Genomic DNA, 115,343 nt, shown 5'->3' with positions numbered 1-115,343 from the left:
TTGACCATCTGCTCGTCGCTGAGCGCGTCCAGGGTGAGCAGTTCGCGCAGCCGGGCGAGCCGCAGCGGGGCGAAGCCCGCGGGCTGGATGGAGGCCAGGTCGTGGCCGCTGCCCTTGACGTAGAGGACCTCGGTCTCGGCGCCGGTGACGTCCCGCACGGTGGTCTTCACCGACGTGTTGCCGCCCCCGTGCAGCACGAGGGTGGGCTCACCGCCGATGAGCCGTGAGCCGTAGGCGCACTCCTGGAGCGGGCTGGTACCGGACTCCGCGTCGTTCCATCGATTCCGCATGGGCCGCTGCCTTCATACTCGTCTGACCTGACCAATAATTTGTCAGACAACATAGAGGGGGGAGCTTCCCAGGTCAACTGTCCCCACCCGGCACACGGTGGACAGATCGGGGCAGGAAGGCCAGGTGTGGGGCCCGTGCGCCTCAGGGCCGCACCAGGAGCTGGAACGCGAAGGAGTAGCGCGAGGCCCGGTAGACGTGGCTGCCGTACTCCACGGCCCGTCCCCGGTCGTCGAAGGTCACCCGTTCCATGGTGAGCAGCGGCGCGCCGACCGCCTCGCCGAGCAGTTCCGCCTCCGCCGCGGTGGCCGCCCTGGCGCCCACCGACTGCCGGGCGCTGTGCAGGGTGATCCCGGCCGCGCGCATCAACCGGTAGAGGCCGGTGGCCTCGAGCGCGTCGGCGGGCAGGTCGAGCAGCCCGACGGGCAGGTGGTTGACCATCCGGGCGATCGGCTCGGCGTGGGCGGACCGCAGCCGCACCACGGTCACCACCTCGGCCTGCGGGGCGACGCCGAGTGCGGCGGCGACCGCGGCGGGAGCGGTTCCGGTGGCGCTGGACAGCACCCGGGTGGCCGGCTGTTGGCCGGCGGCGAGCAGGTCGTCGTAGAGACTGGTCAGCTCCAGAGGGCGCTTGACCTGGCTGTGCACCACCTGTGTGCCCACTCCGCGCCTGCGCACCAGCAGTCCCTTGTCCACCAGGGACCCGATGGCCTGGCGCACCGTCGGTCGGGACAGCCCGAGCCGCGCGGCCAGCTCGATCTCGTTGCCCAACAGGCTCCCCGGCTCGAGCCTGCCGGTCTCGATGGCCTGCTCGAGCTGGAGCGCGAGCTGGAAGTAGAGCGGAACCGGACTGGTGCGATCGACGGACAGCGCCAGGTGTACCGGAGTCGTGGACACAGAGGGAGCCTATCGAGATGAAGAAATGACCGGAAGCCAAAGGTCATAATGTCAGGACAAACACTTGACGTCGTCGCCGGTGACGGGAGAGCTTGGGAACGCGGGGCGCAGGGCGCTGCGCCGCGACCGAGTTGGCCTCGGGCTTCCTGCCCTGCCCGTCCACGGCGCACGCTCGGCCGGGGACGGGCAGGCGCGACGGCGGCCCCCGGACACGAAAGTACGGGACTTCCATGCGCATCGGACTGCTCGGCGCGGGACGGATCGGCGCCTTCCACGCGGCGGCGTTGACCGGGACCCCTGGAGTGAGCGAGTTGTTGGTCGCCGACGTCGACCACGGCCGGGCGGCGGGGGTGGCCGCCGAGGCCGGCGCCCGCGCGCTGGACGGGGTGGACGCGGTGTTCCGGGCCGGAGTGGACGCCGTGGTGATCGCCACGGCCACCGCCTCCCACCCCGAACTGATCGTCCGCGCGGCCCGGGCCGGGCTGCCGGTGTACTGCGAGAAACCGGTGTCGGTGGACCTCGCCGGCACCGTCGCCGCACTGCGCGAGGTGGAGGCCGCCGGCACGGTGCTCCAGATGGGCTTCCAACGCCGGTTCGACGCCGGGTACCTGGCGGCCAGGGACGCCGTGCGCTCCGGCCGGCTCGGACGGCTGCACACCATCCGGGCGGTGACCTCGGACGCCGCGCCGCCACCCGCCTCCTACGTCCCGCTCTCCGGCGGCCTCTACCGGGACTGCCTGGTCCACGACTTCGACGTCATCCGCTGGTTGACCGGACGCGAGGTGACCGAGGTGTACGCCATGGGCACGGCCGGCGGCGAGGACTTCTTCCGGGCGTCGGGCGACGTGGACACCGCGGCGGCGGTGCTCACCCTGGACGACGGCACCCTGGCCACCACCACCGCCACCCGGTACCACGGCGCGGGCTACGACGTGCGGATGGAACTCGCCGGGTCCGCCGACCAGATCGCCGTCGGCGTCGGCACCCGCACCCCGCTCACCTCGGTGGAGCCGGACGCCGGGCCACCGGGACGGCAGCCGTGGGCCGGCTTCCTCGACCGGTTCGACGCCGCGTACCGGGCCGAGTTGGCCACCTTCGTCCGGGTCGTCGCCGGCGAGGCCGAGAACCCCTGCCCCGGGGTGGAGGCGCTGCGCGCGCTACAGGTGGCCGAGGCCTGCGAACTGTCCCGGCGCGAACGCCGCCCCGTGGCGCTCAGCGAGATCGAGGACCACACCCGCCTCGCCGGGACGGCGGTACCGGCGTGACCGGGTGCGGCGGGATCGAGAGCGCCGGGCCCGGACTGATCCACCGGATCGCCGCGGCCCCCATCTCCTGGGGGGTGTGCGAGGTGCCCGGGTGGGGCCACCAACTCCCCGCGAAGCGGGTGCTGGCGGAGATGGCGGCGCTCGGGGTGCGCGCCACCGAGTTCGGCCCCGACGGGTTCCTGCCCGACGACCCGGAACGGCGCTCAGCGGTCCTCGCCGAGCACGGTCTGACCGCGGTGGGCGGCTTCGTGCCCCTGGTACTGCACCGACCGGACCACGACCCGCTGCCGGAGGTCCGCTCCGCCCTGGCCCGCTCCGTCGCCGCCGCGGCCGGCACCCTGGTGCTGGCCGCCGCCACCGGCGAGCACGGATACGACGACCGGCCGGCGTTGGACCCGGAGGGCTGGGACACCCTGCTGCGCAACCTCGACCTGGCGGCAGCCGCGGCGGCGGACGCCGGCGTCACCGCCGTGCTGCACCCGCACGTCGGCACCATGGTCCAGGCCCCCCTCGAGGTCGGCCGGGTGCTCGACGGCAGCGGCATCGGGCTCTGCCTGGACACCGGGCACCTGCTGGTCGGCGGCGGCGACCCGGTGGAGCTGGCCCGACGCGCCCCGGAGCGCGTCGCCCACGTGCACCTCAAGGACGTGGACGCCGCCACCGCCGGCGAGGTCAGGGACGGGCGCGTGGGGTACGCCGACGCGGTGGCCGCCGGGATGTACCTGCCGCTCGGCCGGGGGGCGGTGGACGTGCGGGCCGTCGTCACCGCCCTCGAGGACCACGGCTACCGGGGCTGGTACGTGCTCGAGCAGGACACCGTGCTGCGCACCGAGCCGGCCCCGGGCGCCGGGCCGGTCGCGGAGGTCCGGGCCTCGCTCGAGCACCTGGAGCTGATCGGGCGCGAACGGGCGGGGAGGGCCCGGTGAGCCCCCCGCACGACGTGGTCACCCTCGGCCGGGTGGGCGTGGACCTGTACCCGTTGCAGAGCGGGGTGGGGCTGGCCCAGGTGAGCACCTTCGCCAAGTACCTGGGCGGCACCGCCACCAACGTCGCGGTGGCCGCCGCCCGGTACGGCCGGCACACCGCCGTCCTCACCGGGGTCGGCGCCGATCCGTTCGGCGACTACGTCCGGGAGGCGCTGCGGGGGTTCGGGGTGGACGACGCCCTGGTGGTCACCGTGCCGGACCACCAGACGCCGGTGGTGTTCTGCGAGATCTTCCCCCCGGACCGCTTCCCCCTCTACTTCTACCGTCGGCCCAAGGCACCCGACCAGTGCCTGACCGGCGACCACCTGGACCGGACGGCGGTGTCCGGGGCGCGCATCCTGTGGATCACCGGCAGCGCGCTCGCGGTGGAGCCCACCCGCTCCACGCTGCTCACCGCCTGCGCGGTGCGGCCCGGCCGGGACGTCGTCTTCGACCTGGACTTCCGGCCGGTCTTCTGGTCCGACCCCGCCGAGGCGGGCCCCTGGTACGCCCGGGCGCTGGAGCACGCGACGGTGGCCGTGGGCAACGTGGACGAGGTCGAGGTGGCGGTGGGCACCCGGGACCCGGACCGGGCCGCGGACCTGCTGCTGGCCCGGGGGGTGCGGCTGGCCGTGGTCAAGCTCGGCCCGGACGGGGTGCTGGCCAGGACCGCCGACGCCGAGGTGCGGCTGCGCCCGGTGCCGGTGCGGGTGGTGAACGGGCTCGGCGCGGGCGACGCGTTCGGCGGCGCGCTCTGCCACGGGCTGCTCGCCGGCTGGCCACTGCGCCGGGTACTGGAGGTGGCCAACGCCGCCGGGGCACTGGTCGCCGGACGGCACGCCTGCGCCGACGACATGCCGACGCTGGCCGAGGTGGACGACCTGCTGGCCCGGCACGCCGCGGCGGACGATCCGCGGTGCCCGCTGCCGGTGCCGACCGCGGAGGGTGGACATGGCTGACCCGGCGCCCCTGGGCCCCACGCCCGTCACCCGCGCACCGGTGACCGCACCGCCGGTCCCGCGACCGGCCGGGCGAAGAACCCCGGCGGCCGGGTACGCCGACGCCGTGCGCGACCGGGTCTCCGAGCTGACCCGGCTGCGCGCCACCGACCCCGACGCCGTCCGGCGGGCGCTGCGGGACCGGCGGCGGTTCGCCCCCGCGGGGTTCGCCGAACCGCTGTTCGTGCTGGCCGCCGACCACCCGGCCCGCGGCGCGGTGGCCGCCAACGGCGACCCGGTGGCCATGGGCGACCGGCACGAGCTGCTCGCGCGCTGCCTCGTCGCCCTGTCCCGGCCGGGGGTGAACGGCTTCCTGGGCACCGCCGACCTCGTGGAGGACCTGGCCCTGCTCGGCGCGCTGGAGGGCAAGCTGGTGCTGGGCTCGATGAACCGGGGAGGGCTGCCCGGCGCGTCGTTCGAGCTCGACGACCGGTTCACCGGCTACGACGCCGAGGGGATCGCCGCCGGCGGCCTGGACGGCGGGAAGATGCTGCTGCGGGTGGACCCCACGGACCACGGCACCAGCAGGACCCTCGCCGGCTGCGCCAGGGCCGTGGACGAACTGGCCGAACGCCGGCTGCTCGCCCTGGTGGAACCGTTCACCTCGCGGCGGCACGCCGGCAGGGCGCGCAACGTGCTCACCGCGGACGCGCAGATCCTGGCCAACGGCATAGCCCAGGGCCTGGGCCGCACCTCCGCCCACACCTGGCTCAAGGTCCCGGTGGTGGACGACATGGAGCGGATGATGGCCTCCACCACCCTGCCCACCCTGCTGCTCGGCGGCGACGGCAGCCAGGACCCGGAGGCGATGTACGCGTCCTGGCGGAACGCGTTGCGGATCGAGCAGGTCCGCGGCCTGACCGTGGGGAGGACCATGTTGTTCCCGGCGGACGGGGACGTGGCGACCGCCGTGGACACCGCGGTCGGACTGCTGCACCCCTGAGACCGCCGGCACCGACCCCCGGGCCCCGTGGGGCACGCCGCCACGGGTGACGACCCGCGGGCCCCCGGGCCCGCGCGCAGAAGGGAGACCCGCACGTTGACGACACGGCACCTGCCGGCCGCCACCACCGGCGGCGAGGACGGCTACGCCCTGGCCGTGGACCCCGACACGGCCGGCTGGGACTACTGCTCGCTGCGGGTGCTCGAACTGCCCCGCGACGGCACCCACACCTTCTCCACCGGCTCCAGCGAATGGATCGTGCTCCCGCTGTCCGGCGGCTGCGTGGTGCGGGTGGACCACGAGACCTTCGAACTGGAGGGGCGCAGCGGGGTGTTCGACGCGGTCAGCGACTTCGTGTACGCCCCGAGGGACGCCCTGGTCACCGTCGCCTGCTCCGCACCGGGACGGTTCGCCCTGGCCGGGGCCCGCTGCGAGCGCAGACTGCCCGCGCGGTACGGGCCGGCGGGCGGTGTCCCGGTGGAGCTGCGCGGCGCCGGCAGCGCCAGCCGGCAGGTCAACAACTTCGCCGCGGCCGACGTCTTCGAAGCCGACCGGCTGATCGCGGTGGAGGTGCTCACCCCCGGCGGCAACTGGTCGTCCTACCCCCCGCACAAGCACGACGAGACGCGACCGGACGAGTCCCGGCTCGAGGAGATCTACTACTACGAATTCGCCGGTGGCCCGTCCGCCATCGGGTACCAGCGGGTCTCCGCCTCCTCGCCCGGCCGGGGCGGGGACCTCCTCGCCGAGGTGCGCAGCGGCGACTGCGTGCTGATCCCGCACGGATGGCACGGCCCGAGCATGGCGGTGCCTGGCTACGACATGTACTACCTCAACGTGATGGCGGGTCCCGACCCCACCCGGGCCTGGCGCATCCGCGACGACCCGGACCACGCCTGGATCCGCGACACCTGGCCCGACCAGCGGATCGACCCCCGGCTCCCGCTGTACCGCGCGCCCGAAGGGACGTGAACGCCGTGTCCACCGTCCGTCTGACCGTCGCCCAGGCACTGGTCCGCTTCCTCGCCCACCAGCACACCGAACGCGATGGGGTCCGCCGCCGGCTGATCGCCGGCACCTGGGCCATCTTCGGCCACGGCAACGTCGCCGGGGTGGGCCAGGCGCTGCTCCAGGAAGCCGACATGCCGTTCCACCAGGGCCGCAACGAGCAGGCCATGGTGCACGCCTGCGTCGGCTACGCCCGGATGCACAACCGCCTGTCCACCATGGCGTGCACCACCTCCATCGGCCCGGGCGCCACCAACCTGGTCACCGGGGCCGCGCTGGCCACCGTCAACCGCGTCCCGGTGCTGCTGCTGCCCGGTGACGTGTTCGCCACCCGCCGGGCCGACCCGGTGCTCCAGCAGCTCGAGGTGCCGCACGCGTACGACGTCTCGGTGAACGACGCGCTGCGCCCGGTCTCCCGCTACTTCGACCGGATCTGGCGCCCGGAGATGCTGGTGCCGTCGCTGCTCCAGGCGATGCGGGTGCTCACCGACCCGGCGGAGACCGGCGCGGTGACGCTGGCGCTGCCCCAGGACGTGCAGGCCGAGGCGGCCGACTGGCCGCGGGAGCTGTTCGAGCCCAGGGTGTGGCGGGTCCGCCGCCCGGTGCCGGACGCGGAGGACGTGGCACGCGCCGCCGACCTGGTGCGCTCGGCCAGGCGTCCGCTGGTGGTCTCCGGGGGCGGCACCATCTACAGCGAGGCCACGGCGGCGCTGGCCGCGTTCGCGGAGGCGTCGGGGGTTCCCGTGGCCGAGACCCAGGCCGGCAGGGGTTCGCTGCGGCACGACCACCCGCAGGCGCTGGGCGCCGTGGGACACACCGGCACGGCGGCGGCCAACGCCGCGGCGCGGGACGCCGACCTGGTGATCGGCGTGGGCACCCGCTACTCGGACTTCACCACCGCCTCGCACAGCCTCTTCGCCGACCCCGGGGTGCGCTTCGTCAACCTGAACGTCGCCGCGTTCGACGCCCACAAGATGGCCGGGGCCGCCCTGGTCGGCGACGCCAGGGCCGGTCTCGAGGCACTGGCCGCGGCGCTGCGGGGGCACCGTGCCGACCCGGAGTGGACCCGCGCCGGCACGGTGGCAGCGGACCGCTGGCGGGAGGTCACCCGGCGGGCGTTCGCCGCCTCGGGAACCGGCCGGCCGAGCCAGACACAGGTGCTGGGGGCGCTCGACGCGGTGCTCCACGACCGGGACGTGGTGGTGAACGCGGCCGGGTCGCTCCCCGGCGACCTGCACAAGCTGTGGCGGCCCAGGGACCCCAAGCAGTACCACGTGGAGTACGGCTTCTCCTGCATGGGTTACGAGATCCCCGGCGGGATCGGGGTGAAGCTCGCCGCCCCGGACCGGGAGGTCTTCGTGCTGGTGGGCGACGGCAGCTACCTGATGCTGCCGACCGAGGTGGTGACGGCGGTCCAGGAGGGCGTCAAGATCAACCTGGTGATCGTGCAGAACCACGGCTACGCCTCGATCGGCGGCCTGTCCGAGTCGGTGGGCGCGGAGCGGTTCGGCACCGCGTACCGGTTCCCGGGGGCCGACGGCCGCCTCACCGGGGAGCCGCTGCCGGTGGACCTGGCCGCCAACGCGGCCAGCCTGGGCCTCCAGGTGTTCCGGGCGGGCACCGCGGCCGAACTGCGGCAGGCCCTGCTCCGTTCCCGGGAGGCGACGCGGCCGACCGCCGTCCACGTGGAGACCGACCCGGACGTCCCAGGGCCGCCCGCCGAGGCGTGGTGGGACGTGCCGGTGGCCGAGGTGTCCACCCGGGAGTCCACCCGATCAGCGCATGCGGCCTACGTCACGGCCAGGACCGCCCAACGGCACCACTTGCGCACTCCGTGACCGCCGTGCGCGAGCCCCGGGAGAAGATCCCGCTGGGATCGAACTCGCGTCTCCGTCGAGTCACGAGTTCGGTAGTTCCGCGACCGTCGTCGGATGGTTACGCTCTGCTTCGCACTCAAGTACGGGAAACGCAGCAGCCATGCGGGACCAACCGGAGTGAACAGGGACTCTCCGGTCCCGCCCGGCCGGTGGCCACGGGACAGGGTGCCCCGGTGCCCACGGCGGACGACCGCCGCGGGCATTGGTGACAGGGCAGTGGGGCCGAACTTACGCTGGGCCCGTCGCACCTCATCGGGAGGGGGCGCCGCGTGGACGTGCTGTACCAGAGCGGCTTGTTGAGGGTCGCTCGAACCTATGAACCTTCGGGTCTGCGCGTGGTGGGGGACGTGGACGCGTTCACCGTCCCCGTCCTGCACAGCGCGTTGCGCACGCTCCTCCACGACGGGGGTGACATCCATCTGGAGCTGTCGGAACTGCAGTTCATGGACGTGGCCGGCCTGGAACTCGTGGTCTCCACGGCGCGGGACCTGACGGACGGCAGGCGGCTCTACCTGCATGCCCTGTCACCGCACCTGCGGAAGGTGATGGAGCTGGTCGGCTGGGACCGCACCCCTGGCTTGGGATTCGTCGAGGAGTGAGTGGGGTGGCGCTACCGACAGCGGCGTTCGAGCACCGGGCCCTGCGGTACACCAGTGCCGCCGGGTTCCTCGGCGGCACCGTGCCGTACCTGCGCGAGGGCCTGCGCGAGGGCGACTGCCTGCTGGTGGTGACCACCCCGCAGAACCGGGACCTGCTGTGCGGCGCGCTCGGCGGCGACGCCGCGGCGGTGGAGTTCGCCGACGCCGAGACCTGGTACGACTCGCCGGCCCGCACCCTGGCCGCGTACCACCGGTACGTCGGCGACCGCACCTGCCCGCCGCGCCGGGTGCGGGTGGTCGGGGAGCCGCTGTGGCCCGGGCGCTCCTCCGTCCAGCTCTGCGAGTGGACCCGGTACGAGTCGCTGGTCAACGTGGCGCTGGCGGACACCGGAGCGCGACTGCTCTGTCCCTACAACGCCGTTGACCTGGACCCCTGGGTGCTGGACGCCGCCGCGCGCACCCACCCCGAGATGGCCCTGGACGCGGGAGACCCCACCGACAGCGAGAGGTACACCGACCCCGAGACGTTCACCGCCCAGTGCGACGCCCGGCCGCTGAGCCCGGCCCCGCCGCACGCCAGGGAGCTGGACTTCGGCCACGGCGACCTCGCGATGGTGCGGGCCTTCGCGGAGGTCTGCGCCCGGCACGCCGCCCTCGGCCCGGCCCGCGGCCTGGACCTGGTCTTCGCCACCAACGAGGTGGCGACCAACGCCCTCAGCCACGGCGGCGGCCGGGGCAAGCTCCTGAGCTGGCGAACCGACGACACGCTCGTGCTCCAGGTCACCGACGAGGGGAGCGGCGCCCGCGGCGCCCCGTTCCCCGGCCACCTGCCCGCCGACCCGACCACCCGCAGCGGCCACGGCCTGTGGGCGGTGCGACAACTCTGCGACCTGCTTCAGGTCCGCCTCCGGCCGGATGGGAGCACGGTACGGCTGACGTACTGCCTCTAGTGCTCTGGCCGGGAACGTTCGCCGGGTCGGAGTGTGCGGTCGCGGTTGGTGCCGGAACGTCCCGGGCGATCAGTCACTCCGAAATCCGCTGGACGCCTTCCGGGAACCTCACGATCATTGCGCGGTGACCGATGAAGCCGATCGCCCAGGACCGTTCCCCGGCAGCGCGAAGCGCGTGCGCTTCGTCGAGCTGTCCGGCGGGGTGATGTCCGCTCTGCTCGACGGAGACCTGCCCGCGGCCAGCAGGACCGCCGGGGTGGCGCTGACCGAGTACTTCGTGAGCGACCAGGCGCGGTGGCTGTGGAGGTTCCGCCTCGGTCAGATGGCCGCGGCTCCCGACCACGCCCGGTGGATGGCGCGGCAGGCGGTCGTCGGGGACGAGGGTCTCGTCGTGGGACACGCGGGGTTCCACGGACCCCCGGACGAGGCGGGCATGGTGGAGATCGGCTACTCGGTCGCTCCCGAGTTCCGCCGGCAGGGGTATGCGCGGGCCACGCTGACCGAGTTGCTGCGCCGGGCCGCCGCCGAGCCGGCGGTCACCACCGTGCGGGCGACGATCAGTCCCGACAACGCGGCGTCCCTGGCCACGATCTCCGGCTTCGGCTTCGTGGAGGTCGGGGAACAGTGGGACGAAGAGGACGGTCTGGAACTCGTCTTCGAAGTCCCCGCCGGCCAGGGCCCGCTCACCTGACGGCATGACCCGTGGCAACACCGCCCCGCGGCCCGGTGGTTGAGGTCCCGGGCACGGGTCAACCCGCCGCGGCGAGGGGACGACCCCCCAGCGGATGCCTTCCTCGCCGCGGATACGGGCGCGTTCCTTGACTGCGGTGGCCGGAGTTCACCAGGGCAACCTGACAACAAGCACGGACTCCCCTACCACGCCGGTTGGCCATCGTGCAGATATGTCGGTGTTCGTCTCTCAAGGGACTGGACCGCGGCGTCGAGCCGGTTCCGGAGCCGTTCCTCCAGCAGCTCCCGCGCCTCGTTCAAGGGGACGAACACCGCCTCCGACAGCTCGTCGTCCCGGGGCCGCATCTCCCGCGTCTGACGTGCGTCGAGGGTCCCTGCGTCGAAGATGAAGGCTATGTGGTCGTCCCACGGCCCATGCGGAGGAACCCAGTCGACCACCAAGAGGCCTCGCAGGGTGATGTCCAGTCCCAGCTCCTCGCCCAGCTCCCGGGTCACCGCTGCCTCAGGTGCCTCGTTCGCTTCGGCCATTCCCCCCGGGAGGTCCCAGCCCGGTTTGTACGTGGGGTTCACCAGGAGCACGCGTCCAGCCCCGTCACGCAGCAGCACGTCGGCCGCGACACGTTTGCGTGCCTGCGTGGCGTTCCCTTCGGCGAGATAGGCATTCCAGGCCTCCGGGTCGGCGGGCGTCGGCCTCATGGGGAGGTGCCTCCCTTGGGGGTGATGATGTCGGCCAGCAGCAGCATTCTCGCCCGACGCGCAGTCCGTGGTGCCCGCGCGTATCGGCCGCGTGCCCACGTGGCAGCCGAATGCCGGCCCCGCCGCCGTGGGCGTCCACCGGGCCGGGCCCGCGGGGGCTCAGTGCGGTGCGGTGAGCGTGGCCCAGCGTTCGGTGAGGGTGCGCTGGCCGGTGCTGGTGAGGGTGCCGTGGAGCCTCAGCCGGGCCAGGCCCCCGTCCGGGAGCACCTCGAGGCGCACCAGGGTGCACGGGCGGGCCGGCAGGTCACGGAACCGGTGCTGGGTGTCGGGCCGCAGCGCGGTGCGGCCGAGCAGTTCGAACCACGAGTCGGGGTCGGCGGGGTCGGCGCTGGTGGTGGTGTCGCAGCCGTGCAGCGCGGCCCAGCCGGGGGCGTTGCCCCGGAAGTGCGCGGTGTCCAGCTCCACGGCCCGGACGACGCCGTGGCCGGCGGTGCGGAAGCGCACCCAGTCGTGGCCCCGGTCGCGCCGGCGGCGGTTCTCCCACCCGTCGTCCATACCGGTGGCCCGACCGGGCAGCAGCAGGTTGCCCGGCGGGGAGTAGAAGAGGTCGGACGCGGCCTCCACCGTGCCGCCGTGCTCCAGGGCGAGCAGGTCGAACGTGCCCAGGGCGGCCAACCACCGCGGGTCGGGCACCACTTCCCCGTGCACCCGCAGCCGGGCTACGCCCCCGTCCGGGTACTGCCGCAGCCGCAGGTGTGTGGTCAGGCGCGGGGCCGACACCGGGAAGCCGTTGGCGGCGTGCCCGGCCACCCGGCTGCGGGGCACCAGCTCGGTCCACCGCGTGTCCGCGGCGAGCAGGTCCTCGGGGCCCGGCGTCCCGGTGAGCGCGGTGCCCTCCACGCTGACCTCCCGGGGGTGGTTCCCGCGGAAGTGCGCGGTGTCCACGACGACGCCGTGCACCACCCCGGGGGCGCCGAGCCGGACCAGTGCCCAGTCGTGTGCGTCGTCGTCCGGGTGCGGGTGCTCGGCGTCCCGTCCCCGGCGGCGCCGGGTCTCCCAGCCGTCCATCACCTTCCCCTTGGGACCGAACGCCGCCGGGTCGAACCGTGCGGGGCCCACGGAGAGCAGGTTCTCCCGCTCGGCGAAGAACTCGTCGCTCGCCGCGAGGACGCCACCGCCGAGTCGGCGGTCCGCCAGGTCGGTGTGCGCGGTGAACGGGAAGTGGCCCGCCCGGTAGTCGGCGTAGGGGTCACCGCCGGTGTAGGGCCGCGCGTGGTGGGCGTCGTCGTCGGTACCGGTCTGCTGGTTCATGCCGCACCTCGCTCGATGAGCTGTCCCACGGGTTGGCTGAAGGTCCCCCGGTCGTGGACGAGTTGGCCGCGCAGCCAGGTGGAGCGCACCACGCCGCGCAGGGTGCGACCGGCGTAGGGGGTGACCGGGTTGCGGTGGTGCAGCGCCGCCGGGTCCACGGTGAACTCCTCGTCCGGGGCGAGCGCCACCAGGTCGGCGTCCCGGCCGGGGGCGATGGCGCCCTTGCGGTGCAGCCCGGCGAGGCGGGCGGGGGCCGCGCTCATCCACCGGACCACGTCGCCGAGGCCGTGTCCCCGCCGGGCCGCCTCGGTCCACACCGCGGGCAGCCCGAGCTGCACCGAGGCCACCCCGCCCCACGCCGCGGCGAAGTCGCCACTGTCCTGGCACTTCAACTCGGGGGTGCACGGCGAGTGGTCGGAGACCACGCAGTCGATGGTGCCCGCGGCCAGGCCGCGCCACAGCGCGTCCTGGTTGTCCCGGTGGCGGATCGGCGGGCAGCACTTGAACGCGGTGGCCCCGTCCGGCACCTCCTCCGCGGCCAGGGTCAGGTAGTGCGGGCAGGTCTCCGCGGTGATGCGGACCCCGTCGGCCCGGGCGGAGGCGAGCCGCGGCAGCGCCCCGGCCGAGGACAGGTGCAGGACGTGGACCCGGGCGCCGGTGCGCCTGGCCAGCTCCACGAGTCCGGCCACCGCGGTGTTCTCCGCGGCCCCGGGGCGGGAGCGGAGGAAGTCGGCGTAGACCGGACCGGCCCTGCGGGGCGCCGACGCGATCGCGTCGGGGTCCTCGGCGTGCACCACCAGCAGGGCGCCCAGCCGGGCGAGTTCGCGCGCCGCCGTGTCCAGTTCCCCGGGGGTGAGCGGGGGGAACTCGTCCACTCCGGAGTGGAGCAGGAAGCACTTGAAGCCGAACACCCCGTCCCGGTGCAGGGGGCCGAACTCGACCGCGTTCCCCGGGACCGCCCCTCCCCAGAACCCGACGTCCACGTGGACCTGACCGCGGGCGGCGGCCCGCTTCGCGGTCAGGGCGGGGACGTCGATGGTGGGCGGGACGCTGTTCAGCGGCATGTCCACCAGCGTGGTGACGCCGCCCGCGGCGGCGGCCCGGGTGGCGGTCGCGAACCCCTCCCAGGCGGTGCGTCCCGGCTCGTTGACGTGCACGTGGGTGTCCACCAGGCCGGGCAGCAGCGCGTCGTCGCCGAGGTCCACCACCGCGGCCGGGTCGGGGACCTCGGCGGAGTGGGCGAGCACCGCCGCGATCCGGCCGTCGCTGACGACCACCGTCGCGGGGCGCTCGCCTTCCGGGGTGACGGTCCGGGTGGACCGGAGTACGAGATCGACGGGCACCCGTGCCTCCCTCCAGGGCCCTGGGGGAACCCAGGGCCAATGCCTGACGGCAGGCTGTCCTTCTTTCGCTTGACGAAAACCCCGTTTCGTCCGAAGGGTAAGCTGCGGGGACCAGCCAAGCGGCCCGGAAAGGACCATCTCGTGCCGTCTGTCAGCCCCAGCAGTCCCTCCGACGGCCGTTCCTCCTCGGGTGGGGTGCAGTCCCTGGAGCGCGCGTTCGGCCTGCTGGAGCAGATGGCGGACGCCGGGGGCGAGGTGGGGCTCAGCGAGCTCTCGGCCAGCACCGGGCTGCCGTTGCCCACCATCCACCGGCTGGTGCGGACCCTGGTCGCCTGCGGCTACGTGCGCCAGCAGGCCAACCGCCGTTACGCGCTCGGTCCGCGGCTGATCCGGCTCGGGGAGAGCGCAAGCAGGCTGCTCGGTGCCTGGGCGCGGCCGTGCCTGGTGGAGTTGGTGGAGAAGACCGGGGAGACCGCGAACATGGCGCTGCTCGACGGGGACGACGTGGTGTACGTCGCCCAGGTGCCCTCGCACCACTCGGTGCGGATGTTCACCGAGGTCGGCCGGCGGGTGCTGCCGCACGCCACCGGGGTGGGCAAGGCGCTGCTCGCCGGCCTGCCGGACCAGGACGTGCGGGCGCTGCTCTCGCGCACCGGGATGCCGGCGGCGACCGGGCACACCATCACCGACCCGGAGGTCTTCCTCGGGGAGCTGCGTCAGGTGCGGGAGCGTGGTTTCGCGATGGACGACAACGAGCAGGAGCTGGGGGTGCGCTGCCTGGCCGTGCGCATCCCGGACTCCCCCACCGCCGCGGCGATCTCCATTTCGGGACCGGCCGGCCGGGTCAGCGAGGCCGCCACGGAGCGGATCGTCCCGGTGCTCCGGGAGGCGGCCCGCCGGCTGTCCCGGGAGCTCACCGCCGCCGGCGCGACCGTGGGCTGATCCGTTCCCCAACGTCCGGACCGGATACGGCCGTTGCCGTGGGACGACGGGCACCCGGGTGCTATAGGGTCGGCGCCGGACCGAGGAGGCGGGACCGACGCGAGCGATGAAGAAGACCCTGATCCTGGCCGTGTGCACCGCCCTGCTGGGGGTCACCGCGTGCAGTTCGGACCCGCCGGCCCGCAAGGAGCACGACCGCCGCGCGCAGGAGAGGTCCGAGTCCGCACGGCCGTCCCGCACCTCTGCCCCCTCGAACAGCGCCAGTTCCGGTCTGCCGCCGGAGAGCCGCTTCCCGGTGCCGGCCGGCTTCGACAACGCCCGCGGCTGGACCGAGGCGGTCACCGAGCCCGACTCGAAGTCCCACGGCTCCTGGGCGGTGGCACCGGCCAGCGGACTGTTCGTCCAGGTCATGAACAACGAGGGCAGGGTGCACGCGCGGCGGTTGGACGGCGGTGAGGAGGCGTGGACCTTCACCACGCCGACCGCCCTGGAGGACGTGCGGACCGACGTCCTGGTGACCGCCGACGGCGAGGGCGGCGAGCTGGCGGTGATCATCCGGGAGGGCACCACTCCGACGAACGCCGTCTCCAGGGCACGTCCCCTGGTGACCGTGGACACGGTGCCGATGACAGCCACCGGGAAGGCCACCGCGCAACGGCACTTCGAGTTCGAGGACAGCGAGGTCGGTGCGGTCACCGACGGGCTGCTGGTGACCGCCAGGTCCGGTGGGAAGCTGGTCGCGGTGGACCCGGCGACCGGTGCGGAACGGGAGGTTCCCGCCACCAGCGAGGAGGAGCTGACCACCTGCCGCACGGACGACATGCCGCCGAGCGCGGTCTGCTCGGCCCACGCCACCCCGGAGTTCACCACCCGCGCCGGGGTCGTCTCGCTGTACTCCCAGCAGAGCTACTGCGACTACCGCAGGAGGGGGCCGGACTTCGTCCCCTGCGTCGACGGCTTCACCGTGGGCACGGCCTGGAACAGCACCGAGGTGGCGCCCCGGGGCGCGGCGGACGCCACTCCGCTGGCCGTGGTCGATGACTACCTGGTCGTGGACTGGACCATGTTCCCCGGGGCGGAGAGCGACGAGGAGGCCAAGCGGGACGTCGTCGCCGTGCACGACCTGAAGGACGGCCGGTTGGTCACCTCGGTGGACTGCGACCTGACCTCCATCGAGTTCGGCACCTCCTCCGTGCGGCCGCTGTCCGCACAGGCACTCACCCAGCTCTCCCCCAACGGTCGTTTCCTGGTCTCCGGTCAGGTCGGGTTCGACCTGGACGAGCGGAAGGGCAGGTGCTTCACCGGCACCCACACCAACAAGGCCGTCACCCTCACCGCGGTGGACGACGACGGGCGGGCGTTCGGGGTGACCTACGAGAACGACCAGGGGATCACCTACGGCACCTTCCCCCACGACTTCGGGTCGAAGGAGGCACCGGTGTCGGCCTTCGCGGTCGAGACCTCGCTGACCTCCGGCAAGGCCCCCGAGGGGTTGGACGAGGACACCGCGCTTCCGGTGTTCGTCTCGTCCGAGGCGGGGTTGTTCCTGCGTTCCGGCGCCCTGGGGGCGTACCCGACGCGCTGACCCGGGCCGGGGCGACCCGGGGCACGGGCAGCCGGCCGGGTCAGCCGGCGCACCGGGCACGGCAGTGGTGTAGTGGTCCCGTGAGGGACGAACGACCGGGGCGACCCCGGGAGGACCGGCCGGAGCGAACCGGGCCCAGAGCGCCGGACCCCGGCGTCGTCGCGCCGGAGCGAACCGGGCCGGTGGCCGGGCTGGTGCTCGCCGCGGGCGGTGGGCGGCGCCTGGGCGGCAGGCCCAAGGCGCTGCTCGGTTTCCGGGGGCGGTCGCTGGTGGAGCACGCGGTGGAGGCGCTGCACGCCGGCGGGTGCGCCCGGGTCCACGTGGTGGTGGGGGCCGCCGCCGAGGAGGTGGGGGCCCGCGCCCGGCTCCTGGAGTGCGCGGTGGTACCGAACCCCGACTGGGAGACGGGGATGGGCTCCTCGCTGCGGGTGGGCCTGGCCTCGCTGGAGGGCACCGGGGCGACGGCTGTGCTGGTGTCCCTGGTCGACCAGCCGGGGATCGGGGCGCCGGCGGTGGCGAGGCTGCTCGCCGCGCACCGGGCCGGGGCCGAGCTGGCCGCCGCCGCCTACCGCGGCCGGCGGGGTCACCCCGTGCTGATCGCCGCGGGTCACTGGGCGGATGTCGCCGCGGGTGCGCGCGGCGACCGGGGTGCCCGGGAGTTCCTGCGTTCCCACCAGGACCGGCTCACGCTGGTGGAGTGCGCGGACGTCGCGACGCCCAACGACATCGACACCCCCGGTGACCTGCTGTTGTTGGAGTCCCCCAGTTGGGGCGGTGGCGGGGACGACGGGTCCGTTCCCAGGTGAGCCGTACCGGCTGAGGCGGTTTCAGGTGGTCCGACGGCGCGCCGGTTCCGCGCCGCGCCGCCCTCCTTGTCCTTCCACAATGCAGAAACTACTATCCGATCACTAGTCGGCGCCTGGCCGGGTCCGGCGCCCGCGGAAGGAGTGACCGCCCATGCCCGCAACCGCGCCGCCCCCACAGGCCGTCGTGGACGCCCCCGGCCCCGTGGAGCGCGCGGAGGAGGTGCTCACCCCGGAGGCACTGGCCTTCGTCGCCGCGCTGCACCAGCAGTTCGTCGCCCGCCGCGACGAACTGCTGCGCCGCCGCCGGGAGCGCCGCGCCCAGATCGCCAGGACCGGCACCCTCGACTTCCTGCCCGAGACCGCACCGGTCCGCGCCGGCGACTGGCGGGTGGCGCCCACCCCGCCCGCGCTCAACGACCGCCGTGTGGAGATCACCGGCCCCACCGACCGCAAGATGACGATCAACGCCCTCAACTCCGGGGCCCGGGTCTGGCTCGCGGACTTCGAGGACGCCTCCGCACCCACCTGGGAGAACGTCGTCCTGGGGCAGCTCAACCTGATGGACGCCTTCGCCCGGCGGATCGACTTCACCGCCCCCGGGGGCAAGAGCTACGCCCTGCGCCCTGACGAGGAGCTGGCCACCGTGGTGGTGCGGCCCCGTGGCTGGCACCTGGACGAGCGGCACCTGACGGTCGAGGGCCGGGCGGTGCCGGGAGCACTGGTCGACTTCGGTCTCTACTTCTTCCACAACGCCAAGCGGCTCCTCGACCGGGGTCTTGGCCCCTACTTCTACCTGGCGAAGACCGAGAGCCACCTCGAGGCCCGGCTCTGGAACGACGTCTTCTGCTTCGCCCAGGACGCGTTGGGCGTCCCCCAGGGCTCGGTCCGCGCCACGGTGCTGATCGAGACGATCACCGCGGCGTTCGAGATGGACGAGATCCTGTACGAACTGCGGGAGCACGCGGCCGGGCTGAACGCGGGACGGTGGGACTACCTGTTCTCCATCGTGAAGAACTTCCGGGACGCCGGCGAGGCGTTCGTGCTGCCCGACCGCAACGCGGTGACGATGACCGCGCCGTTCATGCGTGCCTACACCGAGCTGCTGGTGCGTACCTGCCACCGGCGGGGTGCGCACGCCATCGGGGGCATGGCCGCGTTCATCCCGTCCCGTCGTGACCCGGAGGCCAACGCCCGGGCGTTCGAGAAGGTCAGGGCGGACAAGGACCGGGAGGCCGCGGACGGCTTCGACGGCTCCTGGGTGGCCCACCCGGACCTGGTGCCGGTCGCCCGGGCCTCGTTCGACGCGGTCCTCGGTGACCGGCCGCACCAGAAGGAGCGGCTGCGCGAGGAGGTGCGGGTGACCGCGGCGCAGTTGCTCGACGTGGCGTCGGCCGGCGCCAAGCCCACCGCGGACGGTCTGCGCAACGCCGTGCAGGTCGGCATCCGTTACATCGAGGCGTGGCTGCGCGGCCTGGGCGCGGTGGCCATCTTCAACCTGATGGAGGACGCCGCCACCGCGGAGATCTCCCGCTCGCAGATCTGGCAGTGGGTGCACAACGCGGTGGTGCTGGACACCGGGGAGATGGTGGACGCCGAGGCGGTCCGCACGGTGGCCGCGCAGGAGCTGGAGGCCCTGCGCGCCGAGCTCGGCGAGTCGGCGTTCGCCGCGGGTCGCTGGCAGCAGGCCCACGACCTGCTGCTGAAGGTGGCGCTCGACGACGAGTACGTGGACTTCCTCACCCTGCCCGCGTACGAACTGCTCGGGTAGGTGCGTCCCGAGCACCCCCGGGCGCTGCTGGAGACACCGCGGCTGTACCTGCGCCGCTTCAGGACCGAGGACGTCCCGACGTTGGCGTCCTACCGTTCGGACCCGGAGGTCGCGCGCTACCAGAGCTGGACCGTGCCGGTGTCCGCGGAGGCCGCCGCGTCGCTCGTCCGCCGTTTCACCGCGGGCGACCCCGAGCGTCCCGGGTGGTTCCAGTACGCGGTCCAGCACAGGGCCGAGGGGTGTCTGATCGGCGACGTGGGGGTGAACCTCCACGAGAACCGGATGCAGGCGGACCTCGGCTTCACCTTCGCCACCCGGTGGCAGGGCCGGGGACACGCCACCGAGGCGGTGTGCGCGGTCCTGCGGGAGCTGTTCGAGCGACGGGGCCTGCGCCGCGTCTCCGCCGAGTGCGACGCGCGCAACACCAGGTCGGCCCGGCTCCTCCAGCGGGTGGGCTTCCAGCGGGAGGGGCTGCGCCGCCAACACACGTGGATCAAGGGCGAGTGGACCGACGACCTCCTCTACGGCCTGCTCGTCGATGACTGGGGACGCCGGGGGGCCGGGCGCGACTCCCCCGGGGCAGCGGGTGCGACGCAGGACGCACCTCGGAGGTAGCCGGCCACTCACACCCGAAGTCATCCGATCAATCGCTCATCGAAGGACACAGGACCCCTCGGCATATCGGGGCATTCGCTACATAAACCTGCGCCTTCTTCTCCAGGTGGTATGAGCACTTCTTGTCATCTCACCGTACTGGTCCATAGAGTCGGCGGACATGACCGACTTCCAAGGGCTCAAGGCCATCGTCACTGGCGGCGCATCCGGCATCGGGGAGGCCACGGCTCGGCTGCTGGCCGCACGCGGAGCGGACGTCGCGGTGCTTGACCTGGCCCCCGACACCGTGGCCCCGCCGCTGCGCCCGTACCGCGCCGACGTCTCCGACGACGCCTCGGTCCGTGCGGCGACGGCCCGGGCGGTGGACGAACTCGGCGGCCTGGACGTGCTGGTGAACAACGCGGGGATCGGTGCGGCCGGCACCGTGGAGGACAACGACGACGACCAGTGGCACCGGCTGTGGGACGTGAACGTCGTCGGCATGGTGCGCACCACCAGGGCCGCCCTGCCGCACCTGCGGAACTCGCCACACGCCGCGATCGTCAACACCTGCTCCATCGCCGCCACCGCGGGACTGCCCCAGCGGGCGCTGTACTCCGCCACCAAGGGCGCCGTGCTCTCGCTCACCCTGGCGATGGCCGCCGACCACGTCCGCGAGGGCATCCGGGTCAACTGCGTCAACCCCGGTACCGCGGACACCCCCTGGGTAGGCCGTCTGTTGGACGCCGCGGAGGATCCCGGCGAGGAGCGCGCCGCCCTCAACGCCCGCCAGCCTATGGGCCGGCTGGTCACCGCGGACGAGGTCGCCGCCGCCATCGCCTACCTGGCCAGCCCGGCAGCGGCCTCGGTCACCGGGACCGCGCTCGCGGTGGACGGGGGCATGCAGGGCCTGCGGCTGCGCCCGGCCACCACGTGACCGCCGCGGGTCGAGGAAGAGGGAGGTACGACACGTGAGAGTCGCCCTGCACACCCAGGTCCGAGCCGATCGGATCAAGGACTACGAGGCCGCCCACCGCCGGGTCCCCGCGGAGCTGACCGCGGCCATCCGGGCCGCCGGGGCCACCTCGTGGACGATCTGGCGCAGCGGGACCCACCTGTTCCACGTCATCGAGTGCGAGGACTACGCCCGGCTGCTGGCGGAGCTGTCCGAGTTGCCGGCCAACATCGCCTGGCAGGCCCGGATGTCCGACCTGCTCGAGGTGGTCCACGACTACTCGGCGCAGGGGGCGGACGCGTCGCTGCCGGTGGTGTGGGAACTGTGATCATCGACGCCCACCACCACGTGTGGGACCTGTCCGTGCGGGACCAGGACTGGATCCGCGGCACGCGGATGGCGCCGATCCGCCGGACGTTCGGCCTCGACGACCTGCGCGAGCAGGCCGCCGGAGCGGGACTGGACGGCACGGTGCTGGTCCAGACGATCCCGGTCCCCGAGGAGACCCCGGAGTTCCTGGCCCTGGCCCACGACGACGACCTGGTTGCCGGGGTGGTGGGCTGGACGGACCTCACCGCGCCCGGCGTCGAGGACGAGCTGCGGCGCCTGCGGGAACTCCCCGGCGGGGACCGGCTGGTGGGGATCCGCCACCCCGTGCAGGCCGAGGCGGACCCGCGGTGGTTGCTCCGGGCGGAGGTGCTGCGCGGGTTGACGGCGGTGGCCCGGGCCGGTCTCGTCTACGACGCGCTGGTCACGGCGGACCAGCTCCCGATGGTGATCGAGGCGGCCAGGGCCGTCCCCGAGCTCACGTTCGTCCTCGACCACCTGGGGAAGCCGCCGATCGCCGACGGCGCCCGACAGCCGTGGGCGGACCGGATCAGGGCGCTGGCCGCGCTGCCCAACACGGTGGGCAAGCTCTCCGGCGTGGTCACCGAGGCGGACTGGGCCGACTGGACCGTCGCCGACCTGCGCCCGTTCGCCGACACCGCGCTCGACGCGTTCGGCCCGCACCGGTTGATGTTCGGCTCCGACTGGCCGGTCTGTCTGCTCGCCGCCCCCTACCCGCGGGTGCTCGGCGCGGCGCGGGAGCTGACCGACGGGCTGACCGCGGGGGAACGCGCGGCGGTGTTCGGTGGGACCGCGGTCCGCGTCTACGGCCTGCGCGCCTGACCGACACGCCGCCGAAACCCGTCACGTACCGTGGTCGTTCTGGCACGCTACGGGCGTGTGACGGACATCGACGGCATCACCATCACCACCTGCGCCGAGCGGCCCGAGCTGATCCCCAGGGTCTACGAGATCAACGACGAGTGGCCGGCGTTCATGCTCCACGACCCGGTGGGCAACGCCCTGTTCCACCGGGTCATCGAGGAGTTCCCGTGGTACTGCGTGGTGGCGACCGCCGCGGGCCGGGTCGTCGCCCGGGGGCGCAGCGCGCCGTTCGACGCGGGGCGTCCCGGCCGCACCGAGACCCCGGACCAGGGCTGGGACCGGGTACTGGTGTGGGCGTTCGCCGACCACCGGCGGGGCCGCCCCGCGACCGCGGTCAGCGCCCTGGACATCACCGTCGACGCCGGCCACCTCGGTCGGGGGCTCTCCCGCCGGATGCTCGTGGCCCTGGCGGCCGCGGCGGGCCGACAGGGCCACGACGTGCTGGTGGCCCCGACCCGCCCCACCGCCAAGCACCAGCAGCCTCGGCTGTCCACGGCCGAGTACGTCCTCCAGCGGCGCGACGACGGGCTCCCGACCGACCCGTGGCTGCGGGTGCACGTCAGGGCCGGTGGCACCATCGAGGGGGTCGCCCCGGCGTCGAGGACGATCAGCGGTTCCCTGGAGGACTGGCGGCGGTGGACCGGTCTGCCCTTCGACCGCGACGGCGACGTGGAGGTGCCGGGCGCCCTGGCGCCCGTGCACTGTGACACCACGCACGACCACGCCGTCTACGTGGAACCCAACGTCTGGGTCCGGCACCGGCTGCGCCCGCACCTGTGACGCCCCCGCCGGGGCGGACGGCGCCACCCGTCGGGCGGGCACCGGCGGTGCGCACGGCTCAGGGGAGTTGGCCCGTGCGCCGGGCGGTGACCACCGCCTCCAGGCGGGTGTGCGCGCCGAGCTTGCGCATCGCCGAACGCAGGTAGCTCTTGACCGTCTCGGTGCGCAGCCCGAGTTGCTCCGCGGTGTCCGCGTTGGTGCGGCCCCTGGCCACCATCGCCAGGACGTCGATCTCCCGCGGGGAGAGCCCGGGGGTGGTCGGCCCCGCGGGCCGCTCCCCGGCGGGGGCCGCCGCGGCGGCCAACCTGGCGCTGGCGTCGTGGAGCCGGGCGCGCAGCGTCTCGTCGCCCACCCGGACCGCCAGCGCCCGCAGCTCCGCGTGCACCTGGCGGACCTCCTCCCAGGCGGGGTCGGTGCCCGGAGCACCCAGGTGGGACAGCATGCGCTGGGCCTCCTCCCGGGCGACCAGGCGCTGCTCGAGCTCCCTGGCGGCGGAGACCACCGCGGTCAGGGTGCGGTCACCGAGCACCTGTGGCTGCCGCAGCCCCCCGTACAGGACGGCCCGGACCGTGCGCCGGACGATGACCGGCACCGCGACCAGGGCCCGCATCCCCTCGGCGGCCACCGCGCCGTCGTACTCGTGGCTGATCGTCCGGGCTGAGGGGTAGTCCGCGACCGAGACGGGACGGGCCAGCGCCGCGGCCTTCCCGCCCAGGCCGTTGCCGGCGGCCACCGCGAGACCGCGCAGCGAGTTGCCGACGTTCCCGGTGAGCTCGCTGATCCGGACGTGGTCCTGCGCGGTGAAGAAGCCCCCGAAGGCGACCGGTAGCCCGCTGACCCGGCGCAGGGTCAACAGGGCGGACCGGATGTCCCCCGTCTCATCGCCCACTCGGCCTCCTCCTCCCCTCGTTCGGGGGTAGTGGGAGTCGGATCAGTCACCCACGATTGAACTCATCCACAGGTGAGAATCTATCGGCGCGACCACCAGGAGGAAACATGGCCGACGCGACGGGAGTGGGTGCCTTCCGTGAGGCCCGCGACCTCCTGCTGACCCACCGCTGCGACCACGCCACGGCCTACCGCGAGTTCACCTGGCCGGAGCTGGGCGAGTTCAACTGGGCCCTGGACTGGTTCGACGGGCTGGCCCGGGACAACCACCGCACCGCGCTGTGCATCGCCCAGGAGGACGGCTCCCAGGAGAGCTACGGTTTCGCCGCCCTCTCGGAGCGCTCCGCGCAGGTGGCCAACTGGCTCGCCGCCCAGGGGGTGGGCCCGGGGGACCCGGTGGTGGTGATGCTCGGCAACCAGGTCGAGCTGTGGGAGACCATGCTGGCGGCGATGAAGCTGCGGGCCGTGGTCATCCCGGCGACCACCCTGCTGGGCCCCGCCGACCTCGCGGACCGGATCGAACGCGGCCGGGCCCGCCACGTGATCGCCACCTCGCAGGTCGCCCCCCAACTGACCGGGGCCACCGGGGGGTGCACCCGGGTCGCGGTCGGTGAGCCGGTGCCGGGGTGGCTGGACTACCGGGCGAGCCACGACAGCTCCACCACCTTCGAGCCGACCGGTCCCACCTGGTCCGGGGACCCGCTGCTGCGGTACTTCACCTCGGGCACGACCGCCCAGCCCAAGCTGGTGGAGCACACCCACGCCTCGTACCCGGTCGGGCACCTGTCCACCATGTTCTGGATCGGTCTCGAGCCGGGCGACGTCCACCTGAACATCTCCTCCCCGGGCTGGGCGAAGCACGCCTACAGCTCCCTGTTCGCCCCGTGGAACGCCGAGGCGACGGTCTTCGTGGTCAACTACGCCCGGTTCGACGCCGAACGGCTCCTGGAACACATGGAACGGGGCGGCGTCACCAGCATCTGCGCCCCGCCCACGGTGTGGCGGATGATGATCCAGGCCGATCTGGGGCGCCTCGCCACCCCTCCGAAGAAGGCGGTGGCCGCCGGGGAGCCGCTCAACCCGGAGGTGATCGAGCAGGTCAGGCGGGCCTGGGGGGTGACGGTCCGGGACGGCTACGGCCAGACCGAGACCACCCTGCAGGTCGCCAACCCGCCCGGAAGGCCGTTCACCCCCGGCACCATGGGGGTGCCCTGCCCCGGCTACCGGGTGGTCCTGCTCGACCCGGTCACCGGGGAGCCCGCCGACGAGGGTGAGATCTGCCTGGACCTGGCCCACCGGCCGATGGGGCTGATGACCGGCTACCACGGGGACCCGGAGCGCAACGCCGAGGCGATGGCCGGCGGCTATTACCACACCGGCGACATCGCCTCGCGCGGCGAGGACGGCGCCCTGACCTACATCGGGCGCGCCGACGACGTGTTCAAGGCGTCCGACTACAAGATCTCCCCGTTCGAGCTGGAGAGCGTGCTGCTGACCCACCCGGCGGTGGCCGAGGCGGCCGTGGTCCCCTCCCCCGACCCGCTGCGGCTCGCGGTGCCCAAGGCGTTCGTCGCGCTCGCCGAGGGATGGGAGCCCACCGCCGAGACGGCGCGCGCCGTGTTCGCCCACTCCCGTCAGCACCTGGCGCCCTACCAGCGCATCCGCCGCCTGGAGTTCCAGGAGCTGCCGAAGACGATATCCGGCAAGATCAGGCGCGCCGAGCTGCGCGCCAGGGAGGCGGACCGGCCCGACACGCCCGCCACCGAGTACCGGGAGGACGGCCGATGAGGACCCTCTCCGCGGACCCCGCCTACGCCTTCGGTGGGTGTGACGTCGCCCTGACCACCGAGACGGTGGGCCAGCGCCTGCGGCGCACGGTGGAGGCATTACCGTCCCGTGAGGCGCTGGTCGAGTGCGCCACCGGCCGCCGCTGGACCTACGCGGAGTTCGACCGGGCAGTCACCGAGGTGGCGCGCGGGCTGCTGGCCACCGGGATCGCCAGGGGGGACCGGATCGGTGTGTGGGCGCCCAACTGCGCCGAGTGGACGCTGACCCAGCACGCCGCCGCCCGGGTCGGGGCCGTCCTGGTCAACGTGGACCCGCTGCACGGGGTCGCGGAGTTGCGCCAGGTGCTCAACAGGACCGGGGTGCGGCTCCTGGTCACCCACCTGCCGCTGGACGGCCGGGACCACCCGGCGGCGGTCGAGCGGGTCCGCGCCGACTGCCCGGGGCTGCGCGACGTGGTGTGCGTCGGCGCGCCGTCCTGGCAGCGGTTCCTGGCCGCCGGCACCGGCGTGGCCGCGCGGGACCTCGCCGACCGCGAGGCGGCGCTGTCCTGTCACGACCCGGTGGCCATCCAGCACACCTCGGGCACCACCGGGTTCCCCAAGGCGGCGGTGCTGTCCCACCACAGCGTCCTGAACAGCGCCCACGTCGTCGGGACGCTGCTCGGGTACACCGACCGGGACCGGATCTGCCTGCCGGTGCCGCTGCACCACTGCCTCGGGATGGTGCTGGGCAGTCTCGCCGCCACCAGCCACGGCGCGTGCCTGGTGCTGCCCGGCCCGCGGTTCGACGCGGACACGACGCTGCGGGCGGTCGCCCGGGAGCGGGCCACCTCGCTGTACGGGGTGCCCTCGATGTTCGTCGCCGAGCTGGACGCGCTCGACACCGCGGCGCACGACCTGTCCTCGCTGCGCACCTGCGTGGTGGGCGGTGCCGTCTGTCCCGACGAGGTGGTCGACCGGGTGGTCACCGAGATGCGGGTGCCGCAGGTGTCGGTCTGCTACGGAACGACCGAGACGTCGCTGGTGTCGGTGGGCCTCCCGGGCCGCACCCGGCGTGGCACCGGCTCGGTGGGGAAGGTGCTGCCGCACCTGGAGGTCAAGGTGGTGGACCCGGCCACCGGGGTCACCGCCTCCCGCGGGGAGGTCGGTGAGCTGTGCGTCCGCGGCCACTCGGTGATGCTCGGGTACTGGGGGGAGCCGGAGCGCACCGCCGAGGTGGTGGACGAGGCGGGCTGGCTGCACACCGGGGACCTCGCGGTGCTGGGCGGAGACGGCCTGCTCACCGTCGTCGGCCGGATGGGCGACGTCATCGTCCGGGGCGGGCGGCGGGTGTACCCGCGGGAGGTCGAGGAGTTGCTGTTCGGTCACCCCAAGATCGCTGATGTGAAGGTGGTCGGCGTCCCGGACCGCAAGTACGGGCAGGAGGTGCTGGCCTGTGTGGTACTGCGGGACGACCGCGGCACCCTGACCGCCGAGGAACTGGGCGCCTTCTGCGAGCAGCGGGGCGCCGGCGAGGCGGTGCCGCGCTACGTGCGGATCGTGGACGCCTTCCCGATGACGTCCAGCGGGAAGGTCCGCACGGTGGATCTACGCGCGTGGGCCAGCCGGGAACTCGGTTTGCTCGGCTGAACCGCGGCGCCGCGCGGCACCGGCGCCCCTCACGGGGTGGTCGGGGCACCCGCGCGGATCAGGTGCTCCGCGGCCTCGTTGACCGGTTGCGGGGTGCCCGTGAGGTCGAGGACGAACAGCGGGATGGAGAGTTGCTCGGCGCGGATCCTGGCGTCCCTGGAGTACCCGGCGAGCGCGAAGAAGGCGCCGGCGACGTCCTCGTTGAGACTGTTCAGCCAGAGGCATTCGATGTCCCGCAGCGCCGCCGGCCTGATGTCGCCGTCCACCTGGGCGACGATGCCCTTGCCCCGCACGTCGATGCCGCTGCGGGTCCGGTCCTCGTTCGGCCGCACCTCGGCGAACCCCAGCCACTTCAGGTACTGCACGGCGGCGGTGATCGTGTCGGCCGCGGTGCGGATGGTCACCGGGTGGAACGGCGGGCGCAGCGCGGGCAGGGGCGCGGCGGCGGGGCGGCGCGGCCCGGCAGGTCCCGGCGCCGGCCGCCGGCCACGACTCGAGGTGTCCACGGGAAGCCGGACCGTCGCCCCGCAGGCGCAGCCGAACTCGGGCTGGGGCCACTGGTCGGCACGTCCGCAGGTCGGGCAGCGCATCGTCACCCACGAGTCCTCCCAGGTCCGGTGCCGCACCTGGACCGGTATCCCGCCGCGCAGCAGCGGCACCGTGAGCGGCGCCCCACAGGCACAGGGGAACGTGGCGGGCGTGAACGAGTGCTCGCGGCGGCAGGCCGGGCAGCGCACCGGAACGCTCTCTGCCATGGCTGGACTCCTGGGTGTCGCTCGGCTTCGGCGGTGTGGCCCCCATGCTCCCTGACCACGGGGTTGAAGGGAACGGGGTCGGTCAACCTGTGCCGTCGGCACCACCCACATCTGCCATGGGTCCGCCCCCCCGGTTCCCGGGGCGGTGCCGGGCGCCGGGTGGCGCTCGCCCCGGCTGCGGACCCGGAGCGGCGGGCTCCGACGGGTACACGCTCGAGCGCGCGTGGAGGTGACGTTTCATCAGCGGGCGAACGGGTTACGTTGACGGCAGCGAAGCATCGTGATCGGGACTGGACCGGGCCGTTCGACCTCGACGCCCGGCCCCGGGCGGCTTCCTCGACGACTTGCCCCGGGGCTGAGGAGGTGCGGGTGTCCGGCGGTACCACCGCCTGGCTGAACGACGCCGGCGACGACAGGGCGGCCGGGCTGCTGCGCGAGGTGTGCGCCAGCCGGGCCTGGGCGCGAGCCGTGCTGACCGCGCGTCCCTACCCGGACCTCGCGGCGCTGCTCGCCGCGTCCGACCTGGCCACGGCGGAGCTGGTGGGCGCGGACCTGGACGAGGCGTTCGCCGGCCACCCCCCGATCGGTCGGCCCCGGCCCGGGGACCCGGTGTCCGCGGCGGAGCAAGGGGGGGTCGCCGACGCCCAGCGCGCCGAGTTCCTCCGGCTCAACGAGGAGTACCGGCAACGCTTCGGCCACGTGTTCCTGATCTGCGCCACCGGCCGCGGCGGCGAGGAGATGCTCGCCGCCCTCCGGGAGCGCCTCGGCAACCCCGCGGAGCGGGAACGGGAGATCGCCCGCGCCGAACTCGGCAGGATCAACCGGCTCCGGCTCGTCCGGCTCGCCGCACGGCAGGAAGCCGCACAGCAGGAAGGTGCCCGATGACCCCGCAGCGCGACACCACGGTCTCCACCCACGTGCTGGACACCAGCGCCGGCCACCCCGCGGCCGGGATCACCGTGGAACTGTCCGTCCGGTCCGGCGACGAGGCGTGGTCCTGGTACGCGACCTCCGCCACCGACCAGGACGGCAGGTGCGCGGACTTCCCCGCGGTGAGCCCCGACGCCCGTCTCGCCAGGCTGCGCTTCGCGGTGGCGCCCTACCTCGCCCAGACCCGGGGGCGGAGCTTCTTCCCCCAAGTGACCGTGGAGTTCGCCCTGGCCACCGGGGAACACCACCACGTTCCGCTGCTGCTCAACCCGTTCGGCTACTCCACCTACCGAGGGAGCTGATCCATGGCCACCGTTCTGGGGCCCGCCGGTCACGGCAAGGCGGAGACCCGCGTCGTCCGCGTCACCAGGGACGGCGCCACCCACCACCTGAAGGACCTCAACGTCTCGATCGCGCTGGCCGGGGACCTGGAGCAGACGTACCTCACCGGGGACAACACCGGGGTCCTGCCCACCGACACGATGAAGAACACCGTGTACGCGTTCGCCAAGGAACACGGCATACCCTCGGCCGAGGCGTTCGCGCTGCGCCTCGCCCGCCACTTCGTGACCAGCCAGCCCTCGGTGCGGCGGGCCAGCGTGCGGGTCGAGGAGTACGCCTGGGAGCGGATCACCGCGGACTCGCGCAGCGCCGCCCGGGGGGGCGCGGGGCACTCGTTCGTCCGCCAGGGCCGGCAGGTGCGGGTCTGCCGGGTGACCGACGACGGACAGCGGTACCAGGTGCTGTCCGGACTCTCCGGGCTGACCGTGCTGAACTCCACCGACTCGGAGTTCCGCGGCTACCCCAGGGACCGGTACACGACCTTGGCCGAGGCGTCGGACCGGGTGCTGGCCACCGAGGTCAACGCCCTGTGGAGGTACGGCTGGACCGGGGAGGGGGACGGGCCCGAGCCGGCCTGGGACGCCGTGCACGCCCGGGCCACGCAGGACCTCCTGGAGGCGTTCGCGGAGACCTACAGCCACTCCCTCCAGCAGACGCTGTACCGGATGGGGGCCCAGGTGATCGAGAACAACCCGTCCGTGGACGAGGTGCGGCTCTCGCTGCCCAACAAACACCACTTCCTGGTGGACCTCGAGCCGTTCGGGCTCAAGAACGACAACGAGGTCTACTTCGCCGCGGACCGGCCGTACGGCCTGATAGAGGGCACCGTGCTGCGGGAGGGCGCCGAGGCGGGGATACCCGAGGAGTAGGCCCCTGGCGGCAGCCCGGCCCCCGACCCGTCGCACGTCCCAGCCCCTGTGAGAGAGCGGAGACCGGCCATGGCCGCGCCCGAGCGGATCGTCATAGAGAACTGCGCCGTCGCCACCGTCGACGCCGACGACACCGAGTACGCCAGCGGCCACGTGGTGGTCGCCGGCAACCGGATCGAGTCGGTCGGCCCCGGTCCCGCGCCGGCCGTGGACGGGGCGGCGCAGCGGGTGGACGGCTCCGGGCACCTGGCCACCCCCGGCCTCGTCAACACCCACCACCACAACTACCAGTGGCTCACCCGCGGACTCGCCCAGGACGCCGACCTCCTGGAGTGGCTGGTGGCCCTGTACCCGGTCTGGGCGCGGATAGACGAGCCCATGGTGCACACCGCGGCACAGGCCTCCCTGGCGATGATGGTCCGCGGTGGGGTGACCACCGCCGCCGACCACCACTACGTGTTCCCCGAGGGCTCGGGCGACCTGTTCGGCGCGCAGGTGCGGGCCGCCGCGGAGCTCGGGGTGCGGTTCCACCCCGCCCGCGGCTCGATGGACCTCGGCGCCTCCTCGGGCGGGCTGCCGCCGGACTTCGCGGTGGAGTCCACCGAGCAGGCGCTGCGCGCCACCGAGGCGGCCATCGACGCGCACCACGACCCGTCCCCGGACTCGATGGTGCGGGTGGCCGTGGCTCCCTGCTCACCGTTCTCCGTCTCCTCCGAACTGTTGCGCGAAGCAGCGGCGCTTGCCCGGCGCAGGGGCGTTCGCCTGCACACCCACGGCTCGGAGCACGAGCAGGACGGCGAGTTCTGCAGGCGGCTGTTCGGCGTGGGGCTGACCGAGCACTTCGAGGACACCGGATGGCTCGGTGACGACGTGTGGATGGCGCACTGCGTCCACATGAGCGACGCGGACATCGCGGCCTTCGCCCGGACGGGTACCGGGGTGGCGCACTGCCCGTCCTCCAACGCCCGGCTGGGCGCGGGTACGGCCCGGGTGCCGGCGATGCTGGCCGCCGGCGTCCCGGTCGGCCTCGGGGTGGACGGCACCGCGTCCAACGAGGCCGGGGAGCTCCACACCGAGTTGCGCACCGCGTTGCTGGTGCACCGGTTGGCCGGGGGCGCCAGGGCGATGTCGGCCCGGCAGGCACTGCGGCTCGGCACCATCGGCGGGGCCCGGGTGCTGGGCCGGCAGGAGGAACTCGGCTCCCTGGAGCCGGGGAAGCTCGCGGACCTGGCGCTGTGGCGGCTGGACGGCCTGGGGCACTCCACCATCGACGACCCGGTAGCCGCTCTGGTGTTCGGGGCCCCGGCCCCGTTGACGCTGGTGTTGGTCAACGGACGTCCTGTGGTGCGGGACGGGCGGCTGACCACGGTGGACGAGGAGACGGTGGCCGGGCGGGCCCGGCGGGAGGCGACACGGCTGGCCGAGCTGGCCGGCTGAGCGACCACGGACGCGGCCGGGGGCGCCGGACGGTACCGAACGGGCCGCTCGCGGCGGAGCCGCGCCCACTGGCCCGGCCGTGGGACCGCCCCCGCGGGAGGCGGACACCCCCTGGACAGTCGAGGCATTTTCCCGTTATCGCCCGATTGCTCCGCTTATCACTTGATTTCTTGCGCGAAGAGGCGAGAATGAAGTGTCTGGAGCACAGGGGCGGCGACTGGAGGGAGCGGCCCCATGGTGCGGTATCCGGTGGTGAGGGTCAGTCCGGACGGCACCACGGTGGTGGAGCTGTCCGGGGAGATCGACCTGTCCACGGCGCCCGAGGCGACCCGCTCCCTGGACGCGGCGACCCAGGGGCCGCGCCCCCGGGTGGTGGTGGACCTCAGGGGGGTCACGTTCATGGACTGCCGCGGGGTGACCGCCCTGGTCCGGGCGAGGGTCCGGGCCCTGGAGTCGGACGGCCAGCTCGGCCTGGTGATCACCAGTCCCTTCCTGCTGCGCATCCTGCGGCTGGTGGACCTGCTGGACTCGTTCTCGATCTACCCGGACGTGGCCACCGCCCTGGCCTCGATGGAGCCGGTGCCGTCGCGGTCGGCACGTTGACCGCGACGGCACCCGGCACCGGCGACCGCGCTGGGAGCGCCGCCGAAGGACCGCCTCAGGTACCCGTCAGGTGTTCCGGCCGGACCGGCACCCGACGCAGGGCCAGACCTGTCGCCGCCCGGATCGCGGCGACCACCGCGGGGGTGGAGGAGAGCGTCGGGGCCTCACCGATCCCGCGCAACCCGTACGGGGCGTGCTCGTCGGCCAGCTCCAGGACGTCCACCGGCATGGTGGGCGTGTCCAGGATGGTGGGGATCAGGTAGTCGGTGAACGACGGGTTCCGCACCCGGGCGCCGTCCGCGACGACGATCTCCTCCATCACCGCGAGCCCCAGTCCCTGCACACTCCCCCCGTGGATCTGGCCCACCACCGCCTGCGGGTTCATGGCCCGGCCCACGTCCTGCGCCGCGGCCAGCTCGACGACCTTGACCAGGCCCAGTTCGGCGTCCACCTCGACCACCGCCCGGTGCGCGCAGAACGAGTACTGCACGTGTCCGAAGCCCTGACCGTTCTCGGGGTCCAACGGTTCGGTGGGGCGGTGTCGGAACTCCCGCTCGAGATCGATCACGTCGTCGCCCAACACCTGGGCCAGGTCGGCGAGGACCTCACCCCCAGCGGTGACGACCGCCCCGTCGCGCAGCCACAGCCCGTCGCCCCGCCACCCCGGGTGGGTGTCGCCGAGCCGCTCCCGGCCGAGCCGCAGCACCTCCTCGCGCACCAGCAGGCAGGTGTTCCGCACCGCGCCGCCGGTCATGTACGTCTGGCGGGACGCCGAGGTGGAGCCGGCCGAGCCCACCCGGGTGTCCGCGGGGTGGAGCACCACCTTGGCGACACCGAGCTCGGTCCTGGCGATCTGCGCCTGCACGGTGACCCCGCCCTGGCCCACCTCGGCCATCGCGGTGTGCACCAGCACCACGGGCTCGCCGTTCACCACCTCCAGCCGCACCCGGGCGGTGGAGTAGTCGTCGTACCCCTCGGAGAAGCCGACGTTCTTGATCCCCACCGCGTAGCCGACGCCGCGGACCACCCCCTCGCCCCGGGTGGTGTTGGACAGTCCCCCGGGCAGCGCCCGCAGGTCGAAGCCGGTGCCGGTCCCCACCGCCGTCTCCCACTGCCGGGGTGGCGGCAACGGCCGGTCGCGGACCAGGCGCAGCAGTTCGGCGACCGGGGCCGGCGCGTCCACCGGCTGCCCGGTGGGCATGGTCGCGCCCTGGGACATGGCGTTGAGCTGCCGCAGGCTGACCGGGTCCATGCCCAGCTCCGCGGCGAGCCGGTCCATCTGGGACTCGTAGGCGAAGCACGCCTGGACGGCCCCGAACCCGCGCATCGCGCCGCAGGGCGGGTTGTTGGTGTAGAGCGCCAGTGCCTCGATGTCCACGGTGTCGCAGACGTACGGTCCGAGGCCGAGCGAGGCCGCGTTGCCGACCACGGCCGGGGAGGACGACGCGTAGGCCCCTCCGTCCAGCACGATCCGGCCCCGGACGTACACCAACCGGCCGTCCCTGGTCGCCCCGTGCTCGTACCGCAGCCGCGCCGGGTGCCGGTGGACGTGGCCCACGAACGACTCGTCCCTGCTGTACACCATCTTCACCGGCCGCCCGGTGCGCAGCGCCAGCAGGCAGGCGTGGGCCTGCATGGACAGGTCCTCGCGGGCGCCGAAGGCACCGCCCACCCCGGACAGGGTCAGCCGCACGAGTTCCCTGGGCAGCCCGAGCACCGGCGCGAGTTGCTCGCGGTCCACGTGCAGCCACTGGGTGGCGACGTAGAGGTCCACCCCGCCGTCCTCGGCGGGCACGGCCAGTCCGGACTCCGGGCCCAGCGGCGCCTGGTCCTGCATGCCGAGTTCGTACTCGCCGGTGACCACCACCTCGGCCCGGGCCTTGGCGGCGGCCAGGTCGCCCCGCCGCACCGGCTGGTGGTGCACCACGTTGGGGTGCGGAACCCGGTCCGCGTAGTGGTCGCTCCGGTTCGGGTGCAGCACCGGCGCCCCGGGGGCGGTGGCCGTGGACTCGTCGGTCACCAGCGGCAGTTCCGCGTACTCGACCCTGATCCTGGCCGCGGCCCGCCGGGCGGTCTCCGGGTGGTCGGCGGCGACCAGCGCCACCGGCTCGCCGTGGTACCGCACCACGTCCCCGGCGAGCACCGGCTGGTCGGGGATCTCCAGTCCGTAGTGCGTGGCCGCGGGCAGGTCGGCGTGGGTCAGCACCGCGTGCACCCCGGGGACGGACAGGGCCTCGGTGGTGTCCACGGAGACGATCTCGGCGTGCGCGTGTGGGCTCCGCAGGGTGTGGCCCCACAGCATGTCCCTGGCCCACAGGTCGGAGGCGTAGGCGAACTCGCCGGTCACCTTGAGGACGCCGTCCGGGCGCGAGGCGCTCTCGCCGACGCCGCCGTGGCCCCGCTGGGCCAGGTCAGTGGGGGTGCGCAGGATGTCCACGGGTCACTCCCCCGGTTCCGGCTCGGACCGGGGCGCGGGCGGGGCTTCGGGCCCCGGGGCCGTCGGGGCCGCCCCGGCGGCGGACCGGGCCGCGGCCAGCCGGACCGCGTCCAGGATCTTCTCGTAGCCGGTGCACCGACACAGGTTCCCGGAGAGGGCCTCCCTGATGTCCGCGTCCGACGGGGACGGCTGCCGCTCCAGCAGGGCGTCCGCCGTGACCAGCAGTCCCGGGGTGCAGAAACCGCACTGGACGGCGCCCGCGTCGACGAACGCCTGCTGGATCGGGGCCAGCCCGCCCGGGGGACCGGCCCCGTCGGCGAGCCCCTCCACCGTGCGCACCTCGCGGCCCTGCGCCTGGCCGGCGGCCACCAGGCAGGCGCACACCACCTCGCCGTCGAGGCGCACCGTGCAGGAGCCGCACTCGCCCTGCTCGCAGGCGTTCTTGGAGCCGGGCAGACCGAGCCGTTCGCGCAGCACGAACAGCAGGCTCTCGCCCTCCCACACGTCGTCGGCCTCGTGCCGGCGTCCGTTGACGGTGAAGCTCACGCGCATGCCCGTCCCCACTCCTTACCCCGGTACTCGTCCCAGACCCAGTCCAGGGTCCTGCGGGCCAGCACGGCCAGCGCGTGCCGCCGGTACCCCGCGGTGCCCCGCACGTCGTCGATGGGGTTCGCCGCGGCCACGACCAGGTCGGCGAACTTCCCCGCGACCGCGGGCGGCACCACCCCGCCGCTGTCCCACAGCCCGGCCTCGTCCAGGGCCTGTTCCAGGAAGCGCTCCGCGGCGCCGGCCCGCACGGGGGTGGGCGCCACGGAACCCAGGCCGGTGCCGACCGTCCGGGTGGCGGGGTGCAGCGCGAGACCGAACGCGCACACGGCGATGACCATGGCGTTGCGGGTGCCGACCTTGGAGAACTGCTGCGGCCCGTCGGCCCGTTTGATGTGCACGCAGCGGATGAGTTCGTCCGGCGCGAGGGCGTTGCGCTTGACGCCGGTGTAGAACTCCTCCACCGGGATGCGGCGGGTGCCGCGCACCGAGGCCACCTCGACCTCGGCGCCCGCGGCCAGCAGCGGCGGGTGGGAGTCCCCGGCCGGTGAGGCCGCGCCGAGGTTGCCGCCCACACCGCCCCGGTTGCGGATCTGCGGGGACCCCACGGTGTGGGCGGCCAGGGCGAGGCCCGGCAGTTCGGTGGGGAGCTCGTCGATGATCCGGGAGTACGGGACGGCGGCGCCCAGCCGCACCGTGTCCGCGCCGACCTCCCACTCCCGCAGTTCGACGATCCGGTTGAGGTCGATCAGGGCATCCGGACGGCGCAGGCCGAAGTTGATCTCGACCATGACGTCGGTGCCTCCGGCGATGGGCACGGCCGACGGGTGCGCCGCCTTGGCGGCGAGCGCTTCCGTCCAGTCCGCGGGACGCAGGAACTCCATGGCCGCCCTCCCGGTGCGGTGGTCGGTGACTGGGGGCCGCCGTGGCCGCCGGGCGGTCTTCCGCCGGTGGCCGCCGCGGTCGGGTGGGGACTGTGTTTCCTGGGGGGTGCTGCCAGTACACAGGGCCGGGGCCGTTCGGGTGCAGTCACCGAAGCCATGAAGCGCCCACGGAACCCGACGCGTCTCCTTGTAGGTTCCTCCCAATCCACCGGGACGGAAAGCTGGCGGTACCGAACGGACCCAGGTGGGCGCGCGGGATGGCACCGTCTACGGGCGACGGGTCAACCGCGCCGGTCCGAACCCGGCCGACCCGGCGCGGGGGCCACGGACGCCGGTGGACGACGGTGACCGCGGACAGCACCAACGGGCACCCCTGGCGGGGCCGGGACGGGGAGACGATGCGGCTGCGGGCACTGCTGGACACCGACCTCCTGGGTCTGCGCCTGCTGGCCGGCGAGACGGAACTGGACCGCACGGTCCGCGGGGTGATGACCACTGACCTGCGCGACCCCTCCCGTTACCTCAGCGGTGGCGAACTGGTCCTCACGGGCCTGGCCTGGCGTCAGGAGCCGGAGGACTCCGAACGGTTCGTCCGCATCCTGGTCGCCGCGGGGGTGGCCGGTCTCGCCGCCGGCGAGGCCGAGCAGGCCGGCATCCCCGGGGACCTGGTGCGCGCCTGCGACCAGCACCGGCTCCCGCTGTTCGCCGTGGACGAGAAGGTGGCGTTCGCGGTCATCACCGAGCACGTGGCCCGGCGCATCTCCGCGGAGCGCGCCGGAGACCTCGCCGGGGTGGTGGTGCGGCACCGCCGGCTGGTCTCCTCCGGCGCCGAGGACGGAGGGCTCGACGCCGTCCTCGGGCTGCTCCGCACCGACCTGGACCTGCACGTGCACGTGCTGTCCCCGATCGGTCGCAGGATCGCCGGGGTGCGGCCCGCGCTGCCCGACCAGGTCGCCACCCAACTCGCCGGCGAGTTGCTCTCCGCCCGGCGGCGGGGCCGGCCGGTGCCGCACCGCGCACGGGCGGACGGGAAGGGGTACTCGTTGTTCCCGGTCACCGGCGACCGCGGGGGGCAGGAGCACGGGGACCCGCGGCGGGCCCCCGTGCTCTCCGACTGGCTGCTCGCGGTGGCCGCGGACAGCGCCGACTGGCCCAGGGAGCGCCTGGACCTGGTGCACGAGGTGGCACGTCTGGTCGCGGCGGAAAGGGACCGGCGCGAGGCGTCCCGCACCGTGCGCCGCCGCCTCGCCCAGCAGGTCCTCGGTCTGGTGCGGGACGGGGCCGCCCCCACCGACATCGCCGCCCGGCTGCGGGTGGCCGCCCCGGTGCTGCTGCCCGGCGTGGCGGCGGTGCCGCACTGGCAGGTGGTGGTGGCCGCCGTCGAGTGGCGCGGCGTCCCGCCGGGTTCGGCCGGGGCCCTGGCCCAACCGCTACTCGAGGAGGCGCTCGCCGAACCCGGTCGACGCGGCCAGGACCTCGCCGAGCGCATCGCGGTGGCCCATGACGCGGTGGAGGCCGTCGCCCTGATCCCGTTGCCGTCGGCGCCGACGCCCCAGGTGCCGCCGTCCTCCACCCCGGTCCGGGGGAACCACGGGGCGGCCCCGGTCCCGGGGGGCGGGGCCGGGTTGCGCGCCGCCGACCTGCTGGCGGCGCTGGAGGCCCCCCTCACCCGCGGGCTGGCCGACGAGGGCCGGTTGACCCTGGGGGTCAGCGCAGTGGTGCACTCCGCGGAGGGGCTGCGGGGGGCGCTCGAGGAGGCGAGGCACGCCCGGCGGGTGGCCGCGGCCCGTCCGGGGGCGGTCTGCGCGGCGGGCCACGAGGAGCTGGCGTCCCACGTGCTGTTGCTGCCGTTCGTGCCGGACGACGTGCGACGGGCGTTCACCGCACGCCTGCTGGAGCCGCTCGCCTCCTACGACCGCCGGCACCGGTCGGGTCTGGTGCCCACCCTGGAGGCGTACCTGGCGTGCGACGGGTCCTGGACCCGCTGCGCCGACCGGCTGCACGTGCACGTCAACACCCTGCGCTACCGGATTGGCCGGATCGAGCAGCTCACTGGCCGGGATCTGTCCCGTCTCGAGGATCGGCTGGATTTCTACCTGGCGCTGCGGATGCGCTGAACGTAAGTCGCCGGCGCCCTGGGACCGGCGCCCTCCCCCGAACCGGTGGTCCGAATGCGCCGCGGCCACCCCCCGACGACGCGAACACGTGACCCATGTCATATTTGATCAGCTACGGGGTCGGCACCCTCTTGGCTTCGGGCCGGGAGCGTGCTGCACTTCGCACATTGCGGACAACACCGGCGTTGCTCGTACCGGGAGGGGCTGGCTGTGGGGGAGACCGCCGAGGCGGACGTATGGCGGCTGAGGTCGCGTGGGTGCTGGGCCGAGGCCGCCCGGCTGCTGAAGGACTCGATGGACGGCGCGCCGGAGCCGCGTGTCGCCCTGCAACGCACCGCGCTGCTCGTGGAGCAGTGCATGTTCACCTCGGCGGGGTGGAGCGAGGCGGAGGACGCCCTGCGACTCGCGGAGGCGGTGGCCCGCACCGACGCCGAGCGGGGGGAAGCCGCCTGTGAACGCGGCTACCTGGCCTACGCGTCCACCGTCCTCGGGGTCCGCGACCGGGCGGACGAGGCGCGGGCCGCGTTGGGCCGCAGCGCCGCCCTGCTGGAGCCGGACTCCCCGGGCCGCCCGCTGCTGGACTTCCGCCGCGGACTGATGGCCGAACACCTGGCCCGCAACGCCCCGGCCGCCCGCGCCGCCTACCGCCGTGCCCACGCCGGCGCCACCGCCCGCGGCGACGCGCTGCTGACCTCGTTCACCTGGCGTCACCTCGCCGGCCTCGCCCTCCAGGACGGCAACCTGGACGAGGCCCGCCACGGCTTCACCGAGTCCCTGCGGCTGCGGGAGTCCCTCGGGTACCTGGTGGGTGTGGCCCCGGCGCTGAGCGCCCTCGCCGACGCCCATCCGGAACCGGACGCCTCCCGCCTCAGGGCCGAGGCCAGTCGCCTGGTCCAGCTCCTCGGTGGAATCCCCGTCTGGCTCTCCGCCCAACTCGCGGCCTGAACCAGCCCGCCCGGCGGCCTGTCACCACGCCGGGGGCACCGCGCCCGCGAAGTGCTCCCGGACCAGCGCCTCCACGGTCTGGAGCTCCCCGGCGACCAACGCCTCGAGCAGCACCGCGTGTTCCGTCGCGTCGGCCACCAGGTCGGCGGCGCGGTCCGGGAGGCGGGAACGCCGGTGCAGGTCCGAGGCGACAGCGACCAGTTGGCCGTTGCCGGACAGGGCCAGCAGCGCGCCGTGGAAGCGGCGGTCGGCGTCGGCGTAGGCGGCCCGGTCCCCGGACGCCGCCGCCTCCACCGTGGCGTCGGCGAGGGGGCGCAGACCGGCCCACCGCTCGGGAGGGACGCTGCGGGCGAGGCGCAGCACCACCGGCACCTCGAGCAGCGCCCGCACCTCCGCCAGCTCGGCCAGCTCCCGGTCGCTGCGCCCCACCACGAGGAACCCCCGGTTGGGCACGGTCCGCACCGCGCCCTCGCGGGCGAGCTCGCCCATCGCCTCGCGCACCGGGGTCGCCGACACCCCGAACCCCACGGCCAGCGCGCGGGCGGAGTACACCCGCCCCGCCTCCAGTTCCCCGCAGGCCAGCGCGTCCCGCAGGGCGCTCAGCACCTGTCCCCGCACCGAGTGGCGACGCGGTCGCCCTGGCCGTTCCGCCGAGTCCACCCCGGTCTCCTTCCAGCCGTCCCCCGTTGCCGCCCCAGAATGTCACCAGCGTCCGGGAAGGCGCGTTCAACGGTGATCCGTTAAGGTAAGCCTTACCTGTTCACTCGAACACCGTACGGCCTTCAGCGGGTGATCGAACGATGCCATTCGTGGACTGCTACGCCCGACTCAGTTCGGCGTTCCCCGGGCTGCGCGTCCATCAGGGTCCGCCGCGCTCCGGGGGCGGCTGGACGCCGTCCACCGCGCTCGCCGAGGACGCGGGGGCGCTCGACGCCCTGATCGCGCTGGAGGCCGCCGACGGGGAACGGCTCTACGGGACGCCCCTGCGGCCGGACGTGGCGGCGAGCTTCGCGCTGCACCGCTACGCCTGGCCGGCCTGCCTGTTGATGTCGGTGCCCTGGTTCCTGGACCGGCGCGTGCCGCGGCTGCCCCCGGAGCGGGTCTCGGTGAACCGGAGCGAGCACCGGATGACCGTGGAGATCAGGGAGTTCTCCTGCCTGCCCGGCGACCCGGCCGCCCGACTGCCCGGGGCCAGGGTCGTTCCCGACGAGGAGGCCCTGCGCGGGGCCCTCCGGGCAGCGGTGGCCGAGCACCTGGAGCCGTTGTTGGCCGCTTTTCGGCCACGGATGCGCCGCGGCCCACGAGCGTTGTGGGGGATGGCGACCGACGAGCTGATCGAGAGCCTGTGGTATCTCGGCCATCTTTTCAACGAGGAGGATCGCGCCGCGGCAGCGTTGGCCGCGCTGCTCCCCGGACGCACCCCCCCGTTCGTCGGGAACGCCGACCTACAGCCGGCACCCACGCCCTCCGGGGCCTACCCCCAGCACGCCCGCACCCGTCTGAGCTGCTGCTTGTACTACACGCTGCGGCCCGAAGAGGTCTGCGCGACCTGCCCGAGGAGCTGCGAGAGCCAGCGTTCCGAACGGTTGGTCGCGAGCTGACGCGACGCCACCGACGCCCGCGCCACCACCCCGGACCACCCCGCTGCCCACCTGTCCGGAAACCCCGTCCGGCCGTTCGAGCGACGGCGAACACGCGGTCGACCACGCCGAGAACGGCGGCGTCCCGTTCCCGTCCCCTAGCTCGAAACGCTCTATGCCCAGTCTCTTGTCCGCCAAGATGGTGCGCGCCCGACGCCCTCAAGGAATGCGAGGCTGGAACCTCTCATGACCATCTCGGACGCACCGCTGGCCTGGGGCCTCACCGGATGCACCACGCTGGCGTTCGCCGCCTTACTCGCGGTCTTCCTGCGCAGTCGGCGCCGCAACGCCGATGAGGAGGCTCCCGCCGACTCCTGGGAGAGAAGCGAGGAGCGCCGCCGGCGCAAGGAAACGGTGTACGGCATCGCGTCCTACGTCCTGCTGTTCTGCTGCGCCGCGGTCGCCGCCGCGCTCTCCTTCCACGGCCTGGTCGGCTTCGGCCGGCAGAACCTCAAGCTCTCCGGGGGCTGGGAGTACCTGGTGCCGTTCGGCCTCGACGGGGCGGCGATGTTCTGCTCCGTGCTGGCGGTGCGCGAGGCCAGCCACGGTGACGCTGCACTGGGTTCGAGGATGCTGGTGTGGCTCTTCGCCGGGGCCGCTGCCTGGTTCAACTGGGTGCACGCCCCCCGCGGGGTGGACCACGCGGGCGCCCCGCACTTCTTCGCCGGGATGTCCCTCTCCGCGGCCATCCTGTTCGACCGCGCGCTGAAGCAGACCCGCCGTGCCGCGCTGCGCGAACAGGGCCTGGTGCCGCGCCCCCTCCCCCAGATCAGGATCGTCCGCTGGCTGCGCGCGCCCCGGGAGACGTTCCGCGCCTGGTCCCTGATGCTGCTGGAGAACGTCCGCAGCCTGGACGAGGCGGTGGAGGAGGTCCGCGAGGACAAACGCCGCAAGGAACAGGAACAGCTCCGGCGCCGCGCCGCGGACAAGGCAGAGCGCGCCAGAATCCGGGCGTTCAACCGTCAGCACCGCCGCTGGCCGCCCCGGCCCGGAGGACGTCAGCTCCCGGCCGTCGCCGGCCCGGAGGCGGCGCTGGCGACCTCGGCTGGCGGCGCCCCGGTCCCGGCGCTCCCCGAGCCCGCCCACGCCACGACCGCGGAGCCGTCGCCCGGCAGCCACCGCGCCCTGCGCCCCGTCCAGCAGAAGGACCCGTCCCCCTCGGGCGAGCACTCCATCGACCTGACGGCAGAGGACGACACGCTGACCCTCCCCCGCCTGGACTCCCTGGAACGCAAACTCAAGGACCTCGAGCAGCAGTTCGGGTGATACCGCCGGCATGAGGGCGGGTGTCGGCAGTCGCCGGCACCCGCCCTCAGCCTGTTGGGAAGGGCACGGCTCAGGACCCCAACGGCCCGCGCGGCCGGCCCCTGTGCGCCCGGCGCGCCAGTCGGCGCAGCAGACGCACGCGGCGGCCCCAGCGCGCCGGATGCGCCACCGCGCCGGTGCAGGCCAGTTCCGCCCGGTCCAGGCCGTCCTCGAGGCACGCGTCGTGCAGCGGGCGCCAGACCAGGGGCCAGGTGAGGCGGGCGGGTCCACGGGCGTCCATTGCCAGGGTGTGGCGCAGCAACGTGTGGTCCGGGTCCACGGGCAGGACGGTGAACTCGTGGAAGCCGTGGAAGCCACGCGGACCGCTGAAGGTGAACCGCACCCACCTCGAGGGGACGTGGGCGGCGACCGTGTAACGCACCGGCCCGTGGCCCCCGACGGCCCCGGGCGCCAGGGGGCGGTCGAACTCCATCGCCGGCCACCGGTGGTGCGGCCACAGCACGTCCGCGTCGGAGGACAGCGTGTCGATCAGTGCCCCCACCGCGTCCTCCCCCGCGGACAGGACGCGGTCGTGCACGTTGTAGACGGCCACGTTGACCCCTCCCAGCTTCTTTCTAGAGACCACTCTCTATTTGTTGTGGAGAGTACCCTCCAGCCCATGGCCCGGCCACCCCGTTTCGACACCGCGCGGCTGCTCGACGCCGCCGTGTGCCTGGCCGCGGCCCACGGCCCCGCCGGGGTGACCATGTCCGCGGTCGCCAAGACCGTCGGGGCCCCGAGCGGTTCGGTCTACCACCGCTTCCCCGGAAGGAACGCGCTGCTCGCCGAGGTGTGGCTGCGGACCGTGGAACGGTTCCAGGACGGCTACCTGGGGGCCCTGGACTCCGCCGCCAACCCGGTGCGGGCGGGGTGCGCCGCGGCGCGCCACGTCGTCGGCTGGAGCCGCGCGCACCCGCAGGAGGCGGCCCTCCTCCTGCACGGCGCCGACGAGTTCGGGCGCGCCGACTGGTCCGCGGAGCACGTCCACCGCGCCCAGCGCGGGAACGAGCGCGTCCGCGCCGCGGTGACCTCCCTCGCCACGGGCCTGGGCGCCGAAGGCCCCCGGGCCACCGAGCGGATCGCCCTCGCCCTGGTGGACCTCCCCCTGTCGCTGGTCCGTCGCCACCTGCGCGCCGGCACACCGCTGCCGGCCCACGCCGAGGACCTCGCCGAGGAGTGCACCGCCGCGCTGTTGGGCGCACCGCCCGCGGGGAGCACCCCACCCCCGGGCGTTCCGACCACTGGCTGAGGGGAACCACGACCGGGACACCCCCCGAGCCGCGTTTTGCCCGCCGGGGCGGGTTGTGCGAGTCTCTTGACCTCGTCCTCCGGAAAGGACCGGTCGTGACGCTCGGCATGGTGCTCGGCGATTCCCCCTCCTGCGCTTCGACGCGGGAGCGGTAGCCCTGCCCACCCCGACGCTCGTGCCCGTGCCGTAGTGGCACGGGTGCCCGCCTGCTCCTCGTCGAACTGCTCCTCCTGTGCCCCCGCACGTTCGACCACCAGGAGCACGTGGTGTCCACGATCCACTGGACCGAGAGCAACGCCCCCCGTTCCGCCCGCTGGCACTCCGAGAACGCGACTCCCCCTCCCCACCGGGTCATCAGTGCCGATGACCGTGTGAAGGCCGACACCGCCTACCGCCAGGCCTGCGAAGGCACGGCCCTGCTGTGGCGGGGCGACTTCCACCACGCACGCCAACTCCTGCGGGCCATGGGCCGCCGCATCGACCGGAAGCCTCCTGGGCGGGGTGACGGGCCGGCAGGTTCCTTCCACCTGCACCGCCGGGCCCGCAGTCACCGGGCCCGCGTACTGGGCAGGCTCCTGGTGCTGCTGGAGGCCGACCACTCCCTGGCCCTGCGCAGGACCCCCGACGTACGTGCCGCGTGCACCGAGGCGTACGGTCCACCGTCCACACCCATGGCGGTGTCCCTCACGGAGTTGCTGGGCGTGCTCGGAGCGCACCAGTGGCGCAGGAAGGGCGTGTGGGTACCGGCCCTCGGTGCCCACATCCACCCGCACTACGGCGTGTTCTCCCCGGTCAGGGGCGAGTACGTCGACCTCGTCGCGCAGGCACCGCTCCCCGCTCCGGCAGGTCGTCGCGCCGCTCGCCGAACCGTTGCTTTCGATGTCGGCACGGGGACCGGGGTGCTCGCGGCCGTCCTGGCCCGCCGGGGACTCGACCACGTCGTGGCCACCGACATCAGCCCGCGTGCCCTGGCCTGCGCACACGAGAACATGCGCCGGTTGCGGCTCACCGGGCGCGCCGAGGTGGTCGGCCCCGCCCTCTTCCCCGACGGGCGCGCGGACCTCGTCGTCTGCAACCCGCCCTGGGTTCCCGCCCGGCCCTGCTCCGAGGTGGAGCGGGGCGTCTACGACCCGGGTGGCGCCATGCTCCACGGCTTCCTGCACGGGCTCGCCGGCCACCTCGAACCGGGAGGTGAGGGCTGGCTCGTCCTGTCGGACCTGGCCGAGCACCTCGGGCTCAGGACGCGTCGCGAGCTCCTGGCCGTGATCGAGTCAGCGGGCCTGCGGGTGGTGGGCAGGACCGACACCACGCCGCGGCACCCGCGCGCCAAGGACCCCTCTGCTCCCCTCCACGCCGCCCGCGCCGCGGAGGTCACGTCGCTCTGGCGCCTGACCGGCGCCTGACCGTTCCGACCCGGGGCCGGCAGCCCCGGGTCCGGCACCTCGAGCCGCTCCGCCCGGGTGCACCGGCGGCTCGGCGGCCCATCAGCCGGCCCCCGGTCAGCTCTCCCAGACGACGCAGGCGGTGCGGTCGTCGGCGAAGCCCTTGACCCGGATCTGCACGTCGCCGAGGAAGCCGGCGAGGCCGGGGGGTGGGTGGGGCGCCGCCCAGCGCTCGGCGAGGGCGGCGGCCAGGGCCGGCTCGCCGCGCAACGGGGCGGCCATGCCCTCCGAGCAGAGCATCAGCGCGTCGCCCGGCCGGGCCACCGAGGCGCGGAAGCGGAAGGCCGGCGGGGCGACCTCACCAGCCGCGCCCGGCTCCGGGGGCACCTCCCCGGCGGTGCCCGGCACGACCCGGGCACCGGGGGCCAGCGGCTCGAGGTCCTGCCACTGGTCCTCCCGGAGCCGGAACAGGCCGCCGGGCCCCACCCCGAAAAAAACCCGGACGTTGCAGTGCGGATCTGCGGGGAGCAGGAGGCAGCGCAGCGACGCCGGGGAGCCGTCCGGATCCTGCCCCGCCTCCTGGGCGTGCAGGCGGAGCTGGCCGAGGCAGCGGTCGGTGAGGCGGTGCAGCCCGGACTTCAGGGCGCCGCGCCTGGCCGACCGGATGTCCAGGGCCAGGCGTTCGCTGTGCCGGCCCACGGCGGAGGCGATCCACCGACACGCCTCCCGGGCCGCGCGGTGCGAGCCCTCCGCGGACCGGGAACCGGAGGCGACGGCGAGCAGCACCAGCGCGTCGTCCGCCTCGCCGAACCTGGCAGCGAGCACCGCGTCGCGGCGGGGCTCGCCCCGGTAGCGGGCGGAGTCACCGCGGACCGAGGCGATCCGCACGGTGAGCCGGCCGTACCGGGCGCCGTCCAGGACGGTGTCCGGGGTCAGGGACTCCAGGTCCTCGGGGTCGGCGGTGGGCCAGGCCGTGGGCTCCGGGTCGTAGGTGGGCGGGCGGTCACCGACGTGGGAGGGCGGTTCCCCGGCGGGGTGGACGGCCGGCGCCAGCGGCTCGGGCGGGGCGACCGGGCCGAGCCGGAAGGACGACGACAGCCGGGGGTCCCTGGGCTGCGGCACCGCCGGCGCGGGGGTTGCCACGGCGGCGGGCTCGACGACGTGGGGTTCCGCGGCGGGAGGTTCCGGCGCGGGAGGCTGCTCGACCGGCGGCTGCGCCGGCGGCGGGGCCGGATCGTGGGCCCCCTGGCCCGCGGGGTGCGGGTCCCCGGGCGCGGGCGCCGGGGGCTGGGGCGCCGGGGGCTGGGGCCTGTGGACCGGGGTCGGCTCGGGGGTCGGCTCGGGCGCCGGGCCGACCGTGGGGGCCGGGCCGAACGCTCCCCCGGCAGCGGGGGGTGCCTGCTGTGCCGGCGCGCCCGTGCCCTCGGCGGAGGGGACGCGGGCGGTAGCCGGTCCTTCCGCCGTCTCCCGGCGAGGCGGACTGATCATCGTGTGGACGCCGTCGAAGCGGTCGTCCACGGTGTCGGCGCCGTCCGCTGGCGCGGTGTCGCCGGTCGGCGCGCCGTAGAGCTGCTGCCACCACTCGTCCTCGTCTCGGTGGCCCGGTTCCCCCTGCGTGCTCATGGCCCCATTGTCCACATCCGCACGGCATCCGAGGGCGGTGAACGCGAAAACCCACCCGCCCCGGAACTCCGTGACATCGGGCACCCTGGAATGCGCGACCTCGTTGAGGGGGAGGGGTGCGCACTCGAGGCATTCACCCACGGACGAGGGCGGGAGAGGGTACCGATGAGGGCTGACCCCTGGTCGATCCCCCGTGTCCGCTGGCTACCATCTGTCGCGATGACCGCTACCCGACCCCACCGCCGCACCGCCGACCCCCGTCACCGGGTGGTCGTGTTCGGCTTCGCGCTCGCCGCGCTGCTGGCGACGCTGGCGGTGTGCTCGGGGACCAGCGCGGTGGCTCCTCCCACCCCGGCGGCCCGCCCGTGGCTGCTGTCCGGAACGAGCACCGCGGCACCCCCGGTGTCCGCGGACCCGCAGCGCTCCGCCCGTCCGGTCACCCCGGTCACCGGGCAACGGGCCACCGGGCACGGGGGCAGGGACGGGGCCGGCGCGGCGCCGGAGGCGGAGGCGGGCCGGGCGTACGGGCCCGCCCTGGTGTGCTCCCCGTTCGAACGCGGCGCCGGACACGGCAGTGGCTGCAGCGGCCCCACCGAGCACCTCGCGGACGCGACGCTGCCCGGCCCCCCGCCCCAGCCGGCGCCGGCCTCTCCCCCACGGCTCCCGCTGGCCCCGGCCGGCGCGGCGCCGGGCCCGGACGGACCCCTGTCCGACGCCGATCTCGCTCCCGATCTGCATCTGCTCCAGGTGATGCGGACCTAGCCGATCGCGCGGGCGGCCCCGCCCGCCCGCGCAGCATCCGCCCCCCACCCCTCTCCGTACCGCCGCGCCGACCCGCGGCGGGGACAAGGACGTACCCATGGGTTCCGCCAAGAAGCAGGGCAACAGCGCCGCCCGCAGGGCCCGAGCTGAGGAGATGCGCCGCGCCGAGCAGGCCCGCGAGCGCCGCAACCGAATAGTCGCCATCGTCGCCAGTGTCGTCGTCGTCGGGGGCATGGTGGGCGGAGGCTGGGCGATCATCGCCTCCGCATCGGGCGACGACGACCCGCAGTCCTCACCGACATCCACGGCCAAGCCGAAGGTCCAGGTCACGGGGGAGAAGACCTGGGGCGGCCTGGCCCGGGACCACGTCAAGGACAGCGTGGACTACCCGATGAAGCCGCCGGTCGGTGGGAAGCACGACGCACGGTGGCAGAACTGCGACGCCATCGTCTACGACAAGCCGCTGCGCAACGAGAACGCGGTGCACGGCCTGGAGCACGGCGCGGTGTGGATCACCTACAACGACAAGGCGGCGGACGCCGACGTCAAGGCGCTCAGCTCCAAGGTGGAGAAGACGCCGTACACCTACATGAGCCCCTACCCGGACCAGCCCGGCCCGATCATGCTGACCGCCTGGGGGCACCAGCTCACCGTGGAGAACTCCAAGGACAAGCGGATACAGCAGTTCCTCGACACCTACGTGCAGGGTGAGCAGACCCCGGAGCCCGGCGCGGCCTGCACCGGTGGGAAGCCGACCCCGTGAGCGGGGGGACAGCGGCACGGAACGACGAGGACCGGGACGACGTGACGACGCCCCGGCGACGGGTGTGGTGGCCCGCCGTGGCCGGCGCCGTGCTGGCGCTGTGCCTGGCGGTCGGGGCGGTGCTCGTCTACTCCAGCGACGAGGCCGGGGCCGCGCCGGGGAGCAGTTCGGTGGAGGCCGGGTTCTGCCGTGACATGGCGGTCCACCACCAGCAGGCGGTGGAGATGTCCTTCATCGTCCGGGACCGCACGGACGACGAGGACGTGCGCGCGCTCGCCTACGACATCGCCAACACCCAGGCCAACCAGCGCGGCATGATGCTGGGCTGGCTGGACATGTGGGGCCTGCGGCCCTCCTCCGGGAACGCCCCGATGGCGTGGATGGCCGGTGAGCACGACGGGGCACACGCCGGGTACGAGCCGCACGACGGCTCGTTGATGCCGGGGATGGCCACCAACACCGAACTGGACCGGCTCCGCGCGGCGAAGGGCCGGGCCGCCGAGGTGTTGTACCTGCAACTGATGATCAAGCACCACCAGGGCGGGGTCAGCATGGCCCAGGGCGCGGTGGACCTCTCCGACAACAAGCAGATCGACCGGTTGGCGGGCACCATGGTCAACGGGCAGAAGACCGAGATCGACCTGATGAACGGCATGCTGCGGGAGCGGGGCTCCGACCCGGTGACGTGAGGGCCCGGCCCGGTCCGGTCGGCCGGACCGGGCCGGCCCTCAGTGCGGGGCGACGCCTTCCAGGGCGAGCAGCCGGCGCTTGTTGTCCAGCCCGCCGGCGTACCCGGTGAGGCCCCCGTCGGAGCCGATCACCCGGTGACAGGGCCTGATCACCAACAGGGGGTTCGCACCCACCGCACCGCCGACGGCCCGGACCGACTCGGGGGCGCCGGCCGCCGCGGCGAGCTGGCGGTAGGTGAGGGTCTCGCCGTAGGGGATGCGGTCCAGGGCCCGCCACACCTGTTCCCGGAACGGGGTGCCCCTCGGCGCCAGCGGCAGGTCGAACCGCGTGGCCTCCCCCGCGAAGTACGCGTCGAGCTGCCTGCGTGCCTCGGTGAACGGGGCGGCGTCCCGGTTCCACAGTGGCTGGGCGACGTCCCCGCCGCGTTGCCCGGGCATGGTCAGGGAGGTCAGCGCGAACCCGTCGGCGGTCTCCCGGCCGACCAGCAGCAGCTCCCCCAGTGGACTGGGCATCGTGGTGCAGTAGACCGTCGGGTACGTCAACGTCCCTCTCCGCTCGTGACCGTGGTGGGGGATGGTGCTCCGGCAGACGGTGTGGTGGGCCGCTGGGCCGCGCACGCCCACAGGTGGTGCAGGGCGTAGGAGCGCCAGGGCCGCCAGGCGCGGCTGGCCAGCTCCGCCGAGCGGGGGTCGCCGGGCCGGCCGGTCCGCAGCAGCCCGTGCCGGACACCTGCGTCGGTGGGCAGGAACACGTCCGGGTCACTCAGCGCCCGCATCCTGATGTAACCGACCGTCCACGGCCCGATCCCGGGGAGCCCCAGCAGGGCCCGCGCGGCCTCGTCCCGGTCCGCCCCGGGGTCCAGGCGCACCGTGCCGTCGGCGAGGGCGGTGGCCAGGCCGCGCAGGGCCCGCCGCCTGGAGTGCGGCATCGGCAGCACGTCCAGGTCGGAAGCCGCCAGCGTCGCCGCGTCCGGGAAGAGGTGGGTGAGGCCGCCGTCCGGCTCGGGGAGGCGTTCGCCCAGTTCCCGGGTCAGCCGGGCCGTGATGGTGCGGGCCGCGGCCACCGTTATCTGCTGGCCGAGCACCGCGCGCACCGCCTGTTCGTGCGGGTCGGGCGATCCGGGGGACCTCAGTCCGGGCCGGGCCGCCACCAGCGCGCCGAGCACCGGGTCGGAGCCGAGGCGTTCCGCGACGGCCTGGGGATCGGCGTCCAGGTCGAACAGTGCCCTCAGCCGCCGCACCGCCGTGGTCAGGTCACGCAGGCCCGCCAGGCGCAGCCGGCACTCCAGCCAGTGCCCGGAGGTCGCGCGCCGGGCCTCGTCCACCTCGACGACCGCGGGACCGCGGTCAAGCCGCAGGGTGCGCCGGTAGGTGCGACCGCCGGGCGGGCCGACGACCTCCTCCACGCCGGGGATCGCCCGCGCGGCCAGGAAGTCGAAGATCCCGGCGACGTCGTAGGGGCCGCGGTGGGCCAGCCGCAGCGGGACGAGCCCGGCGGAGGCGTTCCCCGGCCCGGCCATGTCCCCGGCCCGACGGCCGGCGTTGCGCAGTTCGCTCGGGGTGTAGCCGTAGACCTCCCGGATGGTGTCGTTGAACTGCCGCACGCTGGCGAAGCCCGCCGCGAACGCCGTCTCGGTCACCGGCAGCTTCGTCGTCTGGAGCAGCACCCGCGCGGTGTGGGCGCGCTGGGCACGGGCGAGCGCGACGGGGCCCGCGCCGAGCTCCGCGGTGAGCTGGCGGTGGACCTGGCGGGCGCTGTACCCGAGCCGCTGGGCGAGGCCGCTGACGCCCTCGCGGTCCACCACGCCGTCCCCGATCAGGCGCATGGCCCGGCCCACGAGGTCGGCGCGGGCGTTCCACTCGGGGGAGCCGGGAACCGAGTCCGGCCGGCAGCGGCGGCAGGCCCGGAACCCGGCGGCCTGGGCGGCGGCGGAGGAGGAGTAGAAGCGGACGTTGGGTCGCTTGGGGGTAACGGCGGGACAGCTCGGCCGGCAGTAGATGCCGGTGGTGGAGACACCGAGGAAGAAGACGCCGTCGAACCGCGCGTCCCTGCTGCGTAGTGCCTGGTAGGCGGTCTCTTCATCGATCACGTTGCCAAGTCTGCGGCACTGCCGGGGCTGTCTACTAGCGGATTTCGGACCATGTCACCGCAAGCCGTCTGGGCGGGATGTGGAGAGATTGGTCACCCGAGGTGTGGACGCGGTGGGTAACGGGCAGATCCCGCACGTACACCAGCGGTGACCACGAGGAGCGTGACAGCGGGGAACAGGCACCACGGGCACCAGGTACGGGCGTCCGCCGGGCACCCGCACCGGACAGCACACCGTGCGCACAAGGAGGACAGGGCATGGCCGCCACGATCATCGTCGGAATCGTCATCGTCGCGCTCGGCGCCGGAACCGTCGTCTACTCGTTCTGGCACGAGGGCAGTCCGCTGCATCCGCCGCGGCGCCGCACGCACTCCCCGGAGGAGCCGGCCCGGGGGATGAACCAGCACGCGGGGTGACCCCTGGGCGTTCGGCGGGCCGGGGCCTGGTCGGCCCCGGCGGGCCGCCGCCCACGGATCGGGACGGCGGCCGGCCGGTTCGTGCGGCCGGTGGTCAGCGGCGCCGGGTGACCCCGGAGTCGCGCACCGACTTCTGGATCACCTTCCGCTGCCGTTGGCGCTCGGCGCGCAGCCGGGCGTCGCTGCGGGAGGCGATCCACTCGTTCTCCCTGAGCAGCTTGCGGTAGCTGTCCAGGCGGCGCTGGGGCAGGTCCCCGGTCGCCACCGCGTCGAGCACCGCGCAGCCCGGCTCGGCGGTGTGCGCGCAGTCCTGGAAGCGGCAGTCCCGCGCGAGTTCCTCGATCTCGGCGAAGACCTGGTGGAGCCCGGACTCGGCGTCCCACAGGCCGACGCCGCGCAGCCCGGGCGTGTCGATGAGGACCCCGCCGAACGGCAGGGGCAGCAGGTCCCGGGTGACCGTGGTGTGCCGGCCCTTGCCGTCCACGGCCCGGGTGTGGTTGACCTCCTGGACGTCCGTGCCGAGCAGCGTGTTGGCGAGGGTGGACTTGCCCGCGCCGGAGGAGCCGATGAGCACGGTGGTGCCCCCGCTCACCAACGCGGTCAGCACGTCGATGCCCTCCCCGGTGGTGGCGCTGACCGTCACCACCTGCACCCCGGGTGCCGCCGCCGCGGCGTCCGCGTGCAGGAACGAGGCGTCGGCCGCCAGGTCCGCCTTGGTGAGCACGACCAGGGGCTGGGCGCCGCTCTCCCAGGCCAGGGCGAGGAACCGCTCGAGCCGGCCCAGGTCCAGGTCGACGGCGAGCGAGACGGCGACCACCACGTGGTCGACGTTGGCGGCGAGCACCTGCCCCTCGGACCGCTTGGACGACGTGGACCGGACCATGGCGGTCCGCCGGGGCAGCACCGCGGTCACGGCGAGCGCGTCCGGGTCGAGCGCCACCCAGTCCCCGGTGCACGCCCACTCCATGGGGTCGGACACCCGCACCCGGGAGATGTCGGCGTGCGACGGGACGACGCGGCCGTCCGACGAGGTGGTCACCACGTCGCAGCGCCCGCGGTCCACCCGGACGATCCGTGCGGGCACCAGCCCGGCGTCGGCGTGCGGGGCGAAGTCCGCCGCCCAGACGTCGTCCCATCCGTAGCCGGACAGCGGGTCTGACCAGACCCCCGGCGCGGGTGGTGACACGGGGGAACCGGCTGCGGGGAGTTCCGAGGCAGAAAAACCAGACAAGACAGTGAGAACCCTTCGGGAACAGCCGCCGGGTCCGCCGAGAGGGGCGGTGCTCAGCCGACGGCCGTGAGGTGAACGAGAACGGGTCGAGGTGTGCGGGCAGCGCACAGCGCAGGGACAGCCATCGTCTCTTCACCCCCTGGTGCTCCCGGTCCTGTGCCCGAAGGCCGCCATGGCGAACCGCCGTGGCGGGCTCACCCTACGGGGAGCCCGACCGGCGTGCCACTGTTTTTTCCGCACTCGGCGCGGGGCGGGCGCCGGTGCGGCCCGCTCACCGGGGCAGTGCCCCGCTCGCCCGCGGTGGGGCACCGGCGGGTTCCGCCGGCGACGGGGCCGGGGGCTCGGGTGAGGGCACGGACGGTGGTCCGGTCGTGGTTCCGCGGTGGCGTGCCCGCCGGGCGCGCCACGTCAGGGCCACGGCCGTGAGGCCGAGCGCGATCCAGGTCAGGGGGCTGGTCCAGACCCCGGTGCCGAGCTGTTGTCCCAGGACGAAGACGCCCATGACCACGACGAACCAGCCGAACGCCTTGCGGAGTGCGTCCTGGGGGATGCGCCCGGCGAAGCGGCTGCCGACGAGGCTGCCGACGACGGCCACCGCGGTGACGGCCAGCGCGAGGTTCCAGTCGATCTGGACCCCGGCGAGGTGGCCGGCGAGCCCGGAGAACGACTTCATGGCGATGACCAGGAGCGAGGTGCCGACGGCGACGCTCATGGGCAGCCCGCCGAGCAGGGCGAGCGCGGGGACGACGAGGAACCCTCCGCCGGAGCCGACCAGACCGGTGACCGCGCCGACGGCCAGACCCTCGACCACGATGTGCTTGGCGGGCAGCTCGCGGTGCGTGTCCACGGCGGTCTCGGTCCTGCGGGGCCCGCGGAGCATGGCCGCCGCGGTGGCGAGCATCATCAGCGCGAACGCGACGAGCAGCACGGTGCCGGGCAGGTACTCGGCCAGCCGTCCGCCGCCGTAGGCACCGACCATGCTGACGGCGCCGAACAGCAGGCCGGTGCGCCAGCGCACCCGTCCCGCGCGGGCGTGCGGGAGGAGGCCGACGGCGCTGGTGACGCCGACGACGAACAGGGAGGTGGCGATGGCCTCCTTGGTGTCCTGCCCCGCGAGGTAGACGAGGATCGGCACGGTCAGGATGGAGCCACCGCCACCGAGGATGCCCAGGCTGACGCCGATGAGCAGGGACGCCGCGAGGACGAGCGTGATCACGACCGGTCCCGCAGGGAGGCGACGACGGCGCGGATGTCGGTGCGCGGGCCGCGGTTGTAGGGCAGCTTCGACAGCAGGACGCCCATGGTGCAGGTGTTCTTCACGGCCGCGTACGTCAGGCCCGCGCCGATCGCGGTCCCGACCAGGTGGAGGCCGGGGACGAACAGTCCGGCGAGTCCCGTGGTGAGCACGATGGAACCGGCCACCAGGCGGACCTGGCGTTCCATGTCCCAGCGGGCCACGCCCCGGTTGACGGGGGCACCGGCCGACTCCCAGGCCGTCATCCCGCCGTCCAGGACCCGCAGGTTGGGCAGGCCCGCCTCGGCGAGTGCCTGCTCGGCCTGGGCGGCGCGGGCGCCGGAGCGACACACCAGGACGACCTCCTCGTCGAGGTGGTTCAGCAGCTCGGCGCGGTGCTCCCGCAGGGTGGCCAGCGGAACGTTGTAGGCGCCGGGGATGTGGACGGTGCGGAACTCGGCGGGGGTGCGCACGTCCAGCAGGCGGGGTCCGCGCCCGTGCTCGATCAGCTCCCGCAGGGCGGCGGGGGTGAGGGCGGCGGCGCGGGAGGCGTCGGTGGTCATGGGAACTCCTTGGGGTTCGTGTGGTGCCGCGGAGGTGCGGGCGGGGGGTGCGGGGACGGGCCGGCCTCCCGGCGGCCACGCCGGCTCGGGCGCGGGCCGCCGGTCCGGGGCGCGGCGGGTGGTCAGGCGTTGGCCGGGGCGTTGTGCAGCGCCCAGGCGGCGTATCCGCCCAGGACGTCGGAGACGTCACTGAAGCCGTGGTGGCGCAGCAGGCTCGCGGCGATCGAGGAGCGGTGGCCGCCCGCGCAGTGCAGGACCAGCGGCCGGTCCACGGGAATCTCGTCGAGGCGGCGGGGCAGTTCGCCGAGCGCGAGGTGCAGGGCTCCCTCGATGGAGCCGTTGGCGGCGCGCTCGCCGCAGTTGCGCACGTCGATGACGACCGGGGGCCGCTCGCTGTCCAGCGCGGCGCGTAGCTGGGCCGCGGTCAGGCGGCTGGCGGGGGTGACCCCGTCCCCCATGGCCGCCAGGGCGTCCTCGGGGCCGCGCAGGTAGCCGGCCACCTGGTCGAAGCCGATGCGGGCCAGTCGGGTGACGATCTCCTCCTCGCGGTTCTGCGGCGCGACGACCAGCAGCTCCGTGCCGGGGGCGAGGACCGTGCCGGCCTGTTCCGCGAACCGGCCGTCGGCGGGCACGTTGATGGACCCGCGCAGGTGACCGGTGCCGAACTCCTGGGGGCTGCGGGCATCGAGCACCACCGCACCGGCTGCGCGGCGGGCGGTGAACTCCTCCGCGGTGAGCGGCCGGGGCGCCGCGGCCGGGTCGTAGAGCTCCCGCTGCCGGCGGTTGAGGTCGGCGTCGTAGGAGAAGTAGCCGGGCGCCGCGGACTGGCCCGCGGTGACGATGGCGACGAACTGGTCCTCGCTCATGGGCGCGCAGGCGTAGTTGGTGGCGCGCTGTTCGCCGATGGTGGACTGCTTCTCGGTGGAGAGGTTCTTTCCGCAGGCGGAGCCGGCGCCGTGGGCCGGGAAGACCCGCACCTCGTCGGGGAGCGCCATCAGTTTGTTCTGGACGCTGTCGTGGAGCATGGCGCCGAGTTCCTCGGCGGTCACGCCGACCGAGGCCAGCAGGTCGGGGCGGCCGACGTCCCCGATGAAGAGGGCGTCGCCGGTCAGGACCCCGTACGGGACGGTGTCGTCGGCGTGCTCGTGGACCAGCACGCTGATCGACTCCGGGGTGTGGCCGGGGGTCTCCATGATCTGGAGCGTGACGTCCCCGAGAGCGATGCGCTCGCCGTCGCTGAGCTTGCGGATGGGGTACTCGGTCTCGGCGCGCCGGCCGTAGCCGATCCAGGCGCCGGTGCGGGCCGCCATCTCCAGGTGTCCGGCGACGAAGTCGGCGTGGAAGTGGGTGTTGATGACCCCGACGACGGTGAGGCCGCGCGATTCGGCGTCGGCCAGGTACTCGGACACGTCCCGGCGGGGATCGACGACCACAGCCCGGCCTGTGGTCTCGTCGGCGATCATGTACGACGCCTGGGAGAGGCAGTCGAGGTAGTACTGGGCGAAGAACACGGAAACCTCCGTAGCGGATGGGGGACACCTCGGAGGGACGTACTCCGGGGGTGTTCGGGAAGGTCGCGGGGGCCCGGCCCAGGACACGGGCGTCCGGACACGGGCGTCCAGGCGCGGGGGTCCGGGTGCGGGGGTCAGGCGGGTCCGGGCGCGGCTCCCGCAGCGAGGGGACGGCCCGTGCGGGCCCAGCCCCGGGTGCCTCCGGCGACGGAGTACGCCCGCGCCCCGATGGCGGCGAGCTGGTCGGCGGCCCGTCGGCTGCGGTTGCCGCTCGCGCAGATCACGTACACCGGGCGCCCCTCGGGCAGGGCGGGCGCGGCGGTGGCCAGCCCGGACAGCGGGGCGAGGAGCGCGCCGGGCACGTGCCCCGCCCGGTACTCGTCCGGCTCCCGCACGTCCAGGACGTAGGCCCCGTCGGCCCAGGCCGCGGCGAAGGACTCCAGGTCCACTTCGAGGGTCATGCCATTCACCTCCAGATACCCCCCTAGGTATTACACGATCGACGGTAGGGCGGAGGTGTCGCCCGTGTCAAATACCCCACTGGGTATCCCCGAGATCCGGTGCCGGGAGATGGAAACCCGCTGGTCAGCGGACGGAGCCAGGGTGCGGGCCGGACGGCATCACGGCGGTGAGGCCACCGCGCGGGGACCACGGCGTGGGCCCCGGGAACCCCCGGAGTGACCGCACCGTTCCGGACGTCCGGGAGGGAACAACGGCACCCGCCCCCGCGCTCATATACCCACGGGGGTATTAGCGAACTTCTCGTGGAGGTGGTGACGATGGCCTCGGGGGCGGTGGCGGTGGCGCGTGGCGCTCGCGCTGGGACAGTGGGGGTCGGGGGCGAGGGCACCCTGCCGCGGGCGGGCGCCTCGCCGGACGCCACCCCGCGGGAGCCGGGCGTCGGGGTCCGCGGGGTGGAGATGGACGAGGTCCGCCGTGAGCTGGACGGGCGCACGGCATGAGCCGCGAGCAGTCGGCCGGCGGGACCCGCCCCCACCCACGCCCCACCGTGGGACCCGGGGCGGACGGGCAGCGGCCCAGCGGCTCCGGATCAGGGGCCGGCGCCGGGGTGCGGCTGGGGTTGCGGGCCAACCTGGCGCAGTTCACGCTGCTGGTCGCGGTCAACGCCCTGGTCGGCGGCCTGCTCGGCCAGGAGCGCACCGTGCTCCCGCTGCTGGCGGGCGAGGTGTTCGGGCTTTCCGCCCACACCGCGGCGCTGACGTTCATCGTGGCGTTCGGCGCCGCGAAAGCCGTCACCAACGTGTTCGCCGGCGCCTGGGCGGACCGGTTCGGACGCAGACCCGTGCTGATCGCGGGGTGGCTGGTCGCGCTGCCGGTGCCCGCGATGCTCGCCTGGGGGCCGTCCTGGGGCTGGATCGTCGCCGCCAACGTCCTGCTCGGCGTCAACCAGGGCCTGGCCTGGTCCACCACCGTGATCATGAAGATCGACCTCGCCGGGCCCGCTCGCCGGGGCCTGGCGATGGGACTGAACGAGGCCGCCGGCTACCTCGCCGTGGCCGTCAGCGCCATGGCGACGGGCGCCCTCGCCGACGCCTACGGACTGCGGCCCGCGCCCTTCCTGCTCGGCGCCGCCTACACGGCGCTGGCGCTGGGCCTGTCCACCGTCGCGGTCCGCGAGACCCACGGCCACGCCAGGGCCGAGGCCGCCCGCCACCCGGCACCCGCCGGCACCGGCCCGAGGGCCTGTCTGATAAATCCCGCCTGGTTCGTGACGCCTGGCACGCACGCTCGCTGCGTTGTCGGGATCGTCCACGTACGCCCAGTACGAGGACGACCCTCCGCCTTGCGATCGCACGCACCAGACGCCGCGACCCCCGCCCTCCGGGCGGACGGCGCTACTTATCAGACAGCCCCTAGCGCCGGTGCGCTGAGCACCCGACAGGTCGTCCACCGGGTCAGCCTCGGTGACCCCACGCTGTCGGCGGCGAGCTGGGCGGGCCTGGTGAACAACCTCAACGACGCCCTGGCCTGGGGGGTCTTCCCCCTCCTGTTCGCCGCCCACGGACTGGGCGTCGCGGAGATCAGCGGCCTGGCCGCGCTCTACCCGGCCGTCTGGGGCGCCGGCCAGATGCTCACCGGCTGGTGGTCCGACCACGTGGGCCGCAAACACCTGATCACCGCGGGCATGTTCGTCCAGGCCGCGGCCATCGCCCTCGTCGCCGCCACGACCGCCTTCCCCGCCTGGGCCCTCGCACAGGTCCTCCTCGGGCTCGGCACCGCCCTGGTCTACCCCACCCTCATCGCGGCGATCGGCGACGTCGCCCACCCCGCCTGGCGCGCCCGCGCCGTGGGGGTCTACCGGCTCTGGCGCGACGGCGGCTTCGCCGTCGGTGCCCTGGCCGCCGGGGCCCTGGCCGACGCGTGGGGGCTCACGACGGCGATCTGGGCCGTCGCCGCGCTGACCGCGGCGGCCGGCGTCCTCGTGGCGGTGCGCATGGAGGAGACCCGCGTCCCGGAGACGGCGGGGCCGGGAGGGCGCCGCGGCCGACGAACACGGCGTCACCCGCGCCGGTGAGCCGGCGTGCCCCGCCGGCGGGCGCCGGTCGCGGTGTCCCGCTCCGGCCAGCGGTTCAGGAATCGTTTCCCTCGTTCTTCCGACCGCCCTTGCCGCGCAGGTGCGCCCTCAGGTCGTCCGGGGGCAGGAAGGCCGCCCAGCGCTCCGGGTACTCCCCCGGTATCTCGTCCGAGTCGAACTCCAGCTCCTCGCCCGCCTCCGCAGCGGCGCGGCGGGCCGCGGCGCGGGCCACCATCTCGGCAGCGGCCCGCTCGGCGGCCCGGGCGTTCTCCTCACGCGCCGCAGCGGTCGCCAGCGACGGCCAGACGCGGTCCACGGAGGCGTTGACCGCCGCGCCCACCAGGATGGCGAACGCGGAGACGCCGATCCACAGCAGCACGGCCACCGGCGCCGCCAGAGAGCCGTACAACGAGGGGCCGTCCACGGTGTGGGTGAGGTAGACGCGGAGCAGGAAACTCACCAGCACCCAGGTCAGCAACGCCACCAGGGCTCCGGGGATGTCCTCCTTCCACGGCGTTCGCACCGGGACCGAGACGTGGTAGAGCGTCGTCAGGAAGACCACCGAGAGCACCAGGGCGATCGGCCAGTAGAGCAGGGTGACCGCTCCCGCGCCGAACGGCAGCACCTTGGCGACAGCGTCCGGCCCCACCACCATCAGCGGCATCACCACCGCACCGACCACCAGGGCCACCACGTAGAGGCCGAATGACAGCAACCTGGTCCGGACGATTCCCCGGCGCCCTTCGAGCCCGTACATGATGGTGATGGTGTCCACGAACACATTCAGCGCCCGTGAGCCCGACCACAGAGCAATGACGAACCCGAGGGAGATCAGATCGGGCCGTCCTCCACCAAACGCGCTTTTGAGCAGTGGTCGCACCAGCTCGTTGACCCCCTGCTGGGAAAGCACCCGGGCCGACGCGTCAAGAATGTTGCGACGGATGTTGTCAATGGTGTCGATACCGATCAGAGTGTCCAGGTAGCCGAGCGCCCCGACCAGGCTGAGCAGCAGCGGCGGCAGGGACAGCAGGGTGAAGAACGCCGCTTCCGCGGCGAGGCCGGTGACCCGGTACTCCATACAGGCGCGAACGGTGTCCTTGAGCAACAACCACAGAATAAGACGCATCGGCAGTTCGCGTGACGCAATCCTCACCCGTCGAAATCGGCCAGGTGGCCGATTTCTCCGGGCTCGGTGCTTCGGCGACCGAGTCCTGGGTGTTTCACCTGCGGCTTGCACCTCTTTACCGTATCTGGCATGACGCACTCCACTCACACCGTGACCAACCAGGTCCCACCGCTGGTCGGCTATGACGTCTTCGCCAGCGACCGGGCGCTGGCCGAGGGCGTGCTGCGGCACGCCGCCGCGGAGCGCCACCAGGAGATGCAACGCGAACTCGGCGAGCTGGGCCGGGCAGCCGGCTCCGCCCGGGTCCGGGAATGGGCGGACCAGGCCAACCGCCACGAGCCGGTGCTGCGCACCCATGACCGCTACGGCAACCGGATAGACGAGGTGGAGTTCCACCCCGCCTGGCACCACCTGCTCGGTCACGCCAAGACCCGGGGTCTGACCGGGGACGCCTGGAGTCGACCGGACGGCCACCTGTGGCGTGCGGCCGCCTTCCACGTGTGGACGCAGGCGGAGGCCGGGCACGGCTGTCCGGTGTCGATGACGCACTCCGCCGTGCCCGCTCTACGCGCGGAGCCCGAGGTGGCCGCCGAGTGGGAACCCCGACTGACGGCGCGGGCGTACGACCCGGAGCTGCGGGCCCCCGCGGACAAGGCGGGCTGCCTGGCCGGGATGGGGATGACCGAGAAGCAGGGCGGCTCGGACGTGCGGGCCAACACCACCCGGGCCGAGCCGCTGGCCGCGCCGGGCGAGTACCTGCTGACCGGGCACAAGTGGTTCTGCTCGGCCCCGATGTCCGACGTGTTCCTGGTGCTGGCCCAGGCCCCCGGGCGGGACGCCGACAGGCCCGGTCCGACCTGCTTCCTGGTGCCCCGGGTACTGCCGGACGGCACCCGGAACGTGTTCCGGCTCCAGCGGCTCAAGGACAAGCTGGGCAACCGCTCCAACGCCTCGGCCGAGGTCGAGTTCGACGGCACCTGGGCGCGGCGGGTCGGCCCGGAGGGCCGCGGCGTGGCGACGATCATCGAAATGGTCACGGCGACCCGCCTGGACTGCGTCACCGGGTCGGCCGCGGGCATGCGGGCCGCGGTCGTGGAGGCGGTCCACCACGCGGCGCACCGCAGCGCCTTCGGCGGGCTGCTCGTGGACAAGCCGCTGATGCGCAACGTCCTGGCCGACCTCGCGGTGGAGTCGGAGGCGGCGACCACCGTGGCGCTGCGGCTGGCGGCGGCGTTCGACGCGACCGGCGAGCAGGAGCGGCACTTCCTGCGCCTCGGGGTCGCGGTGAGCAAGTACTACGTGACCAAGCGGTGCGCGACGCTGGTCGCCGAGGCGTTGGAGTGCCTCGGCGGGAACGGCTACGTCGAGGAGTCGGGGCTTCCGCGGCTGTTCCGCGAGGCGCCGGTCAACTCCATCTGGGAGGGCTCGGGCAACGTCAACGCCCTCGACGTGCTCCGGGCGATCCGGCGGGAACCCGAATCGCTCGACGCGTTCCTCACCGAGGTCGGCACCGCCCAGGGCGCCGACCACCGTCTTGACGCCGCGCTGAAGGGGCTGTTGGGCGAGCTGGCCGACCTCGACGGCGTCGAGGGCCGCGCCCGGCGACTGGTGGAGCGGATGGCGCTGGTGCTCCAGGGGTCGTTGCTGGTGCGCTTCGCCCCGCCCGCGGTGGCCGACGCGTTCTGCGCCTCCCGACTCGGCGGTGACTGGGGGGCGACCTTCGGCACCCTGCCCCCGGGCCTGGACACCCGGTCCATCGTGGACCGGGCCCGGCCGGTGGCCTAGCGACCCGGTACGGCTCGCCCCGACGGGCGCCCGGTGCCGGGCGCCCGTCGCACCATCCGACCGGGACGGCCGCGGCGCGGGCGGGGTGGCGTTCGACGTCGGCCACGTCGCCGTCCAGGGGGCAGAGGGTCGTTCGTGCGCGACCCGGTGAGCCGTCCCGGGAGTCTGCTCGCGGCCACGGGGGGCGGGGGTTGGTCACGTGCTCTGCCTGCGGCTCGAGGGGACGCGTTGGCCGCCGGGGTCAGGCGGCGGTGTGGTGGGCCAGCAGGTGGTGCGGGTCACGCTCGACATCGTCGGGCTCCACGTCGGTGTGGATGACGGCGGCGGACAGCTTGGGGATGGCATGCAGGAGCGCGTGCTCGGCCTCGACCGCGATGCGGTGTCCGGCCCGGACGTTGAGATGGCCGTCGACGACTATGTCCGCCTCGGCGCGCAGGCGGTGGCCGATCCAGCGCAGCCGCAGCCCGCCGATCTCCCGGACGCCGGGCACCTGGCGCAGCGCGGTCTCGGCCGTGTCAACGAGGGCGGGATCGACGGCGTCCATCACACGGCGGAAGACCTCCCGGGCCGCGTCACGCAGGACCAGCAGGATCGCCGCGGTGATCAGCAGCCCGACGACGGGGTCGGCGAGCTGCCAGCCCAGTGCGGCGCCGCCGGCGCTGAGGAGGACGGCCAGCGAGGTGTACCCGTCGGTGCGGGCGTGCAGGCCGTCGGCGACCAGCGCGGCCGACCCGATCTGGCGGCCGATGCGGATGCGGTAGCGGGCCACCCACTCGTTCCCGACGAACCCGACCACGGCCGCGGCCGCCACCACCCACAGGTGCCGCATCTCGCGGGGGTCGACCAGCCGGTCGATCGCGATCCAGGCCGAGAAGACGGCGGAGGCGGCGATGGTCGCCACGATGACGATGCCCGCCAGGTCCTCGGCGCGGCCGTATCCGTAGGTGAAGCGGCGGGTCGCGGCACGGCGGCCCAGCACGAAGGCGATGCCCAGCGGCACGGCGGTCAGCGCGTCGGAGGCGTTGTGCACCGTGTCGCCCAGCAGCGCGACCGAACCGGAGAACACAACGATCACCGCCTGCGCGATGGCGGTGAAGCCGAGGACGGCCAGGGAGACCCACAGCGCACGCATGCCCCGCGCCGAGGACTCCAGCGCCGCGTCCAGCTTGTCGGCCGACGCGTGGGAGTGCGGCACCAGCAGGTGCCGGACCCGGTGCCGCAGCCGGGCCAGCCGCCCGCCGCTGTGCCCGTGCGGGTGGCCGTGCGGGTGGTTCCCGTCCTGGGGGCGGGGATGGGTGTGGTGGCCGTGGTCGTGGCTCACGTGTTCCTCCTCGTGCGCATGCGAGGGCAGGGCGAAGCCGCCCCGCGGTGGACATCGGAGCGGCACGCCCTCATTATGTGCGTATGGATGCACGCATGCACCTATCAACTGCACACGATGCGCACCCGCGCAACCCGGGCGAGGAACAGTTCTCCCTCGCCGCGGAGATCCTCGCCCTCCTCGGCGACCGCACCCGCCTCACCCTGTTGCACGCCCTCGCGCAGCAGGAGGCCGACGTGACCACCCTGACCGAGGCGTGTGGCGCCCAGCGGCCCGCCGTCAGCCAGCATCTGGCACGGCTGCGCCTGAGTGGCCTGGTCCACACCCGCAAGGAAGGACGCCGCGTCATCTACACCCTGTCCGACGGGCACCTCCGCCGCGTCGTGGACGAGGCCCTCAGCCTGGCCGACCATCACCTCACCCACAGGCCCGCGCACGACTGACCCCGGCACTGCCGTCCGGTGGCGGGGCGCGCAGCCGGTCACCCTCCCCCGTACAGGTCTCAACATACGAGCACTAATCGTCCACATGACGGATACCAGTGGACTGCCCGGAGATCGGCGTGCGACTCTTTCCGACATGCCCAGCGCCGGTACTGACCTGGTTGGTCGACTCCACGTCGACCTCGGCCGCATGTCCAGCGCCATCTGTCCGGTGAACTGAGCCCTTCCCACGGCACCGTCCCTCGCCCTCCGCAGCGCCGCGGACGGGCGGACGCCCCGTCGGGCCACCGCGTTCCCCTCACTCCGACCGCCCGTGCGGTCTCCCTGGCCGTGCCCTTCCGCGGGCACCGTACACCCCTGCCTACCTGCCTGTTCGCTGACAAGGATCACCATGGCCGCCAGCACGCAACCCCCTAGTGACGCCACCTCACCCGAGCCGGCCACGGCGCGCCGTGCGGCCGTCCCGGCGACGGCACCGGCGGCGCGGCGTGCCGGCGGCGCCCCGGAGGGCACCGCGGTCGCGGGCGGCAGGACGGGGCGGCACCGCGGCGAGGGCCAGTGGGCGATGGGCCACTTCACCCCGCTGAACGCCAACGAGCAGACCAAGAAGGACGACGACGGTCTCAACGTGCGGACACGCATTGAGACGGTGTACGCGCAGCGGGGCTTCGACTCCATCGACCCGGCCGACCTGCGCGGGCGCATGCGCTGGTGGGGGCTGTACACCCAGCGACGGCCCGGCATCGACGGCGGCAGGACTGCCGTCCTGGAACCGCACGAACTCGACGACGAGTACTTCATGCTCCGCGTCCGGATCGACGGCGGACGGCTGACGGTGTCCCAGTTGCGCACCATCGGTGAGGTCTCGGAGGAGTTCGCCCGGGGCACCGCGGACATCACCGACCGCCAGAACATCCAGCTCCACTGGATACGGATCGAGGACGTGCCGGAGATCTGGCGCCGTCTCGAAGGGGTGGGTCTGTCCACCACGGAGGCGTGCGGGGACACCCCGAGGGTCATCGTCGGCTCCCCCGTGGCCGGCATCGCCGAGGACGAGATCATCGACGGGACCCCGGCCATCGAGGAGATCCACGACCGGTACATCGGCAGCAGGGAGTTCTCCAACCTGCCGCGCAAGTTCAAGACCGCGATCTCCGGCTCCCCGCAGCTCGACGTGGTGCACGAGATCAACGACGTCGCGTTCGTGGGGGTGCGCCACCCCGAACTCGGCCCCGGGTTCGACCTGTGGGTCGGCGGCGGCCTGTCCACCAACCCCAGGCTCGGTGTCCGACTGGGCGCCTGGGTTCCGCTCGCCGAGGTGCCCGAGGTGTGGGCCGGGGTGGTCGGCATCTTCCGCGACTACGGCTACCGCCGGCTGCGGAACAGGGCCCGGCTGAAGTTCCTGGTCGCCGACTGGGGCCCGGAACGCTTCCGCCAGGTCCTCCAGGACGAGTACCTGGGACGGCGGTTGGCCGACGGCCCCGCCCCCGAGCAGCCCGCCGGGCAGTGGCGGGACCACGTCGGGGTCCACCGGCAGCGGGACGGGCGCTACTACGTCGGCTTCGCCCCCCGGGTCGGCCGGATGGACGGGGCCACCCTCACCAAGGTGGCGGAGCTGGCCGCCGGTCACGGCTCGGGGCGGCTGCGGACCACCGTCGAACAGAAGATGATCGTGTTGGACGTCGCGGGCGACCGGGTGGCGTCCCTGGTCAACGGACTGGAGGCGCTGGGTCTTCGGGTCAACCCGTCGCCGTTCAGGCGGGGGACCATGGCCTGCACCGGGATCGAGTTCTGCAAGCTCGCCATCGTGGAGACCAAGGCCCGCGGTGAACTGCTCATCGAGGAGCTGGAGCGTCGGCTGCCCGACTACGACCAGCCGATCAGCGTCAACATCAACGGCTGCCCGAACGCCTGCGCCCGCATCCAGGTCGCGGACATCGGCCTCAAGGGACAGTTGGTCACCGACGACCAGGGACGCCAGGTGGAGGGTTACCAGGTCCACCTCGGCGGGGCCCTGGGACTGGAGCCGGGCCTCGGCCGCAAGGTGCGCGGCCTGAAGGTCACCGCCGACGAACTCCCCGACTACGTCGAGAGGTTGCTCCTGCGCTACCGGGCCGAGCGCCAGGGGGACGAGCGGTTCGCCCAGTGGGCGGCCCGCGCCGACCAGGAGGCCCTGCGGTGACCGACCAGCGGATGACGCCGTTCCACTGCCCCTACTGCGGCGAGGAGGACCTGCGCCCGTCCGGGAGCGGCCCCGGCACCTGGGACTGCGCGTCCTGCGCCCGCGCGTTCCGACTGTCGTTCCTCGGCCTCCTCGCCCCGGGTCGCCCGGGCGGGCCCGACGTCAGGACCACCGCCCACCGGACGTCCACCGGCGCGGACCACCGACCGATCGGAGAGGGGGACCCCGGTGAGCACCGCTGAGCGCACCCCGGAGGAGCTCAGGGAGCTGGCGCTGCGGGCCGGCCGTGAGCTGGAGGAGGCGCCCGCGCTCGAGGTCCTGCGCTGGGCGGCCGAGGAGTTCGGCAGCCGGTTCTGCGTGACGTCCTCGATGGAGGACGCGGTGGTGACCCACCTCGCGTCCCGGGTCCTGCCCGGCGTGGACGTGGTGTTCCTGGACACCGGCTACCACTTCCCGGAGACCATCGGCACCCGGGACGCGGTGGCCGCGGTCCACGACGTCAACGTGATCACCCTGACCCCGCGGCTCACCGTCGCCGAGCAGGACGCCGAGTACGGCCCCCGGCTGCACGACCGCGACCCGGAACGGTGCTGCGCCCTGCGCAAGGTGGAGCCGCTGCGCGAGGGCCTCGCCGGCTACCACGCCTGGGCGACCGGGCTGCGCCGGGACGAGGCGCCGACCCGGGCGAACACCCCCGTCGTGGGCTGGGACGCCCGCCGGGGCAAGGTGAAGGTCTCCCCGATCGCCCGGTGGACCCAGGACGACGTGGACGCCTACGTCGCCGAGCACGCGGTGCTCACCAACCCGCTGCTGACCGACGGCTACCGCTCGGTGGGCTGCGCGCCGTGCACCCGTCGGGTGGTGGACGGGGAGGACGCCCGGGCCGGTCGTTGGGCCGGCCTGGCCAAGACCGAATGCGGACTGCACACATGACGAGCGAACAGCGGACCGGGGAGCGGGCAGCGCACCCGGCGGACGTGCGGCAGCGGGGCGCCACGGTGTGGCTCACCGGCCTGCCGAGCGCGGGCAAGACCACCATCGCCGAGGCGCTGGCGTCCCAACTGCGGGCGGACGGCCACCGGGTGGAGGTGCTCGACGGGGACGAGGTGCGCGCCTTCCTCTCCGCCGGGCTCGGCTTCTCCCGCGAGGACCGGCACCTCAACGTGCGGCGGATCGGCTTCGTCGCCGAACTGCTGGCCTCACACGGGGTGAAGGTGCTCGCCCCGGTGATCGCCCCGTACGCGGACAGCCGGCGGTCGGTGCGCGAGCACCACCGGGGCACCGGCACCCCGTTCCTCGAGGTGCACGTGGCCACGCCGGTGGACGTCTGCGCGGACCGGGACGTCAAGGGCCTGTACGCCAGGCAGCGGGCCGGCCAGCTCTCCGGGCTCACCGGGGTGGACGACCCGTACGAGGTCCCGGCCGACCCGGACCTGCGGGTCGAGGCGCACCGGCAGACGGTCCAGGAGTCGGTGGCCGCGCTGCGGGAGCTGCTCGACCAACGGGGGCTGGCATGAACGGCGCCCGGCCGCGGCGCCCCCGGCGCGGCGGAGGACAGACGAACGGCACTTCGCACCGGAAACCGGAGGGCGCAGCATGACGACCGCCGCGACCGCGACCACGCGCGGACAGCAGGAACCGCACACCCTCAGCCACCTGGACACCCTGGAGTCCGAAGCGGTGCACATCTTCCGCGAGGTGGCCGGCGAGTTCGAGCGCCCGGTGCTGCTGTTCTCCGGTGGCAAGGACTCGATCACCATGCTGCACCTGGCGCTGAAGGCGTTCTGGCCGGCCCCGGTCCCGTTCGCCCTGCTGCACGTGGACACCGGGCACAACTTCCCCGAGGTCATCGCCTACCGGGACCGGGTGGTCGCGGAACACGGGCTGCGTCTGGTGGTGGCCAGCGTCCAGCGGTACATCGACGAGGGCAGGTTGCGGGAGCGCCCGGACGGCACCCGCAACCCGTTGCAGACCGTCCCGCTGCTCGACGCCATCGAGCGGGGCGGCTTCGACGCGGTGTTCGGCGGTGGCCGCCGGGACGAGGAGAAGGCGCGCGCCAAGGAGCGGGTGTTCTCGCTGCGGGACGAGTTCGGGGCCTGGGACCCCCGCCGGCAGCGTCCCGAGCTGTGGCAGCTCTACAACGGCAGGTACGCGCCCGGGGAGCACGTGCGGGTGTTCCCGCTGTCGAACTGGACCGAGCTGGACGTGTGGCAGTACGTGCTGCGGGAGCGGATCGCGCTTCCGGAGATCTACTTCGCGCACCGGCGGGAGGTGTTCCGGCGCGCCGGGATGTGGTTGGCGCCCGGCGACTGGGGCGGCCCGGGGGACGGCGAGGCGGTGGAACCGCGCACGGTGCGCTACCGCACCGTCGGTGACATGTCCTGCACCGGCGCGGTGGAGTCCGACGCCACCACCGTCGAGCAGGTGATCAGCGAGATCACGGCGAGCCGGCTCACCGAGCGCGGCGCGACCAGGGCCGACGACCGGCTGTCCGAGGCCGCCATGGAGGACCGCAAGCGCGAGGGGTACTTCTAGCATGAGCACGATCACCGAGGAGACCCGGGTGGCCAACGCCCCGCTGCTGCGCCTCGCCACCGCCGGTTCCGTGGACGACGGCAAGTCCACCCTGGTGGGCCGGCTGCTGCACGACTCCAAGTCGATCCTGGCCGACCAGTTGGAGGCGGTGGAACACGCCTCGCGCAGCCGCGGTGCGACGGCGCCCGACCTCGCGCTGCTCACCGACGGGCTGCGGGCGGAACGCGAACAGGGCATCACCATCGACGTGGCGTACCGGTACTTCGCCACCCCCCGCCGCCGGTTCATCCTGGCCGACACCCCCGGGCACGTGCAGTACACCCGGAACATGGTCACCGGGGCGTCCACCGCGGAGCTGGCCGTGGTCCTGGTGGACGCCCGCAACGGGGTGGTGGAGCAGACCCGTCGCCACGCCGCGGTCGCCGCCCTGCTGCGGGTCCCCCACCTGGTGCTCGCGGTGAACAAGATGGACCTGGTGGACCACGCGGAGCCGGTCTTCGCGGCCATCGCCGAGGAGTTCACCCGTTACGCGGCGTCGCTCGGCGTCCCCGAGGTCACCGCGGTGCCGATCTCCGCGCTGGCCGGGGACAACGTGGTGGCTCCCTCGGCGCGGATGGACTGGTACGGCGGCCCCACGCTGCTCGAGCACCTGGAGACCGTGCCGGTGGGGTCCGACCCCGGGGCCGAGGCCGCCCGCTTCCCGGTGCAGTACGTGATCCGTCCGCGCAGCGCGGAGCACCCCGACTACCGCGGCTACGCCGGTCAGATCGCCGCGGGCGTGCTGCGGGTCGGCGAGCCGGTCACCGTGCTGCCGTCCGGGCTCACCTCGACCATCGCCGGGATCGACCTGCTGGGCCGGCCGGTGGACGTCGCCTGGGCGCCGCAGTCGGTGACCGTCCGGCTCGCGGACGACCTCGACGTCGCCCGTGGGGACACCATCGCCCCGAGCGGGTCGGCCCCGAGGGCCGTCCGGGACGTCGAGGGCATGGTCTGCCACCTGAACGAGCGGGAACTGCGGACCGGTGACCGGGTGCTGGTCAAGCACACCACCCGGACGGTGCGGGCCGTGGTCAAGGACATCCCGTACCGGCTCGACGTGGACACCCTGACCCGCCAGGAACTGCCGGGGGCGCTGCGGGTCAACGACATCGGCCGGGTGGTGCTGCGCACCGCGGAGCCGCTGGCCCTGGACGCCTACGCGGAGTCCCGGCGCACCGGCTCCTTCCTGCTGGTCGATCCGGCCGACGGCACCACGCTGACCGCGGGGCTCGCCGGGGAGGCGTTCGCCGGGGGGAACCCGCGGTGACAACTGGGGCGGGCACCACGGTGACCGGTGCCTTCGACACGTTCGACCGGCAGGGCGGCTGGGTCAGCAGCGGACGGTTGGTCAGCGGACAGGGCGGGGTGGCGCGATGTGCGCGCTGACTCCGTTCCAGGGCCCCACGGCCCGGTTCCGCCGCTCCCCCGTCCTGCCCTGCGCGCCCTGAACGGCGCGTGCCCCACCGAGAGGAAAACCCGTGGCCCCCGTCCGTCCCACCCGTTCCAGAACCACCCGCCCGCGCCGTGCGCTGGCCCTCGTCCTGTTCCTCCCGCTGGTCGCCGCCCTCGGGGCCTGCGGCTACGGTTCCCGAGCCGACGACGGGGACGGGGAGCCGGCGCCCGTGGCGGCCGGCGCCGAGCCGCTCAGCACGGACCAGGTGCGCCTGGGGTACTTCGCCAACGTCACCCACGCCACCCCCCTGGTGGGCCTGGAGAAGGGCCTGATCGCCAAGGAACTGGGCGGCACGAGGATCAAACGGCAGGTGTTCAACGCGGGGCCCGCCGCGATCGAGGCGCTCAACGCCGGGTCGATCGACATGAGCTGGATCGGTCCCTCGCCGTCGATCAACGGCTATGTCCGTTCCCACGGCGAGAACCTGCGGATCGTCGCCGGGGCCACCTCGGGAGGCGCCTCCCTGGTGGTCAACCCCGACCGGGTCAGGGACCGCAACGACCTGGAGGGCAAGCGGATCGCCACCCCGCAGCTCGGCAACACCCAGGACGTGGCGCTGCTGAACTACCTGTCCGGGCACGGGTACCGGGTGGACGCCCAGACCGGGGCCGGCGACGTCAAGGTCATCCGTCAGGACAACAAGGAGATCCCCAACTCCTTCCGGCGCGGCGACCTGGACGGGGCCTGGGTACCCGAACCGACCGCCGCCAAGCTCGTCTCGTCCGGGGGGAAGGTGCTCCTGGACGAGCGGGAGCTGTGGCCGGGCGGCAGGTTCGTCACGACCAACCTCATCGTCTCCCAGTCCTTCCTGGAGGAACACCCGGACGTGGTGGAGGCCGTGCTGCGCGGCTCGGTGCGCACCAACGCCTGGATCAACCAGCACCCCGACCAGGCCAAGGCGACCCTCAACTCCGCGCTGGGCGAGCAGACCGGCAAGCCCCTGCCCGACGAGGTGCTCGACCAGGCCTTCGCACAGGTGGAGATCCTGGACGACCCGCTCGCCGGCACCCTGCGCGACCAGGCGGAACACGCCGTCGAAGCGGGCCTGTTGGACGAGGCCGACCTGTCCGGGATCTATGACCTCACCCTGCTCAACACGGTCCTGCGCGAAGAGGGCCGCGCCACGGTGGACGACGCCGGTCTCGGCGTCGGCTGACGAAGCGTTGGCGGGACCGCTCCACCCGGGGCGGTCCCGCCGTCCCAGAACAAGGAGGTGACCCATGGCGGCATCCACGCTCACCGAGGTCGGTCCGGGTGCGGTGACCGAGGCCGTCGGAGCCCCGGCCGTCCGCCTCGGCCAGGTGTCCAAGAGCTTCGGCCGCCCGGGCGCGGCACAGACGGTGTTGGACGGCATCAGCCTCGACGTGGCCCCCGGGGAGTTCGTCTGCCTGCTGGGCGCGTCCGGGTGCGGCAAGTCCACCCTGCTGAACCTGGTGGCCGGCCTGGACCGGCCGTCGTCGGGGACCATCGAGGTGCCGGGCGGGCGCCCCGCCCTGATGTTCCAGGAGCACGCGCTGTTCCCGTGGCTGACGGCGGGCCGGAACGTGGAGTTGGCGCTGCGGCTGCGCGGGGTGCCGCGGGCCGAGCGCCGGGAGCGGGCCGAACGCCTGCTGGACCTGGTCCGGCTCCGCGGCGCCCACGGCAAGCGGGTGCATGAGCTGTCCGGGGGGATGCGGCAGCGGGTGGCACTGGCCCGGGCGCTGGCCCAGGCCAGCCCGGTGCTGCTGATGGACGAGCCGTTCGCCGCGTTGGACGCGATCACCCGGGACGTGCTGCACGAGGAGCTGACCCACCTGTGGTCCGAGACCCGGCTCAGCGTGCTGTTCGTGACGCACAACGTGCGGGAGGCGGTGCGGCTCGCCCAGCGGGTGGTGCTGCTCTCCTCCAGGCCCGGCCGGATCGCGCGTGAGTGGACCATCGACCTGCCGCAGCCGCGGCGGATCGAGGACCCCGGCGTGTCCGACCTGTCCGTCGAGATCACCGAACACCTGCGGGAGGAGATCCGCCGACATGGCCAGAACTGAGGCCGACGCCGGGACCGCCGGGCCCCCCGGGGGCGGTCCCGACGCCGGGTCCGCCCGTCCGCGCGGCGGCCAGGACCGCTCCGAGCACCCCGACCTGGCCGGGCTCGAGGCGGGGCTCGACGCGTTGGAGACCCGCGCGCCGGTGCGGGCGTCGCTCGGTGGCGTCCTGCTGAACAAGGTGCTGCCGCCGGTGGTCGCGGTGGTGCTGGTGGTCGGCGCCTGGCAGATCGCCGCCGCCGCCGACGTCAAGCCGGACTACATGCTGCCCGGACCACTGGACGTCTGGGACTCCCTGGCGGACCTGTGGTACGAGGGCACCCTGTTCGAGGTGATCTGGCACAGCGTCAGCCGAGGGGCCCTGGGCTTCGCCGCCTCCCTGGCGATCGGGACTCCGCTGGGACTGTTGGTCGCCCGGGTCAGGGCGGTGCGGGCAGCGATCGGCCCGGTGCTGTCGGGGCTCCAGTCACTGCCCTCGGTGGCCTGGGTGCCGGCCGCGATCATCTGGTTCGGGCTCAACGACTCCACCATCTACGCGGTGGTGCTGCTCGGCGCGGTTCCGTCGATCGCCAACGGGCTGATCGCCGGGGTGGACCAGGTGCCGCCGCTGTTCCTGCGGGCAGGTCGAACCCTGGGGGCCACCGGGCTGCGCGGGATCAGGTACGTCCTGCTGCCCGCGGCGCTCCCCGGCTACCTCGCCGGGCTCAAACAGGGCTGGGCGTTCTCCTGGCGGTCGCTGATGGCGGCGGAGTTGATCGCCAGCTCCCCCGACCTGGGCATCGGGCTCGGCCAGTTGCTGGAGAACGCGCGCACCAACTCCGACATGTCCGGGGTGCTCGCCGCGATCTGGCTCATCCTGATCGTGGGCATCGGCATCGAGTTGCTGGTCTTCGCCCCGCTGGAACGCCGGGTGCTGCGCAGCCGTGGACTCCTCGCCGGAACGAGTTAGGTTTTGGTCATGAACCTGGTCACTGCACCGGGTCCGCCCCCGGGGGCGGCCCCACCGCCGCTCCTGGCCGTCGCGCACGGCAGCCGTGACGCCCGGCACGGCGCCACGGTGCGGGCCCTGGTGGCGCGGGCCGCCGCGCTCCGGCCGGGGCTGCGGGTGGAGACCAGCTTCCTGGACCGGCCCGGGGGGCAGGCGACCCCCTGGTCCGGGCCGCCGGTGGCACAGATGGTGGAGCGGCTCGCGGTGCGGGGACACCACACGGTGGTGGTCGTGCCGTTGCTGCTGAACCGCGCCTTCCACGCCAGTTCCGACATCCCCGCGGTGCTCGCCGAGGCCACCGCCCACCACCCCGGGCTGACGATCGTGCAGGGGCCGGTGCTCGGCCCCTCACCGCTGCTCGTCGCGGCGTTGGAACGCCGCCTCGGGCAGGCGGGGGTGGACGTCGGGGACCCGCACACCGGGGTGGTGCTGGCCTCGGTGGGCTCAACGGACCCGGAGGCGAACGCGGTGACCGCCAAGGTCGCGCGGGAGTGGCGGCGCACGGGTTGGTGCGCCGTGGTCACCGCGTTCGCCTCCGCCCCCGGCCCCACCACCGCCGAGGCGGTGCGGCGGCTGCGCGCGGACGGGGTGCGGCGGGTGGCCGTCGCCCCCTACGTGCTGGCGCCCGGGTTGCTCCCCGACCGCATCCGTCGGGGAGCGCGGGAGGCGGGTGCGGACGCGGTCGCCGACGTCCTCGGCGACGCGCCCGAGGTGGCCCGCCTCCTGCTGCACCGCTACGACCAGGCCGCCGGCTCCCCCGGCACCGCCCACCCGCCGCTGACCGCCTGATCCCGGCCCCCCGGTGGCGACCGGACCGTCAGACGCCGATGTCCCGACCGTCCCGGCGCCACACCGCGACCACCGCGGGGCGGACCAGCCCGCCGGGCCCGTCAGGCCAGGCCGACGCGGGGTTCTCCACACTGGCCCCGTCCACCTCGCCCGGGTGCTGGACCGCGACCAGCACCCGCCGGTCCTGCACCACCGGGCCGCAGGTCTCCGCGCCCACCGGAACGGTGAGGAACTGCCGGACCCGACCCCGCTCCCGTCCCTGGACGGCCACGCCGAACAGGCCGTCGTGGCTCCCGAGGGCGTTGCCGTCGGTGGAGATCCACAGGTTCCCGTGCGGGTCGAAGGTGACGTTGTCCGGGCAGGAGATCGGGCTGACCTGGTCCTTGGGGAAGCCGGCGAAGTAGGTCGCGGGGTCCTCCGGGTCACCGCAGACCAGCAGCAGCGTCCAGGTGAACCGGGTGGCGGCCGGGTCGTCGCCCCGCTCGGTCAGTTCCAGGACGTGACCGTGCTTGTTGGCGTTGCGCGGGTTGGCCTCGTCCGCGCCGGCCTTGCCGGCCTTGCCGCGGTCGGTGTTGTTGGTGAGCGCCACGTAGACCCGGCCGGTGCGCGGGCTGGGCTCCACGTCCTCGGGGCGGTCCATCTTGGTGGCGCCGACCCTGTCCGCGGCCAGTCGGGTGAACACGTAGACCTCGTCGGCGGTCATCCCCGGCACCAGTGAGCGGTCACCGCTGGCCAGCGGAATCCACTCGCCCCAGCCGTCGAACTCGCCGTCGTCCGGCAGCGTTCCCGTGCCGTCGATCTCGGCGGCGGGGCTGTCCCCGGTGAACCGGGCGACGTACAGGGTGCCGTGGTCGAGCAGGGTCATGTTGTGCTCGCGGGCGGCCCGGCTGTCACCGCGCCTGACCCGCCGGTCGGAGACGAACTTGTACAGGTAGTCGAAGCGTTCGTCGTCCCCCATGTAGATCACGGGACGGCCGTCGGCGGTGAGCCGGGGCTGCGCCGCCTCGTGCTTGAAGCGCCCCAGGGCGGTGCGCTTGCGCGGGGTGGACTCCGGGTCGTAGGGGTCGAGTTCGACGATGTAGCCGAAGCGGTGCGACTCGTTCGGCTCCCTGGTGACGTCGAAGCGCTGGTCGAACTGCTCCCACTTGCGGGTGCTCGCGGCGCCGGACATGCCGTAGCGGGCGAGCCTGGCCTTGGCCTGCGGGTCGGTGACCGCGCCGGCGTTGGCGAAGTACTGGTTGAAGTTCTCCTCCGCGGACAGCACCGTGCCCCACGGAGTCGTGCCGCCGGCGCAGTTGTTGAGGGTCCCGAGCACCCGGGTGCCGGTGGGGTCGGCCGACGTGCGGAGCAGCGGGCTGCCCGCCGCCGGGCCGGTGACCTCGAACGGGGTGGTGGCGGTGATCCGCCGGTTCAACGGGTGGCGGCGCACCGGGGTCAGGCGGCCGACCCGGCGGTCCTCGTCCACGACGACCACGCTCAGGCCGTGCGCGGCCCAGGCGATCTCCACCTGTTCCCGGGTCGGCCGTGCCGGGTCGTACCCGGCGAACATCAGGTTCTCGTCGGTGTACTCGTGGTTGGCCACCAGCACCTGGCGGTGCGGCTCACCGGGCAGGTCGAGAAGGGCCAGGAAGTCGTTGTTGTAACCGAACTGCATGGCCTGGGCCCGGGCGGTCTGCCGGTTCTGGTCGAACTCCGGAGCTCCCCGCAGGATCGGTTCACCCCAGCGGATGACGACGTTCTGGTCGTACCCCTGGGGCACCGTCACCCGGTCCGCCGTGTTCGGGGCGACCGGGGTGAAGCGCAGGCCGCGCGCGGGGCGCCCGTCGAGCCCCGGGGCACCGCCCGGAACGTCGGACCCACCGGGCCCCGCCGCGGCGGAGGAGACGCCGAACGCCCCCGTGGCCCCGACCGCACCGACCACCGCACCGGCGCGCAGCACGGTGCGCCGGGAGAGCGCGGAGGCGATGACGGCGCCGAGCTCGGGGTTGTCCGTGGGGTTGGGAACGTCGTGGAAACAGGCGTCACCACAGCGGTAGCGGCAGGTCAGCGCGGAGCGCCCGCCAGGGTGGGAGCTCAACAGCGGGAGCGGCTTGCGCAACGGTCCTCCAGGGTGCGGCGCGCCGGCGTTGCGGCGCGGTCGGGGTGGTCCACGCCCGGACACTAGGTCGGTCCACCAGCGCCCCGGCGACCTGCGAGTGAACGCCGAGTGAAACCCGGGCAGCCCTCGAGGGTGGTGGTGTCCCGCAGCGCGGGGGCTGCCTTCGGCGCCGGGACGGTGACGAGCGGAGGGGGCGAACGGCGGGGCGGACCGGTCAGCCGACGTCGGGCAGCCCCGGCTGGTCGGCCGTCCCGAGGATCGCGGGCAGTTCGTCGAACCAGGCCAGCACGGCCTGTTCGTAGCGGATGCCGAAGGCCAGGGTCGCCCGCTGATAGGGGTCGAGCTCGGCGCCGCGCACCGAATCCTGGTACTGGTGCTCCGCCAGTCTCCGTTCGTGGTGCACCCGGTGGGCGGCGAGGTGGTCCAGCAGGGTCTCCCGCTCCAGGAACCGGCCGAAGGAGAGGGTGAGTAGCAGCGGGTAGCGCATCTGCTCCACCCCGGGCGGCTGGGCCACCCACTCCACGAAGGCCGACCGGCCGGCCCCGGTCAGGCGGTAGGGCCGCCGGGAACGGGCTCCGGTGGGGCCGACCACCACCAGGCCCTGCTCGGCGAGCGAGCCGAGTTCCCGGTAGACCTGGCTCCGGGTCAGGCTCCAGAAGCCTCCGAAGACCCGGCGGGCCGTCTCGGTGAGTTCGTATCCGCTGGCCTCTCCCGCGTGCAGGAGGCCCAACAGCGATGCCGCCGTGGGGTTGAGGTCGGGCACGGTGCGTTCCTCTTGGTGATCCACTGCGTGGGACGACATACGGCACCCGCCGGGACAACCGTGACGACTTCCGGCGCGCTCAGGTGCTTACCGTGTCACAACTGTCGCACCGCGTGCACGCGAACGTCGCAGCCGGTCCACCGATCGACCAGAAAACGACAGGCGTCCGAGTGGGCCCACGGGGCGGTGGGCGCTCCGCGGGGGCGCCAGTTGGCCGGCGGACGCCCTTGTCAGCGCGCCGCGGTCTTCTGATACTTCCCTCAGCGTCGGACCGCCCAACCGGCGGTGCCCGCCTGCGGCAACGCGCGATCCGTGGTGTCGCCGCGCCAGGTCTCTCCAACCCGAGGGAGCACACGCGATGGCCTTCGCATCCCGAGCGCGGCGAACCCCCACCCGGCGACCGCCGACACCCGGCAGCGGTTGACCACCGGGCGGGGACATCGGCCAGCCGCGACGCCCCCGCCCGCCCCAGGCACGTCTGTTTCCCGCCGTTTCGCAGGTCGGGGCCTTGACGCCGGGTGCCGCGCCGCCCCGACGTCGCCCCGCCTCCCGCGGACCTCCCTGGAGGTCGCGACCCCGTTCCCCGCCCCGCGCGGCGGCCACCACGGCATGCCCGCGGGGCGGGACCACGCCCCACCCGACGCCGGACACCCCTGCGCCGGACACCCCGACGCCGGACACCCCTGCGCCGCCCGCGGCCCCCGGTCCTCGATCCCCCGGCGGACCACGCCACGGCCCGTGGGAGCGTCCGTCCGTTGCTCCGCAGGCCCAGCAACCGCACCGGATCGGCCAACCGATCGTTCGGTTTAGGACGTGTCGTACGACCGGGTTTCACCCGTCTCCATGGTTGGCATGTATATGGCAGTTGGCATGTACACGGCACTCCCTGCCACCTGCCTCGGCAGGGTCCGACCGAAAGGATCGTCCGTTGAAGAAGTGGCTCGCTCCGTGGAAGAAACTGGTCGCCGTGGCGGCCGTGGCCCTCGCGGCACTGAGCTTCCAGTTCCCCACGGCTCAGGCGTCCGAGCCTGACATCGGCCCGACCGTCGTCGGCGGAACCCGCGCCGCCCAGGGCGAGTTCCCCTTCATGGTCCGGCTCTCCATGGGCTGCGGAGGCGCGCTGTACTCCAACAACCTGGTGCTGACCGCCGCCCACTGCGTCGGGTCCACCGGCGCCAACACCAGCATCACCGCGACCGTGGGTGCGGTGGACCTCCAGGACCCCGCCCGGGTCCAGATCAAGTCCAACTACGTCTACCGGGCCCCGGGGTACAACGGTTCCGGCAAGGACTGGGCGCTGATCCGGCTGCAGACGCCGGTGACCAACCTGGCCAAGCTGCCGATCGCCACCTCCACCGCGTACAACAACGGCACCTTCACCATCGCCGGTTGGGGCGCCACCTACGAGGGCGGCCCGCAGTCCCGGTACCTGCTGAAGGCCAGCGTCCCGTTCGTCAGCGATGATGTGTGCGGGAACGCCTACGGCAGCGACCTGATCGCGGGCGAGGAGATCTGCGCCGGCTACACCCAGGGTGGCACCGACACCTGCCAGGGCGACTCCGGTGGCCCGATGTTCCGTCGTGACGCCAACGGCGCCTGGATCCAGGTCGGCATCACGAGCTGGGGCTACGGCTGCGCACGCGCCGGCTACCCCGGCGTCTACACCGAGGTGAGCACCTTCGCCGCGGACATCAAGGCCGCCGCCGCCTCCCTCGGCGGCTGACCCACGGGTCCGGCCCGTTGCGGCACCACCACGCAGTCCGGCCCGGGGCGAGCCGCCCCGGGCCGGACCACGTGTGCACGTCGGCGGTCAGCCGGCGGTCCGGCCCGAGGGTCCGGCCACGGCGGAGGACGACGGCTCCGTCGGGGCGGGTGCCTCGTCCACCGGCCCGAAGGCGGCCATGGTCCGGGTGAAGTCCCGGGTGGAGAGCAACAGCTTGTAGATGATCATCAGCTCGAAGAGGAAGAGCAGGGCCGCCGCGGTGATGGTGACCGGAGCGATCGCGTTCACCGCGGGACCGATGATGAACACGGCCATCTGGAACTCGATGCCGCTCACCAGGTGGGTCCTGATCCGCCGGCGCACCAGCGCGTTCCGGAACCGCACGTACCAGGGGAAGCGGCTCTTGAAGCCCTGGCTGAGGTCCACCACCTGCGGGCTGTCCGTCCGCTGCCCCGGGATGCCGGCGGTGCCCTGCCCGCCCTCGGCCGGGGCGGCCGGCGTGCCGCCGGCGGGCGCCGCGGGGGACGACCGCCGCAGGGCGTCGGCGGCCTCGCCGGTGGTCTCCCGGTCCGCGTCGGGGTTCTCCCGGAGCAGGTCCTCCATGAAGGCGAGCTGCCGCCCGGTGTGCTGGGTGGCCCGCCCCCCGCTGGCCTCGGCCCGCGCCTTGATCTCCTCGCGCATGGACTGCCGGACCTTGAAGGTCTGCAACGCGTCCACGTAGCGCAGCATGTCGAGGAAGACCACGACCAGGGCCAGCCAGATGTAGTACACCTCGCCGGTCCGCTCGTACTGCCCGCCCATCAGGGCGATGGCGCAGGTCAGCACGCGTATCCGGTCGAAGACGTAGTCCAGCCAGGAGCCGAAGATGGAGCCCCGGCCGGTGAGCCGGGCCAGCTTCCCGTCCATGCAGTCGAGGGTGAAGCTGATGTGGAACAGCACTGCTCCGGCCAGCAGCCAGATCCAGTCGCCCTGGGCGAAGCAGGCCGCGGCGCCGCCCCCCACGAACAGCGCGGCCCAGGTGATCTGGTTCGGGGAGATCCGGGTCCACATCGCCGTCCACCGCACCAGTGGCGTGGCGACGGGGTCCACCAGCAGTACGGTCCACCAGGCGTCGCGATGCTTCTCGGTGCGCCTGCGCACTTCCGCTAGGGGTGGTATATCCAAGAGGTCAGCCAACTTCCAGGATCGACAATCAGCGCAAGAGCGGCGATGACCCCCGCTCCGAAAGGAGCGGCGTTCATCAGAAAACAAGAACCTCGCTATACAACCTTCAGTCGGGGTTCTGAGTCAAAAGAGTGACGTCCACGCGGTGGCGGGCGCCCCGGGAGACGCCGCTGAGCGGATCTGGCCATGTCAAGTTAGTCTGCCCTCATGAACGACCTGTCCTTGACCGAGGGGACGGCCCGCGAGGTGCTCGGCGCCGCCGGGTTCGACGGCGCCCGGGCCCGTCTGCTGGCGCTGGGCGAGAACGCGGTGTTCGCGCTCCGCGAGGGCCCGGTGGTCAAGGTGGGTCGCGGCCAGGAGCTGTTCGCCCGCGCCGAGCACGAGCTGCGGGTGGCACGCTGGCTCGCCGAACAGCAGGTGCCCGCGGTGCGGCCGGTCAGGGACCAGCCGTCACTGGTCCTCGGCCACCCGGTGACGGTGTGGGAACCCCTCCCCCCACCCCAGCGCCCCACCGAGCCCGCCGACCTCGCCCTGCTGCTGCGCCGGGTGCACGCACTGCCCGAGGCACCGTTCCCGCTGCCGGGCCGGGACCTGCTCGGCGGGGTCGAGCGCTGGCTGGGCCGGGCCGGGGAGCACATCGACCCGGCGGACGCGGCGTTCCTGCGGATGCGCCGGGACGAATACGCGCTGGCGGCCCTCGAGGTCAAGCCGGTGCTGGCCACGGGACCGATCCACGGCGACGCCCTGCCCCGCAACGCACTGGTGGGCCCGGACGGGCCGGTGCTCGTCGATCTGGAGACGTTCTCCCACGACCTCAGGGAACACGACCTGGTGGTGATGGCGCTGGCCCGGGACCGCTACGGGCTGCCGGAGGAGGAGTACCGCTCCTTCGCCCTGGCCTACGGCTGGGACGTGACCGAGTGGGACGGCGCACTGGTGCTGCGCGGCGCCCGGGAGACGGCCGCCGCGGCCTGGGTCGCCCAGCACGTGCCTGGCAACCCCCGCGCCCTCGCGGAGTTCCGACGCCGGGTGGCCTCCCTGCGCGAGGGCGACCACACCGTCCGCTGGCGCCCCTTCTGAACGACCGGGCCGCCGACGCCCCCGCTCAGGCCGAGTCGGCCATGGGCTGCGGCTCGCGCAGCGGCCACCGCCCGTCCACCACCGCCAGCGGGTCGCGGCCCCGCCGCAGCCAGCGCTGGAAGTCCGCGGCCCAGTCCGCGTGCCAGCCGATCTGGGTGCGGTGCAGCGCCCACGGCTGTTGGGCGGCGACCTCGGGATGCCGGGTGGCTATCGCCACGGCCACCCGGACGGCCGCCAACGCGTCAGCGCTCGCCTCGTGGGCGCCGTCCAGCTCGACGCCGTAGAACGCGCAGGCGGCCTCCAGGGTGCGCTTGCCCTTGCGGTAGCGGTCCACCGCCCGGTCCACCGTCAGCGGGTCCACCACCGGGCCCACCTCGCCACCGACGCGCTCGCCCAGCGACGGCAGGCCGTGTCGGCGCAGCTCAGCGGCGAGCAGGCTCAGGTCGAACACCGCGTTGAACGCCACCACCGGCGTGCCCGCCGCCCAGTGTCCCGCGAGCGCGGCGGCGATCTCCTCCACGGCCACCGCGGCCGGCTGCCCCTTGGCCCTGGCCCACTCGGTGGTGATGCCGTGGATGGTGGTGGTCTCCGCGGGGATCGGAACCCCCGGGTCGATCAGCCAGTGCTGCGCCCCGGCCAGCTCACCGCCCCGCACCTCGGTCAGCGCCGCGGTGACGATCCGGGCGGACTCCGGGTCCGTCCCCGTGGTCTCCAGGTCGAACCCGATCAGCAGCTCCTCGTGCCACCCCATGGTTGGTCCCTTCCCCTCTGCCTCCCCGTTGGACCTCATCGTCCCAGGCGCCACTGACACCCCGGGCGTGGTGACGGCCGTCCCGCGCACCGTCCGCACCGTCCGAACCGTCCCAACCGTCCGCGGCGGTCCCCGCAAACGATGACGCTACGTCAGGACACTGCCCGGGAGTCGGCCCAGACCCCCTCGAACTCCTCGCGGTAGATCTCGAAGAGGCCGTGCTCCCCGGCCAACTCGCCGTGCGCCAACTCACGGCCGCCGTTGCGGAGCACCAGCACCGGGGACTCCATGCCACGGCTCCTGCGCAGGTAGGACTGGACGATGGCCAGGCCTTCCGGGCTGTCGCCGTCCACCAGGTAGGCGGTGAACCGGGGGGTCTCGTCGAAGACCCGGATCTCGAAGCCGGCGGTGTCCCGCAGCCGGGACCTGACCCGGCGCATGTGCATGATGTTCATCTCCACCGAGCGGCTCAGCTCGCCCCGGCCCAGGCCCAGTTCCCGCTCCCTGCGACGCACCGCGCTGCTCGCCGGGTTGAGGAAGAGGAGCCGCACCCGACAGCCCGACTCGGCGAGGCGGACCAAGCGGCGGCCGGAGTAGTTCTGGGTGAGCAGGTTGAGGCCGATCCCGATCGCGTCCAGCCGGTGCGCACCGCGGAACAGGTCCTCCACGGGGACCTGGCGCTGCAACCGGACCCGGTCCGGGTGGACCCCGACGACGTCGGCGTAGCGGTCGCCGACCAGCTCCTCCACCACGTCCACCGGCAGCCGGGTGTCCACGGCCCCGTGGGCGTTGGCGCCGAGCAGGTCGAGCAGTCGCCGGGCGGCCCGTTCCGCCTGGGCCAGCACGGTCTCCGACAGCGCCCGGTTGCGGGAGACCACGTGGCGGGCCACCTCGAGCTCGTCCAGGGCGAGTTCGAGGTCGCGGCGGTCGGCGAGGAACGGGTCGAAGCACGGCCAGTGCTGGACCACGAGCTCGCGCAACTGGGGCAGTGTCAGGAATATGAGCAGGTCGTCGTCCGCGGGATCGAGGAGGTACCCCTTGCGCCGACTGACCTCGCGTACGGCGGCGGCGCGCTGCACCCACTCGTGGCCCGCGGGACCGGCAGCGGCGACCACCCACTCCTCGCCGTGCACCGGCTCGTACACCGGTCGCAGCACCGCGTCGACCACGGCCCGGAGCCGTTGCTCGACGAGGTTGAGCCACACGTAGGCGCGACCCGCACGGCGGGCACGGCGGCGCACCTCCTCCCAGTCCGCGGCTGCCCAGTCCAGTTCGGTGCCTATCTCCGAGGGACGGGGAGCTGACACGGTGCTGAGCACTCCCTCATCACGACCCTGGTTTCCCTGGTGGCCGCCGTCGGAGGAGGGGAGGACCAGTCCCGAGGAGGTCACTACCGGCACCGCCTTCCCACGGCCTCAGTCCAAGGCCGTCGCGACCGTCTGCCGTCCGGCAGCGATCAAGGGTACTGCCCCCGGGGGGGCGTGCGCAGCCCGATGTCGGGGTGGACTCTGCGGATGGCGCGCCGGTGTCGGGCGAGGCGTCCCGCAGGTGTGCAAACGGGCGAAGATCTTCCGAAAACCGACCAGGGCCGCCCGTTCTGGGCGAGGATGCGCCTGGACGTCCGTCGGGGACCGACTCCCCGTCGGGAACGGCACACGGGAGCCGCCCCCCTGGTGGCGCGCGGGGCGGGCCCCACCCGCCGCCAGGACCGGGCACTCGGGCATCGACACAGGGAGGTGGGCCGCCGCCATGCAGGTCTGGCCGGGACGCGCGTATCCGCTCGGCGCCACCTACGACGGCGCGGGCACCAACTTCGCGGTCTTCTCAGAGGTGGCCGAGCGGATCGAGCTGTGCCTGCTCCACGAGGACGGGTCGGAGACCGCGGTGGAGCTGCGGGAGACCGACGCCTTCGTCCGACACGCCTACCTGCCCGGGGTGATGCCGGGACAGCGGTACGGCTTCCGGGTGCACGGCCCCTACGAGCCCCGTGCCGGGCACCGCTGCAACTCGGCCAAGCTGCTCCTCGATCCCTACGCCAAGGCGATGAGCGGCACCATCGACTGGAACGAGGCGGTGTACGGCTACCACTTCGGCCACCCGGACTCGCGGAACAACCTCGACTCGGCGCCGCACACCATGTCCTCGGTGGTGGTGAACCCCTACTTCGACTGGGGCAACGACCGGCCGCCGCAGCACGGTTACCACGACACCGTGATCTACGAGGCGCACGTCAGGGGCCTCACCATGCTCCATCCCGGGCTGCCCGAGGAGATCAGGGGCACCTACGCGGCCCTGGCCCACCCCGCGGTGATCGACCACCTGACCGGCCTCGGCGTGACCACGCTGGAACTCATGCCCGTGCACCAGTTCGTCCACGACCACCGCCTGGCGGACGCCGGGCTCGCCAACTACTGGGGCTACAACACGATCGGCTACTTCGCCCCCCACGGGGCCTACGCCTCGCTCGGTGACCGGGGCCAGCAGGTGCAGGAGTTCAAGGCGGCGGTGCGGGCACTGCACGAGGCGGGGATGGAGGTGTTGCTGGACGTCGTCTACAACCACACCGCGGAGGGGAACCACCTGGGTCCCACCCTGTCGTTCCGCGGCCTGGACAACGCGTCGTACTACCGGCTCGCCGCCGACCGCCGGTACTACGAGGACACCACCGGCACCGGGAACTCCCTGCTGATGCGCAGCCCGCACGTGCTGCAACTGATCATGGACTCGCTGCGCTACTGGGTCACCGAGATGCACGTGGACGGCTTCCGGTTCGACCTGGCGGCGACCCTGGCCCGGCAGTTCCACGAGGTGGACCGGCTGTCCTCGTTCTTCGACCTCGTGCAACAGGACCCGGTGGTGAGCCAGGTCAAGCTGATCGCCGAACCGTGGGACGTCGGCGAGGGCGGCTACCAGGTCGGCAACTTCCCGCCGCTGTGGACGGAGTGGAACGGCAAGTACCGGGACACCGTGCGTGACCTGTGGCGCGGCGAGCCGGCCAAGCTGGCCGAGTTCGGCTCGCGGCTGACCGGCTCGTCCGACCTCTACCAGAGCGACGGCCGCCGCCCCCTCGCCTCGATCAACTTCGTCACCTGCCATGACGGCTTCACCCTGCACGACCTGGTGTCCTACGACCACAAGCACAACGAGGACAACGGCGAGGACAACCGGGACGGGGAGAACCACAACCGCTCGTGGAACTGCGGGGCGGAGGGGCCCACCGACGACGCGGGCGTGTTGGCGCTGCGCGCCCGCCAGATCCGCAACCTCCTGGCCACCCTGATGCTCTCCCAGGGGGTGCCCATGCTGTCCCACGGCGACGAGTTCGCCCGCACCCAACGGGGCAACAACAACGCCTACTGCCAGGACAACCCGCTGTCCTGGGTGCACTGGCCGGACCCGGGCGAGTCCTCGCTGGCCACGCGGACCCACGCGTTCACCCGCGCCATGGTGCGGCTGCGGCGGGAGCACCCGGTGCTGCGCCGACGCCGCTTCTTCGACGGCCGGCCCGCCACCGGCGCCCACGACGAACTGTCGGACATCGCATGGTTCACCCCGGACGGGGTGGAGATGACCCGGCAGGACTGGCAGGCGGCTCAGGCCAGGTCCCTGACCGTGTTCCTGAACGGGAACGCGATCTCGGAGCCCGACGCCCGGGGACAACGGGTCACCGACGACTCGTTCCTGCTGATGTTCAACGCCGGCGGTGAGCCGTTGGACTTCCTGGTGCCCGACGACCACGGCCGCCGGTGGCAGGTGGTGGTGGACACCGCCCTGGAGGACGGCCCGTCGGTGGGGCCGGGGCGCGAGGTGCGCGCGGGCGAACGGCTGACGGTGACCGGCCGGTCCCTCGTGGTGCTGCAACGCCCCCAGTGAGCCCGGGACCACCGGAAGGGCCGCGAACGGTCACAGAGTGCACGAGTGACGTGACGGAGCGCCACCAACCGGGTAGGTATGCCGGCATGACGACTCAGCCGCCCCTGCCCGGCTCGACCTATCGTCTCCCGTTGCAGCCGGACTTCCCGTTCGCCGCGGCCGAGGCCGCCGTCCCCCACCTGGCCTCGCTCGGCATCTCCCACCTGCACCTGCCGCCCGTCCTGCAGGCAGCTCCCGGCTCCCCCCACGGCCGCGACGTGGTGGACCACACCAGGATCAGTGTCGAGCTCGGCGGTGAGCGGGGCTTACGGTCGTTGGCCGGGACCGCCGCCGCCCACGGCATGGGCCTGGTCGTCGAGGTGGTCCCCCACCACATGGCGGTTCCGGCGCCCGAACACCTCAACCGGCCCCTGTGGTCGGTGCTGCGCGAGGGCCCGTCCTCCCCCTACGCCCACTGGTTCGACATCGACTGGGCGGCGCAGCGGAACCGCGTCCTGCTGCCGTTCCTCCGGGACCGGCTCGGCGCGGAGGTGGACCGCATCGAACGGGCCACCTGGGATGGGGAAACGATCCTGCGCTATCACGACCACGCCTTCCCCCTCCGTGCCGGCACCGAGGAACTGCCCCTGCCCGCCCTGGTGGAGCAGCAGTGGTACCGGCTCGCCTGGTGGCGGGTCGGCCGCACCGAGCTCAACTACCGCCGGTTCCTCACCAGCAGCGGAACGATCGGCCTGCGCACGGAGGACCCCGAGGTGTTCCGGGCCACCCACGGCCTCCTGCTGGGGCTGGTGCGCGAGGGGGTGATCAGCGGTCTCCACGTCACCCACGCGGACGGCCTCGCCGACCCCCGGGGCTACCTGCGCCGGCTCACCGAGGCCACCGCCCGACACCGGCAGCGGGCGACCACGACCACCGGGACGGGCAGTCCGGTCGGCGCCGGGGAACCCGCAGGCAGGGGACCCACGGCGCCCCACCCGGTGTGGACGGTGGTGGAGAAGGTGCTCACCGGCACCGAACGGCTGCCCGCCGACTGGTGCTGCGCCGGAACCACCGGCCGTGAGGCGCTGCACCGGGTGGATGGGCTGTTCCTCTGCCCGGTGGGCCTCGCCGAGCTCACCACCGTCTACCGGGAGTTCACCGCGACGGACCCCGGCGAGCCGCACACGAGCTGGACCAGCACCGCCCGGCGCGCCACCCGCGAGGTCCTCGCCTCCGAGCTGGCCGCGGAGGTGGACCGGCTCACCCGGCTCGCGTACCGGATCTGCGCGCAGGACCTGGCGCTGCGCGACCACGGCGCCGGCTCCCTTCACACCGCGGTCACCGAGCTGCTCGCCTCGTTCCCCACCCACCGGCCCTACGTGGTGCCCGGCGAACCCGCCCCGCCAGGAGCGGTGCGGGCCCTGGACCGGGCGAGCGAGAACGCCGGCTACGCGTTCGTGGTGGCCGAGGAGGCCGCGGCGGTGGACGTGGTACGCGGACTGGCGCTGGGCTCGCTGGGGCGCAGCCCGGCCAAGGACGAGTTCGTCGGCCGGTTCGCCCAGGTGTGCGCGGCGGTACGGGCCACGGCGGTGGAGGGCGTCGCCCACCACCGTTGGTTCCCGCTGCTGTCCAGGGGCGAGGCCGGCGGTGATCCCGCGGGGCCGGGCACCGACCCGCAGGAGTTCCACGCGTTCTGCTCCCACCTGCAACGGGACTGGCCGGGCACCGGCACCGTGCTGTCCGGCCACGACACCCGGCGCAGCGCCGACGTGCGGGCCAGGGCGGCGGTGCTCTCCGAGGTGCCCCGGGCGTGGCGGAGCTGGCTGGAGCTCGCCTCCGCCAGCCACGCGCACCTGCGCCGCGGCGGGGTCCCGGACCGCGCCGCCGAGTACCTGATCTGGCAGACCCTGTTGACGGCCTGGGACCTGGAACCCCCGGACCGGCTGGTGGACGCGGTGCGCGGGTCGCTCCGCGAGGCGGGGGTGCACACCGGTCGGACCAGCCAGGACCGCACCTACGAGACCGCCGTGCTGGACTTCGCAATGACCGTGGCGACCCGCGCCCGCGGCGTCGCCGCCGACTTCGCGCGCTGGTGCGCCGAGCCCGAGCGGGCCAACGTGCTCGGCGCGGCCCTGGTGCACCTGACCATGCCCGGGGTGCCCGACGTGTACCAGGGCACCGAGACGCTGTGGCACTGCCTCGCCGAGCCTGACGGCCTCCGGCCGGCGCGGTTCGACGAGCTCGCCCGGGCGCTGCGGCGCCTCGACGACGGGGGGCCGGGGGCCGTTCCGCACGGTCTCGGCGAGGAGAAGCTCCTGGTCACCGCCACCGCCCTGCGGCTGCGCCGCGCCCGCCCGGAGTGGTTCGGTGCGGACGCCGGGTACACGCCGGTGTACGCCCACGGGCCGGCCGCGGTGCACGCGGTCGCGTTCCTCCGGGCGGGCTCGGTCCTCACCGTCGTCACCCGGTTGGCGCACCGCCTGGCCAGGAACGGCGGCTGGCGCAACACCGTGCTGCCGCTCCCCGACGGCAACTGGACCGACCTGCTGACCGATCGCCCGGTCACCGGCCGGGCCCCGCTCACCGAGCTGCTCGACCGGCATCCGGTGGCCCTGCTGGCCCGCACCTGACCGGCTGGGTCGCGCCCCCGCGGACACGATGGGGGGAGCACCCCGGGGTGTGCGGAGTCGGCGGCCGTGGCCCGCCGACCAGCCCGCGGCCGGCCGGACGCCGTGGTCCGGCCGGCGCGGGGCCGGGTCAGCCGCGCCAGGGGCCGGTCACCGCGAAGGTGGTCCCTGGGGTATAGCAGTTGACATACATGGTCCGTCCGTCCGGCGAGAAGGCGACACCTGCGAACTCACCGTAGTCCGGGCTCTCGGGGGTGCCGAGGTTCTGCCGGCCGCGGGCCATCGGGTAGACCATCCCGGTCCGGCTCACGCCGTACACGTACTGGTCACCGCCGCCGTCCTCGCAGACCATCAGGCCGCCGTTCGGGGACAGCGCGATGTTGTCCGGGGACTCCCCGGGCATCTGCGTGTCGGTGTCGGGCCCGAAGACGACCTCCAGGGTGAGCCGGTTGGACCTGGGGTTGTACGACCAGACCTGCCCGAAGTGGGTGGCGCGGGAGCCGTCCTTGGTCCGGGCGAAGCTGGACACGAAGTACGACCGCCCGTTGCCCCAGTAGGCGCCCTCCAGCTTCTGGGCGTGGGTGATGCCGCCGGGGCCGAAGTCCTGGAGCCGGATCGGTGTCTGGGCGGCCAGCGGGTCCGGCACCGGCACCCACTCCACGTCGTCGAAGCTGGTCCCGGCCTCCTGCACCACGGACAGGTCCGGAACGCCCGGCACCCGCATCGCCTGGAGCTCACCCCCGGCGCGCAGGCTGCCGGGGCCCCCGCGGGGCTTGTTCGGCAGGAACCGGTAGTAGAGGCCGAAGGGCTTGGCGAAGGCGTCCTCTGTCTCGTAGACCACCCCGGTCGTGGGGTCCACGGCCACGGCCTCGTGCTGGAAGCGGCCCATCGCGGTCAGCGGGTGCGCCCCGGACCTGTGGGGGTCCCGGGGGTCGACCTCGAAGATGAAGCCGTGGTCCTTGGTGTAGCCGTTGACGCCTGCCTTGTCCTCGGTTTCCTCGCAAGTCAGCCAGGTGTTCCAGGGGGTCGGGCCACCTGAGCAGTTGACTCCGGTGCCGGCGATGCCCACCCGCTCGTCAACCGGCCTGCCGGTGTGGTCGAGCTCCAGCACGGTGCAGCCGCCCTCTGCGGCGGGGTCGTAGGTGAGCCCCTCGATGGCCGGGACCCGCACCCGTGATCTTGGCCGGTTCTCGTGGTTGCGGACCAGGTACGTGTGGCCGGCGCGACCGAGGAACGCCGCCATGCCGTCGTGGTTGCTGGGCACGGGACCCTCGCCGGAGAGCAGGGGCTCGCCCTCCCTCGACAGCACCTGGTAGCTGAAGCCGCGGGGCAGGTCCAGGAGCCCGGCGGGGTCCGGCACCAACGGGCCGTAGCCGCTGTGCCCGCCGACCTCGGCTGCGGCGGCGTGGCCGACGAACAGTTGGTCGAGTGCCCCGGTGAAAGTGATGCCTGCGCCGAGGGCACCGGCCCCGGCGAGGAGATGACGACGAGAGACGGACATGCTCAACCTTCCTGCTGGCGGACAGGCTTGAATGAACGCTTGGGTATAGCACGCTGTCCATGGCGCAGGGAACGCTTCGTTCTGGCTGTCCGCCGCTGTCCAGGAGAAATCGAGCAAGAAACACCGGGGTAACACCTTGCGGCGACCGCTACAGGCCCTCTCCCTCCCGGGCGAGGGCACTCAGACGGGAGATCGCCCGGAGGTACTTCTTGCGGTACCCCCCGGCCAGCATCTCCTGGTCGAACACACCGTCGAACGGGACCCCGGAGGACAGGACCGGCAGCTCGCGGTCGTAGAGCCGGTCGGCGAGCACCACGAGCCGCAGGGCCGTGGCCTGGTCGGGGACGGGCCGGACGCCGCGCAGGAAGACCGCGCGGACGCCGTCGGTGAGGGCGCCGTAGCGGCTGGGGTGGACCGTGGCCAGGTGGGCGAGCAGGTCGGGGAAGTCATCCAGACTGGCCCCCGGGGTGCGCTCGGCCGCCGCGGTGACCTCGGCGTCCGTGCGTGGGCTCGGGGCCCGCGGGAGACCGCGGTGCCGGTAGTCCTCACCGTCGATCCGGACGGTGGAGAAGTGCGCGGACAGGCCCTGTATCTCCCGCATGAAGTCGGCCGCCGCGAACCTGCCCTCACCCAGCCGGTCGGGAAGGGTGTTGGAGGTGGCGGCGAGCCGCACCCCCGCCGTCGCCAGTTTCCCGAGGAGGGTGGAGACCAGGACCGTGTCCCCGGGATCGTCGAGCTCGAACTCGTCGATGCACAGCAGCCGGTGACCGGACAGCGCGGCCACCGCGGGTTGGAACCCCAGGGCACCGACCAGGTTGGTGAGCTCCACGAAGGTGCCGAACGCCTTGGGCGCCGGGGCGGCGTGCCACAGTGAGGCCAGCAGGTGCGTCTTGCCGACGCCGTAGCCGCCGTCGAGGTAGACGCCGGCCGGGCCGGAGCCCGGGGCCGCCCGCCGGAACCAGCGCCGCCGGCCGCCACCACCCGGGGTCCCGCCACCCGGGGGCCGGCCGCCCAAGGTGCTCGCGAACGACTCCAGCGCGGTCACCGCGGCGGCCTGGCTGGGCTGTGCCGGGTCGGGGTGGTAGGTGGCGAACCTGACGCCGTCGAACCGGGGCGGCGGCACCATGTCGGCGACCAGCCGGTCCGCCGGAACGCGGGGGGCGCGGTCGCTGAGGCGCACCGGGCCTGCCGGTGCTCCAGCCGGCCGTTCCGCAGGTTGTCCGGTTATCGGTTCGGCGGGGCCTCGCTCGGAGGGGTGGGCTCGTGAGGACACAGCCCTCAACCTTACGTCGCGTGACAGACTGCCGGATATGCGCCGCCTGTTCCCCACCCCCACCGGCCCGTCCTCCCCGCCGGCCGCCACGGCCCCTCCCCCGGGCGAGTCGCCCCGCCCGCCCGACGGCCCGGACTCCCTCGACGACCTGGCCGACGCGTACGCCTACCCCGCCACCACCGGGGCCGGCCGCCCGTGGCTCCGGGCGAACATGGTCGCGAGCCTGGACGGAGCCGCCCACCACCAGGGGCGTTCCGAGCCCCTGTCCTGCGCCGCGGACATGCGCCTCTTCGGGGTGCTGCGGGCCCTGGCGGACGTGATCATCGTCGGCGCCGAGACGGTCCGGCGAGAGGGGTACGGGCCGGCCAGGGCCCGGAAGGCGTTCGCGGCCCGCCGTGCCGCGCTCGGACAGTCACCCGCGCCGGTGATGGCCGTGGTCAGTGCCAGCCTGGACCTGGACTTCACCGGCCCGCTGTTCACCCGGCCCGTGGTGCCCACCATCCTGCTCACCGGCGCCCGGGCCCCCGCCGACCGCCTGCTGGCCGCCCGGCAGCACGCCGAGGTGGTGCTGGCCGGCGAGGGAACCACGGCGGACGCGGCGCAGGTGGTGCGGGCCCTGGTCGACCGCGGCCACACCCGGCTGCTCACCGAGGGCGGCCCCCGGCTGCTCGCCCAGTTCGCCTCCGCCGACGTGCTGGACGAGCTCTGCCTCAGCGTGTCACCGCTGATCGCGTCGGGCGACTCCGCGCGGATCACGAACGGTCCCGACATCGCCGAGCCGCACCGGTTCACCCTGTCCGGCCTCCTGGAGGACGATGGTTACCTGTTCACCCGCTACGTCCGCGCCGGACGCCGCTAAGCCATCCGTTTCCGGACAGCCGCCGCGGGTACCGGACCTACTCGATGCTTGCGTCGTCGCCCCGGAGTCGAGCGGCACGCGCCAGGATGTTCCCTGGGGGGTGTGGGTCCTGGGAGAGAGAAGGACGTACGTGTTCACGACGGTGCTGATGATCGAGAAGCCACTCGTCCCCGCCGATGTCGACCTCATCACCACGCTGCACGACCAGGAGCCGGTCTCCTTCGTGCTGCTGATGCAGCCGCGTGGCGACCAGGACCGGCTACTGCGGGCCCTGGACGACGTGGCACTCGGGCGACTGGGCGACGTGCCCCGCGAGGCGGGCGAGGAAGAGGAGGAAGCATCGGCACCACTGGCCCACCGGGCCCTCGAGCACAGCGTCCGGGCGCTGCGCGACGCCGGGAGCGACGCGGTGGGCCAGGTCGTGGAGGGGGACCCGCTGGACCTGTTGCGCTCGGTGGTCGAGGAGACCGACGCCGACGAGGTGGTGGTACTCACCGCACCGCACCTGGTGGAGGAGTTCTTCCACCGTGACTGGGCCTCCCGGGCACGGCACCAGGTGGGCGTGCCCGTCCTGAAGCTCTTCGCTCACAACGAGTGAGGCACCAACGGTGCACCACCACCTGGCCGGCGCCCGGCATCCCCGGCACCGCCGTTCCCCCGTTGTGGTGCAGAATCTAAAGGCATCGCCCAGCGCTGCCGAACCGCTCCACCGGAGCGGCGGTGTGCTCGCTGGGCCGCAGAACGCGCGTCGCACCCGGGGAGAGACACAGATGGCACCGGCCTCCATGGACCGCCCCCACTTCGTCGGCATCGGCGGGGCGGGCATGTCGGGCCTGGCGAAGATCCTCGCCATGCGCGGGGCGGAGGTGGCCGGCAGCGACGCCAGGGAGTCGGCCACCGTGCTGGCGCTGCGACAGCTCGGCGCCCGGGTGCACGTGGGCCACGCCGCGGAGAACCTCGCCGACGACGCGAGCTGTGTGGTGGTCTCCAGCGCCATCCGCGACGACAACCCGGAGACCACGGCCGCGGTCGCCCGAGGGGTTCCGATCATCCACCGGGCCGACGCGCTCGCCAGCCTGATGCAGGGCCGCCGGGCCATCGCCGTGGCCGGCACCCACGGCAAGACCACCACCACGAGCATGCTCGCGGTGAGCCTGGCCAGCCTGGGGCTCGACCCGTCGTTCGCCATCGGTGGGGACCTGAACGAGCCGGGTTCCAACGCCCACCACGGCACCAGCGAGATCTTCGTCGCCGAGGCCGACGAGAGCGACCGCAGCTTCCACCGCTACAGCCCCGAGGTGGCGGTGATCCTCAACGTGGAGCTCGACCACCACGCCAACTACGCCTCCCTGGAGGAGGTGTACGACTCCTTCCTGACCTTCGTCGACCGGATCACCCCCGACGGCACCCTGGTGATCTCCTCGGACAACCCCGGCGCCCGCGAGCTGACCTCCCGGATCACCCGTAAGGACCTGCGCATCATCCAGGTGGGCGAATCCGGCGACGCGGACGTGCGGGTGCTGGAGTTCTCCCCGAGGGGGCTGACCGGGCGGGTCACGGTGGCGCTGCCGGAGGCCTTCGGCGGCGGCGAGCTGACCGTCACGGTGTCCGTGCCGGGACGGCACTACGCGTTCAACGCGGTGGCCGCCCTGGCCGCCGCCGCCTCGATCGGTGTGCCGGCGTCCGACTTCGGCCCGGCCCTGGCCCAGTACACCGGGGTCCGCCGCCGGCTCCAGCTCAAGGGCGAGGCGGGTGGGGTCTCGCTGATCGACTCCTACGCCCACCACCCCACCGAGATCATCGCCGACCTGGAGGCCGTGCGGGGACACGCCGGCGCGGGCCGGGTCCTGGTGGTCTTCCAGCCCCACCTGTTCAGCAGGACCCAGGAGCTCGGCGTGGAGATGGGCCAGGCGCTGGCCCTGGCCGACGCCGCGGTGGTGATGGACATCTACCCCGCCCGGGAGGACCCGGTGCCCGGGGTGACCAGCGACATCGTGGTCAGGGCCGCCGCCGCGGGGGGCGCCGAGGTGCACCCGGTGCACTCCATGGCGGCCGTCCCCGACGTCGTCGCCGGACTGGTGCGCCCCGGTGACCTGGTGCTCACCATGGGCGCGGGCGACGTAACGTTCCTCGGGCCCGAGATTCTCTCCAGGATCCGGACATAACCTTCACCCATGACGTACGAAGTGGAGAAGACCGAGGAGGAGTGGCGCAAACAGCTCACTCCCGACGAGTACCACGTGTTGCGCGAGGCAGGCACCGAGCGCGCGTTCACCGGCGAGTACACGGACACCAAGACCACCGGCGTCTACGAGTGCCGGGCGTGCGGCGCCGAGCTGTTCCGGTCGGACACCAAGTTCGAGAGCCACTGCGGCTGGCCCTCGTTCTACGACCCGGCCGACAGCGCCGCCGTCGAACTGCTCCCCGACCGCTCCCACGGCATGGTCCGCACGGAGGTGCGCTGCGCCCGGTGCGGTTCCCACCTGGGGCACGTCTTCCAGGGTGAGGGCTACCCGACCCCCACGGACCAGCGGTACTGCATCAACTCCGTCTCCCTGCGGCTCGTTCCCCGCGAGGACTGACCCGCCGACGGGTGAGCCCGGAACGCCGCGGTTCCGGGCTCGGCGCGGGCCGGGGGCCGGTGCCCGGCGCGGCGGAGCGCGGTCCGGGGCCCGCCGCGCCGCCCCGGGTCACAGCCAGCCGCGGCGCGCGGCCTGGAGCCCGGCCTGGAACCGGTTGGTCGCCGACAGCTCGTCGAAGATCCGCCGGGTGCGCCGGCGCATGGTGCGCAGCGACACCCCCAGGCGGCGGGCGATGGCCGCGTCGGTGAGCCCGCTGGCCAGGAGGGTCACCAGCGTCCGGTCCTCCTCGGCGAGTTCGGGCGCCGGCGACTGGTTGCCGATCGGCACGGCCCGCGCCCAGTACGCCTCGAAGAGGTCAACGAGGCCGTCCAGGAGGGTGGACTCCCGCACCAGTGCGCAGTGCGCCGTCTCCAGGTCCAGGCTGAGCGGCAGCAGCGCCACCTTCCGGTCGGCGATCGCCATCTTCATCGACAGACCGGGCAGCACCCGGGCCTCCTCGCCGCAGGTGGCCAGCCTTTCGATCTCCTCCAGGCTGCCGGGCATCTGGAGGGCCTCGGGTGAGTAGACGCCCCGCCAGTGCACCCCCTGGGCCAGACTGACGGGTTCCACCGGGTTGTCGGGCGCCAGGGCGTACGGGGGGCGGTCGAGGACCAGCATCTCCTCGCGCGCCTGGTGCTGGAGGCGGACGAACCAGCGGCCCAGGGACTGCGGTCCTACCAGCACCTCCACCGCTCCCCCGGCGCCGTTGCGGTGCCGCATCGCGTGGAACGCCGCGGCCAGCTCGGCGGCCGTGCCGCGCACCGCCTCGAGCTGCGCGGTGCGCTGCCGCACCAGCGTCTCGATGGCGGCCTCCGGCTCCACCGCGGTGTACCGGCGCAGCCGACCGGCGAGGCGGCTGGCGAGCCCCTGGGCACGGAGCCTGGCCAGCGCACGGTCCACCCGGTCGGGTGAGACGTCGAGTTGGGCGCCGAGCTCGGCGGGGGTCGCGGAACGACCACCGACCAGCGCTCGGTAGACCCGTTCGTCGAAGGCCGAGACGCCGACCGAGCTCAGCCCGCCCTCCCCCGTGGTCCCCTCGTCTCCCATGGCCGTGAATCGTGGCCCAAGAGTGCCAGTGGCCGCAAGGGGCCGCAGAAACGATTGCTCGGCAAAGGGCCGGGTCGCTACCACTGAACGATGCGCTCCATATCCTCATCACCCCCCGTACGAAGATCCCTCCTCCCGGCCTCAGCGGCGTTCCTCCTGGCCGTGACCGCGATCGCCGCCGGTGGCGCACCGACGAGCGCCGAAGCGGCGCCCGCCTCAGGGACGGCCAGGGTGTTCGTCCAGTTCGACGCCGACCCCGCGCTCGCGGTGATCGAACGTCAGGACATCGACACGCGGGGCCCGGTGAGCCGCGCGGCGAAGGACCAGCTCGACAAGCGCCGGGACGCCCTCAGGGCCCAGCAACGGCGGTTCGTCGAGGCCGCCAACGACGCGGGGATCGACGCCAGGGCCCGGCGCCACGTCACCGGCCTGATCAACGGCGTCGCTGTCACCGTGCCCGCCGCGGACACCGACCGGCTGGCCGGGCTGCCCGGGGTCGCCGCCGTGGTGCCGGACACCCTGATGAAGGTCAACACCGACACCAGCGTCAACCTGGTCGGTGCCCGCGAGGTGTGGAACGGCAGGGCCGGCGGGGGAACCGGGGCGCGGGGCGACGGGATGACGGTCGCCGTGATCGACTCCGGCGTGGACTACACCCACCGCGACCTCGGTGCGGGCTTCGGCCCCGGCCACAAGGTCGTCGCCGGCCACGACTTCGTCAACAACGACGCCGACCCCGCGGACGACAACGGCCACGGCACCCACGTCGCCGGGATCATCGCCGCGGACGGCGAGGGCGACCCCGACCGGATCACCGGTGTGGCCCCGCACGCCGAGCTGACGGCGTACAAGGTGATGGACGACCGGGGCCTCGGTTACGTCTCGGACATCATCGCCGGGCTCGACGCCGCGGTGGACCCCGCCAACCCGCACCGCGCCGACGTGGTCAACATGAGCCTCGGCGGTCCCGGTGACGGCACCGACCCCCTGGGCCTGGCCGCCAGCGCCGCGGTGGACCTGGGCGTGGTGGTGGTCGCCTCCGCCGGGAACTCCGGTCCCGGAGCGCAGACCGTGGGCACCCCGGCGTCCGCCCGTGGCGTGATCTCGGTCGGCGCCTCGGCCAGCGGCGTCGCCCTGCCCACCGCACGCGTCGTCTCCCCCCGGGAGGACCTGCTCCAGACGTTCCGGGCCCCCTACTCGGCGTCCGCGCCGAGCGAGCCGGTCACGGGCGAACTGGTGGACGTCGGCGAGGGCACGGCCGCCGACTACGACCGGGTGGGCGACGTCCGCGGCAAGGTCGTCGCCTACCGCGCCAGCATCCCCGAGGACATGCGCTACGTGAGCCCGGAGATGCTGGACCAGGCCCGGCTCGCCGAGGACCGCGGGGCGGTGGCCCTGCTCGCCTACGAGGAGTCCGGCGGCGGTCCCGTGCTCGCCGCCGGGGAACCCGTCGGGGAACCCCCGGCCCCGCCCACGGGCCAGGGTGTGCCGGTGGTGCCGGGGACGCAGGAGTCCGGGGACAGCTTCCGGATGGACAAGATCGTCGTGTTGGGCGTCTCCGAGCTGCAGTGGCCGGAACTGGCGGCGGACCTCGAGAAGGGTCCGGTGCGGGTGTCGGTGGGCGGCAGGGACGTCACCGACGAGATCGCCGCGTTCAGCTCCCGGGGCCCGGCCGCGGACTTCCACCTGGAACCCGACCTGGTCGCCCCGGGTGTGGAGATCAGTTCCACCTGGCCGACCGACCAGTGGGCACCGGGGAAGTACCGGGTGTCCGGAACCTCCATGGCCGCCCCGCACGTCGCCGGCGCCGCCGCCCTGCTGCGCCAGCTCCGTCCGGACGAGAGCGTGGAGCGGATCGGTGGGCGGCTGATCGGCTCCGCGGCCCCGGCCAAGGGCGACGCCGCCCCCACCGGCCAGGGAGCGGGCCGCCTGGACGTGGCGGCGGCGGCCGACGCCAGCCTCACCGCGTCACCCACCTCGCTCTCCCTCGGGCTCGCCGACCTGACCCACTCCAGGATCAGCGACCGGGGCGAGGTCACCCTGCACAACACGGAGGACCGGCCGGTAACCGTGGACCTGCGCGCCCGCCCCTCGGCGGGGGACGCGGGCAAGGCGTCGGTCTCCCCGCCCCGGGTCCACATCCCGGCCGGCGGCTCCGCCACGGTGACCGTCGCCGTCTCCGGCGACCGGCCCGACCGTGACCAGGACCTGTCCGGGTGGCTGATCGCCGACCCGCGGCAGGACGGTTCCCCGACGCTGCGGGTGCCCTACCTGCTGGCCGCCCGTCCCCTGCTGGTGCAGGCCTCGCCGGACCCCAGCGACGGGCGCTCCTCCGCGTTCGTCTACAGCCCGACCGAGCTGGCCTCACCGCCGACGCTGACCGTCACCCCGCCCCGGGGCCGGCCGACGACGGTGCGGATGACCCACGACCACGGCACCTGGTACCGCGCCGCGCTGAACGGCACCGTGCCGGGCACCTACGCCGTGGCCGCCAGCGCCGACACCACGGGCGGGACCCGGCTGGTCGGCGGCTCGTACCTCGAGGTGCTGCCGCAGGACAACCGCCCGGGAGGGGACCGTTGGGAGCCGATCGGCCCCAACAGCGAGGCCGGCGACATCTCCACCACCCCCGCCGACCCCTCCGTGGCCGCGCTGGCCCGGTACCAGACCCTCGCCCCGTGGACGACCGACGACTCCGGGCGCACCTGGACCCAGCGCAGCCGGCTCCCGGTGGCGGCGGGCACGGGCCAGATCGTCATCGACTCCACCGACGCCGAGACCATGTGGTACGCCGTCAACAGCGGAACCGACGGCGTGATCGGCGTGACCCTCGACCCCACCTACCAGGGCCGACTGCTGCGGACCCGGGACGGTGGACGCACCTGGCAGGTCCTCGACGTCCCCGACGTTCGCATCCGCGCGCTGGTGAGCGACCAGAACACGCGGGTGCTGATCGCGGTCACCGCAGACGGCCTGCTGGTCAGCCGGGACGACGGCGACCACTGGACCTCCCAGCCCAGCCCGGTCTCCGGCGACCTCCAGGGGGCCGCGGTCGGCGGGGACGACCTGTACCTGGCCGACAGCACCACGGTCTGGGCCGTGCGGGACATCGCCGGTCCAGCGCCGGGGACACCGCAGGTCGAGCAGGTCCACACCGCGGAGCACCAGCCGCTGGGCGACCTGGTCGCCGACGGGGACCTGGTCGCGGTGCTCGACGACGAGGACCGGGTGATCGGGTCGCGGGACTCCGGGCGCACCTGGCAGGAGCTGTACCAGGTCGCCGACCGGTCGGCGTTGTCCATGGTCATGGACAACGGGACCCTCGCGGTGTTCACCTACCGCAACACGCACCACCTGGGCCGCGACCACGGCACGACCTGGGAGGCCGTGGAGCAGCCGGTGCGCGGCGCGGTGGAGACCGACATCGCCCACTGGGGTCCCGACGGCCTGCTGTGGACCTCGCCGGGCGCCGGCATGTTCCGCACCCGGCTCGACGGCACCGATCCGCAACGCATCGGCGTCCAGGGCAAGACCGTCTACGACCTCGCCGTCACCACCGGTCAGGACGGGGTCCAACGCCTCCTCGCGGGCACCGACTCCGACGTCTACCGCACCCCGCTGCCCACGGGCGAGGTCACGCCGCAGACCCGTGAGTGGGGTCTGACCGGCAAGGAGGCGTACTTCGGCGTCAAGGTCGGCCAGCTCGCGGTCGACCCCGACGACCCCGGGACGGTCTGGAAGATCCGCAAGGACGCCGTCTCGCGGTTCCACGTCTACCGCAGCACGGACGGGGGCGAGACCTGGGAGCGCCGCGGCACCACCGGGGAGACCCCGTTCGGTCTGGCCCTGGGTTCCGGGGACGACGAGCGGGTGGCGGTGCCGTTCTGGAGCCTTCGCGGCTCCGGGCTCTACGTGACCAGGAACGGCGGGACGACGTGGAAGAAGCTGTTCCACGACGAGATCTTCACCACGATCGCCGCCGACCCGAGCGACCCCGACCGCCTGTGGCTGGGCAGCAGCCGTGGCCTGTACCGGTCGGACGACTTCGGCACCACGGTCACCAAGGTGGCGGACGGCGCCGTCCGCTCGCTGTGGATCTCGTCCGACGGCCAGCGGGTGGTGGCCGGCGGCCCCGACATCAGGGTGAGTGAGGACTCCGGGCGCACCTTCCGGGTCGCCGAGGCCTCCGAGGCGCCGACCTGGGTTTCCGAGGTCGTGTCCTCCCCCACGAACCCCGGCACGCTCTACGCGGCCACCAGGTCGTTCACGGCCAACGGCCTGCTCAAGGGCGGGCGCGGGGTGCTGCGCAGCACCGACGGGGGGCGCACCTGGGTCAACGTCTCCGGTGGCCTGCAGAACCTGTCCGTGGTCTCGTTGGCCACCAGCCCGGACGGCCGGTGGCTGTACGCGGGCACTGAGGACGGGGGTGCGCACCGGCTGAGGATCGGCTGACACCGTCCCGCCGGCCACCCGGCAGCGACGGGCACCCGCGCCGGGGCTCAGGACGAGCCCCGGCGCGGCGCCGTCCCCCTCTGCCGGGGCGGCGGCGTCAGGCCAGGTCGGCGACGAGTTCGGCGACGGACTTGCGGCGCCCGGTGTAGAACGGCACCTCCTCGCGGACGTGCATCCGGGCCTCGGAGCCGCGCAGGTGCCGCATCAGGTCCACGATCCGGTGCAGTTCGTCCGCCTCGAAGGCGAGCAGCCACTCGTAGTCGCCGAGGGAGAAGGAAGCCACGGTGTTCGCCCGGACGTCCGGGTAACCGCGGGCCATCCGGCCGTGGTCGGCGAGCATCCGGCGGCGGTCCTCGTCGGGCAGCAGGTACCAGTCGTAGGAACGGACGAAGGGGTACACGCTGACGTAGTCGCGCGGCTGTTCCTCGGCGAGGAACGCCGGGATGTGGCTCTTGTTGAACTCGGCCGGGCGGTGCAGCGCCATGTTGGACCACACCGGTTCCATGGCCCGGCCGAGACGGGTGCGCCGGAACTCGTTGTAGGCGAGCTGGAGGGCGTCCGCGGTCTCCGCGTGCCACCAGATCATCAGGTCGGCGTCGGCGCGCAGCCCCGACACGTCATAGGTGCCGCGCACCGTGACGTCCCTGGTGGCCAGCTTCTGGAAGAGGTCCTCGACCTCGGCCGCGTAGCCCTCCCGGTCCTCGGGCAGCACCTCACGCAGCCGGAAGACCGACCACAGGGTGTACCTGATGACCTGGTTCAGGTCGCGGGCCTTCCTCTTCCCGGTCCGCTCCTCCGGTTCGGACGGGGTGGCCTGGTCGGACGGCACCTGGTTCTCGGCGGGGGTGGAGGTCATCGGATTCTCCTTGCGTGGGTGTCCCGCCCTTCGGGGCGGGGAGGGAACACGTCCTCGGAGCAGAGCCGCGCAGCGGTGGGGTCCGCTGGGCCACCTGGCCAACGGGCGCCGCTCCCAACGGAACTGGGAGGGTGTGAGGCGTGGCGCGGCAGGTCCAGCGCGCGTGTCGCCCCTGCCTCCACCCGGCCGGCGAGCGGCGCACCACCGTGCGGACGTGCGACCGCGACACCACTCACCACCGCGACACCGACCCGGCACACCGCACCCGGACCGCCGGGCCAGCGGTGACCGCCTGCGGAAGCGGTGCGAGACCTCAACGGAAGTCCTCCCGAACAGGGCAGTCGTCGACGGAACAAACCCAGCGAGTGACCACTGGCCCCCCGCCCTCGGACGGGGAGAGGGTCACGACCTCATTGTCTCTCCGCCGCCGAGCCCGGCGCGGGCGGGGTTCACCCCGTCCAGCAGACCGTCCACGGCCCTGCGGGCGCTGCCCACGCACGCCGGGATGCCGACGCCGTCGTACACCGCCCCGCACACACCGAGCCCGGGCAACTTGGCGACCTCGGCCTGCACCCGCTCCACCCGGTCCACGTGGCCCACCGCGTACTGCGGCAGCCCGTCGTTCCAGCGGGTGACCCGGGCGGCCACCGGAGCCGCCCGGAGCCCCGCCGCCTCGGCCAGATCGGCCCGGGACAGCCGGACCAGGTCGGTGTCCTCCCGGTCCAGGTGGGCGGTCTCGCCGTACCGGCCCACGGACGTGCGCAGCACGAACGTGTCCTTGCCGGCGTCGGAGATCCAGCCCCACTTGCGGCTGGCGAACGTGGACGCCTTGATGGCCCGGCCGTCCACGGCGGGCACCAGGAAGCCGCTCCCCTCCGGGAGCCCGGCCACGTCCCTGCGGCGGAACGCCATGGTGACCAACGCCATGCTGGCGTACTCCACGCCGGCCAGCTCGGCCGCCGCCTGGGGCGCCTCGACCCGCAGCAGTTCCGCCGCGGCCGGCGCCGGGACCGCGAGCACCACCGCGTCCACCTCCCGCACCTGCCGTCCCTTGGGTCCCTCCGCCACCAACTGCCAGCGGGAGCCCAACCGCCGCAGGTCGCTCACCCGGGTCTCGGTCTGGATCTCCACTCCGGCCCCGCGGCAGGCGTCCGCGACCGCGAGCGGCAGCCGCCCCACCCCGCCGCGGACACCGGTGAAGACCGGACCGGTCCTCGGCGGCCCGGACCTGCGCAGTCGGCGCACCGCCCCGGTCAGCGAGCGGCGGGCCCGCAGCTCCTGGTAGAGCTTGGGCATGGCGGCGCGCAGCGAGATCCGGTAGGCGTCGCCGGCGTACACCCCGCCGAGCAGCGGGTCCACCAGCCGGTCGACGATCTCCCGGCCCAGCCGTGCGGAGACGTAGTCGCCGACCGACACGTCCTCCCGCACCGGGGTGGGTGGCAGCGCCCGGTCCAGCGACAGTCGGGCCAGGCCCCGCGGGGAGAGCAGCCCGGAGGACACCAGGGCACCGAGGTCGCCGGGGACCCCCATGACCTGGCCGCCCGGCAGGGGACGCAGCGCGTCGCGGGTCCACACCTTCGCCTCGGTGGTGGCGGGCGGCTCGAGGTCCGGCTCGAGGCCCACCGCCCGGGCCAGCTCCACCGCCTCGGTGCGGGTCGCCAGGATGGACTCGGCACCGAGATCGACCGGAACCCCGGCGATCTCGTCCGCGTACAGCTTCCCGCCGAGCCGCGCCGTGGCCTCCAGCACGGTGACCGACAGCGGGCGGTCGCCCGCGGTGCCCCCGCGCGCCTCCTCGGTCTCCCCCCGCTCGGCACCACCGGTCAGGAACCACGCCGCCGCCAGGCCGGAGATGCCTCCTCCGACCACGACGACCTGTACGGGGGCGGCGCCCCGGGGACGGGACCGGAAACGAGGCTGGGCCGGCGAAGCGTTCATGTCCCCACTCTCGCAGACCGTGATGACGCGCGACGCGCCGCGGTCGTCCCGTTCCGCGGCCCCATCGTGATCTGTTCGCGATCCGCGAACGGGAACCTCCCCCCGGTCGGCCCCGTCGAAGCGGCGACACACCACGCGCCGCCGCCTCGGGCGGTTCGCGCTCACCAAGGGGGGAACGACGATGCACTCACCACCGTCCGGCGCTCCGGGACGCCGCCGGGTCCGACGGCTGCCGCTGCTCGCCCTGCCGCTGGCCCTGCTGGTGCCGGTCACCGGGTGCGGCTCCAGCGGCGGCGGCTCGGACGGCTCCGCGGACCAGGCGGCGGTCGCACCCGCGGACCAGCGCGGCGAGCGGGGGCCGGGCGAGGGCACCAGTGCCGACAAGGCGGCACCGCAGGCCGCCAGGACCACCGACTCGGACCAGGACCCGACGGTGCGCAAGGAGACGCCGGTCGCCGCGAAGACCCACGTCATCCGCACCGCCACCCTGGAGATCCGCACCCGGGACCTCAGCGACGCGGTGGACCGGGCGCGACAGCTCGCCGACGGGGCCGGCGGTTACGTCGGCAACGAACGCACCGAGACCGACGACCTGGGGCAGGCGCACTCCAGGTTGGTGCTGCGGGTGCCGGTCGACACCTACGACGACACCCTCGAGCAGCTCACCGAGCTCGGGGGCGCCAAGGGCAACGAGCTGACCGGCCGCACCGAGTCCACCAAGGACGTCACCAACCAGGTGGTGGACACCGACAGCCGGCTGAAGGCCCAGAAGGCCAGCGTGGACCGGGTCCGGGAGCTGATGGGGGAGGCCAGGACCATCGCGGACGTGGTGGCGCTCGAGGCCGAGCTGACCAGCCGCCAGGCCGACCTGGACTCCTACCAACGTCAGTTGGAGTCCCTCCGGGACCGCACGTCGATGGCGACCGTCACCGTTGAGCTCACCGAGCCGGCGAAGGAGGAGGAGAAGAAGGACGACGACGAGGGGATCGGCGAGTCCGTCGGGGACGCGCTGCGCGGGGGCTGGGACGCCCTCGTGGTGGCGGTCGGCGCGGTGCTGGTGGCGCTCGCGGCGTCGCTGCCGTTCCTGGTGCTCGCTCTGTTGGTGTACCTGCTGTTGCGGGTCCTGGTCAGGCGGGGCGTGATCCGGCGTCCCCGGACCGCGGCGGTGCCCGTGCCTGCCTCCACGCCGCTGCCCGTCCCCGGGCCGCTGCCGCCGCCCACGCCCGGCGTCACGGGCCCGGCCCCGGCCCCGGCCCACCAGGCGCCGCCCCCGTCACCGACCGCCGAGCCCCCCGCCGACGGCGAGGCCCCGCGGGGTTCCTGAGCCGACGGGTGACGGCGGGGCGGGGTCCGCACCGGGCCCCGCCCCGCCGTCGCTGCGACGCGCCGACACGAGCGTCACGCCTGGGACGTGGTGTGGACGAAGTCGACCAGCCTGGTCAGCGCGTCGGGATCGGTCGTCGGCAGCACCCCGTGCCCCAGGTTGAACACGTGGCCCTCGGTCGCCTTGGCGGCGAGCAGCACCTCGCTCGCCTTCGCCTGGACCACCTGGTGCGGGGCGAACAGCACCGCCGGGTCCAGGTTGCCCTGGACGGCCCTGCCCGGACCGATCCGCCGCGCCGCCTCGTCCAGCGGCACCCGCCAGTCCACCCCGACCACATCGGCCCCGGCCTGCCCCATCAGGTGCAGCAGTTCCCCGGTGCCCACCCCGAAGTGGATCCTCGGCACCCCGAGACCCGCCACCGCGTCGAAGACCTTGGTGCTGGCCGGCAGGACCGAGCGACGGTAGTCCTGCGGGGCCAGCGCACCGGCCCAGGAGTCGAAGAGCTGCACCGCGGAGGCGCCCGCGGCGATCTGCACGCGCAGGAACGTCGCGGTGATGCCGGCGAGCCGGTCGAGCAGGTCCCGCCACAGGTCGGGGTCCCCGTACATGAGCGCCTTGGTGCGCTCGTGGTTCCGCGAGGGACCACCCTCGATCAGGTAGCTCGCCAGGGTGAACGGCGCGCCCGCGAAACCGATCAGCGGGGTGGTGCCGAGCTCCGCGGTGAGCAGCCCCACGGCCTCGGTCACGTAGTGCACGTCGTCCGGTTCCAGCGGCCTCAGCCGCTCCAGGTCGGCGCGGCTGCGGATGGGCTCGGCCACCACCGGGCCGACGCCGGGCCGGATGTCCAGGTCGAGCCCGATGGCCTTGAGCGGGACCACGATGTCGCTGAAGAAGATCGCGGCGTCCACCCGGTGCCGACGCACCGGCTGGAGGGTGATCTCGGTCACCAGGTCGGGGCGCATGCAGGAGTCCAGCATGGCGATGCCCTCACGCACCTGGCGGTACTCCGGCAGGGAGCGGCCCGCCTGGCGCATGAACCACACCGGTGTGTGCGGGACCGGTTCGCGGCGGCAGGCGCGCAGAAACGCGGAGTCGTACGCGGGCCCCCTGCGTACCCCCGGGCCGGGGGCGCCCCCGGCGGGTCGCCGGCCCTGCGGCTGTCCGTCGTCCACTGGCTGTCCGTTGGCAATCACACACCGAATCCTCGCATGCTCCAAGCGGGCGACCCGCCCACGCACGCGGCATGCACCACTGACGGCCTCCAGCAGCCTAGTCTTCCGGGCATGGCAGCGGTCAGCGGGCACTTCCCGGACGGGAATGACCCTCCTCTCCGGTTCCAGCGCGCGGTGGACGCCCTGCGCGCGGCGACGGTGCGCCCGGAGGTCGAGCTCACCCCCACCCGCCCCCCGGCGCGGCTGGCGACGTACGCGTACGCGGTGACCGGCACGGTGCAGCAGGACGGAGCGGAACTGGCCGACGGCCGGCTGGTGCTGCTGCACGAGCCGGCCGGGCAGGGGGCGTGGCACGGGACCTTCCGCCTCGTCACCCTGGTGCGGGCGGACCTCGAACCCGAGATGGCGGCCGACCCCCTGCTGGCCGAGGTCGGCTGGTCCTGGCTGACCGGTGCGCTCCAGGCCCACGGCGCCGCGTACGAGGCCCCGAGCGGCACGGTCTCCCGCTGCTCCTCGCACTACTTCGGCGGGTTGGGTGCCCGCCCGGTCTCCACCACGGTGGAGATCCGCGCCTCGTGGACCCCCCGTGAGCCCGAGGCGGGCCCTGACCTGCTGCCACACCTGGCGGCCTGGTGCGACCTGCTGTGCGCCAGCGCGGGGCTGCCTCCCGCCACACCCGGTGGGGGTGGCGGAACGGGCGGGGAGGGGCCCGGTGGTCCCGGCGGGGGCCCCGTGGTGCCGATGCCCTCCCGCCGTGGCCCTCGGCGCTGAGCCCGGGCGCTGAGGCCCCCCGGACCCGCGGACCGGGGGCGCCGCCCCCGGTCGTGGCGCCGGCCCCCGCCCGGGACCGACCGGGTCGCAGCCCCGGGGACACCGGGTGCCAGGAGCTGGTCGGAAGCGGGGCGCCGGCACCGGAACCGATGACGCACGGTCACCGGACGCGGCGTGGACCCGTTCGTCCGACGACCGGCACTGACCGATAAGTCGGCATTTCAGGCGCCCTGGGATCGTTCAACAGACGGCATTGCCCGAATTGTTACTAACTAAATCGGGATCTTTCGCTAAAGCCGGGCACGGATGGTGCCGAAGCACTCAGTGACCCTTTTCATCAGCGGATCCCCCCGACTTCCCCATGTCGGACCCGTCCTGCCACCCCACAGGAGGCCCGGTGTCGGTTCTTCTCGAGCACCCCACAAGCCTGGTCGCCTATCGGCCGAACAAGCCGACAGCGATGGTCGTCGTCGCCGACCCGCGTGTCCGCAGTACCGTCACCCGGCACCTCTGGGCGCTCGGAGTCCGGGACGTCATCGAGGCCTCCTCCATCGCTGAGGCACGTCCCCGGGTGGCCACTCCCAGGGACATCTGCGTCGCCGACGTGCACCTCCCCGACGGCTCGGGGCTGACCCTCCTCGCCGAGACCAGGGCGGCGGGCTGGCCCAACGGTCTCGCCCTTTCCGCCGCCGACGACATCGGCGCGGTTCGCAACGCGCTGGCCGGCGGGGTCAAGGGTTACGTCGTCACCGGCACCAGGACCAGCGTGGGCCTGGCCAACCGGCCGGGCGCCGCCCCGATCGGCGTCGGCGCGACGCGGCTGCGCCGTCCACCGGGCGCCACCGCCAACGGCTACCGCGAGCTCTCCGGCCGGGAGGTGGAGGTGCTGCGGCTGGTCGCCGAGGGCCAGTCCAACAAGGCGATCGGCGTCTCCATGGGCCTTTCGGCACTGACCGTCAAGAGCCACCTCGCCCGCATCGCCCGCAAGCTGGGCACCGGTGACCGGGCCGGGATGGTGGCGGTGGCCCTGCGCACCGGCATCATCCACTAGAGCCACCCCATCCCGACCCTTCGGACGCACCGGAGCACACCGGGGCGGACCAGGGCACGCGCCCGTCGGCGGAGCGCTCCGCCGGCGGGCGTTTTGTATGGACAGCTACCCTGGGTAGGTGACCGACGCCCCTGAAGCCGCCGTAACCGACCAGACCCCGGCGCCGGTCCCGCTGCTGGATCCGCGCGAGGGCATCCCGCCGGTCGTCGCCAGCCCGGAGGCACTGGCCTCGGTGGTCGCTGCCTTCTCGGCGGGTACCGGTCCGGTCGCTGTCGACGCCGAACGCGCTTCCGGCTACCGGTACGGACAGCGGGCCTACCTGGTCCAGTTGCGCCGCGCCGGAGCGGGGACCGCGCTGATCGACCCCATCGCCTGCCCGGATCTGACCGCACTCGGGACCGCGCTCTCCACCACCGAGTGGGTGCTGCACGCCGCCAGCCAGGACCTCCCCTGCCTGGCGGAAGTGGGGATGCGCCCCCAGCACCTCTTCGACACCGAGCTGGCCGGGCGGCTGGCCGGGTTCCCCCGGGTCGGTCTCGGCGCCATGGTGGAGAACGTCCTGGGCTACTCCCTGGAGAAGGGCCACTCGGCCGTGGACTGGTCCACGCGCCCGCTGCCCGAGCCCTGGCTGCGCTACGCCGCCCTCGACGTGGAGCTGCTGGTGGACCTCCGGGACGCACTGGAGGAGGAGCTGACCCAGCAGGCCAAGTTGGGCTGGGCGTTGGAGGAGTTCGCGGCCATCGCGGCGGCTCCACCGCCGGAGCCACGGGCCGAGCCGTGGCGCCGCACCTCGGGGATGCACAAGATCCGCCGCCGCCGGCAGCTCGCCGTGGTGCGCGAACTGTGGACGGCGCGGGACCGGATCGCCCGGGAACGGGACGTCTCACCGGGCCGGGTGCTGCCTGACGCGGCCATCGTCGCCGCCGCGCTGGCCACCCCGCAGAACCTCCACGCCCTCGCCGTGCTCCCCGGGTTCGGCCACCGCACCGGCCGCCGCCAACTCGAGCAGTGGATGGCCGCGGTGGAACGGGCCCGCGCCCTGCCGGAGAACGAGTTGCCGCAACCCTCGGCCCCGGTGACCGGCCCGCCCCCACCCCGCGCCTGGGCCGACAAGGACCCGGCCGCCGCGGCCCGCCTCTCCGCCGCGCGAACCGCGGTGACCGCCCTGGCCCAGTCCCTCGGGCTGCCCCAGGAGAACCTGATCACCCCGGACACGGTGCGCCGCCTGTGCTGGTCACCACCGAAGGAGCCGACCCCGGAGGAGATCTCCGCCGTCCTGTCCTCCCACGGAGCCCGTTCCTGGCAGGTGGAACTGGTCACCCCGGTCCTGGTGGCGGCCCTGGTCTCGCCATCTGGGTGAGGTCACACCAGGAGGGACTGGGCACACGAGTTACCCGCAAGTAGCATAGGCTTCCGACGACGCCTCCGGTGGCACACCCGCGCCTGCCGGCGTGCCACCGTGGGGGTCGTCATGCAGTCCCATCCCCGGCGACACGGAGACGTGACGGAGACGTGAGCGAGCCCAGGGCCACGCCCGACGTCGGGAGCGACGAGACCAGGCTCCCGAGGGCCCCGACACCACGCGGCCGACGCCGCGTGGCGGACCACGGCGCCGAGGACCGTCAGCGGCGGCCCCCGCCGGCCAGCAGCGAGCGAACCCCCCACCACGCCCCGACACGCGACGAAGCCGGCGACCGAGGGCTCCCACACCATGCGGCCGGCGGCGAGCAACACCAAAAGAGGCCGCAGTGTCGTGCACCCGAACCCCGACGACGCGCAGACGTGAGCGAGCCGCAGCGACACCATGCGGCTGGCGCCGCGGGCCGCGCCCCTGCCGAAGAGACGAAGCCCGCGACCGAGGGCTCCCACATCATGCGGCTGGCGCCGCGCGGGGGGAGCCGGCTGAGGAACGCCGGCAGGGGCACCCCAAAGCGGCCGGCGGCGAGCGAACACAACCAAAGGCCGCAGTGTCGTGCACCTTCACCCCGACGACGCGCAGACGTGAGCGAGCCAAAGGCCGCTGCCCCGGCCGAAGAGACGAAGCCCGCGACCGAGGAACGAGGGAGCGCGCTGAGGAACGCCGGCAGGGGCACCCCAAAGCGGCCGGCGGCGAGCGAACACCAAGAGAAGGAGCCAATGTGCGTACCGCGAGGGACGTCGTCTTCGTAGACGGCGTCCGCACCCCGTTCGGCAAGGCGGGCCCGAAGGGCATGTACCACGAGACCCGCGCCGACGACCTGGTGATCAAGTGCCTCCGGGAGTTGCTGCGGCGCAACCCGGACCTGCCCCCGGAGCGGGTGGACGACGTGGCCGTGGCGGCCACCACGCAGCTCGGTGACCAGGGCCTGACCATCGGCCGGTCCGCTGCGCTGCTCGCGGGCCTGCCCAAGTCGGTGCCCGGCTACGCCATCGACCGGATGTGTGCCGGGGCGATGACCGCCGTCACCACGGCGGCGGGCGGCATCGCCCTCGGCGCCTACGACGTGGTGCTGGCCGGGGGGGTCGAGCACATGGGCCGGCACCCGATGGGCGAGGGCGTCGACCCCAATCCGCGTTACCTCTCCGAGAAGCTGGTGGACACGTCCGCCCTGGTCATGGGGATGACGGCGGAGAACGTCCACGACCGCTACCCGCAGTTGACCAAGGAGCGGTCTGACGCGTTCGGGGTGCGCAGCCAGGAGCGTGCCGCCAAGGCGTACGCCAACGGGCGGATTCAGCAGGACCTGGTGCCGGTGGCGGTGCGGCGCACCACGCCCGAGGGCGGGGAGCTCGGCTGGGGTCTGGCCACAGCGGACGAGCCGATGCGCCCGAACACCACGATGGAGGGCGTCGCCAACCTCAAGACGCCGTTCCGGCCGCACGGTCGGGTCACCGCGGGCAACTCGGCGGGTCTCAACGACGGTGCGACGGCGTGCCTGGTGGCCGCGGAGGAGACCGCGCACGAGCTGGGTCTCCCGGTGCGGATGCGGCTGGTGACGTTCGCGTTCTGCGGGGTGGAGCCGGAGGTCATGGGGCTGGGACCGATCCCCTCCACCGAGAAGGCTCTGGCGAAGGCCGGCCTGTCGATCGACGACATCGGCCTGTTCGAGATCAACGAGGCGTTCGCGGTCCAGGTGCTGTCCTTCCTGGACCACTTCGGGCTGCCCGACGACGACGAGCGGGTCAACGCCTGGGGTGGCGCCATCGCCTTCGGCCACCCGCTGGCGTCCTCCGGGGTGCGGCTGATGATCCAGTTGGCCCGCCAGTTCGAGGAGCACCCTGAGGTCCGCTACGGCATCACCGCCATGTGCATCGGCATGGGCATGGGCGGCACCGTGATCTGGGAGAACCCGCACTACGAAGGGGCCAAGTGACGTGAACGACCTTTCCCAGCTCGCGCAGGAACTCTTCCCCGACGAGGTGGTCACCCAGGCTCACGTCCGCCATCTGGACCTCCCGCGGAACGCCGGCCGCTTCGCGCTGATCACGCTCGACAACGGCCATGACCACACCAAGCCGACGACGTTCGGGCCGCAGGGCCTGGTCAACCTGAGCAACGCGCTGGACCAGGTGGAGGCCGAGGCCGCCGCCGGAGAGATCGTCGGCGTCGGACTGACCGGCAAGCCGTTCATCTTCGCGGTCGGCGCCGACCTGAAGGGCGTCGAGGCGGTCCGGGAGCGCGGCCACGCGTTGGCCATCGGCCGGGGCGGCCACGACGTGTTCAAGCGGTTCCAGTCGCTGGCGGTGCCCACGTTCGCGTACTACAACGGCGCGGCCATGGGTGGCGGCGTGGAGATCGGCCTGCACTGCTCGTACCGGACGGTCTCGACGGCGGTGCCCGGGTTCTCGCTGCCGGAGGTGTTCCTCGGCCTGGTGCCCGGGTGGGGCGGTTGCACCCTGCTGCCGAACCTCATCGGCGCCGACCAGGCGATCAAGGTGATCATCGAGAACGCCCTCAACCAGAACCGGCAGCTCAAGGGCGTACAGGTGCTCGAGCTCGGCATCGCCGACGCGATGTTCGAGGCCGCGGACTTCCTGGAGGAGTCGCTGCGCTGGACCTCGGCCGTCCTCAAGGGCGAGCTCAACGTGCAGCGGCCCGAGGTGGACCGCGGCGAGGCGTGGGACGCCGCCGTGGAGCGTGGCAGGGCGCTGGCGGACTCCAAGGTGCACGGGGCCGCACCGGCCGCGTACCGCGCGCTGGACATCATCTCCATGGTGAAGAACGGCGATCTGCGTGCCGGCTTCCAGGCCGAGGACGAGGCCCTGGCCGACCTGGTCATGGGCGGTGAGCTGCGGGCCGGGCTGTACGCGTTCAACCTGGTGCAGAAGCGCGGGAAGCGGCCGGTGGGGGCTCCGGAGAGGTCCCTGGCCCGCCCGGTGACCAAGGTCGGCATCGTCGGCGCCGGCCTGATGGCCTCCCAGCTCGCCCTGCTGTTCGCCCGCCGCCTCGAGGTCCCGGTGGTGCTCACCGACATCGACGCCGAGCGGGTGGCCAAGGGCGTCGCCTACGTCCACGACGAGGTGGACAAGCTGCTGGCCAAGGGCAGGATCAACCAGGACAAGGCAAACCGGCTGCGGGCGTCGGTCACCGGGTCCCTGGACAAGGCGGAGGCCTTCGGCGACGCCGACTTCGTCATCGAGGCGGTCTTCGAGGAGATGGCCGTCAAGCAGCAGGTGTTCGCCGAGGTGGAGGCCGTGGTGCGGCCGGACACGGTGCTGGCCACCAACACCTCCTCGCTGTCGGTGTCGCAGATGGCGTCGAAGCTGAAGCACCCGGAGCGGGTGGTGGGCTTCCACTTCTTCAACCCGGTCGCGGTGCTGCCCCTGCTGGAGGTGGTGCGCGGTGAGCAGACCGACGACGCCTCGCTGGCCACCGCGTTCGCCGTGGCCAAGCAGCTCAGGAAGACCGCCGTGCTGGTCAAGGACGCGCCGGCGTTCGTGGTCAACAGGGTGCTGACCCGGTTCCTCGGCGAGGTGCTGCACGCCATCGACGAGGGCACCCCGGTGGAGGTCGCTGACCGCGCGCTGGCCCCGCTGGGTCTGCCGATGTCCCCGATCGTGCTGCTGGAGCTGGTCGGCCCCGCGGTGGCCCACCACGTGGCCGGAACGCTGCACTCGGCGTTCCCCGACCGGTTCCCGGTCTCGGAGAACCTGGGTCGCATCGTGGAGGCCGGCAAACGGGCCGTGTACCGGTACGACTCGGGCAAGCCCGAGGTGGACCCGGAGGTGGCCGCGCTGTTCCGGACGGGTGACCGGGTGCTGACCGAGGAGCAGGTGCGTGACCGGGCGCTCGACGCCATCGCCCAGGAGATCCAGCTCATGCTGGACGAGGGCGTCGTGGCGGAGGCCCAGGACGTCGACCTGTGCCTGATCACCGGCGCCGGCTGGCCGTTCCACCTGGGCGGGATCACCCCGTACCTGGACCGCTCCGGCGTCTCGGAACGCGTCAACGGCAAGCCGTTCCTCCCCGCGGGCGTCGCCAGCGTCCCCGCGTAGCGCCGGGCGTTCGGCGACGACACGGCACCACCGGAGGCGGCCCCGACCGGGGCCGCCTCCCGGGGGCACGGTGGGCGTCGAGGTCCGTGCGACGCTTGTCGCATGACTCCTCTCGTCGTCGTGGACGGCGCCAACGTGGTGGGCTCGGTTCCGGACGGGTGGTGGCGGGACCGCCACGGGGCCAACGAACGACTGCGGGACGCCCTCGCCCCGCTCGGCCACGCTGGGTTGCCGGACCGGTCCGACGTCCCGCGGTGGGCCCGCCAGGGACCGCTTGAGGTGCTGCTCGTGGTGGAGGGTGCGGCTCGACGGGTGTCCTCGGTCGTCGGGGTGCGGGTCGTGGGCACCGCGGGCAGTGGGGACGACCGCATCGTGGCCGTGGTGGCGGAGGCCAGGGCCGCCGACCCCGAACGCCCCGTGCTGGTGGTGACCGCGGACCGGGCGCTGCGGGAACGGGTGGCCGCCCACGGCGCCGAGGTGGCCGGGCCACTGACGGTCCGTCCCTGAACGCCCCGGGCCCGGCTCGCGGGACCGTCGGGGGCGCAACGGCGCGTCCGACGTCCCGCACCAGTTAGAACGACGTGTGTCGCCGTCACGTTCCCGCCGCCGGTGTGAGGTTTCCCCCTCCGGCTACTCCTTCTCACCGCGGCGGTCCTGACCCATGATGCGTTGTCGCGGGGAACCGCCGGGCAACGGCCGCTGCCACAGCGACGCGCCCAGGCGCCTCGTCCGCGTCCGCGGCCAACGGGGTCGGGGCGAACGGTGACCGAGGAGGACCCGGACTTGACCGAACCCGCCACGACCCCCGACGCGTCGGCCGCCGGCACCTGGACCCTCGGCGACCTGCGGGTGAACCGGATCGGTCTGGGAGCGATGCGCCTCACCGGCGGCGCCGCGTTCGAGGAGGGCCCGCCCAGCGACCGACAGGTGTCGATCCGGGTGCTGCGCCGCGCGGTCGAGCTGGGCGTCAACCACATCGACACCGCGTCCTTCTACTTCTCCCGGCTGCGCTCGGCCAACGAGCTGGTCAACACGGCGCTGTCCCCGTACCCCGCGGACCTGGTCATCGTGGCCAAGGTCGGCCCCGGAAGGGACCCGTCGGGTGAGTGGTACTCGGCCACGCCCGAGCAGCTCCGCGGCCAGGTGGAGGAGAACCTGCGCCAGCTCGGCCTGGACCACCTCGACGTGGTGATCCTGCGCAGGATGTCCCAGCCGTCGATCGCCGAACACTTCGGCGCGCTGGCAACGCTGCGCGATGCCGGCCTCGTCCGGCACCTGGGAGTCTCCAACGTCTCAGCCGCCCAGTTGGCCCAGGCCCAGGCCATCGCGCCGGTGGTGTGTGTGCAGAACCAGTTCGGCCTCGACGTCCGGGCGCAGGACGAGGTGCTGCGGAGCTGTGGCGAGCAGGGCATCGCCTTCGTGCCCTACTTCGCCATCGCCGGCCAGGGCCGCGAGAGGGGCGCCGCCGCGAGTCCGGGCGGGAGCGAGCGGGTGCTGGCCGTCGCGAGGGCCCACGGCGCCTCACCGGCCCAGGTCCGGTTGGCGTGGACCCTGCACCACGGGCCGCACGTGCTGGCTATCCCGGGAACCGGCAACCCCGACCACCTGGAAGCCAACGTCGCGGCGGGCGCGCTCCGACTCACCGACGAGGAGATGCGCCTGCTCGGAGCTCCCCCCGCCTGACCACACGCCGCTCCGCGCCTCTCCGACCCGGTCCGCGCACCGTCACCCGGGACGGAGCCACCCGGGACGGCGTCACCGGCGTGTGTAGAGCACCGCGCCGTCCGCGGTGTCCAGCCGCCGGTAGTGCCGGTCGAGGAAGCGCCGCAGCTCGGGGATCTGAGCCGGGCGGTAGGGGGCACCTCGGGAGTCGTCCACGACCAGCGCCGGGGGACGCGTCCGCAGCTCCTCGCGGAAGGTCACCCAGGCCCCGGGCACCCCGTGTTCCTCCCCCACCCGCTCGTCACCGCGTCCACCGCCGAAGTTGGTCAGCAGTCCCGCGGTCAGGAAGCGGGAGGCGGGGCGCCGGTCCGCGAACCAGTAGTCCTCCGGGTGCATCCCCCAGATCAGCACCTCCTCCTTGGGCGCGGTGTGCTCCCGGACCGATGCGGCCACCACCCGGGTGTGGTCCAGTTCCCCAGCGGGGTGCACCACCCCCCAGGACCAGTACCCGGCCGCGGTCAGCGCGGTGCAGGCCAGCACGGGACGCCACCAGTGGGGCAGGCGGCGCAGCGCGGCCACCCCGAGGAGGGTCAGCGGGGGCACCAACTGGAGGTAGTAGTGGCCGAAGAACCGCAGGCCGGCGAGCACAGCCAGCCCGCTGCCGGCGAGCCACAGCCACAGGGCGGGGTCGGCCACGGCACGGTGGCCGACCCGCAGCCGGATGACCGCGGCGAGCGGGGCGGCGGCAGCGACCGCCAGCACGGCGGCGTTCCCCGCTGCCCGGGCGAACGCGGTGCGCCAGGAGTCGCCGAGCGCGGCGTAGTCGCCGTTGCCGGTGACCGTCCAGAACAGGAAGCCGCCGGGGCCGGTGGCCAGCGCCACCGCGGTCACCGGAAGGGCGAAGCCGAGGGCGGTGGTGAGCGTGCCGCGGACGTCACGCCGGCGCCAGAGCATCCAGGCCAGCGGTAGCAGCACCACCCCCGCGGTCTGCTTGGTCAACGCGGCCAGCGCCGCGCAGGTCCCGGCCGAGGCCCACTGTCGGCGTTCGGCACAGCGGAAGGCCCAGGCGGTGCCGGGGAGCATGAACACCTCGAAGGAGGCCGTCTGGGTGTCCTCCGGTGCGAGCCCGATCGAGATCAGCAGGTACAACGCCCCGGCGGCTGCCCCGGCGTGGTCCCCCCACCGCCGGCGGGCGGTGCTCGCCAGGGCGACCGCCGTCATCAGGTGCGCCCCTACCGCGAGCACCCGCAGCGGCTGGAGCGAACCGTCACCGAACAGGGCGAAGCAGGCCTGGTAGGTCCACGGCAACAGCGGCGGTTTGCGGTCCACCACGGTGTCGTAGAGTGCTCCGCCGTCGGCGAGCATCCGGGCCTGGGTGGCGAGGTAACCCTCGTCGGGGTTCCACACCGGGCGAAGGAACGAGGGCACGCGGGTGACCAGGGCCAGCGCGGCCAGTGCCGGCAGCAACCTGGACCAGTAGTGCGGTACGGCGGGCACTCCCTCACCGTATCCACCGGTGGCACCCGGCGCCCGTGGCGCACCGCCGGCGCGCCCCGCGCTGTGGCTCCGCGCCGGAGGGGACACCGGTGCGGACGTCGCGGCACCGCGCCCCTTGACGCGGTGCCGCAACCCGCCCTATTCGACGACGACCTCGGCGGGCTCGTCGTCCAGGCGGCCGTCGAGCCTGGCCACCAGGCCGGTCACCTGGCGGGCGATGTCGGGGGCGGTGAGTCCGACCTCGGCGAGGATCTCCGAGCGTGACCCATGGTCCAAGAACCGCTCAGGCAGACCGAAGTCCCGCACCGGCACGTCCACCCCCGCGTCCCGCAACACCTGCGCCACCGCCGCACCCACACCACCAGTACGCACATTGTCCTCCACCGTCACCACCACACGATGCTCCCGCGCCAACCCCGGCAACACCTCATCCACCGGCTTGACCCACCGCGGATCCACCACCGTCGCCGTGATCCCCTGCGCACCCAACAACCCCGCCACCTCCACACACACCGACGCCATCACACCCACCGCCACCACCAACACATCCGCCCGCACACCCACACCATCCACCACACCATCAACCACACCAGTGGCGGTGTGAGAGACGGTGTCCCCGGGGCCGGTGCCCGTGGCAGCCAGCACGTCCATCCCCCCGATCCGGCCCACCGCCGGCACCGGCTCACCCACCGCACCCTTGGCGAACCGCACCACCGTCGGCGCGTCCGCCACCCCCACCGCCTCCCGCAACAACAACCGCAACTGCTCCGCATCCCGAGGAGCCGCCAACCGCAACCCCGGCACCACCTGCAACACCGACATATCCCACATCCCATGGTGCGACGCCCCATCCGGACCCGTCACACCCGCACGATCCAACACGAACGTCACCCCACACCCATGCAACGCCACATCCATCAACACCTGATCAAACGCACGATTCAAGAACGTCGAATACAACGCCACCACCGGATGCAACCCACCCGTCGCCAACCCCGCCGCCGACGTCGCCGCATGCTGCTCCGCGATCCCCACATCAAACACCCGCTCAGGGAACTCCTTCGCGAAAGGACCCAACCCCACCGGCTGCAACATCGCCGCCGTCACCGCCACCACATCATCACGCTCACGCCCCAACCGCACCATCTCCGCACCGAACACCGACGTCCAGTCCACCCCACCCCGCGACACCGGCAACCCCGAATCCGGATGAATCAACGGCACCGCATGAAAACGATCCGCCTCATCCCGCTCCGCCGGCTCATAACCCCGACCCTTCTCCGTCAAACAATGCACGATCACCGGCCCACCAAAACGCTTCGCCCGCAACAACGCCGACTCCAAAGCACCCACATCATGCCCGTCAATCGGCCCCACATACTTCAAACCCAAATCCTCGAACATCCCCTGCGGGGCAATGAAATCCTTCAACCCCTTCTTCGCCCCGTGCAACGACTCGTAAATCGGCT

General features: G+C 73.6%; 102 protein-coding genes (1 of these 102 running past the window's edge). 67 read left to right on the top strand and 35 right to left on the bottom strand.

Annotated elements, in window-relative coordinates:
• Positions 1–290, bottom strand: partial view of a bifunctional aldolase/short-chain dehydrogenase gene (locus A3IG_RS0109065; RefSeq protein WP_018383242.1) — the 5' end (the start) only. It extends 1,675 nt beyond the left edge of the window; 290 of the gene's 1,965 nt are visible here — the first part of the coding sequence; it begins with the start codon at positions 288–290; the stop codon falls past the left edge of the window.
• Positions 291–432: 142 nt separating this feature from the next.
• On the bottom strand, positions 433–1,185 hold the full coding sequence (locus A3IG_RS0109060) for a GntR family transcriptional regulator (RefSeq protein ID WP_018383241.1): 753 nt from the start codon (positions 1,183–1,185) through the stop codon (positions 433–435).
• Between the two features lie 230 nt (positions 1,186–1,415).
• On the opposite strand from A3IG_RS0109060, the gene A3IG_RS0109055 reads away from it, so the two are divergent.
• The 9 genes from A3IG_RS0109055 (at position 1,416) to A3IG_RS0109015 (ending at position 10,481) form a co-directional block, all read left to right on the top strand.
• Positions 1,416–2,450: a Gfo/Idh/MocA family protein gene (locus A3IG_RS0109055; protein WP_018383240.1), complete on the top strand. Its 1,035-nt coding sequence runs from the start codon at positions 1,416–1,418 to the stop codon at positions 2,448–2,450.
• Positions 2,447–3,376 (top strand): TIM barrel protein, encoded by a 930-nt coding sequence (locus A3IG_RS0109050; protein ID WP_018383239.1) that lies wholly within the window; start codon positions 2,447–2,449, stop codon positions 3,374–3,376. The genes A3IG_RS0109055 and A3IG_RS0109050 overlap by 4 nt, the downstream gene beginning before the upstream one ends.
• Complete coding sequence (gene iolC, locus A3IG_RS0109045) at positions 3,373–4,374, top strand: 5-dehydro-2-deoxygluconokinase (RefSeq protein ID WP_018383238.1); 1,002 nt, start codon at positions 3,373–3,375, stop codon at positions 4,372–4,374. The genes A3IG_RS0109050 and iolC overlap by 4 nt, the downstream gene beginning before the upstream one ends.
• The gene (locus tag A3IG_RS0109040; protein ID WP_018383237.1) at positions 4,367–5,356 is read left to right on the top strand and encodes a Cgl0159 family (beta/alpha)8-fold protein; all 990 of its coding nucleotides are present in this window, start codon (positions 4,367–4,369) and stop codon (positions 5,354–5,356) included. Before iolC ends, A3IG_RS0109040 begins: the two co-directional genes overlap by 8 nt.
• A 96-nt stretch (positions 5,357–5,452) precedes the next feature.
• Positions 5,453–6,328 (top strand): 5-deoxy-glucuronate isomerase, encoded by an 876-nt coding sequence (gene iolB / locus A3IG_RS0109035; protein ID WP_018383236.1) that lies wholly within the window; start codon positions 5,453–5,455, stop codon positions 6,326–6,328.
• Positions 6,325–8,202 (top strand): 3D-(3,5/4)-trihydroxycyclohexane-1,2-dione acylhydrolase (decyclizing), encoded by a 1,878-nt coding sequence (gene iolD, locus A3IG_RS0109030; RefSeq protein WP_018383235.1) that lies wholly within the window; start codon positions 6,325–6,327, stop codon positions 8,200–8,202. The genes iolB and iolD overlap by 4 nt, the downstream gene beginning before the upstream one ends.
• 374 nt (positions 8,203–8,576) lie before the next feature.
• Entirely contained in the window at positions 8,577–8,840 is a 264-nt protein-coding gene (locus A3IG_RS29085) for an STAS domain-containing protein (RefSeq protein WP_018383234.1), read from the top strand.
• 5 nt (positions 8,841–8,845) lie between these two features.
• Positions 8,846–9,790 carry a sensor histidine kinase gene (locus A3IG_RS29080; RefSeq protein ID WP_018383233.1) on the top strand — a complete coding sequence of 315 codons (945 nt, stop codon included), beginning with the start codon at positions 8,846–8,848 and terminating at the stop codon, positions 9,788–9,790.
• A gap of 205 nt (positions 9,791–9,995) precedes the next feature.
• Positions 9,996–10,481 carry a GNAT family N-acetyltransferase gene (locus tag A3IG_RS0109015; RefSeq protein WP_104530707.1) on the top strand — a complete coding sequence of 162 codons (486 nt, stop codon included), beginning with the start codon at positions 9,996–9,998 and terminating at the stop codon, positions 10,479–10,481.
• Positions 10,482–10,663: 182 nt separating this feature from the next.
• On the opposite strand, the gene A3IG_RS0109010 is transcribed toward A3IG_RS0109015, so the two are convergent.
• The 3 genes from A3IG_RS0109010 to allB form a co-directional block, all read right to left on the bottom strand.
• Positions 10,664–11,176: an NUDIX domain-containing protein gene (locus A3IG_RS0109010; RefSeq protein WP_018383231.1), complete on the bottom strand. Its 513-nt coding sequence runs from the start codon at positions 11,174–11,176 to the stop codon at positions 10,664–10,666.
• A 159-nt stretch (positions 11,177–11,335) separates the two neighbouring features.
• Entirely contained in the window at positions 11,336–12,487 is a 1,152-nt protein-coding gene (alc, locus tag A3IG_RS0109005) for an allantoicase (RefSeq protein ID WP_018383230.1), read from the bottom strand.
• On the bottom strand, positions 12,484–13,830 hold the full coding sequence (allB, locus tag A3IG_RS0109000; RefSeq protein ID WP_018383229.1) for an allantoinase AllB: 1,347 nt from the start codon (positions 13,828–13,830) through the stop codon (positions 12,484–12,486). Before allB ends, alc begins: the two co-directional genes overlap by 4 nt.
• Before the next feature lie 141 nt (positions 13,831–13,971).
• Here allB and A3IG_RS0108995 point away from each other — a divergent pair, with 141 nt between their 5' ends.
• The 9 genes from A3IG_RS0108995 to A3IG_RS0108955 all read left to right on the top strand — a co-directional run bounded on the left by A3IG_RS0108995 (position 13,972) and on the right by A3IG_RS0108955 (position 22,472).
• Positions 13,972–14,772 carry an IclR family transcriptional regulator gene (locus A3IG_RS0108995; RefSeq protein WP_018383228.1) on the top strand — a complete coding sequence of 267 codons (801 nt, stop codon included), beginning with the start codon at positions 13,972–13,974 and terminating at the stop codon, positions 14,770–14,772.
• Positions 14,773–14,878: 106 nt separating this feature from the next.
• Positions 14,879–16,357, top strand: coding sequence for a hypothetical protein (locus A3IG_RS0108990; RefSeq protein ID WP_018383227.1), 1,479 nt, complete (start codon positions 14,879–14,881; stop codon positions 16,355–16,357).
• A gap of 182 nt (positions 16,358–16,539) precedes the next feature.
• Entirely contained in the window at positions 16,540–17,163 is a 624-nt protein-coding gene (locus A3IG_RS0108985) for a nucleotidyltransferase family protein (RefSeq protein WP_018383226.1), read from the top strand.
• Positions 17,164–17,314: 151 nt separating this feature from the next.
• Positions 17,315–18,931 carry a malate synthase A gene (gene aceB / locus A3IG_RS0108980; protein ID WP_018383225.1) on the top strand — a complete coding sequence of 539 codons (1,617 nt, stop codon included), beginning with the start codon at positions 17,315–17,317 and terminating at the stop codon, positions 18,929–18,931.
• The gene (locus tag A3IG_RS0108975) at positions 18,932–19,546 is read left to right on the top strand and encodes a GNAT family N-acetyltransferase (RefSeq protein ID WP_018383224.1); all 615 of its coding nucleotides are present in this window, start codon (positions 18,932–18,934) and stop codon (positions 19,544–19,546) included.
• 160 nt (positions 19,547–19,706) lie between these two features.
• Positions 19,707–20,462, top strand: coding sequence for an SDR family NAD(P)-dependent oxidoreductase (locus tag A3IG_RS0108970; protein WP_018383223.1), 756 nt, complete (start codon positions 19,707–19,709; stop codon positions 20,460–20,462).
• Positions 20,463–20,496: 34 nt separating this feature from the next.
• Positions 20,497–20,808, top strand: coding sequence for an L-rhamnose mutarotase (locus A3IG_RS0108965; RefSeq protein ID WP_018383222.1), 312 nt, complete (start codon positions 20,497–20,499; stop codon positions 20,806–20,808).
• A complete protein-coding gene (locus tag A3IG_RS0108960) occupies positions 20,805–21,650 on the top strand; it encodes an amidohydrolase family protein (protein ID WP_018383221.1) in 846 nt (281 codons plus the stop codon). The genes A3IG_RS0108965 and A3IG_RS0108960 overlap by 4 nt, the downstream gene beginning before the upstream one ends.
• A gap of 57 nt (positions 21,651–21,707) precedes the next feature.
• Positions 21,708–22,472 carry a GNAT family N-acetyltransferase gene (locus A3IG_RS0108955; protein WP_026220053.1) on the top strand — a complete coding sequence of 255 codons (765 nt, stop codon included), beginning with the start codon at positions 21,708–21,710 and terminating at the stop codon, positions 22,470–22,472.
• A gap of 58 nt (positions 22,473–22,530) precedes the next feature.
• On the opposite strand, the gene A3IG_RS0108950 is transcribed toward A3IG_RS0108955, so the two are convergent.
• A complete protein-coding gene (locus A3IG_RS0108950) occupies positions 22,531–23,361 on the bottom strand; it encodes a helix-turn-helix transcriptional regulator (RefSeq protein ID WP_018383219.1) in 831 nt (276 codons plus the stop codon).
• Between the two features lie 107 nt (positions 23,362–23,468).
• Here A3IG_RS0108950 and A3IG_RS0108945 point away from each other — a divergent pair, with 107 nt between their 5' ends.
• Together A3IG_RS0108945 and A3IG_RS0108940 are read left to right on the top strand one after the other, a co-directional pair.
• On the top strand, positions 23,469–25,148 hold the full coding sequence (locus A3IG_RS0108945; RefSeq protein ID WP_018383218.1) for an AMP-binding protein: 1,680 nt from the start codon (positions 23,469–23,471) through the stop codon (positions 25,146–25,148).
• Positions 25,145–26,776, top strand: coding sequence for an AMP-binding protein (locus A3IG_RS0108940; RefSeq protein ID WP_018383217.1), 1,632 nt, complete (start codon positions 25,145–25,147; stop codon positions 26,774–26,776). The genes A3IG_RS0108945 and A3IG_RS0108940 overlap by 4 nt, the downstream gene beginning before the upstream one ends.
• A 29-nt stretch (positions 26,777–26,805) precedes the next feature.
• Here the strand turns inward: A3IG_RS0108940 and A3IG_RS0108935 are convergent, their stop codons facing one another.
• Positions 26,806–27,531 (bottom strand): hypothetical protein, encoded by a 726-nt coding sequence (locus A3IG_RS0108935; RefSeq protein WP_018383216.1) that lies wholly within the window; start codon positions 27,529–27,531, stop codon positions 26,806–26,808.
• A gap of 369 nt (positions 27,532–27,900) precedes the next feature.
• On the opposite strand from A3IG_RS0108935, the gene uraD reads away from it, so the two are divergent.
• From uraD to A3IG_RS29075, 5 genes are all read left to right on the top strand, one after another.
• Entirely contained in the window at positions 27,901–28,416 is a 516-nt protein-coding gene (uraD, locus tag A3IG_RS0108930; RefSeq protein WP_018383215.1) for a 2-oxo-4-hydroxy-4-carboxy-5-ureidoimidazoline decarboxylase, read from the top strand.
• Positions 28,413–28,763, top strand: a complete 351-nt coding sequence (gene uraH / locus A3IG_RS0108925; RefSeq protein WP_018383214.1) for a hydroxyisourate hydrolase — start codon at positions 28,413–28,415, stop codon at positions 28,761–28,763. The genes uraD and uraH overlap by 4 nt, the downstream gene beginning before the upstream one ends.
• Positions 28,764–28,766: 3 nt before the next feature.
• Positions 28,767–29,672, top strand: coding sequence for a factor-independent urate hydroxylase (gene pucL / locus A3IG_RS0108920; protein ID WP_018383213.1), 906 nt, complete (start codon positions 28,767–28,769; stop codon positions 29,670–29,672).
• A gap of 69 nt (positions 29,673–29,741) precedes the next feature.
• A complete protein-coding gene (locus A3IG_RS0108915; RefSeq protein WP_018383212.1) occupies positions 29,742–31,109 on the top strand; it encodes an 8-oxoguanine deaminase in 1,368 nt (455 codons plus the stop codon).
• A 234-nt stretch (positions 31,110–31,343) separates the two neighbouring features.
• Entirely contained in the window at positions 31,344–31,712 is a 369-nt protein-coding gene (locus A3IG_RS29075) for an STAS domain-containing protein (RefSeq protein ID WP_018383211.1), read from the top strand.
• A gap of 55 nt (positions 31,713–31,767) precedes the next feature.
• Here the strand turns inward: A3IG_RS29075 and pucD are convergent, their stop codons facing one another.
• From pucD to A3IG_RS0108895, 3 genes are read right to left on the bottom strand one after another with little or no spacing between them, the layout of a single operon-like run.
• Entirely contained in the window at positions 31,768–34,149 is a 2,382-nt protein-coding gene (gene pucD, locus A3IG_RS0108905; protein ID WP_018383210.1) for a xanthine dehydrogenase subunit D, read from the bottom strand.
• Between the two features lie 3 nt (positions 34,150–34,152).
• A complete protein-coding gene (locus A3IG_RS0108900) occupies positions 34,153–34,701 on the bottom strand; it encodes a (2Fe-2S)-binding protein (protein WP_018383209.1) in 549 nt (182 codons plus the stop codon).
• Positions 34,692–35,579 carry an FAD binding domain-containing protein gene (locus A3IG_RS0108895; protein WP_018383208.1) on the bottom strand — a complete coding sequence of 296 codons (888 nt, stop codon included), beginning with the start codon at positions 35,577–35,579 and terminating at the stop codon, positions 34,692–34,694. The genes A3IG_RS0108900 and A3IG_RS0108895 overlap by 10 nt, the downstream gene beginning before the upstream one ends.
• A 398-nt stretch (positions 35,580–35,977) precedes the next feature.
• Here A3IG_RS0108895 and A3IG_RS0108890 point away from each other — a divergent pair, with 398 nt between their 5' ends.
• Both A3IG_RS0108890 and A3IG_RS0108885 read left to right on the top strand, forming a co-directional pair.
• A complete protein-coding gene (locus A3IG_RS0108890; protein WP_026220050.1) occupies positions 35,978–37,696 on the top strand; it encodes a PucR family transcriptional regulator in 1,719 nt (572 codons plus the stop codon).
• A 210-nt stretch (positions 37,697–37,906) separates the two neighbouring features.
• Positions 37,907–38,641, top strand: coding sequence for a hypothetical protein (locus tag A3IG_RS0108885; RefSeq protein WP_018383206.1), 735 nt, complete (start codon positions 37,907–37,909; stop codon positions 38,639–38,641).
• 21 nt (positions 38,642–38,662) lie between these two features.
• Here A3IG_RS0108885 and A3IG_RS29070 read toward each other — a convergent pair whose 3' ends face one another.
• A complete protein-coding gene (locus A3IG_RS29070) occupies positions 38,663–39,301 on the bottom strand; it encodes a GntR family transcriptional regulator (RefSeq protein ID WP_018383205.1) in 639 nt (212 codons plus the stop codon).
• Between the two features lie 140 nt (positions 39,302–39,441).
• Between A3IG_RS29070 and A3IG_RS0108875 the strand changes: the two genes are divergently transcribed.
• Together A3IG_RS0108875 and A3IG_RS0108870 are read left to right on the top strand one after the other, a co-directional pair.
• The gene (locus A3IG_RS0108875) at positions 39,442–40,242 is read left to right on the top strand and encodes a (2Fe-2S)-binding protein (RefSeq protein WP_026220048.1); all 801 of its coding nucleotides are present in this window, start codon (positions 39,442–39,444) and stop codon (positions 40,240–40,242) included.
• Positions 40,243–40,467: 225 nt separating this feature from the next.
• Positions 40,468–41,547, top strand: coding sequence for a DUF2637 domain-containing protein (locus A3IG_RS0108870; protein ID WP_018383203.1), 1,080 nt, complete (start codon positions 40,468–40,470; stop codon positions 41,545–41,547).
• Positions 41,548–41,617: 70 nt separating this feature from the next.
• On the opposite strand, the gene A3IG_RS0108865 is transcribed toward A3IG_RS0108870, so the two are convergent.
• On the bottom strand, positions 41,618–42,139 hold the full coding sequence (locus A3IG_RS0108865; protein WP_018383202.1) for a hypothetical protein: 522 nt from the start codon (positions 42,137–42,139) through the stop codon (positions 41,618–41,620).
• Between the two features lie 66 nt (positions 42,140–42,205).
• Between A3IG_RS0108865 and A3IG_RS0108860 the strand changes: the two genes are divergently transcribed.
• Together A3IG_RS0108860 and A3IG_RS0108855 are read left to right on the top strand one after the other, a co-directional pair.
• Entirely contained in the window at positions 42,206–42,835 is a 630-nt protein-coding gene (locus A3IG_RS0108860; protein WP_018383201.1) for a TetR/AcrR family transcriptional regulator, read from the top strand.
• 266 nt (positions 42,836–43,101) lie between these two features.
• On the top strand, positions 43,102–44,238 hold the full coding sequence (locus A3IG_RS0108855; protein ID WP_018383200.1) for a methyltransferase: 1,137 nt from the start codon (positions 43,102–43,104) through the stop codon (positions 44,236–44,238).
• Positions 44,239–44,334: 96 nt separating this feature from the next.
• Here the strand turns inward: A3IG_RS0108855 and A3IG_RS0108850 are convergent, their stop codons facing one another.
• A complete protein-coding gene (locus A3IG_RS0108850) occupies positions 44,335–45,840 on the bottom strand; it encodes a protein phosphatase 2C domain-containing protein (RefSeq protein WP_018383199.1) in 1,506 nt (501 codons plus the stop codon).
• Positions 45,841–46,059: 219 nt separating this feature from the next.
• Between A3IG_RS0108850 and A3IG_RS0108845 the strand changes: the two genes are divergently transcribed.
• The 3 genes from A3IG_RS0108845 (at position 46,060) to A3IG_RS0108835 (ending at position 48,054) form a co-directional block, all read left to right on the top strand.
• Positions 46,060–46,602 carry a hypothetical protein gene (locus A3IG_RS0108845; RefSeq protein WP_026220047.1) on the top strand — a complete coding sequence of 181 codons (543 nt, stop codon included), beginning with the start codon at positions 46,060–46,062 and terminating at the stop codon, positions 46,600–46,602.
• Positions 46,603–46,699: 97 nt separating this feature from the next.
• Positions 46,700–47,365, top strand: coding sequence for a DUF3105 domain-containing protein (locus A3IG_RS0108840; RefSeq protein ID WP_018383198.1), 666 nt, complete (start codon positions 46,700–46,702; stop codon positions 47,363–47,365).
• 62 nt (positions 47,366–47,427) lie between these two features.
• Positions 47,428–48,054, top strand: a complete 627-nt coding sequence (locus A3IG_RS0108835; protein WP_018383197.1) for a DUF305 domain-containing protein — start codon at positions 47,428–47,430, stop codon at positions 48,052–48,054.
• Between the two features lie 39 nt (positions 48,055–48,093).
• Here the strand turns inward: A3IG_RS0108835 and A3IG_RS0108830 are convergent, their stop codons facing one another.
• Both A3IG_RS0108830 and A3IG_RS0108825 read right to left on the bottom strand, forming a co-directional pair.
• On the bottom strand, positions 48,094–48,597 hold the full coding sequence (locus tag A3IG_RS0108830; protein ID WP_018383196.1) for a methylated-DNA--[protein]-cysteine S-methyltransferase: 504 nt from the start codon (positions 48,595–48,597) through the stop codon (positions 48,094–48,096).
• Positions 48,594–50,144 carry a DNA-3-methyladenine glycosylase 2 gene (locus A3IG_RS0108825; RefSeq protein WP_018383195.1) on the bottom strand — a complete coding sequence of 517 codons (1,551 nt, stop codon included), beginning with the start codon at positions 50,142–50,144 and terminating at the stop codon, positions 48,594–48,596. The genes A3IG_RS0108830 and A3IG_RS0108825 overlap by 4 nt, the downstream gene beginning before the upstream one ends.
• Before the next feature lie 257 nt (positions 50,145–50,401).
• On the opposite strand from A3IG_RS0108825, the gene A3IG_RS34525 reads away from it, so the two are divergent.
• Positions 50,402–50,560 carry a hypothetical protein gene (locus tag A3IG_RS34525; RefSeq protein WP_018383194.1) on the top strand — a complete coding sequence of 53 codons (159 nt, stop codon included), beginning with the start codon at positions 50,402–50,404 and terminating at the stop codon, positions 50,558–50,560.
• 94 nt (positions 50,561–50,654) lie between these two features.
• Here A3IG_RS34525 and rsgA read toward each other — a convergent pair whose 3' ends face one another.
• The 5 genes from rsgA to A3IG_RS0108795 form a co-directional block, all read right to left on the bottom strand.
• Positions 50,655–51,746, bottom strand: coding sequence for a ribosome small subunit-dependent GTPase A (gene rsgA, locus A3IG_RS29065; RefSeq protein WP_018383193.1), 1,092 nt, complete (start codon positions 51,744–51,746; stop codon positions 50,655–50,657).
• A 316-nt stretch (positions 51,747–52,062) separates the two neighbouring features.
• Positions 52,063–53,007, bottom strand: coding sequence for a sulfite exporter TauE/SafE family protein (locus A3IG_RS0108810; protein WP_018383192.1), 945 nt, complete (start codon positions 53,005–53,007; stop codon positions 52,063–52,065).
• On the bottom strand, positions 53,004–53,588 hold the full coding sequence (locus A3IG_RS0108805) for a rhodanese-like domain-containing protein (RefSeq protein WP_018383191.1): 585 nt from the start codon (positions 53,586–53,588) through the stop codon (positions 53,004–53,006). The genes A3IG_RS0108810 and A3IG_RS0108805 overlap by 4 nt, the downstream gene beginning before the upstream one ends.
• Before the next feature lie 122 nt (positions 53,589–53,710).
• A complete protein-coding gene (locus A3IG_RS0108800; RefSeq protein WP_018383190.1) occupies positions 53,711–55,099 on the bottom strand; it encodes an MBL fold metallo-hydrolase in 1,389 nt (462 codons plus the stop codon).
• Positions 55,100–55,233: 134 nt separating this feature from the next.
• A complete protein-coding gene (locus A3IG_RS0108795; RefSeq protein WP_018383189.1) occupies positions 55,234–55,560 on the bottom strand; it encodes a rhodanese-like domain-containing protein in 327 nt (108 codons plus the stop codon).
• 303 nt (positions 55,561–55,863) lie between these two features.
• On the opposite strand from A3IG_RS0108795, the gene A3IG_RS0108790 reads away from it, so the two are divergent.
• A complete protein-coding gene (locus A3IG_RS0108790) occupies positions 55,864–56,061 on the top strand; it encodes a hypothetical protein (protein WP_018383188.1) in 198 nt (65 codons plus the stop codon).
• On the top strand, positions 56,058–57,635 hold the full coding sequence (locus tag A3IG_RS0108785) for an MFS transporter (protein ID WP_018383187.1): 1,578 nt from the start codon (positions 56,058–56,060) through the stop codon (positions 57,633–57,635). Before A3IG_RS0108790 ends, A3IG_RS0108785 begins: the two co-directional genes overlap by 4 nt.
• A gap of 55 nt (positions 57,636–57,690) precedes the next feature.
• On the opposite strand, the gene A3IG_RS0108780 is transcribed toward A3IG_RS0108785, so the two are convergent.
• Entirely contained in the window at positions 57,691–58,740 is a 1,050-nt protein-coding gene (locus A3IG_RS0108780) for a YihY/virulence factor BrkB family protein (protein WP_244885040.1), read from the bottom strand.
• A 150-nt stretch (positions 58,741–58,890) separates the two neighbouring features.
• Here A3IG_RS0108780 and A3IG_RS0108775 point away from each other — a divergent pair, with 150 nt between their 5' ends.
• Positions 58,891–60,546: an acyl-CoA dehydrogenase family protein gene (locus tag A3IG_RS0108775; protein ID WP_026220045.1), complete on the top strand. Its 1,656-nt coding sequence runs from the start codon at positions 58,891–58,893 to the stop codon at positions 60,544–60,546.
• Positions 60,547–60,787: 241 nt separating this feature from the next.
• Here the strand turns inward: A3IG_RS0108775 and A3IG_RS0108770 are convergent, their stop codons facing one another.
• Positions 60,788–61,867, bottom strand: coding sequence for a cation diffusion facilitator family transporter (locus A3IG_RS0108770; protein WP_018383184.1), 1,080 nt, complete (start codon positions 61,865–61,867; stop codon positions 60,788–60,790).
• 95 nt (positions 61,868–61,962) lie between these two features.
• Here A3IG_RS0108770 and A3IG_RS0108765 point away from each other — a divergent pair, with 95 nt between their 5' ends.
• From A3IG_RS0108765 to A3IG_RS0108715, 12 genes are all read left to right on the top strand, one after another.
• Positions 61,963–62,310, top strand: coding sequence for an ArsR/SmtB family transcription factor (locus tag A3IG_RS0108765; RefSeq protein ID WP_018383183.1), 348 nt, complete (start codon positions 61,963–61,965; stop codon positions 62,308–62,310).
• Positions 62,311–62,701: 391 nt separating this feature from the next.
• Complete coding sequence (locus A3IG_RS0108760; protein WP_018383182.1) at positions 62,702–64,492, top strand: nitrite/sulfite reductase; 1,791 nt, start codon at positions 62,702–62,704, stop codon at positions 64,490–64,492.
• 11 nt (positions 64,493–64,503) lie between these two features.
• Positions 64,504–64,734 carry a hypothetical protein gene (locus A3IG_RS0108755; RefSeq protein WP_040911100.1) on the top strand — a complete coding sequence of 77 codons (231 nt, stop codon included), beginning with the start codon at positions 64,504–64,506 and terminating at the stop codon, positions 64,732–64,734.
• A complete protein-coding gene (locus A3IG_RS0108750) occupies positions 64,721–65,425 on the top strand; it encodes a phosphoadenylyl-sulfate reductase (RefSeq protein ID WP_018383180.1) in 705 nt (234 codons plus the stop codon). The genes A3IG_RS0108755 and A3IG_RS0108750 overlap by 14 nt, the downstream gene beginning before the upstream one ends.
• Positions 65,422–66,009: an adenylyl-sulfate kinase gene (cysC, locus tag A3IG_RS0108745; RefSeq protein ID WP_018383179.1), complete on the top strand. Its 588-nt coding sequence runs from the start codon at positions 65,422–65,424 to the stop codon at positions 66,007–66,009. Before A3IG_RS0108750 ends, cysC begins: the two co-directional genes overlap by 4 nt.
• Positions 66,010–66,088: 79 nt before the next feature.
• A complete protein-coding gene (cysD, locus tag A3IG_RS0108740; RefSeq protein ID WP_018383178.1) occupies positions 66,089–67,027 on the top strand; it encodes a sulfate adenylyltransferase subunit CysD in 939 nt (312 codons plus the stop codon).
• 1 nt (position 67,028) lies between these two features.
• Positions 67,029–68,333, top strand: coding sequence for a sulfate adenylyltransferase subunit 1 (locus A3IG_RS0108735; RefSeq protein WP_018383177.1), 1,305 nt, complete (start codon positions 67,029–67,031; stop codon positions 68,331–68,333).
• Positions 68,330–68,452, top strand: coding sequence for a hypothetical protein (locus A3IG_RS34145; RefSeq protein WP_157862229.1), 123 nt, complete (start codon positions 68,330–68,332; stop codon positions 68,450–68,452). The genes A3IG_RS0108735 and A3IG_RS34145 overlap by 4 nt, the downstream gene beginning before the upstream one ends.
• Positions 68,453–68,544: 92 nt before the next feature.
• Entirely contained in the window at positions 68,545–69,675 is a 1,131-nt protein-coding gene (locus A3IG_RS0108730; protein WP_018383176.1) for an aliphatic sulfonate ABC transporter substrate-binding protein, read from the top strand.
• 64 nt (positions 69,676–69,739) lie between these two features.
• A complete protein-coding gene (locus tag A3IG_RS0108725; protein WP_018383175.1) occupies positions 69,740–70,543 on the top strand; it encodes an ABC transporter ATP-binding protein in 804 nt (267 codons plus the stop codon).
• Positions 70,530–71,489, top strand: coding sequence for an ABC transporter permease (locus A3IG_RS0108720; RefSeq protein WP_018383174.1), 960 nt, complete (start codon positions 70,530–70,532; stop codon positions 71,487–71,489). Before A3IG_RS0108725 ends, A3IG_RS0108720 begins: the two co-directional genes overlap by 14 nt.
• Before the next feature lie 9 nt (positions 71,490–71,498).
• On the top strand, positions 71,499–72,317 hold the full coding sequence (locus A3IG_RS0108715) for a sirohydrochlorin chelatase (RefSeq protein ID WP_018383173.1): 819 nt from the start codon (positions 71,499–71,501) through the stop codon (positions 72,315–72,317).
• A gap of 28 nt (positions 72,318–72,345) precedes the next feature.
• Here A3IG_RS0108715 and A3IG_RS0108710 read toward each other — a convergent pair whose 3' ends face one another.
• Both A3IG_RS0108710 and A3IG_RS0108705 read right to left on the bottom strand, forming a co-directional pair.
• Positions 72,346–74,415, bottom strand: coding sequence for a PhoX family protein (locus tag A3IG_RS0108710; protein ID WP_018383172.1), 2,070 nt, complete (start codon positions 74,413–74,415; stop codon positions 72,346–72,348).
• Between the two features lie 214 nt (positions 74,416–74,629).
• Positions 74,630–75,178, bottom strand: coding sequence for a PadR family transcriptional regulator (locus A3IG_RS0108705; protein WP_018383171.1), 549 nt, complete (start codon positions 75,176–75,178; stop codon positions 74,630–74,632).
• A gap of 928 nt (positions 75,179–76,106) precedes the next feature.
• Between A3IG_RS0108705 and A3IG_RS0108700 the strand changes: the two genes are divergently transcribed.
• Complete coding sequence (locus A3IG_RS0108700; protein ID WP_018383170.1) at positions 76,107–76,901, top strand: S1 family peptidase; 795 nt, start codon at positions 76,107–76,109, stop codon at positions 76,899–76,901.
• 87 nt (positions 76,902–76,988) lie between these two features.
• On the opposite strand, the gene A3IG_RS29060 is transcribed toward A3IG_RS0108700, so the two are convergent.
• Complete coding sequence (locus A3IG_RS29060) at positions 76,989–78,041, bottom strand: CDP-alcohol phosphatidyltransferase family protein (RefSeq protein ID WP_018383169.1); 1,053 nt, start codon at positions 78,039–78,041, stop codon at positions 76,989–76,991.
• Positions 78,042–78,287: 246 nt separating this feature from the next.
• Between A3IG_RS29060 and A3IG_RS0108690 the strand changes: the two genes are divergently transcribed.
• Positions 78,288–79,145, top strand: coding sequence for a phosphotransferase enzyme family protein (locus A3IG_RS0108690; RefSeq protein ID WP_026220041.1), 858 nt, complete (start codon positions 78,288–78,290; stop codon positions 79,143–79,145).
• 25 nt (positions 79,146–79,170) lie between these two features.
• On the opposite strand, the gene A3IG_RS0108685 is transcribed toward A3IG_RS0108690, so the two are convergent.
• Positions 79,171–79,896 carry an exonuclease domain-containing protein gene (locus tag A3IG_RS0108685; RefSeq protein ID WP_018383167.1) on the bottom strand — a complete coding sequence of 242 codons (726 nt, stop codon included), beginning with the start codon at positions 79,894–79,896 and terminating at the stop codon, positions 79,171–79,173.
• A 152-nt stretch (positions 79,897–80,048) separates the two neighbouring features.
• Positions 80,049–81,287: an SAV2148 family HEPN domain-containing protein gene (locus A3IG_RS0108680; RefSeq protein ID WP_026220040.1), complete on the bottom strand. Its 1,239-nt coding sequence runs from the start codon at positions 81,285–81,287 to the stop codon at positions 80,049–80,051.
• Positions 81,288–81,645: 358 nt separating this feature from the next.
• Between A3IG_RS0108680 and glgX the strand changes: the two genes are divergently transcribed.
• Complete coding sequence (gene glgX, locus A3IG_RS0108675) at positions 81,646–83,769, top strand: glycogen debranching protein GlgX (protein ID WP_018383165.1); 2,124 nt, start codon at positions 81,646–81,648, stop codon at positions 83,767–83,769.
• Between the two features lie 86 nt (positions 83,770–83,855).
• On the top strand, positions 83,856–86,378 hold the full coding sequence (gene treY, locus A3IG_RS0108670) for a malto-oligosyltrehalose synthase (protein WP_018383164.1): 2,523 nt from the start codon (positions 83,856–83,858) through the stop codon (positions 86,376–86,378).
• A gap of 127 nt (positions 86,379–86,505) precedes the next feature.
• Here treY and A3IG_RS0108665 read toward each other — a convergent pair whose 3' ends face one another.
• Positions 86,506–87,876: an alkaline phosphatase PhoX gene (locus tag A3IG_RS0108665; RefSeq protein WP_018383163.1), complete on the bottom strand. Its 1,371-nt coding sequence runs from the start codon at positions 87,874–87,876 to the stop codon at positions 86,506–86,508.
• A gap of 148 nt (positions 87,877–88,024) precedes the next feature.
• Positions 88,025–89,056, bottom strand: coding sequence for a cell division protein ZapE (zapE, locus tag A3IG_RS0108660; protein WP_018383162.1), 1,032 nt, complete (start codon positions 89,054–89,056; stop codon positions 88,025–88,027).
• A gap of 130 nt (positions 89,057–89,186) precedes the next feature.
• Here zapE and A3IG_RS0108655 point away from each other — a divergent pair, with 130 nt between their 5' ends.
• From A3IG_RS0108655 to msrB, 4 genes are all read left to right on the top strand, one after another.
• Entirely contained in the window at positions 89,187–90,008 is an 822-nt protein-coding gene (locus A3IG_RS0108655; protein ID WP_018383161.1) for a pyrimidine reductase family protein, read from the top strand.
• 130 nt (positions 90,009–90,138) lie between these two features.
• Entirely contained in the window at positions 90,139–90,606 is a 468-nt protein-coding gene (locus A3IG_RS0108650) for an indole-3-glycerol-phosphate synthase (protein WP_018383160.1), read from the top strand.
• Between the two features lie 172 nt (positions 90,607–90,778).
• Positions 90,779–92,173 (top strand): UDP-N-acetylmuramate--L-alanine ligase, encoded by a 1,395-nt coding sequence (murC, locus tag A3IG_RS0108645; RefSeq protein WP_018383159.1) that lies wholly within the window; start codon positions 90,779–90,781, stop codon positions 92,171–92,173.
• Positions 92,174–92,182: 9 nt separating this feature from the next.
• Positions 92,183–92,590, top strand: a complete 408-nt coding sequence (gene msrB / locus A3IG_RS0108640; protein ID WP_018383158.1) for a peptide-methionine (R)-S-oxide reductase MsrB — start codon at positions 92,183–92,185, stop codon at positions 92,588–92,590.
• 108 nt (positions 92,591–92,698) lie between these two features.
• On the opposite strand, the gene A3IG_RS0108635 is transcribed toward msrB, so the two are convergent.
• Positions 92,699–93,676 carry a helix-turn-helix domain-containing protein gene (locus tag A3IG_RS0108635; RefSeq protein ID WP_018383157.1) on the bottom strand — a complete coding sequence of 326 codons (978 nt, stop codon included), beginning with the start codon at positions 93,674–93,676 and terminating at the stop codon, positions 92,699–92,701.
• 162 nt (positions 93,677–93,838) lie between these two features.
• Between A3IG_RS0108635 and A3IG_RS0108630 the strand changes: the two genes are divergently transcribed.
• Complete coding sequence (locus A3IG_RS0108630) at positions 93,839–98,128, top strand: S8 family serine peptidase (protein WP_157862230.1); 4,290 nt, start codon at positions 93,839–93,841, stop codon at positions 98,126–98,128.
• 97 nt (positions 98,129–98,225) lie between these two features.
• On the opposite strand, the gene hemQ is transcribed toward A3IG_RS0108630, so the two are convergent.
• Both hemQ and hemG read right to left on the bottom strand, forming a co-directional pair.
• Positions 98,226–98,984: a hydrogen peroxide-dependent heme synthase gene (hemQ, locus tag A3IG_RS0108625; protein ID WP_018383155.1), complete on the bottom strand. Its 759-nt coding sequence runs from the start codon at positions 98,982–98,984 to the stop codon at positions 98,226–98,228.
• Positions 98,985–99,386: 402 nt separating this feature from the next.
• Positions 99,387–100,922 (bottom strand): protoporphyrinogen oxidase, encoded by a 1,536-nt coding sequence (gene hemG, locus A3IG_RS29055; RefSeq protein WP_078500204.1) that lies wholly within the window; start codon positions 100,920–100,922, stop codon positions 99,387–99,389.
• A gap of 181 nt (positions 100,923–101,103) precedes the next feature.
• On the opposite strand from hemG, the gene A3IG_RS29050 reads away from it, so the two are divergent.
• Positions 101,104–102,246: a DUF4349 domain-containing protein gene (locus tag A3IG_RS29050; protein ID WP_018383153.1), complete on the top strand. Its 1,143-nt coding sequence runs from the start codon at positions 101,104–101,106 to the stop codon at positions 102,244–102,246.
• A gap of 74 nt (positions 102,247–102,320) precedes the next feature.
• On the opposite strand, the gene hemE is transcribed toward A3IG_RS29050, so the two are convergent.
• Positions 102,321–103,328 (bottom strand): uroporphyrinogen decarboxylase, encoded by a 1,008-nt coding sequence (gene hemE, locus A3IG_RS0108610; protein WP_236719041.1) that lies wholly within the window; start codon positions 103,326–103,328, stop codon positions 102,321–102,323.
• Positions 103,329–103,529: 201 nt separating this feature from the next.
• Here hemE and A3IG_RS0108605 point away from each other — a divergent pair, with 201 nt between their 5' ends.
• The 7 genes from A3IG_RS0108605 to A3IG_RS0108575 all read left to right on the top strand — a co-directional run bounded on the left by A3IG_RS0108605 (position 103,530) and on the right by A3IG_RS0108575 (position 112,398).
• On the top strand, positions 103,530–104,189 hold the full coding sequence (locus A3IG_RS0108605) for a DUF3000 domain-containing protein (protein ID WP_078500203.1): 660 nt from the start codon (positions 103,530–103,532) through the stop codon (positions 104,187–104,189).
• A 397-nt stretch (positions 104,190–104,586) separates the two neighbouring features.
• Positions 104,587–105,240 carry a response regulator transcription factor gene (locus A3IG_RS0108600; RefSeq protein WP_026220039.1) on the top strand — a complete coding sequence of 218 codons (654 nt, stop codon included), beginning with the start codon at positions 104,587–104,589 and terminating at the stop codon, positions 105,238–105,240.
• Positions 105,241–105,358: 118 nt separating this feature from the next.
• Positions 105,359–106,600, top strand: a complete 1,242-nt coding sequence (locus A3IG_RS0108595; protein ID WP_018383149.1) for an HRDC domain-containing protein — start codon at positions 105,359–105,361, stop codon at positions 106,598–106,600.
• 778 nt (positions 106,601–107,378) lie between these two features.
• Positions 107,379–108,593 (top strand): thiolase family protein, encoded by a 1,215-nt coding sequence (locus A3IG_RS0108590; RefSeq protein WP_018383148.1) that lies wholly within the window; start codon positions 107,379–107,381, stop codon positions 108,591–108,593.
• A 1-nt stretch (position 108,594) separates the two neighbouring features.
• A complete protein-coding gene (locus tag A3IG_RS0108585) occupies positions 108,595–110,715 on the top strand; it encodes a 3-hydroxyacyl-CoA dehydrogenase NAD-binding domain-containing protein (RefSeq protein WP_018383147.1) in 2,121 nt (706 codons plus the stop codon).
• Positions 110,716–110,817: 102 nt separating this feature from the next.
• Positions 110,818–111,222: a hypothetical protein gene (locus A3IG_RS0108580; protein WP_026220038.1), complete on the top strand. Its 405-nt coding sequence runs from the start codon at positions 110,818–110,820 to the stop codon at positions 111,220–111,222.
• Between the two features lie 276 nt (positions 111,223–111,498).
• On the top strand, positions 111,499–112,398 hold the full coding sequence (locus tag A3IG_RS0108575; protein ID WP_026220037.1) for an aldo/keto reductase: 900 nt from the start codon (positions 111,499–111,501) through the stop codon (positions 112,396–112,398).
• A gap of 72 nt (positions 112,399–112,470) precedes the next feature.
• Here the strand turns inward: A3IG_RS0108575 and A3IG_RS0108570 are convergent, their stop codons facing one another.
• A complete protein-coding gene (locus A3IG_RS0108570; RefSeq protein ID WP_018383144.1) occupies positions 112,471–113,874 on the bottom strand; it encodes a glycosyltransferase family 39 protein in 1,404 nt (467 codons plus the stop codon).
• A 138-nt stretch (positions 113,875–114,012) separates the two neighbouring features.
• On the bottom strand, positions 114,013–115,343 hold a 1,331-nt coding region (locus A3IG_RS29045), incomplete at its 5' end, for a transketolase C-terminal domain-containing protein (protein WP_018383143.1).

Source organism: Wenjunlia vitaminophila DSM 41686 (genome assembly GCF_000380165.1).
GTDB lineage: Bacteria > Actinomycetota > Actinomycetes > Streptomycetales > Streptomycetaceae > Wenjunlia > Wenjunlia vitaminophila.
Note: the sequence above shows the minus strand (reverse complement) of the source record. Positions and strands in the feature narration are given on the sequence as shown.

Bases quoted from the DNA above. Each gene is read 5' to 3' on its own strand.
- A3IG_RS0109055 (WP_018383240.1), top strand. From the start codon at position 1,416: ATGCGCATCGGACTGCTCGGCGCGGGACGGATCGGCGCCTTCCACGCG.
- A3IG_RS0109040 (WP_018383237.1), top strand. From the start codon at position 4,367: ATGGCTGACCCGGCGCCCCTGGGCCCCACGCCCGTCACCCGCGCACCG.
- A3IG_RS0109015 (WP_104530707.1), top strand. From the start codon at position 9,996: ATGTCCGCTCTGCTCGACGGAGACCTGCCCGCGGCCAGCAGGACCGCC.
- A3IG_RS0109010 (WP_018383231.1), bottom strand. From the start codon at position 11,176: ATGAGGCCGACGCCCGCCGACCCGGAGGCCTGGAATGCCTATCTCGCC.
- alc (WP_018383230.1), bottom strand. From the start codon at position 12,487: ATGAACCAGCAGACCGGTACCGACGACGACGCCCACCACGCGCGGCCC.
- A3IG_RS0108990 (WP_018383227.1), top strand. From the start codon at position 14,879: ATGAAGAAGACCCTGATCCTGGCCGTGTGCACCGCCCTGCTGGGGGTC.
- aceB (WP_018383225.1), top strand. From the start codon at position 17,315: ATGCCCGCAACCGCGCCGCCCCCACAGGCCGTCGTGGACGCCCCCGGC.
- A3IG_RS0108970 (WP_018383223.1), top strand. From the start codon at position 19,707: ATGACCGACTTCCAAGGGCTCAAGGCCATCGTCACTGGCGGCGCATCC.
- A3IG_RS0108945 (WP_018383218.1), top strand. From the start codon at position 23,469: ATGGCCGACGCGACGGGAGTGGGTGCCTTCCGTGAGGCCCGCGACCTC.
- A3IG_RS0108940 (WP_018383217.1), top strand. From the start codon at position 25,145: ATGAGGACCCTCTCCGCGGACCCCGCCTACGCCTTCGGTGGGTGTGAC.
- A3IG_RS0108935 (WP_018383216.1), bottom strand. From the start codon at position 27,531: ATGGCAGAGAGCGTTCCGGTGCGCTGCCCGGCCTGCCGCCGCGAGCAC.
- uraH (WP_018383214.1), top strand. From the start codon at position 28,413: ATGACCCCGCAGCGCGACACCACGGTCTCCACCCACGTGCTGGACACC.
- pucL (WP_018383213.1), top strand. From the start codon at position 28,767: ATGGCCACCGTTCTGGGGCCCGCCGGTCACGGCAAGGCGGAGACCCGC.
- A3IG_RS0108915 (WP_018383212.1), top strand. From the start codon at position 29,742: ATGGCCGCGCCCGAGCGGATCGTCATAGAGAACTGCGCCGTCGCCACC.
- A3IG_RS29075 (WP_018383211.1), top strand. From the start codon at position 31,344: ATGGTGCGGTATCCGGTGGTGAGGGTCAGTCCGGACGGCACCACGGTG.
- A3IG_RS0108900 (WP_018383209.1), bottom strand. From the start codon at position 34,701: ATGCGCGTGAGCTTCACCGTCAACGGACGCCGGCACGAGGCCGACGAC.
- A3IG_RS0108895 (WP_018383208.1), bottom strand. From the start codon at position 35,579: ATGGAGTTCCTGCGTCCCGCGGACTGGACGGAAGCGCTCGCCGCCAAG.
- A3IG_RS0108890 (WP_026220050.1), top strand. From the start codon at position 35,978: ATGCGGCTGCGGGCACTGCTGGACACCGACCTCCTGGGTCTGCGCCTG.
- A3IG_RS0108875 (WP_026220048.1), top strand. From the start codon at position 39,442: ATGCCATTCGTGGACTGCTACGCCCGACTCAGTTCGGCGTTCCCCGGG.
- A3IG_RS0108870 (WP_018383203.1), top strand. From the start codon at position 40,468: ATGACCATCTCGGACGCACCGCTGGCCTGGGGCCTCACCGGATGCACC.
- A3IG_RS0108860 (WP_018383201.1), top strand. From the start codon at position 42,206: ATGGCCCGGCCACCCCGTTTCGACACCGCGCGGCTGCTCGACGCCGCC.
- A3IG_RS0108850 (WP_018383199.1), bottom strand. From the start codon at position 45,840: ATGAGCACGCAGGGGGAACCGGGCCACCGAGACGAGGACGAGTGGTGG.
- A3IG_RS0108845 (WP_026220047.1), top strand. From the start codon at position 46,060: ATGACCGCTACCCGACCCCACCGCCGCACCGCCGACCCCCGTCACCGG.
- A3IG_RS0108840 (WP_018383198.1), top strand. From the start codon at position 46,700: ATGGGTTCCGCCAAGAAGCAGGGCAACAGCGCCGCCCGCAGGGCCCGA.
- A3IG_RS34525 (WP_018383194.1), top strand. From the start codon at position 50,402: ATGGCCGCCACGATCATCGTCGGAATCGTCATCGTCGCGCTCGGCGCC.
- A3IG_RS0108805 (WP_018383191.1), bottom strand. From the start codon at position 53,588: ATGACCACCGACGCCTCCCGCGCCGCCGCCCTCACCCCCGCCGCCCTG.
- A3IG_RS0108795 (WP_018383189.1), bottom strand. From the start codon at position 55,560: ATGACCCTCGAAGTGGACCTGGAGTCCTTCGCCGCGGCCTGGGCCGAC.
- A3IG_RS0108785 (WP_018383187.1), top strand. From the start codon at position 56,058: ATGAGCCGCGAGCAGTCGGCCGGCGGGACCCGCCCCCACCCACGCCCC.
- A3IG_RS0108775 (WP_026220045.1), top strand. From the start codon at position 58,891: ATGACGCACTCCACTCACACCGTGACCAACCAGGTCCCACCGCTGGTC.
- A3IG_RS0108765 (WP_018383183.1), top strand. From the start codon at position 61,963: ATGCACCTATCAACTGCACACGATGCGCACCCGCGCAACCCGGGCGAG.
- A3IG_RS0108760 (WP_018383182.1), top strand. From the start codon at position 62,702: ATGGCCGCCAGCACGCAACCCCCTAGTGACGCCACCTCACCCGAGCCG.
- A3IG_RS0108755 (WP_040911100.1), top strand. From the start codon at position 64,504: ATGACGCCGTTCCACTGCCCCTACTGCGGCGAGGAGGACCTGCGCCCG.
- cysC (WP_018383179.1), top strand. From the start codon at position 65,422: ATGACGAGCGAACAGCGGACCGGGGAGCGGGCAGCGCACCCGGCGGAC.
- cysD (WP_018383178.1), top strand. From the start codon at position 66,089: ATGACGACCGCCGCGACCGCGACCACGCGCGGACAGCAGGAACCGCAC.
- A3IG_RS0108735 (WP_018383177.1), top strand. From the start codon at position 67,029: ATGAGCACGATCACCGAGGAGACCCGGGTGGCCAACGCCCCGCTGCTG.
- A3IG_RS0108725 (WP_018383175.1), top strand. From the start codon at position 69,740: ATGGCGGCATCCACGCTCACCGAGGTCGGTCCGGGTGCGGTGACCGAG.
- A3IG_RS0108720 (WP_018383174.1), top strand. From the start codon at position 70,530: ATGGCCAGAACTGAGGCCGACGCCGGGACCGCCGGGCCCCCCGGGGGC.
- A3IG_RS0108715 (WP_018383173.1), top strand. From the start codon at position 71,499: ATGAACCTGGTCACTGCACCGGGTCCGCCCCCGGGGGCGGCCCCACCG.
- A3IG_RS0108685 (WP_018383167.1), bottom strand. From the start codon at position 79,896: ATGGGGTGGCACGAGGAGCTGCTGATCGGGTTCGACCTGGAGACCACG.
- glgX (WP_018383165.1), top strand. From the start codon at position 81,646: ATGCAGGTCTGGCCGGGACGCGCGTATCCGCTCGGCGCCACCTACGAC.
- treY (WP_018383164.1), top strand. From the start codon at position 83,856: ATGACGACTCAGCCGCCCCTGCCCGGCTCGACCTATCGTCTCCCGTTG.
- A3IG_RS0108665 (WP_018383163.1), bottom strand. From the start codon at position 87,876: ATGTCCGTCTCTCGTCGTCATCTCCTCGCCGGGGCCGGTGCCCTCGGC.
- A3IG_RS0108655 (WP_018383161.1), top strand. From the start codon at position 89,187: ATGCGCCGCCTGTTCCCCACCCCCACCGGCCCGTCCTCCCCGCCGGCC.
- murC (WP_018383159.1), top strand. From the start codon at position 90,779: ATGGCACCGGCCTCCATGGACCGCCCCCACTTCGTCGGCATCGGCGGG.
- msrB (WP_018383158.1), top strand. From the start codon at position 92,183: ATGACGTACGAAGTGGAGAAGACCGAGGAGGAGTGGCGCAAACAGCTC.
- A3IG_RS0108635 (WP_018383157.1), bottom strand. From the start codon at position 93,676: ATGGGAGACGAGGGGACCACGGGGGAGGGCGGGCTGAGCTCGGTCGGC.
- hemQ (WP_018383155.1), bottom strand. From the start codon at position 98,984: ATGACCTCCACCCCCGCCGAGAACCAGGTGCCGTCCGACCAGGCCACC.
- hemG (WP_078500204.1), bottom strand. From the start codon at position 100,922: ATGAACGCTTCGCCGGCCCAGCCTCGTTTCCGGTCCCGTCCCCGGGGC.
- A3IG_RS29050 (WP_018383153.1), top strand. From the start codon at position 101,104: ATGCACTCACCACCGTCCGGCGCTCCGGGACGCCGCCGGGTCCGACGG.
- A3IG_RS0108605 (WP_078500203.1), top strand. From the start codon at position 103,530: ATGGCAGCGGTCAGCGGGCACTTCCCGGACGGGAATGACCCTCCTCTC.
- A3IG_RS0108580 (WP_026220038.1), top strand. From the start codon at position 110,818: ATGACTCCTCTCGTCGTCGTGGACGGCGCCAACGTGGTGGGCTCGGTT.